This window comes from Pseudomonas sp. P135 (assembly GCF_020312125.1).
Classification (GTDB): domain Bacteria; phylum Pseudomonadota; class Gammaproteobacteria; order Pseudomonadales; family Pseudomonadaceae; genus Aquipseudomonas; species Aquipseudomonas fragariae.
This window is the reverse complement of record NZ_JAGPYR010000023.1, coordinates 1-82264: the sequence shown is the minus strand read 5'-3', so window position 1 is coordinate 82264 and position 82264 is coordinate 1. Positions and strand designations below refer to the sequence as shown.

Below are 82264 nucleotides of genomic sequence, written 5' to 3'. Positions count from 1 at the left end.
GTGGAATACAGAATGCAGGCCGCCAAGGCAGCGTAGGTGGATAATTGTCCAACCTTCGGGGGTCACACCAGAGCGTGAGGAACGATAGTCGTCAGGAATAACACCATCGTGCCGATGCTCTGCGTCGGCATGCCGTTCTGGACGCTCTGCGTCCTCTTGATGACGCGGAGCGTCACGAAGTGCATTCCCATGCTGGAGCGTGAGGAACGATAGTTGTCAGGGGTAACACCATCGTGCCGATGCTCTGCGTCGGGCATGCCGGTCTGGACGCTCTGCGTCCTCTTGATGACGCGGAGCGTCACGAAGTGCGTTCCCACGCTGGAGCGTGAGGAACGATAGTCGTCAGGAATAACACCATCGTGCCGATGCTCTGCGTCGGCATGCCGTTCTGGACGCTCTGCGTCCTCTTGATGACGCGGAGCGTCATGAAATGCATTCCCATGCTGGAGCGTGAGGAACGATAGTCGTCAGGGATAACACCATCGTGCCGATGCTCCGCGTCGGCATGCCGTTCTGGACGCTCTGCGTCCTCTTGATGACGTAGAGCGTCTTCCACGCTTGAGCGTGGGAACGAGATTTGAGGGGGGATCCAGACGTGTGTACGCAGCAATCCGTGCTACTTCAGATTGCCGCTCAAGAACTGCTGCAAACGCTCGCTTTTCGGGTTGTTGAGGACTTCATCCGGATGGCCGGATTCTTCGATCTGGCCCTGGTGCAGGAATACCACCTGGCTCGCCACCTTGCGCGCAAAGCCCATTTCGTGGGTGACCAGAATCATTGTCCGGCCTTCTTCAGCCAGGCCTTGAATGACCTTCAGCACTTCACCGACCAGCTCCGGGTCCAGCGCGGATGTAGGCTCGTCGAAGAGCATGATTTCCGGCTCCATCGCCAGCGCACGGGCGATGGCCACGCGCTGCTGCTGACCACCGGAAAGAAACGCAGGATACTGATCGGCGACACGCTCCGGCAGACCGACCTTTTCCAGGTATTTGCGCGCGCGAGCCTCGGCTTCGGCCTTGGGCACGCCCAGCACCCGGCGCGGCGCCATGGTGATGTTTTCCAGCACGGTCATGTGCGCCCACAGGTTGAAGTGCTGAAACACCATCGCCAGCCGCGTGCGGATACGCTGCAGCTCATCCGGGTCGGCAACGCGCATACCGTCCTTGTCGCTGACCATGCGCACTTGCTTGCCATCCAGGCTCATCGCCCCGTCACTGGGTTGTTCGAGAAAATTGATGCAGCGCAAAAAGGTACTCTTGCCGGAGCCACTGGCGCCGATCAGACAGATGACGTCACCGCTGCTGGCCTTGAGCGATACGCCTTTGAGCACGTGGTTGTCGCCATAGCTTTTGTGCAGGCCATCGATGGTCAGTTTGTACATGACAGGTCCTCAAGGAGAAAGTAGATAGCCGCTGCGATAGGCGTGGGTACCGGCGATGTGCGCAATGACCATGCCGGCAGTCGCCATGCGGCGCAGGGAACGCGCATACAGCAGGCCTGCGTTGAGGGCATGGATGCAGGTCACGGTGTCGCTGATCGGGTCGATGACCTCGGCAATCAGCTGGCCGGCTTCGACGTGTTCGCCGGGCATCGCGCAGAACACCAGCAGGCCGCCGACCGGCGTAGACACCGGTTCGACCGCTGCCAGTGGCGTAGCGGGGTAGAGCAATTCGGGCAGCGGCTGCAGATCGCCGTCAATGATGCCGGCATCGATCAGGTAATGAATGATCGCCTGACAGTCGCGGCTGGCCAGCGCATGGTTGACATCGGCTTGCCCGCGCAGCTCCAGGGTCACTGAAAAGCTGCCCATGGGAATCGGAAAGCGCTCGCCAAAGCGTTGCTGCAATTGCCACCAGACCAGGGTGAAGCACTCATCGAACGACTGCCCGCCTGAGTCGGTCGCCAGCAGGCTGGCTTGCGCGCCCAGGTAGCGTGATAACGGTTCGACTTTCGGCCAGGCTTCGGGCGTGGTGTACAGGTGCTCGACCGACTCGAAATCACAGTGCAGGTCCAGCACCATGTCGGCATCGCAGGCCAGGCGCTGCAGGGTCAGGCGTAGCGATTGCAGCTGGGTGGTCGCCGGTACGGCATTCAGCGCCGCCAGCAGGCTGTCCCTTACCAGCGCGCGGTTGTGCTCTGCGTCGTTAGTCAGTCGGGTTTCGATGTCATCACCGACCTGAGTGCCGAGGTCGCTGAACCCGCGATTGAAGTTCTGCCCGCTTTCCAGCTCGTAGCGGCCCAGCGGGGTGTCCATCAGCACCTGTTCCAGACCGATCGGATTGGCGACGGGCACCACAACGATTTCGCCCAACAGACGACCGGCGTTTTCCAGTTCGGCCAGACGCTGCTTCAGGTACCAGGCCACCAGCATGCCCGGTAGCTCGTCGGCATGCAGCGATGCCTGGATATAGACTTTGCCGGCGCCGTTTTGCGGCCCGTAATGGAAGCTGTGGATTTGCCGGCCAGTGCCGGGCACTGGCGACAGCAAGTCATGGGTGTGATGGCGCATGTTCAGTCCTGATTAATGGGCCGGGCCGAGAAAGGTCAGCCAGCGGCGTTCGGCAAGGCGGAACAGCCCGACCAGAATGAACGTCACGGTCAGGTACATCACGGCGGCGATACCGAAGGACTGGAAGGTCATGAAGGTCGCAGAGTTGGCATCCCGCGCGACTTTCAGGATGTCCGGCACCGTAGCGGTAAAGGCCACAGTGGTCGAGTGCAGCATCAGTATTACTTCGTTGCTGTAATACGGCAGCGAACGGCGTAACACCGACGGCATGATCACGTAGGCATAAAGTTTCCAGCCGGTCAGGCCGTAGGCCTTGGCCGCTTCGACTTCGCCGTGGGCCATGCTGCGGATCGCCCCGGCAAAGATCTCCGTGGTGTAGGCGCAGGTGTTCAGCGTGAAGGCCAGGATCGTGCAGTTCATCGCATCGCGAAAGAACGCATCGAGCATCGGCTGTTCACGCACCGCGGCAAGGCTGTAAATGCCGGTGTAGCAGATCAGCAGCTGTATATAGAGGGGCGTGCCGCGAAACAGGTAGGTGTAGAACTGCACCGGCCAGCGCACCCAGCGGTTTCTCGACACCCGCGCAATCGACAGCGGGATCGACACGCAGAAGCCGATAGCGATGGAGGCGCTGAGCAGCCACATGGTCATCGCCAGGCCGGTGACGTTGACGCCATCTGTATAAAGGAAGGGTTTCCAGTATTCCTGCAGCAATTCGATCATCGCTGTGCCTCCCGGCTGCCTGCGGCGTAATACCGCTCAGCCCAACGCAGGGCGAAGTTCGAGGCGCTGGTGATCAGCAGGTAGATCAATGCTGCCAGCACCAGAAAGTAGAACAGCTGATAGGTGCTCTTGCCCGCATCCTGTGACGCCTTGACCAGGTCAGCCAGGCCGATGATCGATACCAGCGCAGTCGCCTTGAGCAGCACCTGCCAGTTGTTGCCGATACCCGGCAGCGCGTAACGCATCATCTGCGGGAACACAACGTAACGAAAGCGCTGGCCGCGTTTCAATCCATAGGCCGTCGCTGCTTCCACCTGACCGCGAGGCACGGACAGAATCGCGCCGCGAAAGGTCTCGGTGAAGTACGCACCATAGATGAAGCCCAGCGTGATGACGCCTGCGCCGAACGGGTTGATCTCGATGTATTCCCATTCCATCGCGTCGGTCAGCATGGTGAGCCAGGTTTGCAGGCTGTAGAAAATCAGCAGCATCAACACCAGGTCCGGAACACCGCGGATCAGTGTCGTGTAAATTTGCGTCGGCACGCGCAGCAGCGCAGAGCTCGACAGTTTGGCGCTGGCCCCTATCAGTCCGAGCAAAATGCTCAGCGCAAGCGACAGCACAGCCAGTTTGACGGTCATCCAGGTGCCTTCCAGCAACAGCGGGCCAAAGCCCTTCAGGCTGAATGCCGAGAGTCCCAGGTTTTGCATGAGTGCATCGAGCATGGATAGGCCTTGTTACCAACAAAAACGCCCACCGATCGGGCGACGAATGATCGCCGAAATCGATGGGCGTCGGGGTGTTATTTACCGCTGTAGAGGTTCAGGTCGCCAAAGTGTTTTTTCTGGATTTCAGCGTAGGTGCCGTCTTTGTGCATCGCCTCGATGCCTTTGTCCAGCAACGCCTTGAGTTCCTTGTTGCCCTGGGCAATGCCGATGGCGGTTTTGGCTGGCAGCAGTTCGCTGTCGATAGGCTTGCTGACTTCGTAGTCAGCACCGGCTGGCGATTTCAGGAAGCCCAGTTCGGCCTGCAGCATGTCCTGGATCGAGGCGTCGAGACGGCCCGAGGTCAGGTCGGAGTAAACCTGATCCTGGTTGGCATAGGCCTTGGTGGAGATACCGGCCTTGTCCAGTACCGCCTTGGCGTAGGCTTCCTGAATGGTGCCTTGCTCATAGCCCACGGTCTTGCCTTTCAGGCTGGCCGGGTCGGCAGTAAAGCCTGCACCTTTCTTGAACACCAGCGAGGTCGGGCCGGAGAACAGCTCGTTGGAGAAGTCGATGACTTTTTCGCGAGCAGGGGTCACGGTCATCGAGGAGATAACGCCGTCGAATTTGCGTGCCTTGAGGCCGGGGATCATGCCGTCGAAGTCGCTTTCGATCCATTTGCATTTGACTTTCAGCTCTTTGCAGATTGCGTTGCCCAGATCGATATCGAAGCCGACCAGGCTGCCGTCGGCTGCTTTGGATTCGAACGGTGCATAAGATGGATCGACGCCGAAGCGCAGTTCCTTGTATTCCTTGGCCATGGTGTTACCGGCGGCGATGCACAGAGCCAGTGCAGAAAGAGTCAGCCATGCTTTTTTCATTGTTCAGTCCTTAAAACCTTAAATGGGGCGTTGGGAATACGCGAAGCGTGCTACCGGCAAGTGCCAGATAGGCATTGGTTAGCAATTTCCGAACCAGAGGAACGAACGTGCGTTTGAAATATAAGGGGTTGTCGCTATTTCATATATACGGCTGGCAATTGGCCGCCCATGCGCGCTTACAGGGTTGGTGTTCATCGCCCGGTCCTACGCAAGGTGCGGTGTCAGGTGATACAGAGCGGAAGATTGGTAACGAATCAGGAAGTTTCCTGCAGGGAGGCGGGATGATTCGTTCTCCGGTGTTTCAAAAAGGTGCACGCTATTTGGCGTGCGCCTTTTTGGTGCTCTAGTTCAGCAGGTCCTGCAGCGTCGCCAGACTGTCGGCTTCGGCGACGGGCTTGTCCTGGCGCCAGCGCAGCATGCGCGGGAAACGCACCGCGATGCCGCTCTTGTGGCGCTTCGACAGGGCGATGCCTTCAAAGCCCAGCTCGAACACCAGCGTCGGCGTTACGCTGCTGACCGGCCCGAATTTCTCCACCGTCGTCTTTCGAACGATGGCGTCGACCTTGCGCATTTCTTCATCGGTCAGCCCCGAGTAGGCCTTGGCGAACGGCACCAGCGTGCGTTCACTGGCTTCGGGCGGGCCATCCCACACCGCAAAGGTGTAGTCGCTGTACAGGCTGGCGCGTCGTCCGTGACCGCGTTGCGCGTAAATCAGCACGGCATCGACACTGAACGGGTCGATTTTCCATTTCCACCACACCCCCATGTCCTTGGTGCGACCGACGCCATACAGCGAGTCGCGAGCCTTGAGCATCATGCCCTCGACGCCCAGGCTGCGGGAGGCTTCGCGCTGGGTGGCCAGGTCGAGCCAATCCTTGCCGCTGAGCACCGGGGAGGGCATCAGCACCTCGCTCTTGCAGGTTTCGATCAAGGCTTCCAGTTGCGAGCGGCGTTCATGTTGCGGGCGGCTGCGCCAGTCATCGCCTTGCCACTCCAGCAGGTCATAGGCGAGCACCACGACCGGAACGTCGGCAAGAATCTTTTTGCCCAGCGTCTTCCGGCCTATGCGCTGTTGCAGCAGGGCGAACGGTTGGACCGAAGGCGCTGCCGCAGGAGCATCGCTGTTCAAGGCAAACTCCGCATCGGCATCGGGGTTCGCATCGGGGGCTTTCCAGACCACGATTTCGCCGTCGATCACCGTGCCGTCCGGCAGGCACTGCACCAGGCTGTGCAGCTCCGGAAAACGGTCGGTCACCAGTTCTTCGCCGCGTGACCAGATCCACAAGCGCCCGTCGCGTTTGACCAGTTGCGCGCGAATGCCGTCCCACTTCCATTCCACCTGCCAGTTCTGCGCCGGACCGAGCAACGCCTCAAACTGATCGGCGGGCTGTTGCAGGGAGTGGGCGAGAAAAAACGGGTAGGGCTGGCCGCCGCGTTGGGCGTGCTCATCCTCGGATTCCGGCGCGATCAGCTTCAAATAGCGTTCGGCGCTGGGCCTGTGCGATAGATCGGTGTAGCCCACCAGCCGTTGTGCGACGCGTTTGCTGTCGATATCTGCCAGCGCCGCCAGCGCACGGGTGACCAGCAGCTTCGACACGCCGACCCGGAAACTGCCGGTGATCAGCTTGATGCAGACCATCAGACTGCTGCGGTCCAACTGCGACCAGAACATCGGCAGCCGCTCGGCAAGTTCTTCAGGCGGCAGGCCGCGCAATGGCAACAGCTTGTCTTCCATCCACGTGGCCAGGCCTTCGTCATTACTGTGGTCGGCCTGGGGCAGTAACAGCGACAGGGTTTCCGCCAGGTCGCCGACCGCCTGATAGCTCTCTTCGAACAGCCATTCCGGCAGACTTGCCAGGGTCATGGCCTGTTCGCGCAGCACACGGGTCGGCACCAATTGCCGTGGGCGGCCGCCTGACAGAAAGTACACCGCCCAGGCGGCGTCCTCTGCTGCCGCCTTTTCGAAGTAGTCGCGCATTGCGGCGAGTTTGGCGTTGCTGGAAGTGGTCGCGTCCAGCTGTGCGTAGAGTTCAGCAAAGGCTTTCATGACTGAGCCTCACCCGTGCCTGCCGCCTCGGGTTCGCCGGCTGCCGGGTTGCTGTCTTCTTCATCGCCGTATTCGGTGCTGAAGCCCTGTGCGTCGAGACCCAGTTCACGCAGGTAACGCACCAGTATGCCGACCGAGCCGTGGGTCACCATGACGCGTTCGGCACCGGTCTGTTCGACAGCCCACAGCAGGCCCGGCCAGTCGGCGTGATCGGACAGCACAAAACCGCGGTCCACACCGCGCCGGCGTCGTGTGCCGCGCAGCATCATCCAGCCGCTGGCAAACGCATCGCTGTATTCGCCAAAGCGCTTCATCCAGCTGCTGCCACCCGCTGAAGGCGGGGCAAGGATCAACGCCTGGCGCAGCGCGGGATCGGTCTTTTTGAAATCGCCGGCGTATTGGGTTTCCGGGATGTAGATGCCGCCCTCGCGATACACGCGGTTCAGCGGCTCGACGGCGCCGTGGACCAGAATCGGTCCGATCTGCGCGTCAATGCCGTGGAGGATGCGCTGGGCCTTGCCGAACGAGTAGGCGAACAACACGCTGGCCTTGCCCTGGGCTGCATTGGCACGCCACCACTGGTTGATACCTTCGAAGATCTGCGCCTGCGGCGCCCAGCGATAGATCGGCAGGCCGAAGGTCGATTCGGTGATAAAGGTATGGCAGCGCACCGGTTCGAAGGCCGCACAGGTGCCGTCCGGCTCGACTTTGTAATCGCCGGAAGCAACCCAGACCTCGCCTTGGTACTCCAGTCGCACTTGCGCCGACCCCAGTACATGCCCGGCCGGATGCAGGCTCAGTTTCACCCCGTGATGGGTGATGGTTTCGCCGTACTCCAGAGTCTGCAGATTGATGTCCTGCCCAAGGCGCGAACGCAGAATACCCTCGCCACTGGCGGCTGACAGGTAATGCTCGTTGCCCGTGCGGGCATGATCGCCATGCGCATGGGTGATGACGGCGCGTTCGACAGGACGCCATGGATCGATATAGAAATCACCGGGTGGGCAGTACAAACCTTCGGGGCGCGCAACGACAAGATCCATGGGGCAACCGTATGGATGGGCTTGTTAGCTATGAGCCGGGAAGGATCTGGAAGTTCGGGGAGTTTGCGTGAGCGCTGCGGAGTGTGAGGCGCGACAGCAGGTGAATCAGGGCTCGACTCAAGGTCACCTTTTCGCCTCTGACTATCGTTCCCATGCTCCGCGTGGGAATGCCGTTCGTGACGCTCCGCGTCACACAGGGGTTCTGCGATGTCAGGTGGGTTGATGTTCGGCTCAGGTCACCTTTTCGCCCCTCGGCGACCTACTTTGATGGGGCCAAAGTAGGCAAACCCCCTCGCTCCGGTTTCCGGCCCGACTTCGTCGGGTTCCTTCGACCTGTCACTGATCCGGGGGTCGCCGCAACGGGCCCTCCATGGCCCGGTGCGGCTAGCCTGGCGTCCTGCCAGGCTACCCCCGGATCAGCGCCAGGACTCAGCCGTCACTTACGTCGCACTCTGCGTCGTCAGTGCCATCGCGACAGAAAAGCGCTTTTATGCACGATGGTGTTTCTCCCGGACATTGATGACTCAAGCCGAGCCTGAATCTCACTGAATCGCAGAACTGTGTGACGCGGAGCGTCACGAACTGCATGACCACGCTGGAGCGTGGGAACGATAGGTGTACTGAAGAACACCATCGTGCCCATGCTCCCTCTGCGTCCGGTTTTCGGCGCTTACTTGCCCGGCGTCAGCGTCAGGCGCTGTTTGCCGTAGCCCTTTTCGTAGTTCTGTTGTTGCACCGGAATCGACTGGTACTGGCCTTTCTGCCACGGCTCGATGCTGTTGGCGTAGTACGGGCTGGCCGGGTTGCCGGACTGGCCGGTGCTGATCAGGCCGGTCATCGGTTCGACCAGGCTGAAGTCTACGATCATGCGCAGACCCGGTGCCATGCGGGTGTCGAAGCCCTTGCCCCACTCGAAGCCGGATACGTTCAGCGTCGTGTGATCACCGCCCGCTGGCGTGGCGCCCCGGTTGAACTCGCCGCCACCCAACTGCTTGGCCAGCGGGCTGGTCAAGGCCCAGTTGTCACGGTGCAGCTTGCCCCATTGCCAGGCCTTGTGATCGCTGCCCAACAGGCTGTCGCCGCTGGTGATGGCGGCCGCCAGACTGCGCGCGAGGATGGCCGGTTTGTCTTCCTTCTGCGGGGTTTTGACGTCATCCCAATAGGGGCTGTCATCGCGCCCCAGCAAGTGGTCGGCCTGTGGCGAGTAGGATGAACTGGCGTTGGCGACCAGTGCCTGCCAGGCAGGGCTGGTCTCCGGACCCAACTCATCAAGGAAAATCTGCTTGGCGCTTTCCTGCAGAAACAGCTCGTACAGCGCCGCATCAGCCGAGGTAGCACTGAGCTTGCCGTCAAACGCCATCAGGCGCGTGAACGCTTCACGGGCCTTGTTGCGATCGGCTTCGGGCAGGGCATCAACGGCCTGCTTGAGCGGCTTGCTCATGCCGGGCGCCTGAAACATGCTCTTGAGCTTGGCGGCGAACGTCGTGGTCTGGTCGTATTGCATGGCGATGGTGCTGCGCAGGTCCTGCTTGCCCCCGTTGGCCAGTTCGGCAATTCGCTCGGCGCGCTCCGGGTAGCCCCACGAGTTGGAGAGCTGCATGCCGTAGCCTTTCGGAATCGTGCGCTGATTGGCTGCGGCGAGCCAGCCTTGGCGCGGGTCCTGATCATAGGGATGAAGCATCGAGTCGGCAAAACCGTCCCAGTCGTACTTGCCATCCCAGCCCGGCGAAGGCAGCAGGCCCTGGCCTTCGCGGCGGTTCGGGAAGCGGCCAGTGACCTGCCAGCCAATGTTCGAGGCGTCGGCAAAGATCATGTTCAGGGTGATCGCCCGAATCTCGCGGCTGGTGTCGAAGGCTTTCTCGACGTTAGGTGCACGGGACAGATCGAAGAACGCATCCAGGCTCTTGTCATCCTTGAAGTTCGGGACTTGCAGCGCCAGGCTCAAACCGTTGCCGGGCGGGGTTGCAGAGGCGTTGAGCAGCGCGCCGTGGCGGGTTTCGTACACGGTTTCACGCAGCGGGCTGCCGCCCTTGACCAGAAAGGTTTCCTGATGGGCCGCCGCTGGCAGCCATTTGCCGTCAACCATGTAGGAAACGCGGTTGCCTTCGCGCTTGATCTTCTCCAGAAACAGATCCTGATTGTCGCCCTTGACGTTGCTCATGCTCCACGCCAGTTTGCCGTTGAAACCGCTGAGTACCAGTGGCATACCGGCGATGGTGACACCGGACACCTGGTATTTCGGTGCACGGATCTGCACGAAGCTCCAGGCAGAATTGAGCCCGGCGGGCAGTTGCATGTCACTGGCCAGCAGACTTTTGCCGTTGCGACTGCGTTGTGGCGCGATGGCCCAGTTGCTGGAGGCCGCGACGCCGAGCATGTTCAGGTCCGAGAGCTGCAGGGCGATCCTGTTCAGATCGCTCAGGCCGGTGACCTGATTGTTCAGGTTCAGGCCCTTGAGCTTGTCGGCTTCGGCAAATGGTAATTCTTCGTCAGGGTAGGTCGGCAGTAGCCAGGCGAGCTTGTCCGCGCTGACTTTCTGCGCCAGGACCAGCGCCGACAGCTCCTCCTGCAGGTTGACCGACAGGCTGAAGTTGAGCAGGCTGAAGATCAGCGCCGAGTCTTCCGGCTTCCAGTATTCCGGCTTGTAGCCCGAGCTGGCGATATCGGCAGGCAGCTTGTCGCGATAACGGAACAGGTAGGCGTTCACGCCGCGCGCATAGACATCGAAGAAGCGTTTCAAACGCGGCGAAGCGGCGTTGTACAGGTCGCTGGCATTCTGCTTGAGGTTGACCGAGCGCATCAGGCGGTCGACGTCCAGCGCATCCGCGCCGGCCATTTCCGACAAACGGCCCTGCGCCAGCAGGCGCATGCCGAGCATCTGACTGATTCGATCACCGGCATGAACGTAGCCCAGCGTGAACAGCGCATCGTGGTAGCTGCTGCTTTCTATCAGCGGCATGCCCATGTTGTTGCGGCGCACGGAAACGTTCTGCGCCAGCCCCTTGAGCGGGAACGTCCCGGAAACAGGCAGCACGGTCTCGGGATCGTTGCCGCCCAACTGGCAGCCGGCAAGGCTCAGGAAGCTCGCCGCAGCAGCGGCAGCGCCGAATCGGGGTAGAAAATGACGAAGGGCTGGCGAGGCCATGGGCAAGCTCCTGGAGGGGTAACGTACAAAAGTCGCTACGTTAGAGAGCAGGCAAGCCGCACGCAAGCGGCACGGGGTAGTTTATTTCAGGATTTTGCAGAGGCTGGCCAGACGCCTCTCGCTCGCCACGCTCTGCGCCACATTGCAGCCATGGCTACATGCCCTGGATCACTACCTGAAAGCATGCAGCACACTCAAATGAAAACGGCCTGCAATGCAGGCCGTCGTCAGAATGCTCCGCGCCTTACGCGCCGTGGCATTTCTTGAATTTCTTGTCGCTGCCGCACGGGCAGGGATCGTTACGACCGACATCCTTAAGGGTATTACGCACCGGCTCCTGATGGGCATGACCGCAGTTCGGGCCGTGTACATGGCCGTGCTGCTGGTCGTGGTGATCGTGATCATGGTTGCAATCGGGGCCATGCACATGGTCTTGCTGGTTCATCGGTTTTACTCCGCAATTAAATCTGGCGCGCATTATCCCGTAAATCATGGCCAAGCAGTATCGGCATATTGCGATTCGCACAGCGCCATTTTTTAAGTATGCTTAGTTTCAGTCGAGCGTTTTTCAGCGTTCTTTATTCCCCTATGCAGAGCCGACTCATGACCCGACAGGAACGTATCGCCAGGGCAATCGCCGCCAGTGGCTTGAAGAAAGGTGAAATTGCCGCCCAGTGCGGCGTGGCCAACTCTGCCGTTACCCAATGGATCAGCGGGGAAAGCAAAAGCCTGCGGCCGGAAAACCTTTACGCACTGGCGCGGGCCACGGGCTTTCGTGCCGAATGGCTGGCGATTGGCGAGGGACCGGAAAAAGCGCCTGCCTTCGACGCCAACGTTGCGCTGATCGATCAGCCGGACATGTCCTTCCGTTACCCGGTGATCAGCTGGGTGTCGGCAGGCTCTTGGGAGGAAGCGGTTCAGCCTTACCCCGACGGTTTTTCCGACCGCTATGAAATCTCCGACTATGACTCCAAGGGGCCGGCGTTCTGGCTGGAGGTCAAGGGCGATTCGATGACCGCGCCCACCGGCGTCAGTGTGCCGGAAGGAATGATGATTCTGGTGGACACGGAGGCCGATGTGCAGCCCGGCAAGCTGGTGATCGCCAAGCTGCCCGCCAGCAACGAGGCGACGTTCAAGAAGCTGGTCGAGGATGGCGGCACACGCTACCTGAAGCCCTTGAACCCGGCGTACAAAATGATCGAATGCGGTGCCGACTGTCGCATTATCGGCGTGGCGGTGAGGATGACCGGCAAGCTGTAAGCCTTGTTTGACAAGGCGTGCGGGCGTTTTCACCGAAAATGCTCGTCAGGAAACGTCCTACGAAATGCTTGCGAGGTTCCTACAGCTGGAATACTGTATTTATATACAGTTATGCCTCGGGGGCTGTCATGGCTGGCAATGATAATGGATCGGCAGGCAGGTCTTCCTACGAGCAGATCGGCAAGCGCATTCAACGGCTGGTATCCGCGCCCAATGTTCAAAAGACCCAGTGGGTCATCGTCGCCCGTCGTGATGATGAGCCCGTGGACAGCTGGAACGTGGTGCTGCAGGAAATCGAAGAGACCGAAGGCATCGAGATTGACCGTCAGCCAGACGGTTCGGTAAGGATCGGCTGGCAGCGCTACATCGATAACTGACCTCAAGCCTCTGTTGCTCGCCCGATAGCCCGGTGGGTTGATGGTGCACGTTTGCCTGTGATTTTAAGCATGCTTAATTTTTAGTTTTTTGAACGGTGCCGGCGCCGCGGCAATCCCCCGGCAGGTCCCCCAGTGTCTGAATTTTTCTGTGTTCGTGAACGGCTGTATTTCTTGAACGGAGTCAGAAGCGATGGATATCTTGAATGGTTTGGCAGACCGAGGCGAATGGCTGGTAGCCGGTCTGGTGGGTGCGATCATTTCTGGCTGGTGGCATAAGGCAGGTCTGCTTGACTGGCGTGCCTGGCTGGTTTTTCTGGTGACCGGTGTGGCCTGTGCGGTGTTCCTCACCGGCATCGCCAGTGATTACCTTGGCATCGCAGATCCGCGCAACACCACGGGCGTGGGGTTTCTGCTGGGCTCGTTCGGTGGTGCGCTGATCAGTGCCGTCAACCGGGCATTGTGGGCCGCTGACATCTGGAAGTTTCTTCTGGAACTGATCAAGGGCAAGCTGGGCGGATAGGCTGAATGATCATCGGCGCTGGATCAGGTCTTGCGGCAGCACATCGCCTGATGTGCCGACGCGGACGTTGTGCCTGAACACGATTCCGGTCTTGAGCTTGCCGTCCAGCTGATAATGGATCAGCTCATCAGGTTTTTTCAGCAGTTGAGCGATGTACCGTGCGTAGCGCCAGAGGTTGGTGCGAATCGGCACCACGAAGGTTTTGCGGCTATTACCGTCGACGACAAACCAGTCGCTGAACGTGTCATCGACAAGGACCATGTCATTGAGGGTGATCTTGTACTTCAGGCCACGCACCAGCAAGCTGTCTTCGTTGGGGTTATCAACTTCGAAGTACAGCTTGAAATCCTGCTGTGTCAGCCTCGCCTTGACCACCTGGACCTTCAGCAAATGCACTTCCGGTTCCTGAGCGCGGTCAAAGCTCAGGAGCGAGCATCCGCTGAGCCCGAACAGGATCAACGCAAGGCTTATGATTCTTGTAATGTGCGCCTGAAAAGACATGGATGTGCTCCCTTTGACACCTGAGTCTACCAACTCGACGGTCGAGGGCAACGCGCTTGTTGCGCTGTCTGACGCTACGCCATACTTTTACTGACGTGCATATTGGTGTCTTCTTCCATGAATCTCTACGAAATTGTCTTCAGCGCCGAACTGGTCGCTGGAGCACAACCCGAGAAGGTAAGGGCTAACCTTGGCAAGCTGTTCAATGCAGATGCCGAACGTCTGGACCTGCTGTTCTCGGGGCGCCGACTGGTTCTGAAAAACAATCTCGACGCGGCAACCGCAGAGAAATACCGCGCCACCCTCGAGCGCGCAGGCGCGCTGGTGCGTGTGCTGGAAATGAACACGCCACCGCCCATGGAAGAGGTCGAACTGGCGCCACCGCCCGACGCACCGAACTGGTTGCGCAAAGCCTCGGTCAGTCCGGGGCGTTTGCAGATCAAACCGCGCGACGCTTACATGGCGGCTTTTGTGGACGTCGATGCGCCGGATTACTCGGTCGCAGAAGCGGGCGTCGAGTTGCTGCCCGGCAAGCCTCAGCCTGTTGCGCCGCTGCTGGATCTCTCGCGTTTGAGCCTGGCCCCGCTGGGCAGCGACATGGGCCAGGTCGAAAAAGCCGAGGCGCAGGAGGCGCCCGATACGTCGCACCTGAAGATCATCCCGGAATGATGCTGCCAGTCAGCTGATTCCTGAAACGGAATTATTTTCAATCAGCCCTGTTACTTTCGAGCGTTCGTCCGGCTAACAGGCATTGAGAAGTATTCCATCAGGAGTTGCCCGATGTCCCGTTCGTTAGACACCCTTCTGCGTCCCAGTCTGTTGGCCGTGGCGATCGCCCTGTGCACGCCTCTGACCAGCCCGCTGTCGATGGCGGCGCAGCAGGCCAGCGTGGTTGCCTATGATCTGCCCGCAGGCCCGATGGCCACTACGCTGAATCAGATCTCCAGCCAGGGTGGCCTGGCATTGAGTCTTGACCCGGCGCTGGTCGCCGGCAAGACCAGCTCGGCGGTGAAAGGCAATTTCGATGCGGCCACGGCCTTGCGCGAGGCTCTGCGTGGCAGCGGCCTGCAACTGGTGCAGAGCAGCGCCGGGACGTACACGCTGATGGTCATGGAACAGAACGCCTTGAACCTGTCGGACGTGAACATCAACGCCAACAGCACGCCCCTCGAAGGCTCGGAAGCCGCAGGTTATCGCAGCGAGAACGTCAGCAGTGTCGGCGCGCTGGGTGGCATGCGTCTGCAGGACGCGCCTTATTCCATCAGCGTAACGCCTCAGGCGCTGCTGAAAAACATCCAGGCCACCTCGCTGGACGATGTCATCAAGCACAACCCGTTCACCCAGATGTACTCGCCGACCAGCGCCGGTTATGCCAGTGCCGTCAACATTCGAGGCTTCAGCAGCGCGGGCAGCCTGAACATCGCCAATGATGGCCTGCGTTTCACCAACGGTGCCGACGGCAGCAACTACATGGAAGAGATGGAGCAGTTGGAAGTCATCACCGGTCTGACCGGCTTCCTGTATGGTCCGGCCTCGCCGGGCGGGCTGGTCAATTACGTGCTCAAGCGCCCGACCTATCAACGCTACAACAGCGTCACCCTGGGCAATGCCGGGGGTGAGAATTACTACCTGCATGGTGACTTCGGCGGGCCGATCGACAGCGAGGGCAAATTCGCCTATCGCCTCAATGTGCTGACTCAGGATGGCGAAACCGCTGTCGATCTGAACAAGCGTCGCCGCGAGATGATTTCCCTGGCGCTGGACTGGAACGTGTCCGACGACCTGCTGGTGCAGTTCGACGCCTCGCACAAGAAGACCGAAATTCGCGGCCTGACCAGTTACTGGTATTTCGGTGACCAATCCCTGCGCCCCGGCGCGGCATCGCTGGACAACGACAAGCTCTACAGCCAGAAGTGGTCGTTTTCCGATTACGAGTCCGACAAGGCCGGCGTGCGTGCCAAGTGGCGCTTGAACGACACGTTCACCTTGCGCGCGGCCTTCGCTGCCCAGCAGTACACCTCGGAGAACACCTACACCGGGCCGACGGTCTACAGCGCGGGCCTTTACTCGCAGCCGCTGTATGCCTTCGCGCCGATTGAAACCGAAGAAAAGACCGGTTCGCTGTTCCTCGATGCGGCGTTCGATACCGGCTTTATCGGTCACAAGGTCACTGTGGGCTATCAGGGCAATACCTCACGGCAGAAACAGTACGAGGATCACATTCCGTACACGCCCGATCAGCCAGGCCCGCAATACACCTCGCCGGTGGGCACGATACCGCTGGACCAGACGCCTCAGGTCGGTAAACCGTCTTACTCCATCGGGCATGGCGCCCAGCGCTTGGCCAACAGTTCGGAAAGCAATAACGTCCTGATCGGTGACGTCATTACTTTCAATGAGCAGTGGTCGGCGATCCTGGGTGTGACCAACACACAGATCAAAACCTACGCCAACGAGTTCGTCTACGCCAAGGCGTTCGGTTCCGCCGAAACCGAGACCACCTACAACGAGAGCAAGACCTCGCCGAACATCTCGCTGGTCTATAAACCGCTGCCGTGGCTGACCACCTACGCGACGTATATAGAAGGCCTGCAATCGGGCGGCGTCGCGCCTGGCGGCACCGCCAATGCCGGCCAGGCGTTTGCGCCTGAAATCAGCGAACAATACGAAATCGGTGCCAAGGCGACACTGGGCGAAACCCTGCTGACCCTGGCGCTGTTCAACATCGAGAAGCCCAACGGCTACACCACAGGCGCGAACATCTACGTCGTGGACGGACGTCAGGAGAACAACGGCCTGGAATTCAGCGTCACCGGCAAGGTCATCCCGGAACTGACCGTGGTGGGCGGCTTTACCTTGCTCGACCCGAAAATCAAGAAAACCGGTGTCGCGGCGGATGAAGGCAACGTGCCAACCAACGTCGCCAAGCAACTGGCCAAGGTCTATGCCGAATACGACATCAACCCTGTACCAGGCCTGGCCATGACCGGCGGGGCGTTCTACACCGGCAAGCAATACACCGATCAAAGCAACGAAAACGACCTGCCGTCCTTCACCACCTTCGACGCCGGAGCCCGCTACCGCCTGCGCCTTGCAGAAAACGACCTGACCCTGCGCGTCAACGTCAGCAACCTGACCAACAAAGAATACTGGCTCAACAGCAGCTACCTGGGCGACCCACGCACCGTCGCGTTTTCGGCACAGCTGGAGTTTTGATCGCGGCATCACGCCGACCTGACTGCTGACGCGTGCGGAACGAGAATCCCGACTATCGCAGGACGCTTTGCGTCGTATGCCGTTCTGGACGCTCTGCGTCCCTACCGAGTGTGGGCAGTGCGGTTCGGATTTAGGACCCGCTCAAACGACATACCCGGAGCAACACTTCTTGAATTTCTGCTCACTGCCACACGGGCACGCATCGTTGCGGCCGGCTTTAAGGGGGACGGTGGAGTCGATGAAGTACCAGCGGCCCTGATTCTGCACGAACGACGAGCGTTCCTTGTGGCTGTGTTCGCCGTTGCCATCGTGCCAACGAGCAGTGAAGGTCACAAATGCATGCTCAGGCTTGCCGCCAAACACTTCCGCGCTTTCCACCTCCAGCCCCAGCCAGGTGCTTTGCGCGCTCCACTGAGCGATGGCTTCACGGTCCAGTGCGCTTTGCTGCACCGGCAGCGTGGATTCCACCAGATAATCGGTCAGTCCCAGCACGTAAGCGCTGTAACGTGAGCGCATCAGCTTTTCCGCACACGGCGCAGGCTGGCCAGCGTGATAATGGCCGCAACAGGCCAGCAACAGATCACCGCTGCCGCACGGGCAAATAGCACTACTCATGATTCATCACCAGTATTTTCCAAAATTCTCCGGGTTGGCCCCAGAACCGAGAGACGACTGATGGAGGCCCTGGCGTAGTGGGGTTCATAGGGGACCTCAAGGTTTCTGGTGACGACATGGTGACAGCGTTGGTGACAGTTGGCGAGTCTCTAAGGTGCCCATTGGGTCGCCTTCTTGGGGGCCTTATTAGCCCGCGCGGACCTGCGCGAGGGCACACGGGAGTAGAAGCAATTAGGTGATCACTCCCAAATATTCTGTATTTTTCGTCAAGGCCGTTTGAGGTGCCCGTAAAGCCACAAGACCAGATGGGCAACCACACAGACCAGACAGGCAGCCGGCAGGGTGTCAATTGGGGTGCTGAAAAAAAGGCGTCTTTCGGGACGCCTTTTTTGTTGCAGGACCAAAATTTCGTTATGAATTTCTGAATAAGCGAAACTGTCCAGGATTCATTCCGGATGAGTCCAGATGAATGTCAGGTCTAATCTCCAGTTGGTTCATTGCCTGTTGGAATGCTAAATACTGGCCTTTGTCTTCAGCTACCTTGACTTCGGCCGGAATCGACTCATCGTGACCACGATTAGCTCGTCTTTTAACTGTTTCTTCGAACTCACAGTCGAGGCGCACTACGACATGCGCCGCATCCTTGATCAAATGAGGTGTGCAGATGCCTTCAATTAAATAAGTGTCACAGACAGGCAATCTAATTTCTTTATAGGGTCCATCAGAATCGCGCTCCCCTCGCGGAAAGCCTCCAATCATAACCCCCTCGCGATAGGTGCTCGGCAGGCTGTAAGTGGCGCCTTTGCCACTCAATATATTGTCCATCACTCGCGTTGCCAGCTCTCTGTTGAACGAGTCGACATGCCCGTGAACGACCGCCCAGTCTGTCACTGGACCTCGATTGCCTGGGTGCTTACTCAGCTCCGAGAAAGACTTCAAGAAGTGGTCAGTTTTGATCGACTCAAATGTCAACTCTGCTTGTTCCAGCGCTTTAGTCAGCGTTGACTTTCCGGACGCCGAAGGTCCGGAAACGAAGATGATGACTGGCTTGCCAGCTTGTCGTTTTTCCTGGACTTTTTTTAGAATCAAGCTTGCGACCTTTTCAGTGGTCACTGTTCGCTCTGTTGAAACACTCTTGTGTACTCCAGAGATAACTATCGTGTTTTGCAATGAGGTTTTTTGTGCTGCGCTAGCCTGTTTTGTCACCCCCCCGGCCATGGCCTTGGTAGCACTATTCTGTTGCTCGTCAGTTTCAAAATTCACGTAGTTTTCCGGGAAATTGAAGTGCGTCTTCAACGATGACCAGAAGTCTTTGTTTTGAGATAGATCCTGCCCCCAGATACGTTCCGATAACGACACCGCGTCGTCACGCATCAACGATGACAGCCCCTGCGCCTTACGTATTACCGCATCGACGTGACCGCGCAATCCGTTAGGGCCGGTCGCTTCAATCGTGCTTTTATTAGGACGACTGAAATACCGATCCCCTCTGAACTCATTGCCTTTCAGACGTTTGTAGTCCTCACCTATTTTATCGATAAAGTCGGAAAGCATTTTACTGCCAGGGTGTGCCGCAAGTAACGCGTTCGCAAAATAGGGGGTCGTGCTACCGGACGCCTCGCTCTTGGCTTGCGCCAAACCTACTAACATTAGGTCCGGGTGCGCGTGCAATACTCCACTTAGCGGCCGCATGCACTCCAGATCGATATCTGCATACACACCTCCGTATTCGTGCAATATCTCGTAACGAGCAATGTCGGATGCGGCTGGGTAGGCACCATTACGCCCGATGATTTCGTGCTGATAAGCGTCCTTGTTCTTGAGTCGGATGTCTTTCGAACTGCTCAAATCGCGAATCTGAACGTTTTTAATACCCTGGAATTTTTTCTGCAACTCATTCAACGTGACAACGTCACGGGTTGCATTTGTTGTCAGTCGATCCCATGACTTGACGGTTTGGTCTAGAATAATCCTCTCAGCCTGAAAAAAATTATCATCATGCCTGGCGGTGTGTTCTTTGAACGCGGCCAGTGCCAATCGTGCATTATGTAAGGTCACTTCCGCGGCGTGAGGTAGCACGTTTTGCTTCAAGGACTCATTACCTTCGGCCAGGAGTTCTTTGTTCAATTCACTCAGAGCCTGTTTTTGTGCGCTTAGATTCGACACGCTGCCGGACGTATCAAGCGTCGTCTCAAGTTGACTGAACAGACCACGCATCAGCTTCTCTGACTGATACTCCGGGAACACGTTCTCTGCTTGCTGCCGAGTGATTTTATTGGTTTCGTAAGCTTTGAACTGCGAGGCATCAACCCATAGCATGACGGTACAATCCGGATTTTTTTTTGCCCATTGGCGTACATACTCTTGCTGTTTGTCGCCGGGTTGAGAACCGACCCAGACCATATGAATATTTGACGGAACGACCTTGAAGTCTTTCTTGGGATATACGTCCATCAACGCGTTAGACGTTTGAGATTTTTCGATGCCCGAGGTTGAGGGCTGGGCAGGCGCGTACACACCCAGGTTGTTCTGGATTTTCATTCAAATTCCTTAACGTATTTTCAAAAAAGAAAGGCAATGATTTCTGACAAAAAGTTGTTGTAACGACGCGCGCGTGATTCAGCTACAGGCGCACCTCAACAAGATACTCATATGAACATACACTTCGCTGATGCGCTCACGATACAGGACGCGATTCACCCGTCTTGAGTGAGTTGGAGGAAGAAGATACTGATGGGTGTTGAATATTTTTACGCGCCAAATCATTGCTTAAACGCAAGATGATTCGCTCGACGATACAGGCTGCCACATTATAGGATTCGTCACTTGGATGTGAAGAGATCCAGCCATTGGCTTCAAATTTCCTCAAGAGGGTGTCAAGGTTGATGTGTTGACCTTCAAATTCAATCATTATATTTTTTTCAGCATCGAAGAGTGCTTTTAGAGTATTGATTCGACCCTTATCCCAGTAAGGGTTCGGCCTGTCTGCAGGCCCTTCTAGTTCCTTTTTAATAATCATTTCTTGCTGCAAAGCTACGTTACGGTGATCGTTACTCAACTTCAATTGCTTACTCATTAGCATGTCTTCTCCGCCGGCCACCATGTAAGGGGGGTAGATGCCATCTCCTTCTCGGAGGAAGGGGGCGCGAATGGACACAAACTGCTCAGCTGGGCCATCCAGATCCGAAGGTCTGGGCGTGGGTGTCTTGCTGAAGGGTGAAGGCGTTGCTTGTCGCGTCGGGTAGCCGACACCGTAGCCCACGATAGGCTGCTCTATCGTTTGGTGCAGACTTTCCACCTTGTTTTTAATGATTGGATTCGTGTGCCTGGTCTGTTCTGTCTTCACGACATCCTGGTCGATCATCATTATCCGCTCAGGGCGGTAGGGCAGCGTATCGGCAAAGGCCAAGGCCGCTGCTCGAGCGGCACCAAAACCTGTCAAACCTCCACCATCCCAGCCAATAATATGCAGATTCGGATAGTGTTCGATCACCTCTTTCATCGTGGAAGCGTAGGTCGGGTAATCCATTTTATGAACAAGAAGATAGATAGGTTCCGCCCGCCGCCCACGCGCCCCACGCATGTTTTTGGGATGCCATGCCAAGCTATAGTCTTTGGTAAGCTCTGCCGCCAGCTTATGCGCGCTGCCGCCGCTTATAACAAAAGCAGGAACAGTAGCTTTATTAAGATGTGGCTCGTGCAGTTGAGGCCCTCTTATAAACGAGAACCAACTGCCGTCTCCCGGAATGGCTCGGTCCATGGCCAGTTTCCTGCATTCGTTTATCCGATTGTCAAGCACGGCCTGCATACTGTCCATGGTCTCCTTGCTCGTTGATTCAGAGACTTTGACAGGTGAATACTTACACGCTGGCCTTGTTTCAGGATTGGCCCATCTGGGGTTGCACTTCAGTTGAATGGGAGGGTTATTTACCTGTAGCGGGGCCCTTGCAGGGTTGACGTGATCGAGTGACATAAGAGGTGAAGCGCCAGGTTGAATAGATGTACTTATAGAGTCGTACTGATTAAGTAAGTTTTTGTACAGCTGCTCCTTAAATTCCGTAGCTTGCTTAGGGCTTATGGTATCTGTCGGTGCATCCGCCTTGACAGCAAGCATAACTCTAAAGAAAGCGTCTTCTCCCGAGCTCTCCCATTTTTTTTCCCTTTGACTTACTGTGTATGTCTCTTTGCCTTCACGGCACACCTCAATGCACTGAAATTTTTGCTCTTCTGATAGCGTATCGTAGTTTCCCCGGCTTTTTTCCTCGTCGGGTCTGAAGACCGCACACGGCGTGGTATCAGGATAATGCTTCCACACCAGAAAAGCGTTTTTGGGCCAGTCGTCATCTTTAACAATTACCAAACTGAGGAGCTCAAGAAGGCTGCCTTCCAGTTCGCAGTCTGGGTCTTTTAGCTTTTGAACCAGGTTTTCTAGCTTATTTAACATCACCCTCGAAGGGGTGTATTTAAATATGGAGTTGTCGGGTAATCGTCTTGTTTCAGAAGGGTGCTCTACGCCTGATACAGTCATTGCCGTATCGACAAGATTAAGCGCTGGCAGAGAATGACTTCGAATCAGCATCATTATGTCCGTGTTTATATCTGGTTGTACGATGGGTGGAAAAGACACGTATGGCGGTACCCATGCATTCAATGCTTCTGCCCGGCTGGGCTCCAGGCTTTGTAGGTAAAGTGGGTGTGCCTTGCTTGCCTGCTCAAAGTCAGCATGTTGCAGTGCTTGAGTGGCTCGGCGGATGGATCGGGTTCCACGCAAACGTAAAGCGGTGTCCAATCTATATTACGTTCGCCTAGACCCATGAGCTTGGTCGTAACTGGGTCTACCGCACCGTGGTCGAGCAGCCAGTTGTGCTTCGAGCGTTGACGGCCCGGTATCCGCAACTCTTCGTTGATGAGCTTCAGGATTTGGGCACGTTGCATCAGGCTATCTTGAAGTGACTCATAGACGCCGGAGCAACCGTTTCCCTTATAGGGGATGTAAACAAGAGGATGTCCTTGGAGAATGGCATGGCGGTCTGCGTCTGCCTATCGGTAGATCCAAGAGAGAGGGTAAGGCTACGGGCAGAGCAGCCCATTGGACATACCCTTAGGTAGTAGATCCCTGAGCGCCTGTAATGCCAGATGGAAAGGTGCTGATCGGGTCGTTGGTGACGAGGCTGGTGACAGTTGGCCCTGCACTGGCATATTGACGTTGCTAGTCATGTTTGGGTAAGCCCTTTATATTCAAAGGGTCACCACCAATACTTTCCAAAATTCTCCGGGTTGGCCCAGTACTTCGCGTTCAACCAGTCGGGCACCTGTTTGTACTCACGCAAGTCGTACGTAAACAGGTTCAGCACCTGCTCGTCGCGGGCGAAGCGTTCGCTGCATTGCAGCGCCAGCGAGAAAAAATCGGTCTCCTGCCAACCGCAGGCCTGCAAATCGGCAAGCACCGCGATGCGGCTGGCGTTGAGGTTGCGGATGCCACCCAGCAGTTCCAGGCCAGTGCGCTTGGGGATGTGTTCCAGACAATCGACCACCAGCGCCAGATCGAAACGTTGCGCCGCCAGATGGGCAGGCAGCGCACCGGGTTCGGCCAGCGCCACCTCGGTCTGCGGGTGGGCCTCCTGAAAGGCTTGCAACGCCGGGAACGCCTGAGCGCCGATCAACAGCAGGCGTTGCGGCGCATAGCGATCGAGCAGGGCGGCCAGCGCTTGTTGGGGCGTACGGTTCGAGTAGCCGACGGTCATTGAAAGTCCTCTGGTTGACGAACAAGACTAGCCTGCCGGGCCGGCTCTGAACAGCCGTCAGTCCAAGGCCGGTGTCCACAGATGCACGACAACGATCTATGCTTGATCTTTTTCAACACACCGCTGGCATATTCGGCGTACAGCACGTCTACTGTGCGGCGACGAAAAGCATGCGAAGACTGCAATTTCGTAACGGATCATGACAAGGGGTGGGCAGGCAATGAAGGTGTTTTGGGGGCTGGGAAAGATATTGATGCTGGGCTTCTGGCTGGTGGTGCTGGTCAACGCGGCGATTGAGGCGCCCAGCCCGCTTGGCGTGATGATCGACATGGCCGGCGCGGTACTGCTGTTGACTCATTTGCTGGAACTGATCCTGTTCAACGGCAGCCTGCGCGGTCGCCGGCATCCGTGGCGCGACCGGGGCAAAATCATCCTGTTCGGCATCTTTCACGTTCAATCCATCGGCCGTCCGGTCAGGGGACACACTCATGCGTAAGCTCGTTCTGCTGGCAGCATTGTTCAGCCCTCTGGCCATGGCCCAGGCAATTATCGTTGCACCGCACTCGCTGATGCGTCTGCCTGGCAACAGCAGCGTTCTGCAGGTCGAGCGCCTTGAAGTGGCCGATTACGGCACTCTGCTGATCCCGGCCGGTATCGATGATGTGAAGATTGGCGAGCTGGTGCTGGGGCACGAAGCGCGAATTGCCATCGTCCCTGGCGTGCAGGCGTTCAATATGGTGGTGCTGCATGGTGAGTTCGGCACCGGCAGCCAGATCACCGCACGGGGCGCGCCGGGTACGTTCGAGAAACCGGCACGGCCTGGACGCAACCTGACCCTGCGCCTGCAGAGCCTGGATGCCGAAGAGCTGTCGATTGACGCCCGCGGTGGTGCAGGCAGCCCAGGCTATGCCGGGCTGGACGGCGGCACGGGCGAAGACCCTGGTTGCACCTGGGGCCAGGCCGGGCGTGGTTATAACGGCGACAGCGGCGGCAATGGCCACGATGGTGCTGCGGGCGCGCAGGTTCGTCTCGAATTGCCACAGAGCTATCCGGCCGAACGCATCAAGGTGAATGTCGCGGGTGGCGCAGCGGGCAAGGCTGGCGAAGGCGGCAAGGCAGGCAAGGGCGGTGCGTCCAAGGGCTGTATCGTCTACCGCGCTGAAGGCGGCAAGGCTGGCAGACAGGGTGAGCCCGGTCTGCCAGGTGCTCCAGGACCGGCAGGCGCGTTGATCCTGCAACGTCTGTAATCTGCGAGATGTCCGGATCAGGTGCAAGGCCATGATCCGGACAGTCGCGAATCGCTTCACATCATATTATTGCGGTACGCCTTTTTCCCAATTCTTCCAGTCGCCGACAATCGCCTGCACCAGCGGGTTACCGGTGCGGTAGAGGTTTTCCAGCGCCGGGACGAAGGCACCCTGATCGGCGTACTTGAGCAGGTTGTCCACCTCGCTGTAACCCGGATACGGACGATCGAAGTCGGAGCCCGCACGTACGACAGCCAGGCGATTGACATCGACCTTGCCGGCCTTGCTCGCTCGCAACAGAGCCTCGTAGGTGGAGTTATCCTCCTGCTGGGTGGTGCAATACTCGCCTTTACCGTCGGTCAGCAGCTTGGTCCAGACTTCCGCACGCTCGCTCAGACGCGTCCCGGAAAACCAGGTATTGCCCGCCAGCGTGTCGCACTGCGTGACCTGCGGCGGCTGGTTGGCCGGCGCATAAGGGTATTTGACGCGCCACGCGGCGGATTCCTTGCTCTCGCTGAGCGTCACCTTGTGCGATAGGGCAAACGCCTTGGCCTGCAGCTTGGGGTTGAGCTCGAAGACTTCGGTCTTGTAATCCAGTGGCGGCTTCTCGTTCGGGCCCTTGGTGTTGATGCCCAGATAACCGGTCGGCCATTCCTTGGGCACATCGCGGGAGTCGATTTCCCACTGCGTGCCGAACTCCACCAGATAATGCGCCCAGGCCGTGGTGCCGAGTGTGCCGCGGTGCGGGTTGATGCCGGCAATGCCCGCGACAATGAAGTACGTCTTGCGCAGGTCGAATTGCGGCGACAGGGCCAGCGCCAGGGTCGATGCCGCAGCGTTGGTCTGGCCCATGCCGGTGACCAGCAGGCACACGTCCTGATCATTGCAGCGTATGGCCGGGTACTCGGCGGCAAGGCCGGGCACCTGGATTTCCTTGGTCAGGTGCAGCCGGTCGATCCAGTTCTGTGCTTCGGGCGCAAACATCGCGATCAGCATGACCTTGGGTGTGACCGGTGCCACCGGTGCGGTAGCCGCCCAGACAGCCGGGCTGAGCAGTGCCAGCGTGGCGCAGAGCGTGTTGCGAGTGGTGTGTTTCATGAAAACTCCTGTCGTCATAATAAGGTTCAGAACTGGTAACCCACGCCTGCGTAATAGCCCCAGCCATCGGAGCGCGCGCGGAAGTTGCCATCGCCGAAGTTCAGCTCGCTGCCGTCCTGCCAGTTGCCGCCGTTGTGGAAGTAGCGGCCAACCAGGGTGAAGCGCAGGTGCGTGAAGGCATAAAGCAGCACATTGGTGGCGACCGTGGAGTTGCCGGTGCGTGCCGGATCGTTCTTGAGGTCCGAGCCGAAATCGAAGTTGGTGAAGCCGATGTAGGTCAGCGACGCACCGTTATCGAAGGTGCTGATCGGTACGATGTATTTGAGCTGCGCGCGGTAGCCGTCCCACGAGTACTCGTTGCTGGCGCCGTAGTTCTCCCACTGGTAGCGGCCATAGAAGTTGGCTGACAGATTGACCCGCGAGTGGGTATCGATGTCAGTGCCCAGGCCGCTGTACAGGGTGTTGGCCCGGTTGGCCGTATTGCTGCCGTGGTCATAGATCCAGTCGAAGGCGACGTACCATTCCTTGAACGGCCCGACGGCCAGACTGCGCCCGGCGAGGTAGTCGATCGAGATGCGTGGCTCGTGCTCCATGAACAGCGGCGAGCCGTGGTCCCAGACGCCTTTGTCATTATCGTTGCCGATGCCGAGGATCTTCGGTACGTCGACATAGCCATACAGCTCGAACGGCCCTTTGCGGCCGAAGTATTCGTACTCCAGGTAGATGTCATCGTTGGGCTTGGGGCCGAAGCTGATGTCCTTGCTGCCGATCAGCGTCAGGTCCTGGTTGAACCAGTCTGAAAAATACGCGCCTTTACCTTCCTTGGGCGAGGCGGGCGGGCTGAGTGCTTCGCCTTGCGCCGAGTCTTCGGCGGTGGCGGGTGCTGCCAGGACGCTGGTACAGGGCAGCGCCGCGGCGGCGGCGAACAGCAGAGGCATGAGAAATCTTGAGGGCGTTGCGGGTCGAGTGAATGGCGGCTGTGGCATTGAAGCTCCTTTTCGTGGGCGCGTACTGCTGATCGCAAGCGTTTGCACAGCCCATGCCAAACTGTTTCAAGATGTTGAATGCCTTGGATATCAGGTGCAGAAGATGACCGATCGGGCAGGAAAACGCCCGCAAGCTGTGCGCGGTGTCACCGCCAGTGCCCCGTGATGTTCCGTTTTACCTCAAAGGCCCGGACGAGCAGCGGCGAGCATGACCACGGCCAGACCGATCATCAGGTTGATGCCGGCGAGGCGGCGGATATTGCCCAATGCTGCCGCGCCCTCGGCCCACTGTTCGGCTTCCACGGCGCGACGCAGCTCAGGCAGTTGCAATGACTGGATACGCAAAAACAGCGCAACCATGACGACGTATAGGCCCATCATGATCTGCACATAACGCGGCGCGGTTTCAAAGCCGGTGAAGTTGAGCTGAATCATGCCGATGCCGGTTATCGGCAGCAGCACCACCGCGGCCCAGACCCAGGCAAAGAAGCGCGGAAACACCTGGACCCACACTTTCAAGCGAGAAGGGCCTTCAAGTGCTGCAATGACTGCCGGGCGCAACACCATCCAGGCGAAAAACATGCCGCCAACCCACACCAGAGCAGCCAGCAGATGCAACGTATAGACAGTAGAAAAAGCGGTCATCGGACACTCCGTTCTGCGCGGATGGATTTAGCGCGCTATGATAGCGCCCACTCAGAACTACTGAAAATTTATCCAGCCTTTTTAGCCGTGCCCCCGAACCGAAGCCAATGATCAGTACCGAACTCAAAACCCAGATCCAGGGCGCTTACTCGCGTTTCCTCGAAGCCAAGAGCCTCAAGCCACGCTATGGCCAGCGATTGATGATCGCTGAAGTCGCCAAGGTGCTGGGGGACATTGACACCGATGAAGAGGGCCGTCGTTCGGGCGATCCTGCGGTAGTGGCCGTCGAAGCCGGAACGGGTACCGGCAAGACCGTGGCTTACGCGATCGCCTCGATCCCCACCGCCAAGGCGGCAGGCAAGCGGCTGGTGATCGCCACCGCGACCGTCGCCCTGCAGGAGCAGATCGTCTACAAGGACCTGCCGGACCTGATGCGCAACAGCGGTCTGAATTTTACCTTCGCCCTGGCCAAGGGGCGCGGGCGTTACATGTGCCTGTCCAAGCTCGACGCATTGCTGCAGGAAAGTGACGCGACCAACGCGACCGCGCAGCTGTTCGAGGAAGAAGGCTTCAAGATCGAAGTCGATGAGGCCAGCCAGAAGCTTTTCACCAGCATGTTGCAGAAGCTGGCGGGCAACAAGTGGGACGGCGATCGCGACAGCTGGCCGCAGGAACTCGCCGATCAGGACTGGGCGCGTCTGACCACCGATCACAGCCAGTGCACCAACCGGCACTGCCCCAACTTTCAGCAGTGCGCCTTCTATAAAGCGCGTGAAGGCATGGGCAAGGTCGATGTGATTGTCACCAACCACGACATGGTGCTGGCCGACCTGGCACTGGGCGGCGGTGCGGTGCTGCCGGACCCGCGTGACACCCTGTATGTCTTCGACGAAGGTCATCACCTGCCGGACAAGGCCATCGGCCACTTTGCCCACTACACCCGATTGAAATCGACCGCCGACTGGCTGGAACAGACCGCCAAGAACCTCGCCAAGCTGCTGGCCCAGCATCCGCTGCCCGGCGATCTGGGCAAGCTGATCGAGCAGGTGCCGGAGCTGGCCCGCGAGATCAAGGGCCATCAGCAGTTCATGTTCGGTGCCTGCGAGCAACTGGCGGATTTCCGCGCCGGTGAGGACATGCAGGGCCGCGAGCGTCCACGTCACCGCTTTGTCGGCGGCGTGATTCCCGAGCACATTCGCGAGATGGGCATCGAGCTCAAGAAGGGCTTCGCGCGCCTCGACGACCTGTTCACGCGCCTGACCGAGCTGCTCAAGGAAGGCATGGACGGTGAGGTCAACATCGGCATCGCCAGCCATCAGGCCGAAGAATGGTATCCGCTGTTCGGCAGCCTGCTGGCTCGCGCGCATGGCAACTGGGAATTGTGGACAGCCTTCACCGCCGAAGACCCGGAAGACAGCCCGCCAATGGCGCGCTGGCTGACCCTGGCCGACAGCGGTGCAATGTTCGATATCGAGGTCAATGCCAGCCCGATCCTGGCGGCGGAAATGCTGCGTCGCAATTTGTGGAACATCGCCTACGGAGCGCTGGTCACCTCGGCGACCCTGACCGCGCTGGGCAAGTTCGACCGCTATCGCATGCGCGCCGGCCTGCCCAAGGGGGCGGTGACCGCGGTGGTGCCAAGCCCGTTCCATCACGCTGATGCCGGCGTGCTGCGCGTCCCCGACCTCAAGGCCGACCCGCGTGACTCGGTGGCGCATACCGCCGCGATCATTCGCGACCTGCCCGGTCTGGTGGAAGGTTCGCGAGGCACGCTGGTGCTGTATTCGTCGCGCAAGCAGATGCAGGATGTGTTCGACGGCCTGGACCGTGACTGGCGCAAGCAGGTGTTCATTCAGGGCAACCTGTCCAAACAGGAAACCCTCAACAAGCACAAGGCACGCGTCGACAGCGGCGAGTCCAGCGTACTGTTCGGGCTGGCCAGCTTCGCCGAGGGTGTGGATTTGCCCGGCGCCTACTGCGAACACGTGGTCATCGCCAAGATCCCGTTCGCGGTGCCGGATGACCCGGTCGAGGCCGCGCTGGCCGAGTGGATCGAAGCGCGTGGCGGCAACCCGTTCATGGAGATCGCCGTGCCCGATGCCTCGTTGCGTCTGGTGCAGGCCTGTGGCCGCTTGCTGCGCACCGAAGAGGACCGCGGCACCATCACGCTGCTGGACCGGCGGGTGGTCACCCAGCGCTATGGCAAGGCGATTCTCAATGCGCTGCCACCGTTCCGCCGGGAAATAACGTGAGCCAAAGATGAAGAGCATTTCACATCTGTTCCCAAAGCGCTCGATCACTGAAACAATACGGGCCGTTTAGCCTGTCGCCAGGCTCATGTTGCAGTCAGGAGTCAGCCGTTGCAGATCCAGGGTCATTACGAACTTCAATTCGAAGCAGTACGTGAAGCCTTTGCGGCGCTCTTTGACGACCCTCAGGAGCGCGGCGCTGCCTTGTGCATTCAGGTCGGCGGCCAGACCGTCATCGATCTGTGGGCGGGCACCGCCGACAAGGACGGTGCCGAGGCGTGGCACACCGACACTATTCTCAACCTGTTCTCTTGCACCAAGACCTTCACCAGCGTGGCCGTTCTGCAACTGGTCGAAGAGGGCAAGTTGAAGCTGGACGAACCCGTGGCCAGGCTCTGGCCCGAATTCGCCGCGGCGGGCAAGGCCTCTATCACTCTTCGCCAATTGCTCTGCCATCAGGCCGGCCTGCCCGCGTTGCGTGAACCGTTGCCTGCCGAAGCGCTTTACCAGTGGGACACCATGACCGCCGCCCTGGCAGCCGAAGAGCCCTGGTGGACCCCGGGCCAGGGGCATGGTTATGCGGCGATCACCTATGGCTGGCTGGTGGGCGAGATGCTGCGCCGCGCCGATGGCCGAGGCCCGGGGGAGTCCATTGCGGCGCGTATTGCCCGCCCGCTGGGGCTGGATTTTCATGTGGGCCTGGCCGATGACCAGTTTCATCGCGTTGCCCACATCGCGCGTGGCAAAGGCAATGCCGGTGACGACGCTGCCCAGCGCGTGCTGCAGGCGACGATGCGCGAGCCGGCTTCGATCACCGCCAAGGCGTTTACCAACCCGCCGTCGATCATGACCAGCACCAACAAGCCGGAGTGGCGGCGCATGCAGCAACCGGCGGCCAACGGCCACGGCAATGCGCGCAGTCTTGCCGGTTTCTATAACGGTTTGCTCGATGGCAGCCTGCTTGAAGCAGACATGCTCAGCGAGCTGACCCGTGAACACAGCCTCGGTCAGGACAAGACATTACTGACCTCGACCCGTCTGGGACTGGGCTGCATGCTCGATCAGCCGGGCGTTGCCAATGCGACTTACGGCCTGGGGCCCAAGGCCTTTGGCCATCCGGGGGCGGGCGGTTCGGTAGGGTTTGCCGATCCCGATCACGAGGTTGCCTTTGGCTTCGTTACCAATACGTTGGGGCCCTACATTCTGATGGACCCACGCGCTCAGAAACTGGTCGGGGTTCTGCGTGAGTGTTTGCAGTAAGTATCGGCTATAAGTGCTTGTTTCATACCGACTGTCAGTTAAATGGCTGTAACAGGAACCGTACGACGGTTTCTTTTTCCAACTGCATCTTTATGCATGTTATACCGGCGTAGTTACGTCCTTCTGTCTGATCAAAAACCGTTGCGGGTTACCCATGTCGTCTAATAAAAGCCTCGTTCTCGCCCTGTGCATCGCCGTGACCGGCTGTGCCCAAACCCCACAATCCGACTCTGCTGCAACCGGAGGCCATTGGTGGCAGTTCGGTTCCGGCAGCGAGTCCGCTGACGCAGGCACCGCTGCCAAGGCTCCGGCACCGAGCCCGGCGCCCGCTCCGGTTGCCAAGGCTGCTGCAACGCCGCCACCTGCGACGGGTGCTGAAAACAGCGCGCCGTGGTACTGGCCGTTCGGCTCCAGCGACAGTGCTCAGGCCAAACCTGATGCCGTTGCCGACAAACCGGCAGCCAAGCCAGCGGCGCCGTCGATGGTCGCCAAGTCGGAAACCGACACCAAGTGGTGGTGGCCGTTTGGCAACGACTCCGCCAAGGACGAGCCTAAAGCGCTGCCGATGCCTGATCCGAAAGTGACCCAGGCGTGGCTGGACGAGTACGAGCCGCGCCTGCGCGCTGCAATCAAGGACAGCCCGTTCCAGCTGGAGCGCCGCGAAGACCTGCTGGCAATCACCGCGCCAGTCGACAGCTCGTTCAACCCTGACCGTCCAGCCATGCTGCTGCCCAACACGCTGGGTCCGATCACCCGTCTGGCCAAGGTGGTCGAAGGCGATCAGAAAACTGCCGTGTTGATTCTCGGTCATGCCGACACGTCGGGTCCTACCGACGCCAACCAGAAGATCAGCCAGGAACGCGCGCAGTCGGTTGCCGCGATTTTCCGTCTCAGTGGCCTGGAGCGTAACCGCCTCAGCCAGCGTGGCATGGGTGCGGTGATGCCGCGCGCCGCCAACGACAGCCTGCAGGGTCGTGCGCTCAACCGCCGGGTCGAGATTCTCATGACGCCGCAGGACACCATGCGCGCGCTGATGAGCCGCTATGCACTGCCGCCAGTGGCGCCGACCATGGTTGCTACCCAGGACGTCAAGCCGGTTGCTCCGGCACCTGCCGCCGCACCGGCCAAGAAAGCCGCTGCGAAGAAAGACACCGCCAAGAAAGCTGCACCGGCCAAGGCCAGCACCGCCAAGAAGGCCGCGCCAGCCAAGACCACCGCAGCGGCCAAGAAGCCGGCAGCGACCAAAGCGGCGGCCAAGGCTCCGGCCAAGAGCACAACGCCCGCCAAGAAGGATGACAGCCAGGCCAGTAACTAAGCCTGTCAGCACCCACGCGGATCGTCACTGACGCTTCGCGTGGAGTCGATCCGTGCCCTCGCAGGAACCAGACCATGACCCAGACCCTGGCCGATATGCGCCGTGATTACACGCGCGACGGGTTGACCGAAGCGCAATCGCCGGACGAGCCCTTTGCACTCTTCCATGCATGGTTCGCCGATGCGGTGAACACCGAGCAGCCGCCTGTCGAGGCTAACGCCATGACATTGGCGACGGTTGATGAGGAAGGACGTCCACATTGCCGCGTCTTGCTGCTCAAGGGCCTCGACACTCAGGGTTTCACGTTTTTCACCAACTACGAAAGCGCCAAGGGCCAGCAACTGGCTGCCCGTCCATTTGCCGCGATGACTTTCTTCTGGCCGACACTGGAGCGCCAGGTGCGTATCGAGGGGCGGGTCGAGAAAGTCTCTGCGCAAGAGTCCGACGCTTATTACCAGGTGCGCCCCCTGGGCAGTCGTCTGGGGGCATGGGCCTCGCCACAGAGTCGTGTAATCGCGGATCGCGACGAACTGGAAGGCCTGATCAGACAGACGGAACAACGCTTCGCAGACACCCAGCCACACTGCCCCGAGCACTGGGGTGGCTATCGTCTTTTGCCCGAGCGAATCGAGTTCTGGCAGGGTCGCTCCAGTCGACTTCACGACCGTTTGAACTATCGTTTGATAGACGACAGATGGACACGTGAGCGCCTTGCACCCTGATTGAATTATTCGTTTGGCCAATCGTCTGAGCGTTATACGGGCTATGGCTGTATGAGGCCTGAATCAATTTAATTTGCAGGCTCGGGGCCGTGACAGCACCTTTGTCGGGTAGTCTAATGGCCACTGATTCCTCTGGAGATTCCTTTTATGCGCAAGTCTGCTCTTCTGGTTGCTTCGTTCACTGCCATGGCTCTGACGCTGGGCGGCTGTACCTCGAATCTGACCGGTGATTCCTACTCCCGTGACGAGGCCAGGACCGTACAGACAGTTCGCATGGGGACGATCGAATCCTTGCGTCCGGTCAAGATCGAGGGCACCAAGACCCCGATCGGCGGCGCGGCGGGTGCAGTCGTTGGTGGTGTGGGCGGTAGCGCCATCGGCGGTGGTCGCGGCAGTATCGTGGCAGCGGTGATCGGCGCAGTGGCCGGTGGTTTGCTGGGTTCGGCGACCGAGGAAGGCCTGACCCGTACGCAAGGTGTCGAGATCACCGTGCGTGAGGACGACGGCAGCATGCGTGCCTACGTGCAGCAGGTTCAGGAAAACGAGATTTTCCGGGTCGGCGAGCGCGTGCGTATCATGAGCGTCAACGGCACCAGCCGCGTTACCCACTGATCTGCAACACCGCACAGCAAAACCCCGAGCCGCAATGCTCGGGGTTTTTTATTGGTGCGCCAGGCATGGCGCGTGAATATCGTACCAATGCTCTGCGTTGGCATGCAGTTCTGGACGCTCCGCGTCCGATCCTGACGGTGAACCGCAGCTTTTATGTGTGACGCGGCGCGTCACGAAATACATTCCCGCACGGATCGCGGGAACGATAGTCACCCTGGGCTCAGCCCTCGATCCCCAGCATGTCCCGCACCAGCGCTTCGGCCACCCGAATGCCGTCCACGCCAGCCGAGAGAATCCCGCCCGCATAGCCAGCGCCTTCACCGGCCGGGTAAAGGCCTTTGGTGTTCAGGCTCTGCATAGTCGGCCCGCGGGTAATGCGCAGCGGTGCCGAGGTACGGGTTTCGATGCCGGTCAGGACGGCGTCGTGCAGCGAGAAGCCTTTGATCTGCTTGTCGAACGCAGGCAGGGCTTCACGAATGGCTTCGATGGCAAAGGCGGGCAGAGCCTCGGCAAGGTCCACAAGCTTCACGCCCGGCTTGTAGGACGGTTCAACGCTGCCCAGGGCTGTCGAGGCCCTGCCGGCAATGAAGTCGCCGACCAGTTGCGCAGGGGCCTCGTAACTGCTGCCGCCGAGCAGATAGGCGTGAGACTCCAGACGCTCCTGCAATTCGATACCGGCCAGCGGGCTGCCCGGGTAGTCCTGTTCCGGCGAGATACCGACCACGATGCCCGAGTTGGCATTGCGCTCGTTGCGCGAGTATTGGCTCATGCCGTTGGTGACCACTCGGCCGGGCTCTGACGTGGCTGCCACGACCGTGCCGCCAGGGCACATGCAGAAGCTGTAGACCGAGCGGCCGTTGCTGGCGTGGTGCACCAGTTTGTAATCGGCTGCGCCGAGCTTCGGGTGACCGGCATATTTGCCCAGTCGCGCGCGGTCGATCAACGATTGCGGGTGTTCGATGCGGAAGCCCACCGAGAACGGCTTGGCTTCCATGAACACGCCACGGCCGTGCAGCATGCGGAAGGTGTCACGGGCACTGTGGCCCAGCGCCAGAATCACGTGCCGGGACTCGAGCTGTTCGCCGCTGTCCAGCTGCACGCCCAGCAATTGGCCGTCCTCGATCATCACGTCGGTCACGCGCTGCTGAAAGCGCACTTCGCCGCCCAGCGCTTCGATCTGATGGCGCATGTTCTCGACCACACCGGTCAGGCGGAACGTGCCGATATGCGGTTTGCTGACATAGAGGATTTCTTCCGGCGCGCCGGCCTTCACGAACTCGTGCAGCACCTTGCGGCCGATGAATTTCGGGTCCTTGATCTGGCTGTAAAGCTTGCCGTCGGAAAAGGTCCCGGCACCGCCCTCGCCAAACTGCACGTTGGACTCGGGGTTGAGTACGTTTTTGCGCCACAGCGCCCAGGTGTCCTTGGTGCGCTGACGAACTTCGGTGCCGCGCTCGAGGATGATCGGCTTGAAGCCCATCTGCGCCAGCAGCAGCCCGGCAAAGATACCGCAGGGCCCGAAACCTACGACGATCGGGCGCTCTGTCAGCCCCTCGGGAGCGTGACCGACGACTTTGTAGCTGACATCAGGTGCCGGGCCGACGTGGCGGTCGTTGGCCAGCTTGCGCAACAGTGCCTCTTCATCCTTGACCTGGAAGTCGATGGTGTAGATGAAGCACAGCTCGGAAGACTTTTTGCGCGCGTCGTAACTGCGTTTGAAGAGGGTAAAGTCCAGCAGTTCGCCGCTGTCGATACCCAGGTGCTTCAAGAGCGCAACGCGCAGGTCTTCTTCCGGATGATCGATCGGCAGCTTGAGTTCGGTGATTCGTAACATTAAGGGGTCCAGTTTTCGGGCCGCAGGTTCAGCCCGACAGCACTACAAGAACCGGCGATTATAAGCGCTGAACCCCTTTGGCGGCGAGCCTGGGCGATCAGTCGTCGCGTGAACCGCCGTAATAACCGCAGCCACGCTGGGCCTGGCCGTTGATGCGCAGCTCTGCGGTGAGGTGTTGCACCGAGCCGTCGACGCTGTCGACGCAGCGCTGTGGTGCGACCCATATCTCGATACGCTGGTTGTTGGCTTCGCTGCTGACGCTGAAACTGCCGTCCGGCAGCTTCTCTTCCACGTAGGGCAACGCCAGTGGCGCGACGCCCTCGCGCTCCAGAACCATGCCCTTGCCGCTGACATTGACGTTCCAGGCGGGTTTGTTGCCATTGACGTGCAATGTCAGGCGTTTGAAGTTGAGGTCTTCACAGGCCTGGCCTGGACGTTCGACGCGGTACAGCTGATGCAGGTCCAGCTGACCGTCACTGTTGGCCGCCTTGCTCGCGGCAAAGCTGCCGCGCAGATCGGCAAACACCGTGCCCTTGCTGTCCGCCAGCGAGGCCGCCTCCTGCAGAATGCCGGTGTTGCCGCGATCCTTGACCACGTAGCGACGCTGCTCGTTACACGGCTTGAACAGCAACTGGCCGTTCTCCCCGGTCAGATCGCCCTGCATGCGGAGCATGCCCGCCGTGGAAACCTTCGGTTCCTCGGTCTGTTTACCGAGCAACTGACACCCGGCAAACAGCGGTAGAAGAGCAAATACGAGGACGGAACGGGCAGCAAACATGATGTGGTCTCCAGACAGGTGCCGCCACGTTACTCAGACTGGAGGTGCATCACAAGGGGCGGGATGCTTATCGCGCGAGCAGTGGCTTTGACTATCGTGCAGGCCTGACTCTGACAGTAGGAGCGAACGTGTTCGCGAAAGGGCCGTTTTGTTCGACGAAAATACATCGTTTAAACGAACGCCTTCGCGAACAGGCGAAGCGTCGGCCGATTCGCTCCTGCAAAACCGTTTCGGCCTCTCCGGACGTGGCGTGCGCTTAGCCGCCCAGATACGCGTCCCGCACTTTCGGATCGACCAGCAGTTCTTCGCCTGTGCCTTGCATGACCACGCGGCCGTTTTCCAGTACGTAGGCGCGATCAGCGACTTTCAGGGCCTGGTTGGCGTTCTGTTCGACCAGAAACACCGTCACCCCATCGCGGCGCAGCTGTTCGACGATCTCGAAAATCTGCTGGATGATGATCGGCGCCAGACCCAGTGAAGGCTCGTCCAGCAACAGCAGCTTGGGCTTGCTCATCAGTGCGCGACCGATGGCCAGCATCTGTTGTTCGCCACCGGACATGGTGCCGCCGCGCTGATTGAAGCGTTCCTTGAGGCGTGGAAAAAGCTGCAGGACCTTGTCCATCTGTTCCTGATAATCCTCCTTTTCCGTGAAGAAACCGCCCATTGCCAGGTTCTCTTCAACGGTCAGGCGCGCAAATACCCGACGGCCTTCCGGCACCACGGCAATGCTCTTGCGCATGATGATCGACGACTCCAGCCCGACCAGTTCCTCGCCCATGTAGCGAATACTGCCGCTGTGGGCGCGCGGCGAGCCGCACAGGGTCATCAGCAGGGTGGACTTGCCCGCGCCATTGGCGCCGATCAGGGTGACAATCTCACCCTGGCGTACTTCCACGTTGACGCTGTGCAGCGCCTGGATCTTGCCGTAGAAGGTGGAAACGTTTTCGAACTGCAGCATTTACGCTTCCCCCAGGTAGGCTTTGATCACATCGGGATTGTCACGAATCTGCTCCGGCGTGCCATCGGCCAGAGGCGTGCCCTGATTGATCACCACAATGTGGTCGGAAATGCTCATCACCAGTTTCATGTCATGCTCGATCAGCAGGACCGTCGCGTTGTGCTCGCTGCGCAACACGCCGATCAGCGCTTTCAGATCATCAGTTTCCCTGGGGTTCAGACCCGCTGCCGGTTCGTCGAGCATCAGAATGCGCGGACGCGTCATCATGCAGCGGGCGATTTCCAGGCGGCGTTGCTGACCATAGGCCAGCGTCCCGGCAGGGCGATTGGCGAATTCACGCAGGTTGACCGCCTCAAGCCAGTGCTCGGCGTAGTCCATGGCTTCACGTTCGCTGCGGCGAAACGCGGGCGTCTTGAACAGGCCGGACAGGAAGTTGGTGTTCAAATGCCGGTGCTGGGCAACCAGCAGGTTTTCCACGGCGGTCATGTCCTTGAACAGGCGCACGTTCTGGAAGGTACGCACCACGCCCTTGCGCGCGATCTGGTGACCAGCCAGGCCCTGGATCGGCTCACCGTCGAGCAGAATCGTGCCCGCGCTCGGCCGGTAGAACCCGGTCAGGCAGTTGAAAACTGTCGTCTTGCCTGCGCCATTGGGGCCGATCATCGATACGACCTGCCCTTGATTGACGGTCAGGGCAACGCCATTGACCGCCAGCAGGCCGCCAAAACGCATGCTCAAGCCGGTGGCTTGCAGTAATGGGCGGCTCATTTCGGCAGCTCCGCTTTCAATTTCATTTCGGGGCGTTGCATCGGCAGGAAGCCTTGTGGACGCCAGATCATCATCAGCACCATCAGCGCGCCGAACATCAGCATGCGGTAGTCACTGAACTCACGCATCAGCTCAGGCAACAGGATCATCACGATGGCCGCCAGGATCACGCCCAGTTGCGAGCCCATGCCACCCAGCACCACGATGGCCAGGATGATTGCCGACTCGATGAAGGTGAACGATTCCGGGGTGATCAGACCCTGACGTGCAGCAAAGAAGCTGCCTGCGAAACCTGCGAACGCAGCGCCAAGGGTGAAGGCCGAGAGCTTGATCACGGTCGGGTTCAGACCCAGTGCGCGACAGGCGATTTCGTCTTCGCGCAAGGCTTCCCAGGCCCGGCCGATCGGCATGCGCAGCAGGCGATTGATGACGAACAACGCCGCCAGTGCCAGCAGCAGGGCGATCAGGTAGAGGAAGATGACCTTGTTGATCGAGTTGTACGGCAGGCCGAAGAACTCGTGGAAGGTCTGCATGCCTTCAGCAGCCTTGCGCTCGAAAGTCAGGCCGAAGAAGGTCGGCTTTTCGATGTTGCTGATGCCGTTCGGACCGCCGGTGATATCGGTCAGGTTGCGCAGGAAGATGCGGATGATCTCGCCGAACCCCAGCGTCACGATGGCCAGATAGTCGCCGCGCAGACGCAACACCGGAAAGCCCAGCAGGAACCCGAACAGCGCCGCCATCAACCCCGCGATCGGCAGGCAGATCCAGAAGCCGAGCCCGTAATAGTGCGACAGCAGGGCATAGCTGTAGGCGCCGACCGCATAGAAACCGACATAGCCCAGGTCAAGCAGACCTGCCAGGCCGACCACGATATTCAGGCCAAGGCCGAGCATCACGTAGATCAGGATCAGCGTGGCAATGTCCACCGCACCGCGCGACCCGAAGAATGGCCAGATGAAGGCCAGCACGATGAGCGCCGCAAGGCCCCAGCGCTGGGTTTTCGGCTGGGTCAGGAAGTCGCTGGTTTTTTGCGGGATCAGCGGTTTGTCGGAGCCGCGACGCAGGCCGCTGATCTGCTCGGCAAACAATACGCGCAGACACAGCAGGACCGAACACACGGCAATGATGGTCAGGGTCAGCGGGCTGGCGTTCTGCACTTGCAGGGTGACGCCGGAAAAGGCCAGCTTCAGGCCGAACACCGGGTAGGCCACAGCCCAGACCAGTGCGGCGCTGAACAGCGCCTGTTTGAAAGACTTGCTCATACTTTCTCAACCTCCGGACGACCCAGAATGCCGGTCGGTCGGAACAGCAGCACCAGGACCAGCAGGCCGAAAGCCACGACGTCCTTGTACTGATCACCAAAAATGTCGGCACCGAAGGCTTCGGCGACGCCCAGCACCAGACCACCGAGCACGGCACCCGGGATCGAACCGATACCGCCCAATACCGCAGCCGTGAAGGCTTTCAGGCCGACGAGGAAACCGGCGTTGGGGTTGATCACGCCGTATTGCATGCTCAGTAGCATGGCGGCGACGGCGGCCAGTGCAGCACCGACCACGAAGGTCAGGGCGATGATGTTGTTGGTGTTGATCCCCAGCAGATTGGCCATCTTCATGTCCTCGGCGCAGGCGCGGCAGGCGCGACCCATTCGCGAGCGGGAGATGAACAGGGTCAGGCCGGTCATGGCCAGCAGGGTGACGACGAACACCACGATCTGCATGTAGGAAATCAGCACTTCCTGCGCACCACCGGGCCCGAACGAGAGGCTGCCGGGCAGCAGGTTGGGGATGGCGAAGTTGCCGGAGCCCTGGGAAAGCTGGACCGAGTTCTGCAGAAAGATCGACATGCCGATCGCAGAAATCAGGGGGATCAGACGGTTGCTATTGCGCAACGGACGGTAGGCCACACGCTCGATGCTGTATCCGTAGGCACTGGTCACGATGATCGCAGCGGCAAAACCGGCAATCATCAGCAGCGGCAGGCTGTGAATACCCAGCATCGCCAGACCGGCGAGTGCCATGAAAGCGACATAGGAACCGATCATGTACACCTCGCCATGGGCGAAGTTGATCATTCCGATGATGCCGTACACCATCGTGTAACCGATGGCGATCAATGCATACGTACTGCCAATGGTCAGGCCATTGACCAGCTGCTGCATGTAGTGGAATAACTCGGGCATTTACCGCGCTCCTAAAAACCTGATCTGCATTTCTCTGACGTGCGCCGGGGTGGCATTCTGTCGATGCGTAGCCTGTTGCGCTGTCAAGGAACCGCTATTGACGGTTTTAAGATTTTCAGGGGGCCTCGTGAATACAGTTCGGGTCGCCGAAACCTGCGTACGGGCCTGGATTCGTAAAACAAAGCCCACTGCGCTGGCAGTGGGCTTTGAGGGTTAACGCAAGCAGCTTATTTGGCGGCTTCGGTCTTGGGCTTGCCGAAGTGCCACTCGTAGACCACGAACTGGAAGTTCTTCAGGTCACCTTTTTCGTCGTAGCTCAGCTCGCCCATTGGCGTCTTGAAGGTACCGGCGTGGATGGCAGCAGCCACCTTGGTGGTGTCTTCGGACTTGGCGGCCGCGATGCCGTCAGCAATGACCTGTACGGCGGAGTAGGACGGGTACACGAACGGGCCGCTCGGGTCCTGACTCTTGGCCTTGAAGGCCTCGGTCAGCGCCTGGTTGGCCGGGTCCTGGTCGAAGGATTTTGGCAGGGTGACCAGCAGGCCTTCGGAAGCTTCGCCAGCAATTTGCGAGATCGACTCGTTGCCGACGCCTTCAGGGCCCATGAACTTGGCGTTCAGGCCTTTTTCCTTGGACTGGCGCAGGATCTGGCCCAGCTCAGGGTGGTAGCCGCCGTAGTAGACGAAGTCGACGTTGGCCTGCTTGAGTTTTTGAATCAGCGAGGCGAAGTCCTTGTCGCCAGCGTTGATGCCTTCGAACAGTGCAACCTTGACGCCTTTTTTCTCCAGCGTTTGCTTGACGGCTGTCGCGATACCTTCGCCGTACTGCTGCTTGTCGTGGATCACTGCAACGATTTTCGGCTTGGCGACGTCGGCAATGTAGTTGCCAGCGGCCGGACCCTGGGCGCTGTCGAGACCGATGGTGCGGAACACCAGTTTGTAGCCGCGCGCGGTGATTTCCGGGCTGGTGGCAGCCGGGGTCACCATGATGATGCCTTCGTCTTCGTAAACGTCGGAGGCTGGCTGGGCGGAGCTGGAGCAGAGGTGGCCGACCACGTATTTCACGCCGTCGTTGACCACCTTGTTGGCGACCGCAACGGCCTGTTTCGGATCGCAGGCGTCATCATATTCGACGGCTTCAAGCTTTTTGCCATCTACGCCGCCTTTGGCGTTGATCTGCTCGATGGCCATCCTGGCGCCATTGAACTGCATGGTGCCGTATTCGGCGACAGGGCCGGTCTTGGGGCCGGCAATGCCGATCTTGATGGTGTCAGCTGCGAACGAATGGCTGGCAACCCCCGCCATAACCAGTGCGGCAAACAGCCTTGAAAGCTTATTGGTACCCTTAGTCATGATGCTCCACTCTTGCGTTGTAGTTTTTATAATCCTGATGGCCAAGGCTCCAGGACCGATTCGATCACCGGTTGTCCCGCACCGCCAACTGTACCGGAACAGTTTAGAGCGCCGTTCGCGGGCTTGGAAAGCCGGGCGTCCGGGGACAAACCTGTGCGTGTCGCCTAATCGAAAGAAAGTTACAGAATCGAACCGCTTGAGTGTCTGAAATCACTTCAGATCCATAAGGTTATCTGCACTTCCCTGCGATAAATCGCCTGCTTCTGGGCTTGCCGGTGGGAAACTCGGCGCTATCATTGCGCCGATTTTCTTTTTGGTGAAACCCATGACGCAAGAACCTAGCACCCTCTATGCCAAACTGCTTGGCGAAACGGCCTCAATCACCTGGACTGAATTGCAACCATTCTTTGCCAAGGGTGCCCTGTTGTGGGTCGAGCTGCCTCTGGATTTGATCGAAGTCGCCGAGGCAGTGGCCGAAAATGATGCAGCCAGGGTGTCTGCATGGCTGGCTGAAGGGCAGGTTGGCAAGGTGTCTGAAACCAAGGCGCTTGAGCTGGTGGAGACAGATCCAATGCTGTGGGCTGTAGTAGTGGCACCCTGGGTATTGATTCAAAACAGGGCGCAGGAATGATTTGCGCACCAGTTAAGTGCCTTGCGGTTTTCCCGGGTGAGTTGGAAGGTAACTCTTTGGCAGCCCGCGTAGCGTAAAACCACACCTTTCGAGGTGGCGGTTTCAGCGGGCTGTGCTGGCTTTTCGGCGATGGTTCCGTGCAGCGCCGCTTCAGGTGCGAACAGGTCTGTGACTGGCGAAATCGTCACTGTCAGACAGTTCGGCGAACACATCCGATGCTTCTGGTATCCCGATGTCAGGTCCGTGGGCATACGGTGGTGGCAGGGCAGACCACTGCAAGCTGGCCTCACGCTCATTCATCTGTCTGGCGAGGGGCAGGATTCGCTCCAGCGGCTGAGGCCTGCTGAACATATAACCTTGTACGTAATCACTGCCAAACTGCCTGAGAAACTCCAGCTGAGCCTGGGTTTCGACGCCCTCCGTCACGACTTTCAAGCGCAGGGTATGCGCCATGACGAGGATTGCCTGAACGATTTCCATATCCTGCGGTGACTGGGGAATGTCGATAATGAACGAACGATCGATCTTCAGCGTGTCCAGTGGCAGCCGCTTGAGATAGGCGAGCGACGAGTAACCCGTGCCGAAGTCGTCGATCGACAGGGAAACACCCAGGCTGCGAATGTGCTTGAGCATCAGGATGGTGTTGCTGATGTTGCCCATCAAGGCATTTTCGGTGACCTCCAGTTCCAGCCGTCCAGGCGCTGCGTCAGCATCGGCCAGCGCCCGTTCAACCTCTTCGACCAACTCGTTGCGGCCCAGCGTCAGCGCTGAGCAGTTGACCGAGATGATCAGCTGTTCCAGCCCTTCCTGATGCAGAGTGCGCAGGTCGTGACAGGCACGGCGCAGCACCCAGTTATCCAGTTCGGCAATCAGGCCGTTGGCCTCGGCAATGCCGATGAAGCGGGCGGGTACCAGCAGGCCGTGGTGCGGATGATTCCAGCGCACCAGCGCCTCGAGCTTGGCAACGTGGCCGGTGCGCATGTCGACGATAGGCTGGTAGTACACCTGCAGCCCCGTGCCTTCGCGCAGGGCATTGCGCAGTTCTTCTTCCAGTTGCAGCTCCAGACTGGCCTTGGTCTTGAGCGCCGGGTTGAAGAAGTTGACGCCGTTGCGCCCTTTATCCTTGGACTGGTAGAGCGCGAGGTCCGCGTGCTTGAGCAGCTCATCGCAGGTCGAACCGTCACGCGGGAACACGGCAATACCGATACTGGTGGTCATGACCATGCGTCTTCCTGCCAGCGCGATGGTCTCTTTCATTTTTTGCATGACTCGATGGGCCAGGTGTCGTGCCTCTTCGTAGTCCGGAATGCTCAGCAGGATGCAGAATTCATCGCCGCCGAAGCGCGCTACCACGTCCTGAACCCGGGTAGCACCACGGATGCGGTCGGCTATCACTTTGAGCAGCTCGTCACCCGCATCATGGCCCAGGCTGTCATTGATGCGCTTGAAGTGGTCGATGTCGAGGAACATCACTGCGAGCATGCCGTTGTTGTAAGTGTGCTCCTGCAGCTTCTCGGCGAAGATCTGATTGAAACCGCGGCGGTTGATCAGATTGGTCAGCGGGTCGTAATGCGCAACCTGCTGAAGCGAGACGCGTGCCTGATCCAGCTGGGTAAGCAGTGCATTGACCCGCTGCAGGTCATGCTCCTTGCCTTGCAGTTTCTTGTCAGCCATTGCCGCACTGATGCTGCCGGCGATGATCAGCAGGGCGATGGCCGCGATGGTCAGCCCCAGCTGTTGGCTGTTTTCGGTGGCGGGCCCGTGCAGCTCAGTGCCTTCCGGGATCACCAGCCGCAGCGCCTTCATGCCCATCAGGTGCATGGTCAACAGGCCCGCGCCCAGCAGAAGGCTGACCGCATATCGGAACATCTGATGAAACATGCCGTTGTACTGGCGCAAGTGCCGCGGCAGTGTCAGGAGCGCAATGCTGGAGAGGACTGCGACCAGAATCGACAGGGCGAACATCCGCGGCTCGTAGTACTGCGTGGCAGTGGAGCGCATGGCCGACATGCCCAGGTAGTGCATGACGCTGATGCCGACCCCCATCACCACCGCGCTGATCAGGCAGCGTCTCAGAGTCAGTTCCGGGACTGTCAGTGCTCGCATGGCCACCAATGCGGTAATCAATACGATCAGCAGGGAAATCAGCGTGATGGAGAGGTCGTAAGCGATTTTGAGCGGTGCCTGAAAGGCCAGCATGCTGATGAAGTGCATCGCCCACACGCCACCGGCCAGGCACAACGCGCCCAGCGCTTTCCAGAGGCGACGGCTTTTGAGGGCGTCGACCTGGATGACACGGTCCGCAATATCCAGCGTGGCAAAGCACGCAGCACAGGCCACGCCGTAAGCCAGCGCGACCAGAAACAGGTTGTGACTACAGTCGATCAATAATTTCACGTCCGCTGGTGGGTCAGCGAATACGTTCAAACCCAGCCAATCCATAGCTTGCCCTATTCTCACTGCAAGGGCGCCAGGGCTGAAAGCCTGGCGTTGTAAGCTGAGTATAGAAGCTGTTTACAACCTGCCAATACACGAGGTGCCAATTTGGCATCAAAGTGATGGCTGGCGCGTTTGGACGCTATGATTGGGAGGACGCAGAGCGTCCGGAAAGACATACCCACGCGGAGCATGGGCACGATAGGGGGTGTTGCGGATATCGGGAACAGGCGCACGATAGGGGGTGTTGCGGATATCGCGGAGCATGGGCTTGGTTACGGTACACATCGTTCCTCACGCTCCAGCGTGGGAATGCCTTTCATGACGCTCTGCGTCATAGCGGGAGCAAGAGCGCGATGCCCATGCGGCGCATGGGCATGATAGGGGGGCGGATATCGCGGGGCAGGGGCGTGGTTACGGTACACATCGTTCCTCACGCTCCAGCGTGGGAATGCCTTTCATGACGCTCTGCGTCATAGCCTGAGCAGGAGCGCCATGCCCATGCGGTGCATGGGCGTGGCAGGCGGGTGTGTAACCGGCCTTCAGCCTGCGACCAGTACCCGGATCGCTTCCAGACGCAGGGCCGCTTTTTCAAGCATGGCCAGACCCTGTTCACGTTGAGTGCGCAGAGCCACCAGTTCACTGTCGCGCACGGTCGGGTTGACCGCTTGCAATGCCGTCAGGCGGGCCAGTTCTTCTTCGGTGTCGGCTGCCAGGCGACGCTGCGCTTCGGCGACGCGCTCGGCGTGTTTCGGCATGATTTTCTCTTCGCCCGCGTTGATCCTCGGGGTCAGTTGGTCACGTTGGGCCTGGATGAACTTGTTGGCGCTGGCACGGGGCACGCTTTCGAGCTGATCATTGAGCGTGTTGAACGACACACGGCTGGCCAGATCGTTGCCATTCGGGTCGAGCAGGCAGCGCAGCGCGGCAGGCGGCAGATAACGTCCCAGCTGCAGAGAACGAGGCGCAACCACTTCGCTGACGTAGATCAGTTCGAGCAGAACGGTGCCCGGCTTGAGCGCCTTGTTCTTGATCAGTGCCACGGCGGTGTTGCCCATCGAGCCGGACAGCACCAGGTCCATGCCGCCTTGCACCATCGGGTGCTCCCAGGTGATGAACTGCATGTCCTCTCGGGACAGCGCCTGGTTGCGGTCGTAGGTAATGGTCACGCCTTCGTCGTCGCCCAGCGGGAAGCTGGCGTCGAGCATCTTTTCACTCGGTTTGAGGATCAGGGCGTTTTCCGAATGGTCCTCGCTGTCGATGCCAAACGCGTCGAACAGGGTTTCCATGTAGATCGGCAGGCTGAACTGATCGTCCTGATCGAGGATTGCTTCGACCAGCGCTTCACCTTCGCCAGCGCCGCCGGAATTGAGCTCCAGCAGGCGGTCGCGACCGGTGTGCAGTTCGCTTTCCAGACGCTCGCGTTCGCTGCGGGCTTCATTGATCAGGGTTTGCCACTCGTCGTCGTCACCGCTTTCCAGCAGCGGCAGCAGGCGCGGGCCGAACTGATGCTGCAGGGCGTTGCCGGTCGGGCAGGTATTGAGGAACGCGTTGAGCGCTTCGTGATACCACTGGAACAGGCGGGCCTGCGGACTGGTTTCCAGGAAAGGCACGTGCAGCTCGATGGTGTGCTTCTGGCCGATCCGGTCCAGACGCCCGATACGCTGCTCCAGCAAGTCCGGGTGCGACGGCAGATCGAACAGGACCAGATGGTGGGAGAACTGGAAGTTGCGGCCTTCGCTGCCGATTTCCGAACAGATCAGCACCTGGGCGCCGAACTCTTCGTCTGCAAAATAGGCCGCCGCACGGTCGCGCTCGAGAATGTTCATGCCTTCGTGGAACACCGTGGCAGGAATGCCGGAACGCACACGCAGCGCGTCTTCCAGGTCCATGGCGGTTTCGGCGTGGGCACAGATCACCAGCACCTTGACGCGCTTGAGCATTTTCAGGGTATCGATCAGCCAGTCGACGCGTGGGTCGAAGCGCCACCAGCGCTCTTCTTCACTGACGTCCGAATGCGACTGGAAGCTGACTTCCGGGTAAAGATCGGCGTGCTCGCCGACCGGCAATTCGAGGTATTCGACGGGGCAGGGCAGCGGGTATTGATGCAGCTTGCGCTCCGGGAAGCCCTGCACCGCGGCGCGGGTGTTGCGGAACAGAACGCGGCCGGTGCCATGACGGTCGAGCAGTTCGCGAATCAGACGCGATTTGGCTTCTTCGTCGCCGGTATTCACCGCGGCCAGCAGCGAATCGCCTTCGGCACCCAGGAAGCCGTGAATGGTCTCTTGTGCTGCTGCGGACAGCTTGCCCTTGTCGAGCAACTCCTGAACGGCCTGAGCCACCGGGCGATAGTTCTCGCTCTCGGCACGGAAGGCCTTGAGGTCGTGGAAACGGTTCGGGTCCAGCAGGCGCAGACGGGCAAAGTGGCTGTCCTGGCCCAGTTGTTCCGGCGTCGCGGTCAGCAGCAGTACGCCAGCAATGACTTCGGCCAGCTGTTCGACCAGCGAATATTCGCGGCTGGCCTTGTCTTCGTGCCAGACCAGGTGGTGCGCTTCGTCAACCACCATCAGGTCCCAGCCTGCCGCAAACAGGGCGTCCTGGGCTTTTTCGTCTTCGACCAGCCATTCCAGGGCAACCAGCGCGAGCTGGGTATCTTCGAACGGGTTGCCGGCATCGCTTTCCATGAAGCGCTCGGCGTCGAACAGTGCGACCTGCAGGTTGAAGCGGCGACGCATTTCCACCAGCCACTGGTGCTGGAGGTTTTCCGGGACCAGGATCAGTACGCGGCTGGCGCGGCCCGACAGCAGTTGGCGATGGATCACCAGGCCGGCTTCGATGGTTTTACCCAGGCCCACTTCGTCGGCCAGCAGAACGCGTGGCGCGATGCGGTCTGCAACTTCACGAGCGATGTGCAACTGGTGGGCGATAGGCTGTGCGCGCACGCCACCCAGGCCCCAGAGCGAGGACTGCAATTGGCGGCTGGTGTGCTCGAGCGTGTTGTAGCGCAACGAGAACCACGACAACTGGTCGATCTGGCCGGCGAACAGACGGTCGGTCGCCAGGCGGAACTGGATGAAGTTCGACAACTGGGTTTCCGGCAGCGTGACCAGTTCGTTCTGCGCGTTCAGGCCGTGGTAGACCAGCAGGCCATCGACATCGTCGACTTCGCGAACGGTCATTTTCCAGTTTTCGAAGTGCGTGATCACGTCGCCAGGGGAGAAGCGCACGCGGGTCAGCGGCGCGTTACGCAGTGCGTACTGACGTGTTTCGCCAGTGGCCGGATAGAGCACGGTCAACAAGCGGCCGTCCTGTGCCAGAACGGTGCCCAAACCCAGCTCGGCTTCGCTGTCACTAATCCAGCGTTGCCCCGGTTGATACTGCTGCGCCATGCTGCCTGTCTCCCGCTTGAAAAAGCTGAGTATGTTAACGGAACGCGCCCCGAAGGCCAAAGGCGGCGTGAAAAAACTCATGGTCAGCGCCGGAACCTATCGAATTTTTGGTTCCATGACACTTATTTCACTGAGAGGGGTCAAAAAAGATCTTATAAACCACTACTGGCTATTTCAGCCCGGTTCAAGTTGCCTCGTGCACGGCCGACACCCCGGTAAGAGGAGATAAAACCATGCTGCAACCTATGCTTCCGTTAAGTGTGGTGCCTGTGACATCACAGCTGGATCCGGCCAAACGCATGCCGGACATTCCGCCTGTAGCGCCGGTTCAGCAGAGCTCCAGCGAGACCTCCATCGATCTGCGCAATGAAGATACTGAGCGCAGCGCGTTGCTGTTGCGTGAAGAGCAACAGCGCCAGCAGCAACAGCAACAGGCTCATGGCGGTGCAGAAGCCGAGGAATACCAGGGGCTGGTGGTTCCGGGTGACTCGCTGAACGCCGACAACACTGTACCCGTCGTACCGCTCATCGACGATGAGCCGCGCCAGGGGCTTTGGGTGGATATTCAGATCTGATCGCTGCACTGCCCATGTCTGTGCGGGTCACGGGACTGGTCAGGGCTGCCGCGATTGAGCATTATTGGTCCTGATTCCCCGTGTTCGAGAACCGCAAGCCATGAGCGACGATGCACAACTGATCGACCTGGGTGCCGAGCGCGCCAAGCGTATCCACGATCTGAATGACAAGCGCCTCAATGAAGTACGCAATGCCTTCGAGCAGGCCATGCCGTTGGGCAAGCAGAAAAAGTCCGGCAAAAAGCCTAAAAAGCGCTGATCCCGCCGCCACACCCTTGATCTGATCAGTTTGGTTTTACAACAGCTGATCTGGATCAACTCGTCTTTATGCACGCTGCCTTAATCTTGCTCCATCGAATGCGCTGTGGGCGGACACGCGCCTGCACGCATTCAATGAGCACGCAAGGCACTTGGGGCGACTTCGGTCGCCCTTTTTTTCGTCTGCATGCCGCGCCCTGCATCGAGCGCCGCGCGCTATCAGCTCACGGTTTTGGCGCCGGCATTGGCCTGGTCATAGGCTCTGGCGGCTTCGGCGGTCTTGATGTCGCGCTGATAGCTCGGCGTCCACGCGGTCACCGCTGACTTCTGGGTGAAGCTGACATTGCTGCCGATGTCCTTGAAGTGCGCATCGCCATAGTCATCCAGCACGCCGGAGTTGCTGGCCTTGTCGGAAACATCCACGCCTTTCGCGAAATAGTTGTCCTGCGAAAGGATGGTCGCATCCCCCGTCGCGGTGAAGCCAAGATGGAAGTTGTCGATCGAGTTGTTGAGCACATCAAATTGCCCATGACGCATCAGGCCGGGTGCGCGAACATCAAGGTTGCTGAACACATTGTTGGCGATGGTCATGCGCGGGTAGCCCTTGTACTCGGCCTTGGCTTGAGCGGAGTCGTCCGGCTGACCAAGAATCACGCCGTATTCGTTGTTCTGGAATTTAGAGTTGGTCAGGCTGACGTTGTCTGCCGTCCCGCCGACATACAGCAGCTTGTCCAGGCCTTTGGCGTTCTGATCCTTGGTGCCTGAATAGGTGTTGTGGTCGATCCAGTATTTCTGACCGCTGCTGATGAACATCTGCATGTCACCGTTTTCGCGATAACGGCTGTCGTGGTCGAAGTTCAGGTTCTGGAAGATGTCATTGCTGGCGGTCTTGCCGCTGGCCAGGTAGATGTTGTGCAGGCTGTTGCCCTTGTCGGTGCCCAGCAGGGTCTTGTTGGCGCCAAAGTTGATGGTCACCTTGCTGTCGGCAGACAGGTTGGCCCCCAGTTTGACGGTGCGGGCTTTGTCGTCCTCCATGTACTTCTTGAGGTCCGCCACGGTATTGACCGTGACGACTTCGCCGCCGTTACCGCCGGTGGTGTTGGCCTCTTTGGCGAAACCCATGATGCCGGACATGTCCGCGCCCTGGCCATGCGCGGCCGGGGTCGCGGTTTTGGCTGCGTTAACCGTGTTATCGGGTTTGGCGGTGGTGTCCGTCGAAGTTTTCGGCAGCGCAAGGTCATGGACCACTGCCGGGTTTACCGCATCGGGTCTGGCGGGTGTCTTGTCTGGGGTGGCACTGCTTCGCTCGGTCGTCCGGGGTGCTGTTTGTGACGGCGCAGCGGACGTCGGCTCTGTATTCTTTTGCAGTGATACAGGTTTTTCTGAAGGGTGATCGTTCTGCACCACAAAGGGTTTTTCTGCGTTGCCCTGAGGTGTTGAAGGCGGCGACGAGGAAGGGGAGGCGGAAGAGGGCGATTGAGCGAGCGTCGGCGTCTGATCGCGTTGAGGCTGTGCAGGCCCAGAGCCGTTGTGTAGATTTCCTTCCAGCAGCGAGAGCAGGTTGTTGAGGATGTTGCGGATCGCTTGCACAAGTTTGTTCAGTACCTGCTCACCGTTGCCACCCGGCATATTTGAAGACGTGTTCGTGTCAGTCGGCTGGACTCTGGAGCCCAGGGTATTCAGCGAGGAGTGCGGGCCATTGGCCTGCTGTGTCAGGCCGAAGTCGATCAGGTTGCTATTGTGGCCCGGCTTGATGCCCTGGCCTTGGGGCTGCAGTTGATCGGTCTGTGCCGGGGCGTCCTGCGCAGGAATCCCGGAGACGGGGTAGTAGTTTCTGTTGATCGTATTCATGGCTGATTTCCCCGCCTGTGGGATGAACAATTCGTGACCCGGATAAGGGAGCGCTACTGGTTCCCTGAGTGGAAAGCGCAGGAAAGCAGTTCCGGGTGCATCATGAATTTTTTGTTCAGGCCACTGGCGAGTCGGGCATGCGCGCTGCGTGGCGCACGCCCGTGCGCGGTATCAGCCGAAAGTGATCTCGGGCAATACGGTCAGGTCGACGGTCTGCTGCTTGCGCGGGGCGAGAATCTCGGCTTCGCCGTCTACAACCAGCTCATCGTTCTGATTGAAAACGCGGGTGGCGATGCGCACGCGGAACTTCGGCAGTTTTTCCAGGATTTCCAGGCGCACAGTCAGGGTATCGCCCAGTTTTACCGGCTTGAGGAAGGTCATCTGCTGACCGATATAGATGGTGCCGGGGCCAGGCAACTCGCACGCAACCGCCGCACTGATCAGCGCGCCACTGAACATGCCGTGGGCAATACGCTCCTTGAACATGGTCTTGGCGGCGTATTCGGCGTCCAGGTGGACCGGGTTGTGGTCACCGGACATGGCGGCGAACAGTTGAATATCACGCTCTTCCACTGTCTTGCTGTAGCTGGCGGTCTGACCGACTTCAAGGGCTTCGTAAGGCGTGTTGGTGACTTGAGTCATGTGGCTGTCCTGACAATAAAAATGAATTGAAGCGCGCCGGTTCGTGCAATCCGACCTGGCCTCGATTTGTAACACTTGATGACCTGTCGCCGCCAATGCGCGGACAAGATCATTCAGACGCTTGCTGGCGCTCCCCGGATCACATTCAAGGCAAATAATAAGCAAACGTTGTGTGAATACAGCTATTGCGCTATCGGGCAAGTGTCTTTGCCAGCCCGATTGCCTTGGGCAGTGTATCGCCGGCGACGGATTTCAGTCTGAACAGAGACAAGATTCATGCTGCTGATGAGGCCCGGACGATTATTTGCCTGCGGCACTTTAACTGCTAACGTCCGCCCAGACCTATGCAGGGAAAAAGGATAAAAATAATGCAAGCTGACTTCTGGGATGACAAGCGTCCGGCGGGTGTCGACGCCGAGGTGGATCTGCAGACCTACCAATCGGTCGTCGATGTGTTCGAGCGCTGCTGCAGGAAATTCGCCGACCGACCTGCGTTCAGCAACATGGGCGTGACGCTGACCTACGCGGAGCTCGAGCGTCACTCTGCCGCCTTCGCCGCGTATTTGCAGCAGCACACGCAACTGGTGCCGGGTGACCGCATTGCCGTACAGATGCCCAATATCCTGCAGTATCCGATCGCCGTATTCGGTGCGATGCGTGCCGGTCTGACGGTGGTCAATACCAACCCGCTGTACACCGCGCGCGAGATGCGCCATCAATTCAAGGACTCCGGTGCCCGGGCGCTGGTTTACCTCAACCTGTTCGGCAAGCTGGTGCAGGAAGTGCTGCCGGACACGGCCATCGAATACCTGATCGAAGTGAAAATGGGCGACATGCAGTCGGCGGCCAAGGGCTGGCTGGTCAATACCATCGTCGACAAGGTCAAGAAGATGGTCCCTGAATTCCATCTGCCTCAGGCCGTCGGCTTCAAGCGGGCGCTGCGCCTGGGGCGTGACAGCCGCATGCAGGTCGTACCGCGAGGTCTGCAGGATGTTGCCGTTCTGCAGTACACCGGTGGCACCACGGGGCTGGCCAAGGGCGCGATGCTCACCCATGGCAATCTGGTCGCCAACATGCAGCAGGTCTACGCCTGCATGCGTCAGCAAGGGCCGCAAGGCGGATCGCTGTTTGAAGAAGGCAAAGAGGTGATGATCGCGCCGCTGCCGCTCTATCACATCTACGCGTTCACGGCGAACTGCATGTGCATGATGATCAGCGGCAATCACAACATCCTGATCACCAATCCTCGCGATATCGGCGGCTTCATCAAGGAACTGGGCAAGTGGCAGTTCACTGCCATGATCGGCCTCAACACACTGTTCGTGGCGCTCATGAACCATCCGGAATTCAAAAAACTGGATTTCTCGGCGCTGAAAAGCACCAACTCCGGCGGCACTGCACTGGTCAAGGCCACGGCCGAGCGCTGGGCGCAGATCACCGGCTGCACGATCGTCGAAGGTTACGGCCTGACCGAGACGTCGCCTGTTGCCAGTGCCAATCCCTACGGCGCGCTGGCGCGTCTGGGAGCCGTGGGCATTCCCGTGCCCGGCACCGCCATGAAAGTCATCGATGACAATGGCGTCGAGTTGCCTTTCGGCGAGCGTGGCGAGCTGTGCATCAAGGGGCCGCAGGTCATGAAAGGCTACTGGAACCAGCCTGATGCCACGGCCGAGTGCCTGGATGCCGAAGGCTGGTTCAAGACCGGTGACATTGCCGTGATTGGCGCTGACGGGTTTGTCAGTATCGTCGACCGCAAGAAAGACCTGATCATCGTGTCCGGTTTCAACGTCTACCCCAACGAAATCGAAGACGTGGTCATGGCTCATCCGAAAGTCGCCAACTGCGCCTGTATCGGCGTGCCAGACGAGCGCTCGGGGGAGGCTGTGAAGCTGTTCGTGGTGGCGCGAGACCCGGGGCTGAGCATTGAAGAGCTCAAGGCCTTCTGCAAAGAGAATTTCACCGGCTACAAGGTGCCCAGGCAGATCGTTCTGCGTGATTCATTGCCGATGACCCCGGTGGGCAAGATTCTGCGCCGCGAGCTTCGTGACATCGCCTGACCCTTTAATCGTCTCCATCTGTGTACCTGGCCCCGTTCGCAGACCGCTGCAAACGGGGTCGATTTTTTTCGGAAACAGGCGATTATGCTGACTGGCCGCTCTGGTCCGGTGCTTTTGAGGCAGTGATGAGGTTTTTATTAAATGCATTAAAAGTGACCAGATGTGATTTTCTGGTCTTATTGGTGACTGTGCGGCCTGCTTCTGCCTCTAGTCGACGTTTGGCAAAGCTGCTACTCTCGGCGCGCTTTTTGATCAGTCATAAAGCGGAAAAAGCGTCTACTGCATAATTCCAAGCACAAGAAAATCATCGCTTCAGGCGATGTGAAGAATTCGCTATCGCTACGGAGCCGACTGAATGATTGATAACTTCTGGAAGGACAAGTACCCGTCCGGTATCCCTGCCGATATCAACCCCGACGAGTACCCTAACGTCCAGGCGGTCCTGAAGCAGTCCTGCCAGCGCTTCGCCGACAAGCCGGCGTTCAGCAATCTGGGCAAGACCATCACCTACGGTGAGCTGTATGAGCTGTCCGGCGCGTTTGCCGCCTGGATTCAGCAACATACCGACCTGCAGCCGGGCGACCGTATCGCCGTGCAGCTCCCCAACGTATTGCAGTACCCGATTGCCGTCTTCGGTGCGATTCGCGCCGGGCTGATCGTGGTCAACACCAACCCGCTGTACACCGCGCGGGAAATGGAACACCAGTTCAATGACTCCGGTGCCAAGGCGCTGGTGTGTCTGGCAAACATGGCCCATCTGGCCGAGAAGGTCGTACCCAGGACGCAGATCAGGCAGGTGATTGTCACCGAAGTGGCCGACATGCTGTCACCGTTCAAGCGCTTGCTGATCAACAGCGTCATCAAGTACGTGAAGAAAATGGTTCCGGCCTATCACTTGCCCAAGGCCATCAAATTCAACGATGTGCTGGGCAAGGGCCGTGGTCAGCCAGTGACCGACGTGTCGCCCGGCAGCGCCGATGTTGCCGTGCTGCAGTACACCGGCGGCACCACCGGGGTGGCCAAGGGGGCAATGCTGACGCACCGCAACCTGATCGCCAACATGCTGCAATGCCGGGCGCTGATGGCGTCCAACCTGGACGAAGGCTGTGAAATCATCATCACGCCGCTGCCGCTGTATCACATCTACGCCTTCACCTTTCATTGCATGGCGATGATGCTGCTTGGCAATCACAACATCCTGATCAGCAACCCGCGTGACCTGCCGGCCATGGTCAAGGAGCTTTCGAAATGGAAGTTCAGCGGCTTTGTCGGTCTTAACACGCTGTTCGTGGCCCTGTGCAATAGCGACGGCTTCCGCAACCTCGATTTCTCCGCGTTGAAAGTCACCTTGTCCGGCGGCATGGCCTTGCAGCAGGCCGCCGCCGAGCGCTGGAAGCAGGTGACGGGCTGCCAGGTCTGCGAAGGCTATGGCATGACCGAGACCAGTCCGGTGGCCACGGTCAATCCTTCTCAGTACGTGCAGATGGGCAGCATCGGCATTCCCGTGCCGTCGACCCTGTGCAAGGTCATCGACGATGCGGGCAATGAGCTGGCATTCGGTGAAACCGGCGAGCTGTGCATCAAGGGGCCGCAGGTCATGAAAGGCTACTGGCAGCGCCAGGAAGCGACCGATGAAATGATCGACAGCGAAGGCTGGCTGAAGACCGGCGACATCGCGATCATCCAGCCTGACGGCTACATCCGGATTGTCGATCGCAAGAAAGATATGATCCTGATCTCCGGTTTCAATGTGTACCCCAACGAACTGGAAGACGTACTGGCGACACTTCCCGGCGTGCTTCAGTGCGCGGCGATCGGCGTCCCGGACGAGAAGTCGGGCGAGACCATCAAGGTCTTCGTGGTGGCCAAACCCGGCGTTACCCTGACCAAGGAACAGGTCATGGCGCACATGCGCGCCAACCTGACCGGCTACAAAGTGCCGCGCAGCGTCGAATTCCGCGACGTGCTGCCAACCACCAACGTCGGCAAGATCCTGCGTCGCGAGCTGCGTGATGAGGAATTGAAGAAACTGGGTGTGAAGAAGTAAGAGCAGGCCCGAAACCGGATTGACGTTCATTCTCACGCCAGGCGCTCATCGTTATATAAAAATCTCGATGAGTGCAGAGCAGGGCTTTTGTAGGAGCGAACTTGTTCGCGAAGACGGTGCGTCCATGCGATGCATTTTCAGCGATTGGACTGACCCTTTCAGATCGCGATAGCGCTCGCCCCATGCATAGCCACGAGAAGTGTTCTCCCGGACACCTCTCGTTCCTCACGCTCCGCATGTGAATGCCTTTCCTGACGCTCTGCGTCCTGTCCGAGCGTGTTGCAGGATGCCGATGTGTAATGCAGATGCACTGCACCTCAAGGGCCAAGCCTGCCTTTGGCCGAATCATAAATATTCCCGCGCTCGCGCTTGCCTACCGCAACGACGGTTACCACTACCCTATCTTCCTCGACTCGATAGACGAGTCGGTATCCTGCACTGCGCAGTTTGATTTTGTAATGATCTGGCATGCCATGAAGCGCATCGCCTGGAATTCTTGGTAGTCCGAGTCGTTCGAGAAGCTTTTCTTGAGCTGAGCACGGATGGTATGGCCCAGTTTTTCCCACTCCTTCAAGGCCGAGGGCAGAAATTCAAGCTTAAAGGTCATCTATATCTACCGACACCGGCTTTTCATGTTGGCGAGATTTGATCAGCTCGGCCAGATCAAGGTCATCAAGCCTCTCCATCATTGCTTCAAACACCTCGGCAGGGACCATGTAGCCCATGACTTTATTGTGATTAAGGACGGCCACAGGTAAACCATGAGCGCCACTCAGGACCGCTGACGGATTTTTCTTGAGTTCAGAGACGCTGACCGCGACATCTGCAAGGATGCTTTGCATGATTTAGGACTCCAGTTAGTGCTCTATTTTGGTCTTTTTTTATGCGCTGGTGCAAGAGAGAAGATGCTGCGTCGTTGCCGTCATAGACCGCCCAAGCCTCAGACCATCGTCACGACCCACCGCAATCTGCGACAATCCGCATCTGCCATTTGAAAAAAGACCCTGCGCGCCTGATGACCGACGAATCGCCCTCTATCGACCAACTTCTGAAAAACCTCGACCACGCGATGATCAGCGAACGTCATCGTCTGCGCCGTCAGTTGCACGACCTGCGCAAAAAGCCCGACGAGGCGAAGCTGGCGCAGTGGGTCACGCGCGTGCAGGCATCCTGTGCGCAGGTCACGGCGCGGCGTGAAAGTGTGCCGGCGATTCGTTATGACGATAACCTGCCCATCGCTGCCAAGCGTGACGAGATCAAGGAAGCGCTGCTCAAGCACCAGGTGCTGATCATTGCCGGCGAGACCGGCTCCGGGAAAACCACCCAGTTGCCGAAGATCTGCCTGGAAATCGGTCGCGGTCAGCACGGTCTGATCGGTCATACCCAGCCGCGCCGGATCGCTGCGCGCAGCGTGGCCAGCCGGGTTGCCGAGGAAATCGGTACGCCCCTCGGTGCGCTGGTCGGCTATCAAGTGCGTTTCGAGGACCAGAGCGACAGCAATACCCTGATCAAGCTGATGACCGACGGGATTCTGCTGGCCGAAACCCAGCACGACCGCTTTCTTGAGCGCTACGACACGATCATCGTCGACGAAGCCCACGAACGCAGCCTGAACATCGATTTCCTGCTGGGTTACCTGAAAACCCTGCTGCCGCGCCGTCCGGACCTGAAGGTCATCATCACCTCCGCGACCATCGACCTGCAGCGCTTTTCCGAGCACTTCAACGATGCGCCAGTGATCGAAGTGTCCGGGCGTACCTTCCCCGTGGACGTCTGGTATCGACCGCTGACCAGCGAGCAGGACGAAGACGGCAACAGCGTCGAAGAGGACCTGACCGTCGATCAGGCGATTCTGGCCACGCTGGACGAACTGGCGGCCTTTGAGCGCAGCGAGCGCAAGAGCCCGGGTGATGTGTTGGTGTTCCTGCCCGGCGAGCGCGAGATCCGTGATGCCGCCGAGGTGCTGCGCAAGGCGCAACTCAAGCACACCGAGATTCTGCCGCTCTACGCGCGCCTCTCGCCGGCCGAGCAGCAGCGTATCTTTCAATCGCATCCCGGTCGGCGTGTGGTGCTGGCTACCAACGTCGCTGAAACTTCGCTGACCGTGCCGGGCATCCGCTATGTGATCGACACCGGTACGGCGCGCATCAGTCGCTACAGCTATCGCGCCAAGGTCCAGCGCCTGCCGATCGAGGCGGTGTCGCAGGCCAGTGCCAACCAGCGCAAGGGCCGTTGCGGGCGGGTCGAGCCCGGCCTGTGTGTGCGTCTCTATAGCGAAGAGGATTTCAACGGTCGGCCGGAGTTTACCGACCCCGAGATCCTGCGCACCAACCTGGCCGCAGTCATCCTGCAGATGCTGCACTTGCGCCTGGGCGAGATCACCGACTTCCCGTTCATCGAGCCGCCGGACGGCAAGGCAATCAGCGACGGCTTCAACCTGTTGCAGGAGCTTTCGGCGGTCAATCGCGAAAATCAGCTGACCCCGCTGGGCCGCCAACTGGCGCGTCTGCCGGTTGACCCGCGTATGGGTCGCATGCTGCTGGAAGCGGCGAAGCAGGGCAGTCTGCAGGAAGTGCTGATCGTCGCCAGCGCCATGTCGGTACAGGACGTGCGCGAGCGCCCGCCCGAGCGTCAGCAGGCTGCGGATCAGGCCCACGCGCAATGGAAGGACGCCGACTCGGACTTCGCCGGGATGGTCAATCTATGGCGCGGCTTCGAAGAGCAGCGCCAGACCCTGACCGCCAGCCCGCTGCGTAACTGGTGCCGGCGCAATTTTCTGAATTACCTGCGCCTGCGTGAATGGCGCGATTCCCATCGGCAATTGAGCCTGATCTGTCGCGACCTGCAACTGACGGTCAACAAGGAGCCGGCCGATTACCCGAAATTCCACAAGGCCATTCTTTCCGGCCTGCTGAGTCAGATCGGGCAAAAGGCTGACGAGGGCGATTACCTGAGCGCACGGCAACGGCGCTTCTGGATTCACCCGTCCTCCGGGTTGGGCAAGAAGCGTCCGCAGTGGTTGATGACCGCCGAGTTGGTAGAGACCACCAAACTGTACGCGCGCATGGTTGCCAAGATCGATTCGGACTGGATCGAGCCGCTGGCCGGCCACCTGATCAAGAAAAATCACTTCGAGCCGCACTGGGAGAAGAAGCGCGGACAGGTCGTGGCGTTCGAACAGATCACGCTGTTCGGCCTGATCGTGGTGGGCCGTCGCCCGGTGCATTTCGGGCCGATCGACCCGGTGGTTTCGCGCGAGCTGTTCATTCGTGAAGGCCTGGTGCGTGGCGATATCCTGTCGCGGGCCAAGTGTCTGAGCGCCAATACCCGTTTGCTGGAACAGCTCGACGAACTGGAAGCCAAGGCTCGGCGTCGCGATATTCTGGCTGACGAAGACACCTTGTACAGCTTCTATGAAGCACGCATTCCGGCCGAGATTCATCAGACGGCCACGTTCGACAGCTGGTACAAGACCGAAAGCCAGAAGAATCCGCAGTTGCTGATCATGCGTGAAGAGGACGTGCTGGCCCGCGAGGCCAGCGAAGTCACCGCCGCGCAATATCCGGACACCTTGCGTCTGGGCGACCTGAGCCTGTCACTGAGCTACCACTTCGAACCCAATCACCCGCGTGACGGCGTGACCTTGCGTGTTCCCGCGCCGTTGTTGCTGTCGCTGCCTGCCGAACGTCTTGAGTGGCTGGTGCCGGGGTTGCTCGAGAGCAAATGCATCGCGCTGGTCCGCAACCTGCCCAAGGCGGTACGCAAGAACTTTGTGCCGGTCCCGGATTTCATCAAGGCGGCGTTGCAGCGCATCACCTTCGGCGAGGGCTCGTTGCCTCAGGCGCTGGGCCGTGAACTGCTGCGCATGACCGGTGTACGGGTCAGCGACGAAGCCTGGGCCGAGGCGGCACAGCAGCTTGAAGGCCATCTGAAGATGAACCTGGAAATCGTCGATGGCGGCGGCAAGTTTCTCGGTGAGGGACGTGATCTGGCCGAGCTGACCGCGCGCTTCGCCGAGGCGAGCCAGGCCGCGCTGGCCGTGCCGCAAACCGCGAAGAGCCAGCAACCGGTGCAGGCCAAGGCCTTTGCAGCAGTGGCGCAGAAAACCCAGCAGAACATCGCCGGGCTGTCGATGACGGTTTATCCGGCGCTGGTCGAAGAGGGCGGCGCGGTCAAGGAAGGCCGGTTCTCGACCCAGGCCGAGGCCGAGTATCAGCATCGTCGTGCCTTGCAGCGTTTGCTGTTGCAGCAGCTGGCCGAACCCGCCAGGTTTCTGCGCAACAAATTGCCGGGGCAGACCGAGCTGGCCTTGCTGCATCGCGAACTGGGGCGCATCGATGCGTTGATCGAAGACATCCTGCTGGCCAGCCTCGACAGTTGCGTGCTGGAAGGTGAGGCCGAATTGCCGCGCGACGGTGCCGGTCTGCTGTCACTGGCTGAACGCAAGCGCGCCGACTGGACCGAGCATGCCGAGCGGCTCGCGAAGCTGACGCTGGAAATCCTCAAGCTGTGGCACGGTCTGCAAAAGCGCTTCAAAGGCAAGATCGACCTGTCCCAGGCCGTTGCACTCAACGACATCAAGGCGCAACTGAGCAAGCTGGTGTACCCCGGATTCGTTCGCGAGACCCCGGCGGTATGGCTCAAGGAACTGCCGCGTTACCTCAAGGCCATCGAGATGCGTCTGGAAAAACTCCCGGCTCAGGTGCAGAAGGATCGGGTGTGGAGCATCGAGCTTGCAGGTCTGTGGGCGCAATACCAGGCGCGCGCCGACAAGCACGCTCAAGAGGGCAAGCGCGACCCGGAACTGGCCCTGTACCGCTGGTGGATGGAGGAATACCGCGTCTCGCTGTTCGCCCAGCAACTGGGCACAAAAATGCCGGTGTCGGACAAACGGTTGAGCAAGCAGTGGAGTCAGGTGGAGAGCTGATCCGCGGCTTCACGCCGCGAAGTAAAGGGCGCCTGTCGTGCCTATATTCATTGGCCCGATAGCGCCAAAACCGGGCTCTGTGGCACACTCCGCGCCTGTCTTCACCGTGTCATGAAATGCTGCTGCCTGTTGCGGGCAGCTTTTACAGTCGCACGGGTACGTCGGTCCGGAAAACAGTGGGCCTTCAGTTGCCGTGCCTGAGCAGGTCATTACCTGCAACCAATAAGAGAGGAACGACCGTGCACAACGTCGTCATCAGCGGCACAGGCCTGTTTACCCCGGCCAACAGCATCTCCAACGAAGAGCTGGTGCAGTCTTTCAATGCCTATGTTGCACAGTTCAACAGCGATAACGCCGCCGCTATCGAACGTGGCGAAGTGCAGGCACTGAGTGAATCCAGCGCCGCTTTCATCGAGAAGGCTTCGGGTATCAAAAGCCGTTTCGTCATGGACAAGCAGGGCATTCTCGATCCGCAGCGCATGAAGCCCAACCTGCCGGAGCGCAGCAATGACGAGTGGTCGATCCTCTGTGAGATGGGTGTAGCTGCCGCCAGACAGGCGCTGCAACGCGCCGGCAAAACCGCAGCCGACATCGACGGTGTAATCGTTGCCTGCTCCAACCTGCAGCGGGCCTACCCGGCGGTCTCCATCGAGATTCAGCAGGCGCTGGGTGTCGCCGGATACGGGTTTGACATGAACGTGGCCTGTTCCTCGGCCACCTTCGGCATTCAGGCAGCCTGTAACAGCGTGCAACTGGGGCAGGCCCGCGCCTTGCTGGTGATCAGCCCGGAAATCTGCACCGCGCACCTTAATTTCCGGGATCGTGACAGCCACTTCATCTTTGGTGACGGCGCCACGGCGGTGGTGGTCGAGCGCGCCGACCTTGCCACGTCGCCTTATCAGTTCGATATCGTCAGCACCCGTTTGCTGACCCAGTTTTCCAACAACATCCGCAACAATTTCGGCTTCCTCAACCGTACCTCGGACGAGGGCCAGAACGCGCCGGACAAGCTGTTCGTGCAGGAAGGCCGCAAGGTCTTCCGCGAAGTGTGCCCGATGGTCGCCGAACTGGTCGCTGCGCATTTGCAGGACAACAGCATCAACATCACCGACGTCAAACGCTTCTGGCTGCATCAGGCCAACCTGAGCATGAACCATCTGATCGTCAAGAAGCTGCTGGGCCGCGACGCCACGGTCGAAGAAGCGCCGGTGATTCTCGACACCTACGGCAATACCAGCTCCGCGGGTTCGGTGATTGCGTTTCACACCTACCAGGATGACTTGCCGCAAGGCGCGCTGGCGGTACTCAGTTCGTTCGGCGCCGGTTACTCGATCGGCAGCGTGATCCTGCGCAAGCGCTGATCGCGTTCGACGGGTAGCGCTCTCGAGACGGGCGCTACCTGTCATATCCCGTTATGTCATGTGCAGGCCGTTGGGTCTTTATCGTATTGGCTATTCACAAAGCCATTAGCGGTATCGACCATGTTCACCTTCAGATACAACCCTTTTGAAACCATAGAATCGTCCGTTGCACACGCCTCTGTAACGCCCCGACCACAGGATTGCGCCCCGTTCGAAGCGGAGCACGTCAACAGCGAATTCATCAGGCTCAACTTGCCAGACTGGTATGTGGGTGCGCCCACGGTATTGCGCCAGACACTGCATGCCAGCCAGCAAAGCGCACGGCGTTACGCGCAGGCGCTGGAGCCAGTGCGCGCCCGCCTGTTATCGGCGCAGCAATTTGCAGCCCCCTTGCTGTCGAAAGCGTTTGTCGAACGTTTCCAGCTCGACCTCGACGTTGAAGCCTTTCAACTGATGACCTGGCGCTACGACAGCACCTGGAACCCGGCTCCGCTCGAGCAGACTTTGCTTCAGGCAGCCTTGCAGAACTTCGCTCCGAGCAACAGAAGCCGCTTCGATCCCTACTCGGCAATCCTGCGTACAGGGGGCCTGCGTTACTGGCTGATCGACAGCGCCGAACGCCGCTACAAGGTCGAATACCGGGACCGTCAGGCGATCGATCTTGAGCAGTTCGCTGATTTTTGCCATGAACTGGATCTGGGCCGTCAGTATCAGACCCACCTGGACAGCGTGTTCAAGCCGCCAGGCCCGGCTGCGCAAGCGGTTGCCAGCGCGTTCATGGACAGCGAGCGGGCCGCCGTCGAGGTGCTTGCGCATATCGCCATGATGAAAGGCGATATCACTGACGCGGCGTACCAGACCCTGCTGGACATGGTGAAGTCCGTTGACCAGCCACGCTGGGATGGCAAGGGCGTGCGCTATTGCCAGTTGCACATGCTCGATACCTACACGTTTTCAGGCTCGCTGTTACAGGGTGCCTTATTGATACAGCAGGACGGCGCCAAGCCCGATGACGGTCCTTGTCTGGTCTACCTGCCTGCCGAGCCTGCGCATCCGGTCAAGCAGTTTGCGTCGCTGCGGGCCTTCAACGCCTGGCTGGTGACGGCGTTGGACAGCAGGCACTATCGACGCTACTTCAGTCGTTTCGTCAGTCTCGGCCAGGCTCCGGCATTTTTTGCCAAACTGGATGCGCGGCTGTATCCCGCCGGGGACCGCACGCTGGACCCCGACGCCGACCTGGTCGTGCAGGCACAGCCATTCTCGAAGCCACCGTTCGAGCGGCTGTACGAGCAGTTGCTGGCCAAAACCTATGACGACTCAAAAGTAATCGCGGTGCCATCCGCACAGGTCGACCAGCAGGCTCACGATGCACTGATCGAAAGCCTTGAAAACAATGGCATGAACCTGCTCAACGTGGCCGGGTTCTTTGTGCCGGTGCTGGGTGAAATCATGTCGGTGGTCGCCCTTTATCAGCTTGCCAGCGAAGCGTTCGTTGCTTACGAAGACTGGAAGCACGATGAAGTCGAAGACGCCATGCAACATGTCTACGACATCGGCGAAAACGTTGCACAGATGCTGGTGGCAGGCGGCGTCGTGGCTGCGGTGAACGGGCTGCAACCCTCGATGTTCATCGAAAGTCTGGTGCAAAGGCGTGTCGATGGGGCGGTGCGCCTCGGCAAGCCGAGCATCGATGCCTATGCCCATACGGTCTCCCTGCCCGACAACCTGAGCAGCAACGCCCTTGGGCTTTATGAGCACGACGGCAAGACCTGGCTGCCACTGGACGGCAAACTGTATTGTGTCGAGTCCGATGCAGACGGCAGCCAATGGCGCGTCAGGCATCCGGTGAATGAGCGTTCGTACGCGCCAAGGCTCAAGCACAACGGTGCTGGCGCATGGCGCCATGAATGGGAAAACCCCATGGGGTGGGACGAGGTAACGGCGTTCAGGCGCCTGAACCCGACGTGTCATGCGCTGCCGGAAGAAGATATACACAAAGTCCTGCAGATTACCGGCGCCAACGAGGCCTTGCTGCGTCAGATACATGTCGAAAACCTCCGGCCTCCGGCCTTGCTGAAAGACGCCATTCAGCGCGTTGCAACAGAACGGCAGTTGCACGTCTGTATCGAAGCCCTGAAGGCCGATGATGTGCCGCAGGTTCATGTTGCTCATCTTGAGCCGTGGCTGAAACTGCTGGTGTCGTCACCACGCTGGCATGAGACCCGCGGCCTGTTACTGCTCGACGCGCAAGGGGCGCTGCTGGAAGCCTGGAACGCGGGATCGCAGATGACACTGTCGTCCCATGTCGCCGGGCCGACCGGGCACCTCAGTCAAGTGCTCGGCCAGTTGCTGGAAAGTCTGCCCGCCGATGAAGTCACTCGCTTGAGCGGGAGCGACAGTGCCGAAAAGGCCGTTCAACTGCGCGGCTTCAAACGCTATCTGGGCGATTACGCCCAGACGCACGTGGGGCGCCTGCTGGATGACGTTCAACTGCTCGAAGGTCGCAGCGACGACCCGCATGTGCAACTGATACAGCGCGACTTCGGCAGCTTGCCGAGCAGCGTGGCGCTCGAACTCATCGGCATGGCCAGCGATGCAGACAAAGCGCGAATGACCACGGAAAAACGCATTCCTCTGGCGCTGGCCGAGCATGCCCGCGAGTATCAGCAGCAACTGCGGATAAACCGCGCCACCGAAGGCTTCTATCGGGCGGTAACCGACAATCTGGACACGCAGGCTGCGGCGCTGGGCATGCTGCAGTACCTGCCAGGCTGGCGGGGTGAGGTTTCGATCGATCTGTTGAAGGACTCGCTGGAGGGCGACGAAATCGCCAGTCTCGACAGCGATCAGGCCTCAATGCATCGGCTGCTGGTCAGCACCGAAGCGGGGATCCAGTGTTTCGAACCGTCAGGTGAGCCGCTCGGCGAGGTCGATCAGCAGTTTTTCAGGGCGTTGTTGCAGGCGCTTCCCGAACAGGTACGGCTCGACATTCAGTTACCAGCTGGCGCGGATGAGCCGCAACTGCGCAGTCTGTTGCGCAATACGGCGGTTCAGCGACGTGAGCGGATGGCTGCCGTTCTGCAATTGCAGCCGATCAAGCCGGGTATCAAATGGCCGCAACGCCTGCCCCATGGCCGCATTGGCTATCCCTTGAGTGGACGGTTGCGCGGCTTGTTTCGTCGCCTGGGTATTGGCGCGTCCAGCCACTCGCCGGAGCTTGCCGTGAAAAGTTTATACCCGGACTTTTCCGATGCTCAGGTGGCGAGCTTCCTTGACGAGTTGCGCGCCGAACACACCGGGTCGGCCAGGCAACTGCCCCGGTTCGTCAAGCGAAGGCTGCGCGGTCTTGCTGATGAATTACGCACCCTGCAAAACACTCTGGATGCCTGGATAGCGCAAGCGACGTCCTCGTTGCAGCGCAGGTCAAGGGAGGTCGCGGCGAGGCGCCTTCATGGCTGCTGGAGAAGACTCAGCGTTCACAGCATCAGTCTTCAGGGGGAGTTTTTAGGCTACACGCTTGATCTGGATAACCTGCGAGTAGAGCAAATACCGGATATAACCGCCAGCTTTGGCCATGTGGCTGAGTTGAAAGCGCGGAACATGCAGCTTACCCCTGCACATGTCGATGCATTGCTGAACAACTTCCCTAACCTGCGGTCGTTGGGCCTGGGCTTCAATGAACTGCAATCCCTGCCAGAGTCGATAGGAAGAATGACACTGCTTACAGAGCTGTCGCTCAACCATAACCCCTTGAACTGGACAGCCGCCTGCAACGCCATTTTGCTGAATCTGCGCCGACTGGAGGTTCTTGATCTCAACTATTGTTCGCTTGGATCGCAGGCGCGTCTCACAGCGCTCAACTCGTTACGTATGCTGTTTTTGCGTTCTACAGGCATTGAAACGTTGCCAGTGTGGAATTGGCGCAGGTCTGACTTGATTCGTCTGGATGTGCGCGATAATCGCATCTCGGAAATATCGATCGAGGAGCTTGATAATATCGAGCGCTCGCTCAGTTCCACCCGCCTTCACCTGCATTTGAGTGGCAACCCGTTGACTCCGCCAACGCTGGCTAGCATCAGACTGTTTCTCGAGGGCAGGACGCGGCCGCGGCTGGGTGTCAGCCAGAACCGTTCTCCACTTGAAGCCGGACCTGGCAGTGCCGCCTGGCTTGCAGGTCTGAGCAGTGAGCAGGCGGCTGTGCGTACCAGGCTTTGGCAGGATCTGCGAGCCTGCGCGGGTTCTACGGACTTTTTTCAGATGCTGGGCGACCTGACGTACTCGGCTGATTTTTCAACTAACCATGAAGCACTGGCCGCAAGAGTCTGGGCAATGATAGACGCGGCCTCGGCAAGTACAGAGTTGCGTCTCCAGTTATTCGATATTGCCGCCCACCCTCAGACCTGTGGCGATGGACTTGCATTGATCTTTGGCGACATGGAAGTACGCGTGCGGGTGTTCTCGATCATGTCGTCCACGCCACACGCCGCGCAGCCACTGGAGTTGTTCAAGATGAGCCGGAGCCTGGACCGTCTGGATCAGGTGGAAAAAATTGCACTGCGCGAGATTGCTCTTCGCCAGCAGCACGGCTACAGGGTAGATGAGGCTGAAGTACGCCTGGCCTACCGTATCGGCCTGCAAGCTCGGCTTGAGCTGCCCGGTCAGCCCCAAACCATGCTGTTCAGCAATATCGCGAAGGTGACCGACGCTGATTTGCAGGATGCGCACAGCGAAATAATCACGCGTGAAAGTACGCGGGCATTTTTCGAGTCGCTGGTCGCCAGGGAATTCTGGATGAGTTATCTGGAAACTCGTTACGCCTCTGATTTCGAACGGGTAAAGAAGCCCTTCAGCGAGCGTCTGACCCTCCTGGATGAGTTGCCGCCAAACCGGCAATCCGATCAACAGTACCTCGAGCAGATTGGCTTGATCTCCAGTGAGCGTGAGCAGGCGCTCAATGATTTCGCGATCACTCTTTCCAGGCAGATTGCCGAGGCGGTGAACATGACGCCTCAATAAGGGATATTCTTCACCCTGTCAGCCTATCGGGGAACCTGCATGCCTGTTCACGTAATCGACAGCCTCGCCACCGTTGCGCCTGCCCAGTGGGATGCGCTGGTACCTGGCAATCAGCCATTCCTGCGGCATGCGTTTCTCAGCTCGCTGGAGGACAGCGGCAGTCTCGGGCCACGATCGGGCTGGCGTGCCGAACATGTGCTGCACTACGAAAACGATCAGTTGGTGGCGGCATTGCCGGCCTACCGAAAGTGGCATTCGTATGGCGAGTACGTGTTCGATCACGCCTGGGCAGACGCCTGCCGTCGCGCCGGCATCGCCTATTACCCCAAGCTGCTGGTGGCCGTGCCGTTCAGCCCGGTCGGCGGTTCGCGGATTCTGTCCGCGACGCCTCAGGGCGGTATCGAGTTGCTCGGCGAGCTGCCGGCATACCTGCAACGTGAGGGGCTGTCGAGCGCACACGTGAACTTTACCGATCCGGCGGCCGATGCCTTGCTTGAAACCCAGCCGGGCTGGTTGCAGCGCATCGGTTGCCAGTTTCACTGGCATAACCGGGGTTACCGGGACTTTCAGGACTTTCTTGACGCATTGAGTTCACGCAAGCGCAAACAGATGCGCAAGGAACGTGAACAAGTGGCGGGGCAGGGCATCGAGTTTGAATGGCTCGAGGGCGCGCAGATGAGCGAAGTGCTGTGGGACTTCGTTTATGCGTGCTACTCCAATACCTACGAGGTGCGTGGGCAGGCGCCTTACCTGACGCGTGAGTTCTTCAGCCTGTTGGCCGAGCGCATGCCCGAATCGATCCGTGTGGTCATCGCGCTGCAGGGCTCACGGCCTGTGGCGATGGCCTTCAGCCTGATTGGTGACGACAGTTTCTATGGGCGTTACTGGGGCTGCCTGGCCGAGTTTGACCGGCTGCATTTCGAAACCTGTTTCTATCAGGGTATGGACTATGCCATCGCCCACGGCCTGCAACGATTCGACGCCGGCGCGCAGGGCGAACACAAACTGATCCGCGGCTTCGAACCGCAGATCACCCGTTCGTGGCATTACCTGATGCACCCAGGCCTGAAAGACGCGGTCAGCGAGTTCCTGGAGCAGGAGCGAGTCGGCGTACTGGCCTATGCCGAGGAAGCGCGCAGCGCGCTGCCGTATCGGCAGACGGAGTAACCGGCCAGAAGACATCCAGCGACTGCACGGGCCTCTTCGCGAGCAAGCTCGCTCCCACAAGTGCGGTGTACACCTGACCGACAGGTGAGTAGCTACCCAGAAGACATCCAGCGACTGCACTGGCACCTTCGTGAGCAAGCTCACACAACTTCTGTGTACACCTGACCGACAGGTGAGTAGCTATCCAGCAGACATCCAGCGACTGCACGGGCCTCTTCGCGAGCAAGCTCCCACAAGTGCTGTGTACACCTGACCGACAGGTGAGCAGCTACCCAGAAGACATCCAGCGACTGCACTGGCACCTTCGCGAGCAAGCTCGCACAAGTTCGGTGTACACCTGACCGACAGGTGAGCAGCTACCCAGAAGACTCCAGCGACTGCACTGGCACCTTCGTGAGCAAGCTCACACAACTTCTGTGTACACCTGACCGACAGGTGAGTAGCTACCCAGATATTCAGCGACTGCACTGGCCTCTTCGCGAGCAAGCTCGCTCTCACAAGTGCGGTGTACACCTGACCGACAGGCGGGGCAGCGGGGAGATCACTGCCCCTGAAGATCTTATGGCGTGTGCAGATCTTGTGGGAGCGAGCTTGCTCGCGAAGAGGCCGGCAGCCTCGCCCTATCAATCCACGCCTACAAACCCGCCCGTCTGATGCTGCCACAACCGCGCATACAGCCCGCCATGCGCCAGCAGTTCGCTGTGCGTGCCGGTTTCGGCGATCTGGCCTTTCTCCAGAACCACCAGGCGATCCATGCGCGCGATCGTCGACAGGCGGTGCGCGATGGCGATCACGGTCTTGCCCTGCATCAACGTCTCCAGGCTCTCCTGAATCGCTGCTTCGACTTCCGAGTCGAGTGCCGAGGTGGCTTCGTCCATGATCAGGATCGGCGCGTCCTTGAGCAGCACGCGGGTGATCGCGATGCGCTGGCGTTGACCGCCGGACAGCTTGACGCCGCGCTCACCGACATGGGCGTCGAAGCCGGTGCGACCTTCGGAGTCCGACAGCAGCGGGATGAACTCGTCGGCGCGGGCCTTGTGGATCGATTCCCAGAGCTGTTCATCAGTTGCGTGCGGATTGCCATACAACAGGTTCTCGCGAATCGAGCGGTGCAGCAGCGAGGTGTCCTGGGTAATCATGCCGATCTGCGCGCGCAGGCTTTCCTGGGTGATTTCGGAAATGTCCTGGCCGTCGATGAGGATTCTCCCGCCTTGCACGTCGTACATGCGCAGCAGCAGGTTCACCAGCGTCGACTTGCCCGCGCCGGAAGGCCCGATCAGGCCGATCTTCTCACCCGGTTTGATGTCCAGGTTGAGGTTGTGAATGATCCCGTTGCCATTGCCGTAATGGAAATCCACGCCGTCGAACCTGACACCGCCGTTTTCGATCTTCAGCGGCAGGGCGCCGGGTTTGTCATTGACCGTGACGGGCTGCGAAATACTTTCCAGGCCGTCCTGCACGGTGCCGATGTTCTCGAAGATGCCGTTGACCACCCACATGATCCAGCCGGACATGTTGACGATGCGGATGACCAGACCGGTGGCCAGCGCGATCGCACCCACCGAGATAATGGACTGGGTCCACAGCCAGAGGGCCAGACCGGTGGTGGTGACGATCAGTATGCCGTTCATGGTGGTGATGGTGGTGTCCATCGAGGTGACCACGCGGCCAGCCAGCTGACTCTTTTCGGTGTGGTCGCGCATCGCTTCGCGCGCGTACTGCTGCTCGTGGTTGGTGTGGGCGAACAGCTTGAGCGTGGTGATGTTGGTGTAGCCGTCGACGATGCGGCCCATCAGTCTGGAGCGCGCATCGGACGAATCCACCGAGCGCTGCTTGACCCTCGGCACGAAATACATCAGCGAGAGGATGAACGCCGCGATCCAGGTGCCCAGCGGAATCATCAGGCGCCAGTCGGCCTCGGCGAACAGCACCATCGCGCTGATCGCGTAGATCAGCACATGCCACAGCGCATCCACCGTCTGCACGGCCGAGTCACGCAACGAGTTGCCGGTCTGCATGATGCGCTGGGCGATACGCCCGGCGAAGTCGTTCTGGAAGAAATTGACGCTCTGTTTGAGCACGTGGCTGTGGTTCTGCCAGCGAATCAGGTTGGTCATGCCGGGGCTGATCGTCTGGTGTACCAGCAGGTCATGCAGGCCGACGAAAATCGGCCGCAGCAGCAGGGCCACCACCACCATCCAGATCAGCTCGGAACCGTGAATACTGAAGAAATTCTCCGGCGGCGTGGTTTGCGCCAGGTCGATGATGCGGCTCAGGTAGCTGAACAGCGACACTTCGATCAGCGCACCGATCAGCCCGACCACCAGCAGCGCGGTGAACGTCGGCCATACCTGACGCAGGTAGTAGAGGTAGAACGCGAAGACGGTATTGGGCGGGGCAGCGGTAGGAGCGTCTTTGAAGATATCGATCAGTTTTTCGAAACGACGATAAAGCATTGGCTATCACACCCACGCGACGTGGGTTCTCCTTGATAAGTGGAGGCTCTCCCGTCCGGACCGCACGAAGCCCAAGGCTTCATGCGGTGCAGGTTTCCCGATCAGTTGACGCGTTTGGCGGACTTGATCAGGATCGGGTCGACTGGCACGTTTTGCATGCCTTTCTGAGTAGTGGTGCGGGCGTTGACGATGTTGTCGACGACGTCCATGCCCTTGACGACTTTGCCGAACACTGCGTAACCGAAGTCGCGTGCGCCGTTGTCGAGCATGGCATTGTCGTTGGTGTTGATGAAGAATTGACTGGTGGCCGAGTTCACGTCCGAGGTACGCGCCATGGCAATGGTGCCGCGGACGTTATGCAAACCGTTCTGGGCTTCGTTCTTGATCGGATCCTTGGTCTGCTTCTGAACCATCTGCGGGGTGAAGCCACCGCCTTGCACCATGAAGCCCGGAATCACCCGGTGAAAGATGGTGTTGGTGTAGAAGCCGCTGTCGACATAACCCAGAAAGTTCTGGGTGCTGACCGGCGCCTTGGTGTCTGCGAGTTCGATTTCAATCTGGCCGAAACTGGTGTCGAGTACCACGTGCGTGGCTTTATCCGGGGCAGCCATCAGGTTGGCGGCGAACAGCACGGAGCAGGCGGCGAGAGCGATTTTTTTCAGCATGTGGCAACACGTCCTTCATTAAGAGATATCGACTGTGACCGGCAAGGTAACCACGTTTGGCTTTTTTTGCCCAGCGTATTGGCGGGTTTGCAGCACTTCAGGCGATCAGGCTGCACGTCCATGGACCGCACAGGATTTTCAGACTGCGTTGCTGGCGATGAATTCCAGCCGCGTGTGATTGAAGTGCCGCAGACAGCCCTGACTGCGCGAAGAGCGCCACGTGCCTGCTCCGGTCAGGCGTTTTGCGGCGTGCCGAGTGCAGCGGTGAGCGGGGTTGTGTCAAAGCTGCGGATCAGGTCGATCAGGATCTGCGTGGCCGGGCCCAGCGGCCGGTCCTTGCTGGAGTAAAGATAGAAGGTCGGGTTACGGCTGCCGCCCTTGTCCAGGCGCAGGGGCTTGAGCAAGCCTTCGCGCAGTTCGCGCTCGATCATGTGCCGTGGCAGCCAGGCGAAGCCCAGGCCGTTGCTGACGAAGGTCGCGGCGGTGCCGAGGCTGCCGACGGTCCAGCGCTGTTCCGCGCCCAGCCAGCCGAAGTCCCTGGGTTGCTGCCTGCCGGAGTCACGGATGACCACCTGCAACTGGCTTTCCAGGTCCTGAAAGGTCAGTTCGCGATTGGCCTGATGCAGGGCGTGGTCCGGGTGCGCGACGGCGACGAACTCGACCGAGCTCATCTCGGTGCCCAGATGCCCGGCAATGCTGTAGCCGCTGATGGCCAGGTCCGCCACGCCTTCGAGCAAGACCTCCTCAACGCCGGAGAGCACTTCTTCACGCAGTCGCACCCGGCAGCCGCGGCTCTGCGGCATGAACGCGGTCAGCGCCTTGACCAGACGTGCCGAAGGGTACGCCGCGTCGATCACCAGGCGCACTTCCGCTTCCCAGCCCTGTTCCATATGGTGCGCGAGGTCTTCCAGTTGGCTGGCCTGTTTGACCAGCTGCCGCGAACGGCGCAGCAGTACGCCACCGGCTTCGGTCAGCACCGCCTTGCGCCCGTCGATACGCAATAACGGCACGCCGAGCTGTTCCTGCATGCGCGCCACGGTGTAACTCACCGATGATTGCGAGCGATGCAACGCTTCGGCGGCCTGAGCAAAACCACCGTGATCGACCACGGCCTGCAATGTGCGCCACTGGTCGAGAGTCACGCGGGGCGCTTTCATGCTGTAATTCCTCTTTAAATACGGGCTTGTTGTTCTACTCTGACAATCCCGACTCGGAGATTGCCGAATGAATCGACTGTGTTGTGCGCTGCTGGTCATGTTGCCGGTGACGGCCCTGGCGTACCCCATCGAGGTGGAAAAACAGTACCAGGACGTGAAGATCGATTATGTTGCCCACGACGTCTATCACGATACCGGGTCAATCACCGTCAACAACTACGGTGAAGTAGACGCCAAATGTTCGGTGGTGTTCATCAACGGGCCGGAGGCACCGCGCACCCGACGTGTGCAGGTTGGCGCAGGCAAGGGTCTCGACGTCTCATCCCGATTCAATCGCAGCATCATAAAGTTGCGAATCAGGCTCAGCTGTCAGCCCGCCTGAGAGTAGAGCGCTCTTATGGATAAGACAAATTTGTGGGTGGGGGCACAAAGGCTTCGCGTTTTTGCGCAACGCGTTAGTGATTGACCGGGGTTGTGGTGGGTGTCACTTACCCCGGTCGCTTTCGCAGATATTCTGAGAGTGCAGCCCTGTTTCCAGGGCTGTTTATGAGTGATGTGCTTTGCGACGATCAGACAATGATGTCGGCGGCCTGCAGCGTCTGCACGCCCGTGAGCTGGATTTCGAAGTCCGCGCCGATATTGTCATCGATGTTGCCGTACAGCACGCCGTCGGCAAAACGCAGCTCACCGCTGTTGTTGGCGCTGAACGCCGCGTTGCCGATGAACACGAAGGCATCGTGGCTATCGGTTAGCGGGCGGGCATCGAAGCCGGAGAAGTCCAGCTTGTCGCCTTCGACTGTCTTGAAGCCATTGATGATGTCGCGCAGTCCGCCCAGGCCCGTATCGCTGATGCCATTGAACACGTAGTGGTCTGCGCCGGTGCCACCGATCAGCGTATCCGCGCCTGATCCGCCGATCAGCACGTCGTCGCCCGCGCCACCGGACAAGGTGTCATTGCCATCGCCGCCACTCAGGGTGTTGGCGTTCTTGTTGCCGGTCAGCGTGTCGGCAAACTGGCTGCCGATCAGGTTTTCAGTGCCTTTCAGCGTGTCCAGACCCGAGCCGCCGGTGGCTTGCTGAGCGCTGGTGTTCAGCGCAACGGTGACGCCGGCAGTGGCGAACAGATACGACACGGTGTCATTGCCGTCGCGGCCGTCCATGACATTGTCGCCAGCGCCTGCGTAAATCAGGTTATCCAGGGCATTGCCGGTGGCGTTGGCAGCCCCGCTGCTGTTGATGACGATGTTTTCCAGATTGGCCCCCAGCGTGTAGCTGGCCAGCGAGCTGTACACCGTATCGACGCCGCCCACCTGCGCATCGGTATTGGTCTCGACCACCCGGTCGGCGGCATCGTCGACGTAATAACTGTCCGATCCATCGCCGCCGGTCAGCATGTCGGCACCTGCAGCGCCGTCGAGAATGTTGTTGCTGGCATTGCCGATGATGACGTTTTTCACGGCGTTGCCGGTGCCGTTGATCGCAGACACGCCGGTAAGCACCAGGTTTTCCACGTTGGCGCCCAGCGTCCAGCTGACAGACGACACCACGGTGTCCACCTGCGAGGGCGAGTCGTTGCTTTCGGTGACGGTATCGAAAGCGTTGTCGACCACGTAGATATCGTTGCCATCGCCGCCGCTCATGTCGTCCGCGCCCTGATCGCCGTCCAGCACGTCATTGCCGGAACTGCCGACCAGCGTGTCGTCGTCACTGGTGCCGAAGATATGGCCACCTTCGTTCTGGCCACTCTCGAAAATGGCCGCCGGGTCGCTGTTGTCAGCGGCGTTGCCCTGAAAACCCAGGTCATCGGCGATGAAATCGGCCAGACGCTGGCCGACGATCTCGGCGGACTCTTCATGCAAGTGCCAGACGTCATCGGGGTAAACCAGCGGGTTGACCTCGTAACGCAGGGGCAGGTCGGTGTAGTCAACCGCCAGCTTGACGTCGGCGCGCTCAGTGGCAATGGCTTCCTGGACGCTTCTGACGTACCCGGCGCCTTCGACAATGGCGTTGATCTTTTCGTCGGTGTAACCACGCGCCTTGGCCGCGTCGGTCTGGTAGTGCCCGGTTTCGGCGATGTACACGGTGAAGTCGCCGATCTGCGCGTGCAGGTAGTCGAACACTTTCAGGGTCGAGGCCTTGTACAGCTCGGCCGCCGCCTGCTTGTCGGTGGCGCGGGCGATTTCCTGAGCGGCTTCTTCGCCCTGGCCCCAGATGATCCCGGTGGTCACTTTGTCGATGGCGGTCAGCGACGCCAGTTGCGACTTGAGCAACTCGGTGGCGCGCAACAGCGCAGGGCCCGGCTCATCGGTGTCGACCAGCCACCAGGAAACACGCTGTTCATCCTGAGTACCGGTCGAGTAGCCGACCACGGTGCTGCCGCCTACGGCGAGGTCGATGCCATCACCGTTGGCGTCGGTGAACTGGCTGCGCACGTCGTAATCGGTGTAGCGGGTCAGGTCCTTGACCATTTCCGAGGTGCCGGACTGGTTATCGTCTTCAGTCATGCGCAGCAGGCGCGCGTTGGACTGACCCAGGGTCGGCAGGTAGAGAATCTCCTGCGCCTCACGCTGGCCGAATACGAAGTCCGCGTCGGTGAGGGTGTCGATCAGGTTGCCGCTCAGGGCGATCTCGAAGCGATTGCCGTCGGCATCCGCCGTGGCGGACTTGATGTAGGTCTTGTCGCCGGTTTCGTTGAGGGTCATGTACAGCGTGTGGTCTTCGCCGTTGCCCAGCCCCAGAAAGCCCAGTGCGGAGACGTCTATCTTGTCCTGACCGGGGGTGAAGTCATAGATCGTGTCGGTGGCAGTCAGGCCGCCAGCGTCGTAATCGCGGTAGCTGTCGGTCAGTGCGCTGTAGACGAACGTGTCGGCATCGGCGCCACCGTACAGGGCGTCGCGTCCTGCGCCACCGTTGATGATGTCGGCGCCGGTATCGCCACGCAGCGTGTCGTCACCGCCCAGGCCCAGAATCGTATCGTTGCCTTCGGTGCCGTACAGCGCCTCGGCGTTCTCGGTGCCGGTGAGGATCCCCGGCGTCACGTTGCCCACATTGATGGCAAAACTGTCGGCCACCGAAGCGCCGGTGGCGTCGCTCGCAGTCAGCAATACCGAGTAAAGCCCGGATGCCGTGCCGCCCGGTGTGCCGCTGAAGGTCAGGGTCTTGCTGTCGAACTTCAACCAGTCGGGCAGGGCGCTGTTATCGGCCAGGGTCGCGCTGTAGGTCAGCGTGTCGCTGTCCGGGTCGCTGAAGCTGCCGGGCTGCACGGCGTAGGAGAACGCCTTCAGCTCGGTAACGTTCTGGTCCATCAGCGGCGTGTTGAGGACTGGCGCCTGATTGGCGGCTGAGGCGGTAGAGAAGATGAAGTTGGACGCACTGAGTTTGTCGGCCAGGTTGCCTTGCAAGGCGATCTCGAAGCGATTGCCTGTGCTGTCGACCGCATCGGTCTTGATGTAGGTCTTGCTGCCGTCGGCATTGACCGACAGGTAAATGGTGTTGGCGCTGCCATCGCCTATGCCGCGCAGGCCGATGCTGGACAGGTCGATGCGGTCTTCGGCCGGGTTGAAGTCGGTGATCGTGTCGCTTTGCTTGGTGCCGCTGGCGGTGTAATTGCGATAGCTGTCCAGGCGCGAGTTGTAGATGAACAGGTCCGCGCCTGCGCCACCGGTCAGGGTGTCGGCATCGGCTCCGCCAGTGATCGTGTCGGCGCCCGCGCCGCCGTCGATGCGGTCCGTACCGGCATTGCCGTTGAGCACGTCATTGCCGTCGGTGCCGGTGAGGGTATCGCCGCCCGCCGTGCCTTCCACGACATGCTGGAAGATGAAATGGCTGGCATTGAGCGTGTCTTTCAGGTTGCCGCTCAAGCCCAGCTCGAAGCGGTTGCCGCTGGCATCGGCGTCGAGTGATTTGACGTAGGTGCGGTCCAGTGTGGCGTTGTAGCTGATGTTCAGCGTACCGCCCTTGCCGCTGCCCAGCCCGGTGAAGCCCAGGTTGGTCAGGTCGATGCGGTCCTGGCTGATGTCGAAGTCGGTGACCAGATCGGTCGCGCTGGCGGTCGCCGTCCGGTAGCTGTCGGTCAACTGATCGAAGCGAAAGGTGTCGGCCCCCGCGCCGCCGGTGAGCTTGTCGGCCCCGGCACCGCCGACCAGGATGTCGTCACCCGAACCGCCGCTCAAGGTGTCCTTGCCGGCCAGACCGAAGATCTGCTCGTGGGCTGCGCCACCGGTGATGACGTCGTTGCCCTCGGTGCCATTGACCGTCACCAGCGGGAACTCATCACCGGCAAAGCTGCCATCGCCATACACCAGGGTCAGCCCCTTGCTGGTGTGGCTGATGGTGTTGCCGACGATGCTGTTGCGGTCGGTGCCGTCTTCGTTACGCTCGGCGACGCCGTAGGTGGAGTTGTCACTGCCGGTGATCGTGTTGCCACGGATCAGGTTGTCGCTGCCGCTGAAGAACTTGCCGGACACGCCCGAGGTGTCGTCGTAGGACTGAATGATGATTTCCGGAACCGCTGAACCCAGCGCGTTGTTGCTCAGGGTGTTATCGAAGATATCCACCCCGGAACTGCCGTAAATGCGCACGCCGGCGTTGCCGTTGTCGTGGATGTCCACGCCGCTGACCGAGACCTGGCTGGACAGCTTGATCAGTACGCCTTCTGCAGCGTTGCCATACACCGCGCCGCCGGTGATGGTGATATTGGCGGGCGAGGGGATGTTCTCGCTGCCGCGCTGCACCACGATGCCGGTGCTGCCATTGCCATAGGCAACGTTGTTGCTCAGGGTGAAGTCGTGGGTGCTGGTGACCACGTTGAAGCCGTGGCGATCGTTGTCATAGGCGACGTTGTTTTCAAACACGCTGTCGCTCAGGTAATCGGCCACGAAGCCGTCCAGGCCGTTGCCATGCGACACGCTGTTCTTGATCACCATGTTGACGGTCTGCTCGTGCGGGTCGAAGCCGTAGCCCGAGCAATCCTTGATCTCGACGCTGTCGAGGGTGACGTTCGAATCCTTGCCGTCAGAGCCTGGAATGTAACCGTTGAACCAGCCGTCCACCTTGCCGGTGGTGGCGTCGCGGTTACCGTCCAGCGTCAGATTCTTCATGCCGAAGTCGTGGGTTTCTTCGCCATAGGCCGAGCGCACGATGCCGGTCACTTTAGTGTCCGAGCCATCCGCGAGCTTGATGATCGTCTCGCCCATGCCTGCGCCCGACAGGGTGACGTTGCTCTTGAGCATCAGGCAGCCATCCGAAGGCTCCTCGCCACCGGACACGACGTACGTTCCGGCGCCCATGACCACTTCACCGCCGCCTGCCGCAGCAGCTGCGTCGATTGCGGCCTGAATGGCTGCCGTATCGTCAGTGACGCCGTCGCCCAGTGCTCCGAAGTCTTTTGTGTTGAATATCATGGTGTTACTCCAGGCGACGACGAATGTGGATGAATTAAGTCAATATTGCAGCGCCGGGATGATAAGACCTTTTTCTGTGGAAAAGTTGCCGATATGGGCTATATTTTCGTCGAAACCGACGACATGTACGTCAATAATGCGACTGTCATATTTGTGACGGGTAACGCGGGGCGCGGCGACGGCTTGGCGTCAAAAAGCGGCGGCCGTCGAGTGGACAGTGAGTGACGCAACCGCTATGGTCGCGCCCTTCAAAAATGGGGGGCGGGCATGGGTTATCTACTTTTCGTCACACTGATTCAGGCGTTTTCGTTCAGCCTGATCGGTGTCTATCTGGCCGGGCACGTCGACAGTTATTTCGCGGTGCTGGTCCGCGTGGTGCTGGCCGGTCTGGTATTCATTCCGCTGACCCGCTGGCGTCAGGTCGAACCCCGCTTCATGCGCAGCATGCTGCTGATCGGCGCGCTGCAATTCGGCGTGACCTATGTCTGCCTGTACCTGAGCTTCAGGGTGCTGACGGTGCCGGAAGTGCTGCTATTCACCATCCTCACGCCGCTGCACGTGACGTTGATCGAAGATGCGCTGAATCGACGCTTCAACCCTTGGGCATTGCTGGCGGCAGTGGTCGCGGTGTTGGGCGCCGGCGTGATTCGTTACGATGGCCTGGACGGCGACTTTCTTGGCGGCTTTCTGCTGCTGCAACTGGCCAACTTCACCTACGCCGCCGGGCAGGTGCTGTACAAGCATCTGGTGGCGCGCCACCCGAGCGACCTGCCGCATTACCGACGCTTCGGCTACTTCTACCTCGGCGCACTGGCGGTGGTCCTGCCCGCGTTCCTGATGTTCGGCAACCCGCAACACCTGCCCGAGGCGCCGACCCAATGGATCGTGCTGCTATTCCTCGGCCTGTGTTCGACGGCGCTGGGCATGTATTGGTGGAATAAAGGCGCGTGCATGGTCAACGGCGGCACACTGGCGGTGATGAATAACCTGCATGTGCCGCTGGGGCTGTTGATCAATCTGCTGATCTGGAACCAGCATGAGGACTTCACCCGCCTGCTGATCGGCGGCGGGGTGATCGTGGCGTCGGTGTGGATCAGTCGCCTGGGCGTGCGACGCGTGCCGGAGAGCGTTTCCGGCACACGTTGAGTCAGACGTGCTGGCCGCCGTTGACGTGAATCTCCGCACCGTTCACGTAGGACGCGCCAGCCGTACACAGGAAGTAGATCAGCGAGGCGACTTCCTCGGGCTTGCCCAGCCGGTGCATCGGCACCAGCCGCTCGACAATCTCGGCGGTGCCGGGTGACAGAATCGACGTATCGATTTCACCCGGCGCAATGGCATTGACCCGTATCCCGTGCGGACCGAAATCGAAGGCCATTTCCCGGGTCAGCGCCGACAGTGCCGCCTTGGACGTGGCGTAGGCGACGCCTGCAAACGGGTGAACCTTCGAGCCGGCGATCGAGGTGACATTGATGATGCTGCCCTTGGCTGCCTTCAACTCGTCAAACAAACCCCGACCCAGCAGCGCGGTGGAGAACAGATTGACGTTGAACACCTTGATCCAGGTGCTGTAATCCGACTCCAGCACACCCATGCGCCCGCCGTCCTCGGTCTTCGGTGAAACGCCGGCATTGTTGACCAGCGCATCGAGCCGCCCGCCGAGCTTGTCCTTGATTGCCGCCATGCTCTCGCTGACGCTGTCGATGTTTTCCAGGTCCAGGTGAATGTGATTGAGCAGACCTTCAGCCCACGGGCAATCATCGACCCAGTTCTGCCGCGACGCGGTAAACACCTCCCAGCCAGCGGCATTGAAATGCTTGACCGTGGCATGACCAATGCCCCGGCTTGCGCCAGTCAGCAAAAGCTTTTTCTTGTCGCCCATGAGTGCATTCCGGTTTTTAGGGTGGATGCATCATGTTTTTTGCTGGGAAGGGTGTCAACGGGGTTCAGGCAGTACCGGTCAGGCGGCAGTGCGCATTGTGTTGATGCGCTTCAACATCCTGCGCCATAACGGCCGCTTCGGACGAGGAGCTGCCTCGGCCACCACATTCGGCATGTCGCGCAAGCGAACCCAGGTTTCGCTGCGCCAGTGCAGCACGCTCAGCGATGTGCCGGGCCATTGCAGCTGGCTCATTCTGGGGTTATCCAGCGTGACGTTCTGTTGATCATGCAAGGTCGTCAGCACCTCATGCGTCAGCCACTGACGCAGCGCGCGGTTCTCCGGCACGTAATGATGAACCAGCAGCGCCAGCACGCCAGACTCGCTGATCATCAACTGCCGCTGGCACTCGCCATGAGCTTCCAGCCAGACCTCGCGACGCTGATCCGCATCGAGCTTGAGCGTGGCGCGCTCATCCAGTGCCCTGCCCATCAGACGGGCAAGGTCGGCGAGGCAGAACCAGGCTTGAGATTCGTTGAAAATGGCGCGAAGGGTGCGGCTGTGGCGGAGGAAGAGGGTGGCTTCGAAATGGGGGGTATGGGTGTTTCTGAGAACGATATTTTGCATGGGTGACGCTCTTTTTGGTTATCGAGAGCCGCCACGGATTGTCGCCAAACATTGGGTGGCAGCTGTGTGCAGGTTGGCGAACCGGGCAAAAAGACAAACCCCGGCAGACCCGAAGATCTCCCGCGCACAGCCGCCATAGCGCGACATGCAGGCCGACAGGATCTGCTGTTTCGCGATGGAGCGTATTTTTGTCTTTTCTTTGGGTCGCCAAACCCAGCCGCTGATTTTGCAGCGAACGGCGGGGAGGTTAGCGTGGCAGGGGTGGGGTGGCAAGGGTGTGGGGGTGGGTTTGGGACGTAGGAAATGGCATTTTTCCGAGTAGGCCTGCAGCTATTGTTGTATCTTTTTCGAACTGTGTCGCAGAAATCCAGTGGGTCAGTCGCGTAAGGTATGTCGCAGTAGATGAAGTTGGCCTGAGGCTGACCGAACTTAGACCAATAGAGTTCAAGGACAGACAACCTAAATGGACTATCAAGCGCCGCAATACATCACCCGCTCTTCGGGTTGCCTCATAGGGTTTTCTGCTATGGCCAGGTGGGAGTAGGGGAGATGTTCGAAGCAGCACGCTTTGGTGACGAAGTATCGCATACCGGCGCCCTGGGGGGCTTCCTGATCGGGGCTGTGCTCGGTATTGCGCTCATTGCGACGGTGGCGATCGCAACCTTCACGTGCGGGTTCGGCGTGGCTCTTCTGGCAGGACTTGCAGCAGGCGTCGGAGGTAGCCTGCTCACCGCCGCAGGAGAGGCCATAGGGAGTATGTTTTCCTCCCCTTCCGGCACGATCATCACGGCCTCACCCAATGTATACATCAACAACCGCAAGGCAGCGCATGTTGAAAAAAGCATTGGTGCCTGCGACAAACATCCAGGGCCGGTCAAGATTGCCGAGGGTTCGACCAACGTCTTCATCAACAGTGTGGCGGCGGCGCGCAAAGGCGACAAACTGACCTGTGGCGCGACCATCTCCGGCGGCTCCGACAACGTATTCATCGGCGGCGGCAGGTATCGCTATCTGCCAGTGGACGACGAAATTCCAGGCTGGCTGCGCACTACCGTCGATGTACTGATGGCCGTGGCGGGTGCGGCAGGTGGTATCGCCCAGTTGATCAAGGCCGGAACGCAGGCAGGCATGAAAGCGGTGCTGCCCTGCGCCCTGAAGTTCACCGCAGGTTTCGTCGCCGGCGAAGTGGGCAGTCGCTATGTGGTTGAGCCTGTGATGCGCAGTGCCATCGGCGGCCTGAGCGGCAATCCGGTCGACACCACGACTGGCCGCAAGCTGATCCCGGATGAGATCGACTTCAGCCTGCCCGGCCTGATGCCCATCGAATGGTCGCGTTTTTACGCCAGCAATCTGAATGTCGACAGCGTACTCGGCAAAGGCTGGGTACTGCCGTGGGAGCAAAGCCTGCGCAAGCGCGGCAGCTTCCTCTACCTTACGGACAACCAGGGCCGCACCGTTCCGTTCGTGGACATAGCGCCCGGCCAGCGTATCTACAACCCTCACGAACAGGTTTATCTGGTCTGCACGCAGGGTGGTCACTACCTGCTGCAGACGCTGGACAACATCTTCTTCTACTTCGGCGAAGTGCCTGACGACAACCAGCCGGTCCCGCTGGATCGTATCGAAAACGCACTCGGTCACTTCCTGCATTTCACCCGCACCGAACAAGGCACGCTGACCGACATCAGCGCGACGGGCGGCGTGCGTGTGCACCTGCATTACGACGAAGTGACGACACGCCTGACCTCGGTCAAGCGCATTGTCGACAACGAGGCTGTCGAAACTCTGGTCCAATACCACTACGACAGTAACGGCCAGCTCGCTGAGGTGTTCAACCGCAACGGTGATTCAGTGCGCCGTTTCAGTTACACCGATGGCGTCATGACCCGCCACAGCAACGCACTGGGCCTGACATGCGAGTACCGCTGGGAAACCATCGGCGGCCAGCCGCGTGTCGTCGAACACCAGACCAGCGATGGCGAACATTTCCACTTCCGCTACGACCGTGAGGCCCGCACCACCTGGGTCACCGACGTATTGGGGCGCGAGCTGGAAATTCATTACAACAAGGACCATCGCGTCACCTCGAGCCGCGACTACAGTGGCGATCACTACGTTATCGAGATCGACGACACCGGCAACATGACCGGGCTGACCCTGCCCGATGGCAACCAGCTGGCATTCGAGTACGACGAGTTCGCTCGGTTGCTCAAGGAGACCGATCCGCTGGGCCGGAGTATTCGCTACCAGTACCACCACCTGACGACGCTGATCACTCAGGTCGATTACCCGGATGGCAGTACCTGGAAGGCCAACTACGATGCCAAAGGCAACCTCGTGGCCGAGATCGATGCGCTGGGCCACAAGACCGAATACCTCAACGGTGAGGACGGCCTGCCGCACACCATCGTCGACCCGACGCTCAAGTCC

At 59.6% G+C, this 82264-nt stretch carries 59 protein-coding genes and 2 pseudogenes; 24 read left to right on the top strand and 37 right to left on the bottom strand.

Annotation, left to right across the window (positions count from 1 at the left end; translation table 11 throughout):
* Positions 1-616: 616 nt before the first annotated feature.
* From KBY08_RS24070 to KBY08_RS24030, 9 genes are all read right to left on the bottom strand, one after another.
* Complete coding sequence (locus tag KBY08_RS24070; protein ID WP_003412889.1) at positions 617-1381, bottom strand: ABC transporter ATP-binding protein; 765 nt, start codon at positions 1379-1381, stop codon at positions 617-619.
* A gap of 9 nt (positions 1382-1390) precedes the next feature.
* Positions 1391-2509, bottom strand: coding sequence for a succinylglutamate desuccinylase/aspartoacylase family protein (locus KBY08_RS24065; protein ID WP_111522727.1), 1119 nt, complete (start codon positions 2507-2509; stop codon positions 1391-1393).
* Positions 2510-2521: 12 nt separating this feature from the next.
* Entirely contained in the window at positions 2522-3232 is a 711-nt protein-coding gene (locus KBY08_RS24060) for an ABC transporter permease (protein ID WP_111522726.1), read from the bottom strand.
* Complete coding sequence (locus KBY08_RS24055; protein ID WP_225651286.1) at positions 3229-3957, bottom strand: ABC transporter permease; 729 nt, start codon at positions 3955-3957, stop codon at positions 3229-3231. The genes KBY08_RS24060 and KBY08_RS24055 overlap by 4 nt, the downstream gene beginning before the upstream one ends.
* Positions 3958-4034: 77 nt before the next feature.
* Entirely contained in the window at positions 4035-4817 is a 783-nt protein-coding gene (locus KBY08_RS24050; protein WP_225651285.1) for a transporter substrate-binding domain-containing protein, read from the bottom strand.
* Between the two features lie 343 nt (positions 4818-5160).
* Positions 5161-6864 carry an ATP-dependent DNA ligase gene (locus tag KBY08_RS24045; protein WP_111522725.1) on the bottom strand — a complete coding sequence of 568 codons (1704 nt, stop codon included), beginning with the start codon at positions 6862-6864 and terminating at the stop codon, positions 5161-5163.
* A complete protein-coding gene (locus tag KBY08_RS24040; protein ID WP_003402302.1) occupies positions 6861-7907 on the bottom strand; it encodes a ligase-associated DNA damage response exonuclease in 1047 nt (348 codons plus the stop codon). Before KBY08_RS24040 ends, KBY08_RS24045 begins: the two co-directional genes overlap by 4 nt.
* 670 nt (positions 7908-8577) lie before the next feature.
* Positions 8578-11052: a penicillin acylase family protein gene (locus KBY08_RS24035; protein ID WP_111522723.1), complete on the bottom strand. Its 2475-nt coding sequence runs from the start codon at positions 11050-11052 to the stop codon at positions 8578-8580.
* Positions 11053-11296: 244 nt separating this feature from the next.
* Entirely contained in the window at positions 11297-11497 is a 201-nt protein-coding gene (locus KBY08_RS24030; RefSeq protein WP_032607517.1) for an SEC-C metal-binding domain-containing protein, read from the bottom strand.
* A gap of 158 nt (positions 11498-11655) precedes the next feature.
* Here KBY08_RS24030 and KBY08_RS24025 point away from each other — a divergent pair, with 158 nt between their 5' ends.
* The 3 genes from KBY08_RS24025 to KBY08_RS24015 all read left to right on the top strand — a co-directional run bounded on the left by KBY08_RS24025 (position 11656) and on the right by KBY08_RS24015 (position 13209).
* Positions 11656-12312, top strand: coding sequence for a LexA family protein (locus tag KBY08_RS24025; protein WP_003402307.1), 657 nt, complete (start codon positions 11656-11658; stop codon positions 12310-12312).
* Between the two features lie 128 nt (positions 12313-12440).
* Entirely contained in the window at positions 12441-12689 is a 249-nt protein-coding gene (locus tag KBY08_RS24020) for a DUF1654 domain-containing protein (protein WP_003402309.1), read from the top strand.
* 190 nt (positions 12690-12879) lie between these two features.
* Positions 12880-13209 carry a hypothetical protein gene (locus tag KBY08_RS24015; protein ID WP_003402310.1) on the top strand — a complete coding sequence of 110 codons (330 nt, stop codon included), beginning with the start codon at positions 12880-12882 and terminating at the stop codon, positions 13207-13209.
* Positions 13210-13218: 9 nt separating this feature from the next.
* Here KBY08_RS24015 and KBY08_RS24010 read toward each other — a convergent pair whose 3' ends face one another.
* Positions 13219-13710, bottom strand: a complete 492-nt coding sequence (locus KBY08_RS24010; RefSeq protein ID WP_003402312.1) for an LEA type 2 family protein — start codon at positions 13708-13710, stop codon at positions 13219-13221.
* A 117-nt stretch (positions 13711-13827) separates the two neighbouring features.
* On the opposite strand from KBY08_RS24010, the gene KBY08_RS24005 reads away from it, so the two are divergent.
* Together KBY08_RS24005 and KBY08_RS24000 are read left to right on the top strand one after the other, a co-directional pair.
* Positions 13828-14379, top strand: a complete 552-nt coding sequence (locus KBY08_RS24005) for a hypothetical protein (RefSeq protein ID WP_003402313.1) — start codon at positions 13828-13830, stop codon at positions 14377-14379.
* Between the two features lie 111 nt (positions 14380-14490).
* Positions 14491-16926: a TonB-dependent receptor gene (locus KBY08_RS24000; RefSeq protein ID WP_024661135.1), complete on the top strand. Its 2436-nt coding sequence runs from the start codon at positions 14491-14493 to the stop codon at positions 16924-16926.
* 141 nt (positions 16927-17067) lie between these two features.
* Here KBY08_RS24000 and KBY08_RS23995 read toward each other — a convergent pair whose 3' ends face one another.
* The 4 genes from KBY08_RS23995 to KBY08_RS23980 all read right to left on the bottom strand — a co-directional run bounded on the left by KBY08_RS23995 (position 17068) and on the right by KBY08_RS23980 (position 23285).
* Positions 17068-17541, bottom strand: coding sequence for a YchJ family protein (locus KBY08_RS23995; protein WP_003402315.1), 474 nt, complete (start codon positions 17539-17541; stop codon positions 17068-17070).
* Between the two features lie 411 nt (positions 17542-17952).
* Positions 17953-20082: a TcdA/TcdB catalytic glycosyltransferase domain-containing protein gene (locus KBY08_RS23990; RefSeq protein WP_225651284.1), complete on the bottom strand. Its 2130-nt coding sequence runs from the start codon at positions 20080-20082 to the stop codon at positions 17953-17955.
* Positions 20083-20218: 136 nt separating this feature from the next.
* Positions 20219-22330, bottom strand: coding sequence for a hypothetical protein (locus tag KBY08_RS23985; protein ID WP_225651283.1), 2112 nt, complete (start codon positions 22328-22330; stop codon positions 20219-20221).
* A gap of 457 nt (positions 22331-22787) precedes the next feature.
* On the bottom strand, positions 22788-23285 hold the full coding sequence (locus tag KBY08_RS23980) for a DUF6231 family protein (protein WP_024661131.1): 498 nt from the start codon (positions 23283-23285) through the stop codon (positions 22788-22790).
* A gap of 220 nt (positions 23286-23505) precedes the next feature.
* Here KBY08_RS23980 and KBY08_RS23975 point away from each other — a divergent pair, with 220 nt between their 5' ends.
* Both KBY08_RS23975 and KBY08_RS23970 read left to right on the top strand, forming a co-directional pair.
* Positions 23506-23781, top strand: a complete 276-nt coding sequence (locus KBY08_RS23975) for a DUF1145 domain-containing protein (RefSeq protein WP_024661130.1) — start codon at positions 23506-23508, stop codon at positions 23779-23781.
* Positions 23774-24532, top strand: coding sequence for a hypothetical protein (locus tag KBY08_RS23970; RefSeq protein ID WP_003418460.1), 759 nt, complete (start codon positions 23774-23776; stop codon positions 24530-24532). The genes KBY08_RS23975 and KBY08_RS23970 overlap by 8 nt, the downstream gene beginning before the upstream one ends.
* Before the next feature lie 66 nt (positions 24533-24598).
* Here KBY08_RS23970 and KBY08_RS23965 read toward each other — a convergent pair whose 3' ends face one another.
* From KBY08_RS23965 to KBY08_RS23955, 3 genes are all read right to left on the bottom strand, one after another.
* Entirely contained in the window at positions 24599-25630 is a 1032-nt protein-coding gene (locus KBY08_RS23965) for a purine-nucleoside phosphorylase (protein ID WP_024661129.1), read from the bottom strand.
* Between the two features lie 26 nt (positions 25631-25656).
* A complete protein-coding gene (locus KBY08_RS23960) occupies positions 25657-26616 on the bottom strand; it encodes a nucleoside-specific channel-forming protein Tsx (RefSeq protein ID WP_024661128.1) in 960 nt (319 codons plus the stop codon).
* Positions 26617-26796: 180 nt separating this feature from the next.
* A complete protein-coding gene (locus tag KBY08_RS23955) occupies positions 26797-27261 on the bottom strand; it encodes a CopD family protein (RefSeq protein ID WP_024661127.1) in 465 nt (154 codons plus the stop codon).
* Positions 27262-27368: 107 nt separating this feature from the next.
* Between KBY08_RS23955 and dinG the strand changes: the two genes are divergently transcribed.
* The 5 genes from dinG to KBY08_RS23930 all read left to right on the top strand — a co-directional run bounded on the left by dinG (position 27369) and on the right by KBY08_RS23930 (position 33419).
* A complete protein-coding gene (gene dinG / locus KBY08_RS23950) occupies positions 27369-29513 on the top strand; it encodes an ATP-dependent DNA helicase DinG (RefSeq protein ID WP_003402334.1) in 2145 nt (714 codons plus the stop codon).
* Positions 29514-29621: 108 nt separating this feature from the next.
* Positions 29622-30770: an EstA family serine hydrolase gene (locus tag KBY08_RS23945; protein ID WP_024661126.1), complete on the top strand. Its 1149-nt coding sequence runs from the start codon at positions 29622-29624 to the stop codon at positions 30768-30770.
* 154 nt (positions 30771-30924) lie between these two features.
* Positions 30925-32085 carry an OmpA family protein gene (locus KBY08_RS23940; RefSeq protein WP_011268698.1) on the top strand — a complete coding sequence of 387 codons (1161 nt, stop codon included), beginning with the start codon at positions 30925-30927 and terminating at the stop codon, positions 32083-32085.
* A gap of 74 nt (positions 32086-32159) precedes the next feature.
* Entirely contained in the window at positions 32160-32807 is a 648-nt protein-coding gene (gene pdxH, locus KBY08_RS23935) for a pyridoxamine 5'-phosphate oxidase (protein WP_003402338.1), read from the top strand.
* Positions 32808-32954: 147 nt separating this feature from the next.
* Positions 32955-33419, top strand: coding sequence for a glycine zipper 2TM domain-containing protein (locus KBY08_RS23930; protein ID WP_003314430.1), 465 nt, complete (start codon positions 32955-32957; stop codon positions 33417-33419).
* A gap of 220 nt (positions 33420-33639) precedes the next feature.
* Here KBY08_RS23930 and KBY08_RS23925 read toward each other — a convergent pair whose 3' ends face one another.
* The 8 genes and pseudogenes from KBY08_RS23925 to KBY08_RS23890 all read right to left on the bottom strand — a co-directional run.
* Positions 33640-35253 (bottom strand): NAD(P)/FAD-dependent oxidoreductase, encoded by a 1614-nt coding sequence (locus KBY08_RS23925; protein ID WP_003402342.1) that lies wholly within the window; start codon positions 35251-35253, stop codon positions 33640-33642.
* A 97-nt stretch (positions 35254-35350) separates the two neighbouring features.
* A complete protein-coding gene (locus tag KBY08_RS23920) occupies positions 35351-36031 on the bottom strand; it encodes a COG3650 family protein (RefSeq protein ID WP_003314432.1) in 681 nt (226 codons plus the stop codon).
* Between the two features lie 256 nt (positions 36032-36287).
* Complete coding sequence (locus tag KBY08_RS23915; protein ID WP_003402343.1) at positions 36288-36989, bottom strand: ABC transporter ATP-binding protein; 702 nt, start codon at positions 36987-36989, stop codon at positions 36288-36290.
* Positions 36990-37757 (bottom strand): high-affinity branched-chain amino acid ABC transporter ATP-binding protein LivG, encoded by a 768-nt coding sequence (livG, locus tag KBY08_RS23910; RefSeq protein WP_011268695.1) that lies wholly within the window; start codon positions 37755-37757, stop codon positions 36990-36992.
* Positions 37754-39019, bottom strand: a complete 1266-nt coding sequence (locus tag KBY08_RS23905; RefSeq protein WP_111522722.1) for a high-affinity branched-chain amino acid ABC transporter permease LivM — start codon at positions 39017-39019, stop codon at positions 37754-37756. The genes livG and KBY08_RS23905 overlap by 4 nt, the downstream gene beginning before the upstream one ends.
* On the bottom strand, positions 39016-39939 hold the full coding sequence (gene livH, locus KBY08_RS23900; protein WP_010432468.1) for a high-affinity branched-chain amino acid ABC transporter permease LivH: 924 nt from the start codon (positions 39937-39939) through the stop codon (positions 39016-39018). The genes KBY08_RS23905 and livH overlap by 4 nt, the downstream gene beginning before the upstream one ends.
* 227 nt (positions 39940-40166) lie before the next feature.
* The gene (locus KBY08_RS23895) at positions 40167-41291 is read right to left on the bottom strand and encodes a branched-chain amino acid ABC transporter substrate-binding protein (RefSeq protein ID WP_024641387.1); all 1125 of its coding nucleotides are present in this window, start codon (positions 41289-41291) and stop codon (positions 40167-40169) included.
* Between the two features lie 75 nt (positions 41292-41366).
* Positions 41367-41618: pseudogene (locus KBY08_RS23890) on the bottom strand (hypothetical protein); the annotation flags it as partial.
* Between KBY08_RS23890 and KBY08_RS23885 the strand changes: the two are divergent.
* Positions 41617-41922 carry a DUF2288 domain-containing protein gene (locus tag KBY08_RS23885; RefSeq protein ID WP_003402356.1) on the top strand — a complete coding sequence of 102 codons (306 nt, stop codon included), beginning with the start codon at positions 41617-41619 and terminating at the stop codon, positions 41920-41922. The pseudogene KBY08_RS23890 and the gene KBY08_RS23885 overlap by 2 nt on opposite strands.
* A 150-nt stretch (positions 41923-42072) precedes the next feature.
* Here KBY08_RS23885 and KBY08_RS23880 read toward each other — a convergent pair whose 3' ends face one another.
* Both KBY08_RS23880 and rapA read right to left on the bottom strand, forming a co-directional pair.
* Entirely contained in the window at positions 42073-44364 is a 2292-nt protein-coding gene (locus tag KBY08_RS23880) for a putative bifunctional diguanylate cyclase/phosphodiesterase (protein ID WP_096127399.1), read from the bottom strand.
* A 536-nt stretch (positions 44365-44900) separates the two neighbouring features.
* Positions 44901-47747 (bottom strand): RNA polymerase-associated protein RapA, encoded by a 2847-nt coding sequence (rapA, locus tag KBY08_RS23875; RefSeq protein WP_024640262.1) that lies wholly within the window; start codon positions 47745-47747, stop codon positions 44901-44903.
* A gap of 233 nt (positions 47748-47980) precedes the next feature.
* On the opposite strand from rapA, the gene KBY08_RS23870 reads away from it, so the two are divergent.
* Positions 47981-48322: a hypothetical protein gene (locus KBY08_RS23870; protein ID WP_011268688.1), complete on the top strand. Its 342-nt coding sequence runs from the start codon at positions 47981-47983 to the stop codon at positions 48320-48322.
* A 100-nt stretch (positions 48323-48422) separates the two neighbouring features.
* Positions 48423-48581 carry a hypothetical protein gene (locus KBY08_RS23865; protein ID WP_011268687.1) on the top strand — a complete coding sequence of 53 codons (159 nt, stop codon included), beginning with the start codon at positions 48423-48425 and terminating at the stop codon, positions 48579-48581.
* 218 nt (positions 48582-48799) lie between these two features.
* Here the strand turns inward: KBY08_RS23865 and KBY08_RS23860 are convergent, their stop codons facing one another.
* Entirely contained in the window at positions 48800-50431 is a 1632-nt protein-coding gene (locus KBY08_RS23860; protein ID WP_032656730.1) for a type III helper protein HopAK1, read from the bottom strand.
* Between the two features lie 171 nt (positions 50432-50602).
* Positions 50603-51073, bottom strand: a complete 471-nt coding sequence (locus tag KBY08_RS23855) for a MaoC family dehydratase (protein WP_003402365.1) — start codon at positions 51071-51073, stop codon at positions 50603-50605.
* A 368-nt stretch (positions 51074-51441) separates the two neighbouring features.
* Here KBY08_RS23855 and fadD2 point away from each other — a divergent pair, with 368 nt between their 5' ends.
* Positions 51442-53130 carry a long-chain-fatty-acid--CoA ligase FadD2 gene (gene fadD2 / locus KBY08_RS23850; RefSeq protein ID WP_111522721.1) on the top strand — a complete coding sequence of 563 codons (1689 nt, stop codon included), beginning with the start codon at positions 51442-51444 and terminating at the stop codon, positions 53128-53130.
* Between the two features lie 355 nt (positions 53131-53485).
* The gene (gene fadD1 / locus KBY08_RS23845) at positions 53486-55177 is read left to right on the top strand and encodes a long-chain-fatty-acid--CoA ligase FadD1 (protein WP_032656728.1); all 1692 of its coding nucleotides are present in this window, start codon (positions 53486-53488) and stop codon (positions 55175-55177) included.
* Between the two features lie 317 nt (positions 55178-55494).
* On the opposite strand, the pseudogene KBY08_RS23840 reads toward fadD1, so the two are convergent.
* Both KBY08_RS23840 and KBY08_RS23835 read right to left on the bottom strand, forming a co-directional pair.
* Positions 55495-55784 (bottom strand): annotated as a pseudogene (locus KBY08_RS23840) (type II toxin-antitoxin system RelE family toxin).
* On the bottom strand, positions 55774-56019 hold the full coding sequence (locus KBY08_RS23835) for a type II toxin-antitoxin system Phd/YefM family antitoxin (RefSeq protein WP_003402372.1): 246 nt from the start codon (positions 56017-56019) through the stop codon (positions 55774-55776). The pseudogene KBY08_RS23840 and the gene KBY08_RS23835 overlap by 11 nt, the downstream one beginning before the upstream one ends.
* A gap of 173 nt (positions 56020-56192) precedes the next feature.
* Between KBY08_RS23835 and hrpA the strand changes: the two genes are divergently transcribed.
* From hrpA to KBY08_RS23815, 4 genes are all read left to right on the top strand, one after another.
* The gene (hrpA, locus tag KBY08_RS23830; protein ID WP_111522720.1) at positions 56193-60104 is read left to right on the top strand and encodes an ATP-dependent RNA helicase HrpA; all 3912 of its coding nucleotides are present in this window, start codon (positions 56193-56195) and stop codon (positions 60102-60104) included.
* 239 nt (positions 60105-60343) lie between these two features.
* Positions 60344-61465 carry a beta-ketoacyl-ACP synthase III gene (locus tag KBY08_RS23825; protein ID WP_011268679.1) on the top strand — a complete coding sequence of 374 codons (1122 nt, stop codon included), beginning with the start codon at positions 60344-60346 and terminating at the stop codon, positions 61463-61465.
* Between the two features lie 120 nt (positions 61466-61585).
* Entirely contained in the window at positions 61586-66481 is a 4896-nt protein-coding gene (locus KBY08_RS23820; RefSeq protein ID WP_024640257.1) for an NEL-type E3 ubiquitin ligase domain-containing protein, read from the top strand.
* A gap of 39 nt (positions 66482-66520) precedes the next feature.
* Complete coding sequence (locus tag KBY08_RS23815; protein ID WP_111522719.1) at positions 66521-67648, top strand: GNAT family N-acetyltransferase; 1128 nt, start codon at positions 66521-66523, stop codon at positions 67646-67648.
* A gap of 623 nt (positions 67649-68271) precedes the next feature.
* Here KBY08_RS23815 and KBY08_RS23810 read toward each other — a convergent pair.
* From KBY08_RS23810 to KBY08_RS23800, 3 genes are all read right to left on the bottom strand, one after another.
* Positions 68272-70104 (bottom strand): ABC transporter ATP-binding protein, encoded by a 1833-nt coding sequence (locus KBY08_RS23810; RefSeq protein ID WP_011268676.1) that lies wholly within the window; start codon positions 70102-70104, stop codon positions 68272-68274.
* A gap of 101 nt (positions 70105-70205) precedes the next feature.
* Positions 70206-70769, bottom strand: a complete 564-nt coding sequence (locus KBY08_RS23805) for a peptidylprolyl isomerase A (protein ID WP_011268675.1) — start codon at positions 70767-70769, stop codon at positions 70206-70208.
* A 233-nt stretch (positions 70770-71002) separates the two neighbouring features.
* Complete coding sequence (locus KBY08_RS23800; protein ID WP_003402385.1) at positions 71003-71926, bottom strand: LysR family transcriptional regulator; 924 nt, start codon at positions 71924-71926, stop codon at positions 71003-71005.
* 67 nt (positions 71927-71993) lie between these two features.
* On the opposite strand from KBY08_RS23800, the gene KBY08_RS23795 reads away from it, so the two are divergent.
* A complete protein-coding gene (locus KBY08_RS23795; protein WP_111522717.1) occupies positions 71994-72308 on the top strand; it encodes a 3-phosphoglycerate kinase in 315 nt (104 codons plus the stop codon).
* A 187-nt stretch (positions 72309-72495) separates the two neighbouring features.
* Here the strand turns inward: KBY08_RS23795 and KBY08_RS23790 are convergent, their stop codons facing one another.
* Positions 72496-77328: a M10 family metallopeptidase C-terminal domain-containing protein gene (locus KBY08_RS23790; RefSeq protein ID WP_111522716.1), complete on the bottom strand. Its 4833-nt coding sequence runs from the start codon at positions 77326-77328 to the stop codon at positions 72496-72498.
* 267 nt (positions 77329-77595) lie between these two features.
* Here KBY08_RS23790 and KBY08_RS23785 point away from each other — a divergent pair, with 267 nt between their 5' ends.
* A complete protein-coding gene (locus KBY08_RS23785) occupies positions 77596-78474 on the top strand; it encodes a carboxylate/amino acid/amine transporter (RefSeq protein WP_003402392.1) in 879 nt (292 codons plus the stop codon).
* A gap of 1 nt (position 78475) precedes the next feature.
* Here the strand turns inward: KBY08_RS23785 and KBY08_RS23780 are convergent, their stop codons facing one another.
* Together KBY08_RS23780 and KBY08_RS23775 are read right to left on the bottom strand one after the other, a co-directional pair.
* The gene (locus tag KBY08_RS23780; protein WP_003402395.1) at positions 78476-79210 is read right to left on the bottom strand and encodes an SDR family NAD(P)-dependent oxidoreductase; all 735 of its coding nucleotides are present in this window, start codon (positions 79208-79210) and stop codon (positions 78476-78478) included.
* Between the two features lie 78 nt (positions 79211-79288).
* Positions 79289-79834, bottom strand: coding sequence for a Bro-N domain-containing protein (locus tag KBY08_RS23775; protein ID WP_024641236.1), 546 nt, complete (start codon positions 79832-79834; stop codon positions 79289-79291).
* A 549-nt stretch (positions 79835-80383) separates the two neighbouring features.
* Between KBY08_RS23775 and KBY08_RS23770 the strand changes: the two genes are divergently transcribed.
* The coding region (locus KBY08_RS23770; protein WP_225651282.1) for a DUF6531 domain-containing protein at positions 80384-82264 on the top strand (1881 nt) is incomplete at its 3' end.

What these genes read in the sequence shown, in the direction of transcription:
- KBY08_RS23995 (WP_003402315.1), bottom strand. Translation starts at nt 17,541, where the DNA reads ATGAGTAGTGCTATTTGCCCGTGCGGCAGCGGTGATCTGTTGCTGGCC.
- KBY08_RS23955 (WP_024661127.1), bottom strand. Translation starts at nt 27,261, where the DNA reads ATGACCGCTTTTTCTACTGTCTATACGTTGCATCTGCTGGCTGCTCTG.
- KBY08_RS23895 (WP_024641387.1), bottom strand. Translation starts at nt 41,291, where the DNA reads ATGACTAAGGGTACCAATAAGCTTTCAAGGCTGTTTGCCGCACTGGTT.
- KBY08_RS23970 (WP_003418460.1), top strand. Translation starts at nt 23,774, where the DNA reads ATGCGTAAGCTCGTTCTGCTGGCAGCATTGTTCAGCCCTCTGGCCATG.
- KBY08_RS23800 (WP_003402385.1), bottom strand. Translation starts at nt 71,926, where the DNA reads ATGAAAGCGCCCCGCGTGACTCTCGACCAGTGGCGCACATTGCAGGCC.
- KBY08_RS24015 (WP_003402310.1), top strand. Translation starts at nt 12,880, where the DNA reads ATGGATATCTTGAATGGTTTGGCAGACCGAGGCGAATGGCTGGTAGCC.
- KBY08_RS24060 (WP_111522726.1), bottom strand. Translation starts at nt 3,232, where the DNA reads ATGATCGAATTGCTGCAGGAATACTGGAAACCCTTCCTTTATACAGAT.
- KBY08_RS24045 (WP_111522725.1), bottom strand. Translation starts at nt 6,864, where the DNA reads ATGAAAGCCTTTGCTGAACTCTACGCACAGCTGGACGCGACCACTTCC.
- KBY08_RS24055 (WP_225651286.1), bottom strand. Translation starts at nt 3,957, where the DNA reads ATGCTCGATGCACTCATGCAAAACCTGGGACTCTCGGCATTCAGCCTG.
- KBY08_RS23905 (WP_111522722.1), bottom strand. Translation starts at nt 39,019, where the DNA reads ATGAGCAAGTCTTTCAAACAGGCGCTGTTCAGCGCCGCACTGGTCTGG.
- KBY08_RS23885 (WP_003402356.1), top strand. Translation starts at nt 41,617, where the DNA reads ATGACGCAAGAACCTAGCACCCTCTATGCCAAACTGCTTGGCGAAACG.
- KBY08_RS24065 (WP_111522727.1), bottom strand. Translation starts at nt 2,509, where the DNA reads ATGCGCCATCACACCCATGACTTGCTGTCGCCAGTGCCCGGCACTGGC.
- livH (WP_010432468.1), bottom strand. Translation starts at nt 39,939, where the DNA reads ATGCCCGAGTTATTCCACTACATGCAGCAGCTGGTCAATGGCCTGACC.
- KBY08_RS23785 (WP_003402392.1), top strand. Translation starts at nt 77,596, where the DNA reads ATGGGTTATCTACTTTTCGTCACACTGATTCAGGCGTTTTCGTTCAGC.
- KBY08_RS23870 (WP_011268688.1), top strand. Translation starts at nt 47,981, where the DNA reads ATGCTGCAACCTATGCTTCCGTTAAGTGTGGTGCCTGTGACATCACAG.
- KBY08_RS23920 (WP_003314432.1), bottom strand. Translation starts at nt 36,031, where the DNA reads ATGTTTGCTGCCCGTTCCGTCCTCGTATTTGCTCTTCTACCGCTGTTT.
- KBY08_RS24020 (WP_003402309.1), top strand. Translation starts at nt 12,441, where the DNA reads ATGGCTGGCAATGATAATGGATCGGCAGGCAGGTCTTCCTACGAGCAG.
- rapA (WP_024640262.1), bottom strand. Translation starts at nt 47,747, where the DNA reads ATGGCGCAGCAGTATCAACCGGGGCAACGCTGGATTAGTGACAGCGAA.
- KBY08_RS24030 (WP_032607517.1), bottom strand. Translation starts at nt 11,497, where the DNA reads ATGAACCAGCAAGACCATGTGCATGGCCCCGATTGCAACCATGATCAC.
- KBY08_RS24000 (WP_024661135.1), top strand. Translation starts at nt 14,491, where the DNA reads ATGTCCCGTTCGTTAGACACCCTTCTGCGTCCCAGTCTGTTGGCCGTG.
- KBY08_RS23915 (WP_003402343.1), bottom strand. Translation starts at nt 36,989, where the DNA reads ATGCTGCAGTTCGAAAACGTTTCCACCTTCTACGGCAAGATCCAGGCG.
- KBY08_RS23960 (WP_024661128.1), bottom strand. Translation starts at nt 26,616, where the DNA reads ATGCCACAGCCGCCATTCACTCGACCCGCAACGCCCTCAAGATTTCTC.
- KBY08_RS23965 (WP_024661129.1), bottom strand. Translation starts at nt 25,630, where the DNA reads ATGAAACACACCACTCGCAACACGCTCTGCGCCACGCTGGCACTGCTC.
- KBY08_RS23865 (WP_011268687.1), top strand. Translation starts at nt 48,423, where the DNA reads ATGAGCGACGATGCACAACTGATCGACCTGGGTGCCGAGCGCGCCAAG.
- livG (WP_011268695.1), bottom strand. Translation starts at nt 37,757, where the DNA reads ATGAGCCGCCCATTACTGCAAGCCACCGGCTTGAGCATGCGTTTTGGC.
- KBY08_RS23790 (WP_111522716.1), bottom strand. Translation starts at nt 77,328, where the DNA reads ATGATATTCAACACAAAAGACTTCGGAGCACTGGGCGACGGCGTCACT.
- KBY08_RS24035 (WP_111522723.1), bottom strand. Translation starts at nt 11,052, where the DNA reads ATGGCCTCGCCAGCCCTTCGTCATTTTCTACCCCGATTCGGCGCTGCC.
- KBY08_RS24005 (WP_003402313.1), top strand. Translation starts at nt 13,828, where the DNA reads ATGAATCTCTACGAAATTGTCTTCAGCGCCGAACTGGTCGCTGGAGCA.
- pdxH (WP_003402338.1), top strand. Translation starts at nt 32,160, where the DNA reads ATGACCCAGACCCTGGCCGATATGCGCCGTGATTACACGCGCGACGGG.
- KBY08_RS23775 (WP_024641236.1), bottom strand. Translation starts at nt 79,834, where the DNA reads ATGCAAAATATCGTTCTCAGAAACACCCATACCCCCCATTTCGAAGCC.
- KBY08_RS23805 (WP_011268675.1), bottom strand. Translation starts at nt 70,769, where the DNA reads ATGCTGAAAAAAATCGCTCTCGCCGCCTGCTCCGTGCTGTTCGCCGCC.
- KBY08_RS23855 (WP_003402365.1), bottom strand. Translation starts at nt 51,073, where the DNA reads ATGACTCAAGTCACCAACACGCCTTACGAAGCCCTTGAAGTCGGTCAG.
- KBY08_RS23930 (WP_003314430.1), top strand. Translation starts at nt 32,955, where the DNA reads ATGCGCAAGTCTGCTCTTCTGGTTGCTTCGTTCACTGCCATGGCTCTG.
- KBY08_RS23990 (WP_225651284.1), bottom strand. Translation starts at nt 20,082, where the DNA reads ATGAAAATCCAGAACAACCTGGGTGTGTACGCGCCTGCCCAGCCCTCA.
- KBY08_RS23980 (WP_024661131.1), bottom strand. Translation starts at nt 23,285, where the DNA reads ATGACCGTCGGCTACTCGAACCGTACGCCCCAACAAGCGCTGGCCGCC.
- KBY08_RS24010 (WP_003402312.1), bottom strand. Translation starts at nt 13,710, where the DNA reads ATGTCTTTTCAGGCGCACATTACAAGAATCATAAGCCTTGCGTTGATC.
- KBY08_RS23860 (WP_032656730.1), bottom strand. Translation starts at nt 50,431, where the DNA reads ATGAATACGATCAACAGAAACTACTACCCCGTCTCCGGGATTCCTGCG.
- KBY08_RS23810 (WP_011268676.1), bottom strand. Translation starts at nt 70,104, where the DNA reads ATGCTTTATCGTCGTTTCGAAAAACTGATCGATATCTTCAAAGACGCT.
- KBY08_RS23820 (WP_024640257.1), top strand. Translation starts at nt 61,586, where the DNA reads ATGTTCACCTTCAGATACAACCCTTTTGAAACCATAGAATCGTCCGTT.
- KBY08_RS23880 (WP_096127399.1), bottom strand. Translation starts at nt 44,364, where the DNA reads ATGGATTGGCTGGGTTTGAACGTATTCGCTGACCCACCAGCGGACGTG.
- KBY08_RS24070 (WP_003412889.1), bottom strand. Translation starts at nt 1,381, where the DNA reads ATGTACAAACTGACCATCGATGGCCTGCACAAAAGCTATGGCGACAAC.
- KBY08_RS24025 (WP_003402307.1), top strand. Translation starts at nt 11,656, where the DNA reads ATGACCCGACAGGAACGTATCGCCAGGGCAATCGCCGCCAGTGGCTTG.
- KBY08_RS23925 (WP_003402342.1), bottom strand. Translation starts at nt 35,253, where the DNA reads ATGTTACGAATCACCGAACTCAAGCTGCCGATCGATCATCCGGAAGAA.
- fadD1 (WP_032656728.1), top strand. Translation starts at nt 53,486, where the DNA reads ATGATTGATAACTTCTGGAAGGACAAGTACCCGTCCGGTATCCCTGCC.
- KBY08_RS23940 (WP_011268698.1), top strand. Translation starts at nt 30,925, where the DNA reads ATGTCGTCTAATAAAAGCCTCGTTCTCGCCCTGTGCATCGCCGTGACC.
- hrpA (WP_111522720.1), top strand. Translation starts at nt 56,193, where the DNA reads ATGACCGACGAATCGCCCTCTATCGACCAACTTCTGAAAAACCTCGAC.
- KBY08_RS23780 (WP_003402395.1), bottom strand. Translation starts at nt 79,210, where the DNA reads ATGGGCGACAAGAAAAAGCTTTTGCTGACTGGCGCAAGCCGGGGCATT.
- KBY08_RS23795 (WP_111522717.1), top strand. Translation starts at nt 71,994, where the DNA reads ATGAATCGACTGTGTTGTGCGCTGCTGGTCATGTTGCCGGTGACGGCC.
- KBY08_RS24040 (WP_003402302.1), bottom strand. Translation starts at nt 7,907, where the DNA reads ATGGATCTTGTCGTTGCGCGCCCCGAAGGTTTGTACTGCCCACCCGGT.
- KBY08_RS24050 (WP_225651285.1), bottom strand. Translation starts at nt 4,817, where the DNA reads ATGAAAAAAGCATGGCTGACTCTTTCTGCACTGGCTCTGTGCATCGCC.
- KBY08_RS23815 (WP_111522719.1), top strand. Translation starts at nt 66,521, where the DNA reads ATGCCTGTTCACGTAATCGACAGCCTCGCCACCGTTGCGCCTGCCCAG.
- KBY08_RS23975 (WP_024661130.1), top strand. Translation starts at nt 23,506, where the DNA reads ATGAAGGTGTTTTGGGGGCTGGGAAAGATATTGATGCTGGGCTTCTGG.
- KBY08_RS23835 (WP_003402372.1), bottom strand. Translation starts at nt 56,019, where the DNA reads ATGCAAAGCATCCTTGCAGATGTCGCGGTCAGCGTCTCTGAACTCAAG.
- dinG (WP_003402334.1), top strand. Translation starts at nt 27,369, where the DNA reads ATGATCAGTACCGAACTCAAAACCCAGATCCAGGGCGCTTACTCGCGT.
- fadD2 (WP_111522721.1), top strand. Translation starts at nt 51,442, where the DNA reads ATGCAAGCTGACTTCTGGGATGACAAGCGTCCGGCGGGTGTCGACGCC.